At 64.1% G+C, this 115,343-nt stretch carries 81 protein-coding genes and 5 pseudogenes (1 of these 86 cut by a window edge); 59 read left to right on the forward strand and 27 right to left on the reverse strand.

The genetic code is table 11. The features are described from left to right. Positions 1 to 5: 5 nt before the first annotated feature. From X727_RS142105 to X727_RS142075, 8 genes are all read left to right on the forward strand, one after another. Positions 6 to 1,334, forward strand: a complete 1,329-nt coding sequence (locus X727_RS142105) for an FMN-binding glutamate synthase family protein (protein ID WP_023687061.1) — start codon at positions 6 to 8, stop codon at positions 1,332 to 1,334. Positions 1,335 to 1,364: 30 nt separating this feature from the next. Beyond that, on the forward strand, positions 1,365 to 2,672 hold the full coding sequence (gene glnT / locus X727_RS142100; RefSeq protein ID WP_023684436.1) for a type III glutamate--ammonia ligase: 1,308 nt from the start codon (positions 1,365 to 1,367) through the stop codon (positions 2,670 to 2,672). A 36-nt stretch (positions 2,673 to 2,708) separates the two neighbouring features. After that, positions 2,709 to 3,962 (forward strand): sarcosine oxidase subunit beta family protein, encoded by a 1,254-nt coding sequence (locus X727_RS142095; RefSeq protein WP_023668554.1) that lies wholly within the window; start codon positions 2,709 to 2,711, stop codon positions 3,960 to 3,962. Between the two features lie 15 nt (positions 3,963 to 3,977). Beyond that, positions 3,978 to 4,253, forward strand: a complete 276-nt coding sequence (locus X727_RS142090; RefSeq protein ID WP_023684437.1) for a sarcosine oxidase subunit delta — start codon at positions 3,978 to 3,980, stop codon at positions 4,251 to 4,253. Between the two features lie 199 nt (positions 4,254 to 4,452). Then, complete coding sequence (locus tag X727_RS142085) at positions 4,453 to 7,434, forward strand: sarcosine oxidase subunit alpha (protein ID WP_023804357.1); 2,982 nt, start codon at positions 4,453 to 4,455, stop codon at positions 7,432 to 7,434. Then, the gene (locus X727_RS0134425) at positions 7,427 to 8,140 is read left to right on the forward strand and encodes a sarcosine oxidase subunit gamma (RefSeq protein WP_081726199.1); all 714 of its coding nucleotides are present in this window, start codon (positions 7,427 to 7,429) and stop codon (positions 8,138 to 8,140) included. The genes X727_RS142085 and X727_RS0134425 overlap by 8 nt, the downstream gene beginning before the upstream one ends. 43 nt (positions 8,141 to 8,183) lie before the next feature. Further along, on the forward strand, positions 8,184 to 10,553 hold the full coding sequence (locus X727_RS142080; RefSeq protein ID WP_023834838.1) for an aminomethyltransferase family protein: 2,370 nt from the start codon (positions 8,184 to 8,186) through the stop codon (positions 10,551 to 10,553). 306 nt (positions 10,554 to 10,859) lie between these two features. Further along, positions 10,860 to 12,569: an APC family permease gene (locus tag X727_RS142075; RefSeq protein WP_023834839.1), complete on the forward strand. Its 1,710-nt coding sequence runs from the start codon at positions 10,860 to 10,862 to the stop codon at positions 12,567 to 12,569. A 61-nt stretch (positions 12,570 to 12,630) separates the two neighbouring features. On the opposite strand, the gene X727_RS142070 is transcribed toward X727_RS142075, so the two are convergent. The 5 genes from X727_RS142070 to X727_RS142050 form a co-directional block, all read right to left on the reverse strand. After that, positions 12,631 to 13,986: an LLM class flavin-dependent oxidoreductase gene (locus tag X727_RS142070; protein WP_023738429.1), complete on the reverse strand. Its 1,356-nt coding sequence runs from the start codon at positions 13,984 to 13,986 to the stop codon at positions 12,631 to 12,633. Between the two features lie 275 nt (positions 13,987 to 14,261). Beyond that, the gene (locus tag X727_RS142065) at positions 14,262 to 17,399 is read right to left on the reverse strand and encodes an efflux RND transporter permease subunit (RefSeq protein WP_023834840.1); all 3,138 of its coding nucleotides are present in this window, start codon (positions 17,397 to 17,399) and stop codon (positions 14,262 to 14,264) included. A 249-nt stretch (positions 17,400 to 17,648) separates the two neighbouring features. Beyond that, positions 17,649 to 18,788: an efflux RND transporter periplasmic adaptor subunit gene (locus X727_RS142060; protein WP_023692166.1), complete on the reverse strand. Its 1,140-nt coding sequence runs from the start codon at positions 18,786 to 18,788 to the stop codon at positions 17,649 to 17,651. 58 nt (positions 18,789 to 18,846) lie between these two features. Then, positions 18,847 to 19,452 (reverse strand): TetR family transcriptional regulator, encoded by a 606-nt coding sequence (locus X727_RS142055; RefSeq protein WP_023668564.1) that lies wholly within the window; start codon positions 19,450 to 19,452, stop codon positions 18,847 to 18,849. A 153-nt stretch (positions 19,453 to 19,605) separates the two neighbouring features. Next, on the reverse strand, positions 19,606 to 21,246 hold the full coding sequence (locus tag X727_RS142050; protein WP_023834841.1) for an acyl-CoA synthetase: 1,641 nt from the start codon (positions 21,244 to 21,246) through the stop codon (positions 19,606 to 19,608). Between the two features lie 190 nt (positions 21,247 to 21,436). Between X727_RS142050 and X727_RS142045 the strand changes: the two genes are divergently transcribed. From X727_RS142045 to X727_RS1000000169840, 5 genes and pseudogenes are all read left to right on the forward strand, one after another. Beyond that, on the forward strand, positions 21,437 to 22,408 hold the full coding sequence (locus X727_RS142045) for a sugar-binding transcriptional regulator (protein WP_023834842.1): 972 nt from the start codon (positions 21,437 to 21,439) through the stop codon (positions 22,406 to 22,408). A 94-nt stretch (positions 22,409 to 22,502) separates the two neighbouring features. Beyond that, positions 22,503 to 24,633 (forward strand): annotated as a pseudogene (locus X727_RS01000000164980) (bifunctional aldolase/short-chain dehydrogenase). 208 nt (positions 24,634 to 24,841) lie between these two features. After that, positions 24,842 to 25,182: pseudogene (locus tag X727_RS1000000166930) on the forward strand (D-alanine--D-alanine ligase A); the annotation flags it as partial. A gap of 100 nt (positions 25,183 to 25,282) precedes the next feature. Continuing rightward, positions 25,283 to 25,543 carry a type II toxin-antitoxin system ParD family antitoxin gene (locus X727_RS0134435; protein ID WP_023692171.1) on the forward strand — a complete coding sequence of 87 codons (261 nt, stop codon included), beginning with the start codon at positions 25,283 to 25,285 and terminating at the stop codon, positions 25,541 to 25,543. Next, positions 25,536 to 25,706: pseudogene (locus tag X727_RS1000000169840) on the forward strand (type II toxin-antitoxin system RelE/ParE family toxin); the annotation flags it as partial. The gene X727_RS0134435 and the pseudogene X727_RS1000000169840, both read left to right, overlap by 8 nt. Positions 25,707 to 25,888: 182 nt before the next feature. Here X727_RS1000000169840 and X727_RS142040 read toward each other — a convergent pair. The 3 genes from X727_RS142040 to X727_RS142030 form a co-directional block, all read right to left on the reverse strand. Further along, entirely contained in the window at positions 25,889 to 26,941 is a 1,053-nt protein-coding gene (locus X727_RS142040) for a substrate-binding domain-containing protein (protein ID WP_023692173.1), read from the reverse strand. A gap of 46 nt (positions 26,942 to 26,987) precedes the next feature. Further along, complete coding sequence (locus X727_RS142035) at positions 26,988 to 27,983, reverse strand: ABC transporter permease (protein WP_023668572.1); 996 nt, start codon at positions 27,981 to 27,983, stop codon at positions 26,988 to 26,990. 74 nt (positions 27,984 to 28,057) lie between these two features. Then, a complete protein-coding gene (locus tag X727_RS142030; RefSeq protein ID WP_023745554.1) occupies positions 28,058 to 29,569 on the reverse strand; it encodes a sugar ABC transporter ATP-binding protein in 1,512 nt (503 codons plus the stop codon). Positions 29,570 to 29,706: 137 nt separating this feature from the next. Here X727_RS142030 and mtnK point away from each other — a divergent pair, with 137 nt between their 5' ends. The 3 genes from mtnK (at position 29,707) to fba (ending at position 33,464) form a co-directional block, all read left to right on the forward strand. Further along, positions 29,707 to 30,981, forward strand: coding sequence for an S-methyl-5-thioribose kinase (mtnK, locus tag X727_RS142025; protein ID WP_023834846.1), 1,275 nt, complete (start codon positions 29,707 to 29,709; stop codon positions 30,979 to 30,981). Then, positions 30,978 to 32,072 carry an S-methyl-5-thioribose-1-phosphate isomerase gene (gene mtnA / locus X727_RS142020; protein ID WP_023668575.1) on the forward strand — a complete coding sequence of 365 codons (1,095 nt, stop codon included), beginning with the start codon at positions 30,978 to 30,980 and terminating at the stop codon, positions 32,070 to 32,072. The genes mtnK and mtnA overlap by 4 nt, the downstream gene beginning before the upstream one ends. Before the next feature lie 327 nt (positions 32,073 to 32,399). Continuing rightward, the gene (fba, locus tag X727_RS142015) at positions 32,400 to 33,464 is read left to right on the forward strand and encodes a class II fructose-bisphosphate aldolase (protein ID WP_031204580.1); all 1,065 of its coding nucleotides are present in this window, start codon (positions 32,400 to 32,402) and stop codon (positions 33,462 to 33,464) included. A gap of 205 nt (positions 33,465 to 33,669) precedes the next feature. Here the strand turns inward: fba and X727_RS142010 are convergent, their stop codons facing one another. From X727_RS142010 to X727_RS141990, 5 genes are all read right to left on the reverse strand, one after another. Continuing rightward, positions 33,670 to 34,689, reverse strand: a complete 1,020-nt coding sequence (locus X727_RS142010; RefSeq protein WP_023834848.1) for an isopenicillin N synthase family oxygenase — start codon at positions 34,687 to 34,689, stop codon at positions 33,670 to 33,672. A 138-nt stretch (positions 34,690 to 34,827) separates the two neighbouring features. Continuing rightward, positions 34,828 to 35,484, reverse strand: a complete 657-nt coding sequence (locus X727_RS142005; protein ID WP_023834849.1) for a methionine ABC transporter permease — start codon at positions 35,482 to 35,484, stop codon at positions 34,828 to 34,830. After that, positions 35,465 to 36,553, reverse strand: coding sequence for a methionine ABC transporter ATP-binding protein (locus tag X727_RS142000; RefSeq protein WP_023834850.1), 1,089 nt, complete (start codon positions 36,551 to 36,553; stop codon positions 35,465 to 35,467). The genes X727_RS142005 and X727_RS142000 overlap by 20 nt, the downstream gene beginning before the upstream one ends. Before the next feature lie 83 nt (positions 36,554 to 36,636). Then, positions 36,637 to 37,491, reverse strand: coding sequence for a MetQ/NlpA family lipoprotein (locus X727_RS141995; RefSeq protein WP_023745558.1), 855 nt, complete (start codon positions 37,489 to 37,491; stop codon positions 36,637 to 36,639). Between the two features lie 172 nt (positions 37,492 to 37,663). Next, positions 37,664 to 38,347 (reverse strand): SDR family NAD(P)-dependent oxidoreductase, encoded by a 684-nt coding sequence (locus tag X727_RS141990; RefSeq protein WP_023745559.1) that lies wholly within the window; start codon positions 38,345 to 38,347, stop codon positions 37,664 to 37,666. A gap of 214 nt (positions 38,348 to 38,561) precedes the next feature. Between X727_RS141990 and X727_RS141985 the strand changes: the two genes are divergently transcribed. After that, a complete protein-coding gene (locus tag X727_RS141985; RefSeq protein ID WP_023745560.1) occupies positions 38,562 to 39,677 on the forward strand; it encodes an anhydro-N-acetylmuramic acid kinase in 1,116 nt (371 codons plus the stop codon). Here X727_RS141985 and X727_RS141980 read toward each other — a convergent pair. Together X727_RS141980 and X727_RS141975 are read right to left on the reverse strand one after the other, a co-directional pair. Then, positions 39,674 to 40,093 (reverse strand): GNAT family N-acetyltransferase, encoded by a 420-nt coding sequence (locus X727_RS141980; protein ID WP_023692175.1) that lies wholly within the window; start codon positions 40,091 to 40,093, stop codon positions 39,674 to 39,676. The genes X727_RS141985 and X727_RS141980 overlap by 4 nt on opposite strands. 60 nt (positions 40,094 to 40,153) lie before the next feature. After that, on the reverse strand, positions 40,154 to 41,332 hold the full coding sequence (locus X727_RS141975) for an MFS transporter (RefSeq protein WP_023726345.1): 1,179 nt from the start codon (positions 41,330 to 41,332) through the stop codon (positions 40,154 to 40,156). A gap of 48 nt (positions 41,333 to 41,380) precedes the next feature. On the opposite strand from X727_RS141975, the gene X727_RS141970 reads away from it, so the two are divergent. The 6 genes from X727_RS141970 (at position 41,381) to X727_RS141950 (ending at position 49,450) form a co-directional block, all read left to right on the forward strand. Beyond that, positions 41,381 to 41,920, forward strand: coding sequence for an Lrp/AsnC family transcriptional regulator (locus X727_RS141970; protein ID WP_023687041.1), 540 nt, complete (start codon positions 41,381 to 41,383; stop codon positions 41,918 to 41,920). Between the two features lie 98 nt (positions 41,921 to 42,018). Then, positions 42,019 to 43,422: an SWIM zinc finger family protein gene (locus X727_RS141965; protein WP_023687040.1), complete on the forward strand. Its 1,404-nt coding sequence runs from the start codon at positions 42,019 to 42,021 to the stop codon at positions 43,420 to 43,422. Between the two features lie 309 nt (positions 43,423 to 43,731). Continuing rightward, on the forward strand, positions 43,732 to 44,856 hold the full coding sequence (locus X727_RS01000000164985) for a DUF5691 domain-containing protein (protein ID WP_023834852.1): 1,125 nt from the start codon (positions 43,732 to 43,734) through the stop codon (positions 44,854 to 44,856). Positions 44,857 to 44,875: 19 nt separating this feature from the next. Further along, positions 44,876 to 45,955: an AAA family ATPase gene (locus X727_RS141960; RefSeq protein ID WP_023834853.1), complete on the forward strand. Its 1,080-nt coding sequence runs from the start codon at positions 44,876 to 44,878 to the stop codon at positions 45,953 to 45,955. Positions 45,956 to 45,959: 4 nt separating this feature from the next. After that, complete coding sequence (locus X727_RS141955; protein WP_023834854.1) at positions 45,960 to 48,212, forward strand: DUF5682 family protein; 2,253 nt, start codon at positions 45,960 to 45,962, stop codon at positions 48,210 to 48,212. 2 nt (positions 48,213 to 48,214) lie between these two features. Then, positions 48,215 to 49,450, forward strand: a complete 1,236-nt coding sequence (locus X727_RS141950; protein WP_023834855.1) for a VWA domain-containing protein — start codon at positions 48,215 to 48,217, stop codon at positions 49,448 to 49,450. Here the strand turns inward: X727_RS141950 and tssH are convergent. Further along, positions 49,451 to 52,332 (reverse strand): annotated as a pseudogene (gene tssH / locus X727_RS06820) (type VI secretion system ATPase TssH). A gap of 324 nt (positions 52,333 to 52,656) precedes the next feature. On the opposite strand from tssH, the gene tssA reads away from it, so the two are divergent. From tssA to X727_RS141870, 17 genes and pseudogenes are all read left to right on the forward strand, one after another. Then, positions 52,657 to 53,835 (forward strand): type VI secretion system protein TssA, encoded by a 1,179-nt coding sequence (gene tssA / locus X727_RS141945; RefSeq protein WP_023834858.1) that lies wholly within the window; start codon positions 52,657 to 52,659, stop codon positions 53,833 to 53,835. Between the two features lie 6 nt (positions 53,836 to 53,841). Next, positions 53,842 to 54,378, forward strand: a complete 537-nt coding sequence (gene tssB / locus X727_RS141940) for a type VI secretion system contractile sheath small subunit (RefSeq protein WP_023673718.1) — start codon at positions 53,842 to 53,844, stop codon at positions 54,376 to 54,378. A 3-nt stretch (positions 54,379 to 54,381) separates the two neighbouring features. Next, positions 54,382 to 55,887, forward strand: coding sequence for a type VI secretion system contractile sheath large subunit (gene tssC / locus X727_RS141935; protein WP_023682611.1), 1,506 nt, complete (start codon positions 54,382 to 54,384; stop codon positions 55,885 to 55,887). Positions 55,888 to 55,938: 51 nt separating this feature from the next. Then, positions 55,939 to 56,388, forward strand: coding sequence for an Hcp family type VI secretion system effector (locus tag X727_RS141930; protein WP_023673716.1), 450 nt, complete (start codon positions 55,939 to 55,941; stop codon positions 56,386 to 56,388). Then, entirely contained in the window at positions 56,375 to 57,130 is a 756-nt protein-coding gene (tssE, locus tag X727_RS141925; protein ID WP_023673715.1) for a type VI secretion system baseplate subunit TssE, read from the forward strand. Before X727_RS141930 ends, tssE begins: the two co-directional genes overlap by 14 nt. A gap of 3 nt (positions 57,131 to 57,133) precedes the next feature. Next, positions 57,134 to 59,084: pseudogene (gene tssF, locus X727_RS06790) on the forward strand (type VI secretion system baseplate subunit TssF). Continuing rightward, positions 59,048 to 60,091: a type VI secretion system baseplate subunit TssG gene (gene tssG / locus X727_RS141920; protein ID WP_023673712.1), complete on the forward strand. Its 1,044-nt coding sequence runs from the start codon at positions 59,048 to 59,050 to the stop codon at positions 60,089 to 60,091. The pseudogene tssF and the gene tssG overlap by 37 nt, the downstream one beginning before the upstream one ends. Next, the gene (gene tagH, locus X727_RS141915; protein ID WP_023834860.1) at positions 60,088 to 61,572 is read left to right on the forward strand and encodes a type VI secretion system-associated FHA domain protein TagH; all 1,485 of its coding nucleotides are present in this window, start codon (positions 60,088 to 60,090) and stop codon (positions 61,570 to 61,572) included. The genes tssG and tagH (X727_RS141915) overlap by 4 nt, the downstream gene beginning before the upstream one ends. 3 nt (positions 61,573 to 61,575) lie before the next feature. Next, positions 61,576 to 62,028 (forward strand): type VI secretion system lipoprotein TssJ, encoded by a 453-nt coding sequence (gene tssJ, locus X727_RS141910; protein WP_023673710.1) that lies wholly within the window; start codon positions 61,576 to 61,578, stop codon positions 62,026 to 62,028. Between the two features lie 158 nt (positions 62,029 to 62,186). Further along, complete coding sequence (gene tssK, locus X727_RS141905) at positions 62,187 to 63,521, forward strand: type VI secretion system baseplate subunit TssK (protein WP_023692181.1); 1,335 nt, start codon at positions 62,187 to 62,189, stop codon at positions 63,519 to 63,521. Positions 63,522 to 63,525: 4 nt separating this feature from the next. Continuing rightward, positions 63,526 to 64,851 carry a type IVB secretion system protein IcmH/DotU gene (gene icmH, locus X727_RS141900; RefSeq protein WP_023714857.1) on the forward strand — a complete coding sequence of 442 codons (1,326 nt, stop codon included), beginning with the start codon at positions 63,526 to 63,528 and terminating at the stop codon, positions 64,849 to 64,851. Between the two features lies 1 nt (position 64,852). Then, entirely contained in the window at positions 64,853 to 68,392 is a 3,540-nt protein-coding gene (gene tssM, locus X727_RS141895) for a type VI secretion system membrane subunit TssM (RefSeq protein ID WP_023834862.1), read from the forward strand. Beyond that, complete coding sequence (tagF, locus tag X727_RS141890; protein ID WP_031204583.1) at positions 68,374 to 68,916, forward strand: type VI secretion system-associated protein TagF; 543 nt, start codon at positions 68,374 to 68,376, stop codon at positions 68,914 to 68,916. The genes tssM (X727_RS141895) and tagF overlap by 19 nt, the downstream gene beginning before the upstream one ends. Then, a complete protein-coding gene (locus X727_RS141885; RefSeq protein ID WP_023834864.1) occupies positions 68,916 to 70,013 on the forward strand; it encodes a DUF2169 domain-containing protein in 1,098 nt (365 codons plus the stop codon). The genes tagF and X727_RS141885 overlap by 1 nt, the downstream gene beginning before the upstream one ends. After that, positions 70,010 to 71,035 carry a 3-oxoacyl-ACP synthase gene (locus X727_RS141880; protein ID WP_023804381.1) on the forward strand — a complete coding sequence of 342 codons (1,026 nt, stop codon included), beginning with the start codon at positions 70,010 to 70,012 and terminating at the stop codon, positions 71,033 to 71,035. Before X727_RS141885 ends, X727_RS141880 begins: the two co-directional genes overlap by 4 nt. Then, positions 71,035 to 71,994 (forward strand): DUF4150 domain-containing protein, encoded by a 960-nt coding sequence (locus X727_RS141875; RefSeq protein ID WP_023804382.1) that lies wholly within the window; start codon positions 71,035 to 71,037, stop codon positions 71,992 to 71,994. Before X727_RS141880 ends, X727_RS141875 begins: the two co-directional genes overlap by 1 nt. Positions 71,995 to 72,008: 14 nt before the next feature. After that, positions 72,009 to 72,938, forward strand: a complete 930-nt coding sequence (locus X727_RS141870) for a hypothetical protein (protein WP_023834866.1) — start codon at positions 72,009 to 72,011, stop codon at positions 72,936 to 72,938. A 36-nt stretch (positions 72,939 to 72,974) separates the two neighbouring features. On the opposite strand, the gene X727_RS141865 is transcribed toward X727_RS141870, so the two are convergent. Genes X727_RS141865 through tssI form a run of 3 tightly spaced genes read right to left on the reverse strand, consistent with a single transcriptional unit; the run spans position 72,975 to position 76,099 of the window. Continuing rightward, complete coding sequence (locus tag X727_RS141865) at positions 72,975 to 73,310, reverse strand: hypothetical protein (protein WP_023804384.1); 336 nt, start codon at positions 73,308 to 73,310, stop codon at positions 72,975 to 72,977. After that, on the reverse strand, positions 73,310 to 73,753 hold the full coding sequence (locus tag X727_RS141860; protein ID WP_023834867.1) for a DUF6484 domain-containing protein: 444 nt from the start codon (positions 73,751 to 73,753) through the stop codon (positions 73,310 to 73,312). Before X727_RS141860 ends, X727_RS141865 begins: the two co-directional genes overlap by 1 nt. A 12-nt stretch (positions 73,754 to 73,765) precedes the next feature. After that, a complete protein-coding gene (gene tssI / locus X727_RS141855; RefSeq protein ID WP_023834868.1) occupies positions 73,766 to 76,099 on the reverse strand; it encodes a type VI secretion system tip protein TssI/VgrG in 2,334 nt (777 codons plus the stop codon). A gap of 271 nt (positions 76,100 to 76,370) precedes the next feature. Here tssI and tagH (X727_RS141850) point away from each other — a divergent pair, with 271 nt between their 5' ends. From tagH (X727_RS141850) to X727_RS141815, 8 genes are all read left to right on the forward strand, one after another. Continuing rightward, positions 76,371 to 77,393, forward strand: coding sequence for a type VI secretion system-associated FHA domain protein TagH (tagH, locus tag X727_RS141850; RefSeq protein ID WP_023695279.1), 1,023 nt, complete (start codon positions 76,371 to 76,373; stop codon positions 77,391 to 77,393). 250 nt (positions 77,394 to 77,643) lie between these two features. Then, a complete protein-coding gene (gene tssL / locus X727_RS141845; RefSeq protein ID WP_023834869.1) occupies positions 77,644 to 79,170 on the forward strand; it encodes a type VI secretion system protein TssL, long form in 1,527 nt (508 codons plus the stop codon). Further along, a complete protein-coding gene (tssM, locus tag X727_RS141840) occupies positions 79,167 to 82,688 on the forward strand; it encodes a type VI secretion system membrane subunit TssM (RefSeq protein WP_023834870.1) in 3,522 nt (1,173 codons plus the stop codon). The genes tssL and tssM (X727_RS141840) overlap by 4 nt, the downstream gene beginning before the upstream one ends. A 157-nt stretch (positions 82,689 to 82,845) precedes the next feature. Further along, positions 82,846 to 83,604, forward strand: coding sequence for a protein phosphatase 2C domain-containing protein (locus tag X727_RS141835; protein ID WP_023834871.1), 759 nt, complete (start codon positions 82,846 to 82,848; stop codon positions 83,602 to 83,604). Continuing rightward, positions 83,601 to 85,970, forward strand: coding sequence for a serine/threonine-protein kinase (locus X727_RS141830; protein WP_023834872.1), 2,370 nt, complete (start codon positions 83,601 to 83,603; stop codon positions 85,968 to 85,970). The genes X727_RS141835 and X727_RS141830 overlap by 4 nt, the downstream gene beginning before the upstream one ends. Positions 85,971 to 85,981: 11 nt before the next feature. Continuing rightward, positions 85,982 to 86,443: a DUF1036 domain-containing protein gene (locus X727_RS141825; RefSeq protein WP_023667922.1), complete on the forward strand. Its 462-nt coding sequence runs from the start codon at positions 85,982 to 85,984 to the stop codon at positions 86,441 to 86,443. Then, the gene (locus tag X727_RS141820) at positions 86,440 to 88,836 is read left to right on the forward strand and encodes a M23 family metallopeptidase (protein WP_023834873.1); all 2,397 of its coding nucleotides are present in this window, start codon (positions 86,440 to 86,442) and stop codon (positions 88,834 to 88,836) included. The genes X727_RS141825 and X727_RS141820 overlap by 4 nt, the downstream gene beginning before the upstream one ends. A 265-nt stretch (positions 88,837 to 89,101) precedes the next feature. Then, on the forward strand, positions 89,102 to 90,715 hold the full coding sequence (locus tag X727_RS141815; protein WP_245274196.1) for a caspase family protein: 1,614 nt from the start codon (positions 89,102 to 89,104) through the stop codon (positions 90,713 to 90,715). Between the two features lie 88 nt (positions 90,716 to 90,803). Here the strand turns inward: X727_RS141815 and X727_RS141810 are convergent, their stop codons facing one another. Further along, on the reverse strand, positions 90,804 to 91,340 hold the full coding sequence (locus tag X727_RS141810) for an OmpA family protein (protein ID WP_023745593.1): 537 nt from the start codon (positions 91,338 to 91,340) through the stop codon (positions 90,804 to 90,806). Positions 91,341 to 91,569: 229 nt separating this feature from the next. Between X727_RS141810 and X727_RS141805 the strand changes: the two genes are divergently transcribed. Next, entirely contained in the window at positions 91,570 to 92,130 is a 561-nt protein-coding gene (locus tag X727_RS141805; protein ID WP_023745594.1) for a hypothetical protein, read from the forward strand. A gap of 58 nt (positions 92,131 to 92,188) precedes the next feature. On the opposite strand, the gene X727_RS141800 is transcribed toward X727_RS141805, so the two are convergent. Together X727_RS141800 and X727_RS141795 are read right to left on the reverse strand one after the other, a co-directional pair. After that, on the reverse strand, positions 92,189 to 93,433 hold the full coding sequence (locus tag X727_RS141800; RefSeq protein WP_023745595.1) for a caspase domain-containing protein: 1,245 nt from the start codon (positions 93,431 to 93,433) through the stop codon (positions 92,189 to 92,191). 56 nt (positions 93,434 to 93,489) lie between these two features. After that, entirely contained in the window at positions 93,490 to 94,575 is a 1,086-nt protein-coding gene (locus tag X727_RS141795; protein WP_245265813.1) for an OmpA family protein, read from the reverse strand. 503 nt (positions 94,576 to 95,078) lie between these two features. Between X727_RS141795 and X727_RS141790 the strand changes: the two genes are divergently transcribed. The 3 genes from X727_RS141790 to X727_RS141770 all read left to right on the forward strand — a co-directional run bounded on the left by X727_RS141790 (position 95,079) and on the right by X727_RS141770 (position 103,109). Next, positions 95,079 to 95,603, forward strand: coding sequence for a response regulator transcription factor (locus X727_RS141790; RefSeq protein ID WP_245265818.1), 525 nt, complete (start codon positions 95,079 to 95,081; stop codon positions 95,601 to 95,603). Between the two features lie 4,342 nt (positions 95,604 to 99,945). Next, positions 99,946 to 101,763, forward strand: a complete 1,818-nt coding sequence (locus X727_RS141775) for a type I secretion system permease/ATPase (RefSeq protein ID WP_023745602.1) — start codon at positions 99,946 to 99,948, stop codon at positions 101,761 to 101,763. Between the two features lie 14 nt (positions 101,764 to 101,777). After that, the gene (locus X727_RS141770) at positions 101,778 to 103,109 is read left to right on the forward strand and encodes an HlyD family type I secretion periplasmic adaptor subunit (RefSeq protein WP_245265815.1); all 1,332 of its coding nucleotides are present in this window, start codon (positions 101,778 to 101,780) and stop codon (positions 103,107 to 103,109) included. On the opposite strand, the gene X727_RS141765 is transcribed toward X727_RS141770, so the two are convergent. Beyond that, positions 103,110 to 103,757, reverse strand: coding sequence for a ThuA domain-containing protein (locus X727_RS141765; RefSeq protein ID WP_023834881.1), 648 nt, complete (start codon positions 103,755 to 103,757; stop codon positions 103,110 to 103,112). A 257-nt stretch (positions 103,758 to 104,014) separates the two neighbouring features. Here X727_RS141765 and X727_RS141760 point away from each other — a divergent pair, with 257 nt between their 5' ends. Next, complete coding sequence (locus tag X727_RS141760; RefSeq protein WP_023667912.1) at positions 104,015 to 104,659, forward strand: YjbE family putative metal transport protein; 645 nt, start codon at positions 104,015 to 104,017, stop codon at positions 104,657 to 104,659. A 13-nt stretch (positions 104,660 to 104,672) separates the two neighbouring features. Here X727_RS141760 and X727_RS141755 read toward each other — a convergent pair whose 3' ends face one another. Next, on the reverse strand, positions 104,673 to 106,058 hold the full coding sequence (locus X727_RS141755) for an FAD-binding oxidoreductase (RefSeq protein ID WP_023834882.1): 1,386 nt from the start codon (positions 106,056 to 106,058) through the stop codon (positions 104,673 to 104,675). Between the two features lie 225 nt (positions 106,059 to 106,283). Between X727_RS141755 and X727_RS141750 the strand changes: the two genes are divergently transcribed. After that, positions 106,284 to 107,348, forward strand: coding sequence for a LacI family DNA-binding transcriptional regulator (locus X727_RS141750; RefSeq protein WP_023834883.1), 1,065 nt, complete (start codon positions 106,284 to 106,286; stop codon positions 107,346 to 107,348). Here X727_RS141750 and X727_RS141745 read toward each other — a convergent pair. The 3 genes from X727_RS141745 to X727_RS141735 all read right to left on the reverse strand — a co-directional run bounded on the left by X727_RS141745 (position 107,336) and on the right by X727_RS141735 (position 110,498). Continuing rightward, positions 107,336 to 108,268, reverse strand: coding sequence for an alpha/beta hydrolase (locus X727_RS141745; RefSeq protein ID WP_023834884.1), 933 nt, complete (start codon positions 108,266 to 108,268; stop codon positions 107,336 to 107,338). The two genes, X727_RS141750 and X727_RS141745, sit on opposite strands and share 13 nt — an antisense overlap. A gap of 64 nt (positions 108,269 to 108,332) precedes the next feature. Continuing rightward, positions 108,333 to 109,481: a Gfo/Idh/MocA family oxidoreductase gene (locus X727_RS141740; protein WP_023834885.1), complete on the reverse strand. Its 1,149-nt coding sequence runs from the start codon at positions 109,479 to 109,481 to the stop codon at positions 108,333 to 108,335. A gap of 255 nt (positions 109,482 to 109,736) precedes the next feature. Continuing rightward, complete coding sequence (locus tag X727_RS141735; RefSeq protein ID WP_023834886.1) at positions 109,737 to 110,498, reverse strand: DeoR/GlpR family DNA-binding transcription regulator; 762 nt, start codon at positions 110,496 to 110,498, stop codon at positions 109,737 to 109,739. A gap of 163 nt (positions 110,499 to 110,661) precedes the next feature. Between X727_RS141735 and X727_RS141730 the strand changes: the two genes are divergently transcribed. The 5 genes from X727_RS141730 to X727_RS141710 form a co-directional block, all read left to right on the forward strand. Further along, positions 110,662 to 111,462 carry a class I fructose-bisphosphate aldolase gene (locus tag X727_RS141730; protein WP_023825959.1) on the forward strand — a complete coding sequence of 267 codons (801 nt, stop codon included), beginning with the start codon at positions 110,662 to 110,664 and terminating at the stop codon, positions 111,460 to 111,462. Positions 111,463 to 111,465: 3 nt separating this feature from the next. Beyond that, positions 111,466 to 112,416 (forward strand): PfkB family carbohydrate kinase, encoded by a 951-nt coding sequence (locus X727_RS141725; protein ID WP_023834887.1) that lies wholly within the window; start codon positions 111,466 to 111,468, stop codon positions 112,414 to 112,416. Between the two features lie 88 nt (positions 112,417 to 112,504). Beyond that, positions 112,505 to 113,650 carry an ABC transporter ATP-binding protein gene (locus X727_RS141720; RefSeq protein ID WP_023745612.1) on the forward strand — a complete coding sequence of 382 codons (1,146 nt, stop codon included), beginning with the start codon at positions 112,505 to 112,507 and terminating at the stop codon, positions 113,648 to 113,650. A gap of 251 nt (positions 113,651 to 113,901) precedes the next feature. Beyond that, positions 113,902 to 115,107 (forward strand): sugar ABC transporter substrate-binding protein, encoded by a 1,206-nt coding sequence (locus tag X727_RS141715; RefSeq protein WP_031204595.1) that lies wholly within the window; start codon positions 113,902 to 113,904, stop codon positions 115,105 to 115,107. Positions 115,108 to 115,246: 139 nt separating this feature from the next. Next, a protein-coding gene (locus tag X727_RS141710; protein ID WP_023729220.1) for a sugar ABC transporter permease crosses the window boundary here: on the forward strand, positions 115,247 to 115,343 show its 5' end (the start). 800 nt of this gene lie beyond the right edge of the window; 97 of the gene's 897 nt are visible here — the first part of the coding sequence; the start codon lies at positions 115,247 to 115,249; its stop codon lies off the right edge, out of view.

Consider the following 115,343-nt stretch of genomic DNA (forward strand, 5'->3'; position numbering starts at 1 on the left):
GCAGCATGACCTACAAGAACCCGCCGACGACGCCGCGCAAATCCGCGACCTTCGACGACTACACGCTTTCCGAAATCCGCCGCGCCGCGGCGACCGGCATCTATGACATCAGGGGCGCCGGGGCCAAGCGCAAGCTGCCGCATTTCGACGACCTTTTGTTCCTCGGCGCCTCGATCTCGCGCTATCCGCTGGAAGGCTATCGCGAGCGGTGCGACACGTCGGTCGTGCTGGGCTCGCGCTATGCCAAGAAGCCGATCGAGCTGAAAATCCCGATCACCGTTGCCGGCATGAGCTTCGGGTCGCTGTCCGGCCCGGCCAAGGAAGCGCTCGGCCGTGGCGCTACGCTCTCAGGCACGTCGACCACCACGGGCGACGGCGGCATGACCGAGGAAGAGCGCGGCCATTCCAAGCAACTGGTCTACCAGTACCTGCCGTCACGCTACGGCATGAACCCCAGGGATTTGCGCCGTGCCGACGCCATCGAAGTCGTTGTCGGCCAGGGCGCCAAGCCCGGCGGCGGCGGCATGCTGTTGGGACAAAAGATTTCCGACCGCGTCGCCGAAATGCGCACGCTGCCGAAGGGCATCGACCAGCGCTCGGCCTCACGCCATCCCGACTGGACCGGGCCGGACGATCTCGAGATCAAGATCCTCGAGCTGCGCGAGATCACCGACTGGGAAAAGCCGATCTACGTCAAGGTCGGCGGCGCCCGCCCCTATTACGACACAGCACTTGCGGTGAAGGCCGGCGCCGATGTCGTCGTCGTCGACGGCATGCAGGGCGGCACGGCGGCCACCCAGGAAGTATTCATCGAAAATGTCGGCCAGCCGACGCTTGCCTGCATCAGGCCGGCGGTGCAGGCGCTGCAGGATCTCGGCATGCACCGCAAGGTGCAGCTGATCGTGTCGGGCGGCATCCGCAATGGCGCCGACGTCGCCAAGGCGCTGGCGCTCGGCGTCGACGCGGTGTCGATCGGCACGGCAGCGCTCGTCGCGCTCGGCGACAACGACCCGCGCTGGGAGGCCGAATACAATGCGCTCGGCACCACCGCCGGCGCCTATGACGACTGGCACGAGGGTCGCGACCCCGCGGGCATCACCACGCAGGACCCCGAACTGATGAAGCGGGTCGATCCGATCGCCGCCGGACGGCGGCTGGCGAACTACCTCAAGGTGATAACGCTGGAGGCGCAGACCATTGCGCGTGCCTGCGGCAAGAACAGCCTGCACAATCTCGAGCCCGAGGATCTCGTAGCCCTCACCATCGAAGCCGCCGCCATGGCTGGCGTGCCGCTGGCCGGCACCAACTGGATACCGGGGAAAAACGGCTTCTAAAAAACACATCAAAATAAGCGAGGAACTATAATGGGGAACGATCTCGCCGCATTCGCCAAAGAGAACGGCGTCAAATATTTCATGATTTCCTACACCGACCTGTTCGGCGGCCAGCGCGCCAAGCTGGTGCCGGCGCAGGCGATCGCCGACATGCAGAAGGACGGCGCCGGCTTCGCCGGTTTCGCCACCTGGCTCGACCTCACGCCGGCGCATCCTGATATGCTGGCGGTGCCGGATCCGGATTCGGTGATCCAGCTGCCGTGGAAGCCCGATGTCGCCTGGGTCGCCGCCAACTGCATCATGGACGACAAGGAAGTCGAGCAGGCGCCGCGCAACACGCTGCGCCGGCTGATCGCGGAAGCCGCCACTGACGGCATGCATGTCAAGACTGGCGTCGAGGCAGAGTTCTTCCTGATCTCGCCGGACGGCAGCGTCATCTCCGACAAATACGACACGGCTTCAAAACCCTGCTACGACCAGCAAGCGGTGATGCGCCGCTACGATGTCATCGCCGAGATTTGCGACCACATGTTGGCGCTGGGCTGGAGCCCCTACCAGAACGACCATGAGGACGCCAACGGCCAGTTCGAGATGAACTGGGCTTTCGACGATGTGCTCGCCACCGCCGACAAGCACTCCTTCTTCAAGTTCATGGTCAAGTCGGTGGCCGAGAAACACGGCCTGCGCGCGACCTTCATGCCAAAGCCTTTCCAGGGCCTGACCGGCAATGGCTGCCACGCCCATATTTCGGTCTGGGACAAGGCCGGCAAGGTCAACGTCTTTGCCGATAACGCGATGGAACTCGGCCTGTCGGCCAAGGGCAAGAATTTCCTCGGCGGCATCATGAAACATGCCTCGGCGCTGGCCGCCATCACCAACCCGACGGTGAACTCCTACAAACGCATCAACGCGCCGCGCACCATTTCGGGCGCCACCTGGGCGCCGAACACGGTGACCTGGACCGGAAACAACCGCACTCACATGGTGCGCGTGCCCGGCCCCGGCCGCTTCGAGCTGCGGTTGCCGGACGGCGCCGCAAACCCTTATCTGCTGCAGGCCGTCATCATTGCCGCCGGTCTCGACGGCATCCGCTCCAAGGCCGATCCCGGCAAGCGCTACGACATCGACATGTACCAGAACGGTCACACTGTGAAGGGCGCGCCGAAGCTGCCGCTCAACCTGCTCGACGCGCTTCGCGAATACGACAAGGACAAATCGCTCAAGGCGGCGCTGGGTGAGGAATTCTCGTCGGCTTATCTAAAGCTGAAGCAACAGGAATGGAATTCCTATGCTTCGCACTTCACGCAATGGGAGCGCGACCACACGCTGGACATATAATCGTCCTAGCGGTGCGAGCGACCTCGGAATGACCTGATGAAATATTCGATCTTCTCGCTCGCCCGTGCTGCCCTTTCCGGCCACAAGAACTGGCAGCGCACCTGGCGCGATGCGGCGCCCAAGGACCACTACGATGTTGTGATCATCGGCGGCGGCGGCCATGGGCTCGCCACCGCCTGGTTCCTCGCCAGCGAGTTCGGCATCAGAAACGTCGCCGTGCTGGAAAAGGGCTGGATCGGCTCCGGCAATGCCGGCCGCAACACCACCATCATCCGTTCCAATTACGGCCTGCCCGGCAATACCGGCTTCTACGAGCTTTCGATGAAGCTTTGGGAGCGGATGGAGCAGGACCTCAACTATAACGCCATGGTCAGCCAGCGCGGCGTCCTCAACCTCTATCATTCCGATGCGCAGCGCGACGCTTATGCGCGGCGCGGCAACACCATGCGCATCAATGGCATCGATGCCGAACTGCTCGACCAGGCGGCGCTGAAGAAGATGCTGCCGTTCCTGAATTTCGACCATGCGCGCTTTCCCGTGCAGGGCGGCCTCCTGCAGCGCCGCGGCGGCACCGCGCGGCATGACGCGGTGGTCTGGGGCTATGCCCATGCGGCGAGCGAACTCGGCGTCGACATCATCCAGAACTGCGAGGTCACCGGCTTTGTCCGGGACGGCAACGGCAAGGTGACTGGCGTCGAGACGTCGCGCGGCAAGATCGGCGCCGGCAAGGTCGGCATGGCAGTCGCCGGGTCATCGTCGCGTGTCGCAGCGATGGCGGGCATGCGCCTGCCGATCGAAAGCCATGTGCTGCAAGCTTTCGTCTCGGAGGCGATCAAGCCGCTCATCCCCGGCGTCATGACCTTCGGCGCCGGGCATTTCTATGTCAGCCAGTCGGACAAGGGCGGGCTGGTCTTCGGCGGCGACATCGATGGCTACAATTCCTACGCCCAGCGCGGCAATTTGCCTGTCATGGAAGATGTCTGCGAAGGCGGCATGGCGCTGATCCCGATGATCGGCCGCGTGCGGCTTCTGCGCCAGTGGGGCGGCATCATGGACATGTCGATGGATGGCTCGCCGATCATCGACAAGACACCGGTCGACGGGCTCTACCTCAACGCCGGCTGGTGTTATGGCGGCTTCAAGGCGACGCCCGGTTCCGGCTTCGTCTTTGCCCATCTTCTGGCGCGTGACGAAACGCACAAGGAGGCGGCGCTGTTTCGGCTCGACCGCTTCCAGCGCGGCGCCATGATCGACGAAAAGGGCCAAGGCGCCCAACCGAACCTGCATTGAGGCGGCCGGAACAAGATGCGTATCACCTGTCCTTTCTGCGGCGAACGCGAACTCGGCGAGTTCAGCTATCTCGGCGATGCCAAGCCTGTACGGCCGGCGGCGGATGCCGGCGAAGATGCCGTCTACGACTATGTCTATCTGCGCGACAACATCGCCGGCGTGATGGCAGAGAACTGGTATCACGGCGGTGGCTGCCGGGCCTGGCTGAAGGTCACCCGCAACACGCTGACGCACGAGATCTCGGCGGTGGAACCGGCGGCGGGGGCTGGTGCGAGCCAGGTGGAGACATGAGCTATTCTGTCGAGACCACAGCCGTCGCGAAAAGCGCCAGCCCCCTACCTCCCCCTTGTGGGGAGGTCGGACCGCAGGTCCGGGTGGGGGTCGGTGCCGCACCCCCACCCCGCTGCTGCGCAGCGACCCCCCCCACAAGGGGGAGGGTGAAGAGCGCGACGGTCCCGCCTGGCATTGGATCGATGAGAGGCCGGCCATCGTGAGTTCCAGCCAATCCCATCGTCTCACATCCGGCGGTCTCATCGACCGCTCGGCGCCGCTCAACTTCCGCTTCGATGGCAAGAGCCTCTCCGGCTTCCAGGGCGACACGCTGGCGTCGGCGCTGGTCGCCAATGGCGTCAAGCTGGTCGGCCGCTCGTTCAAATACCATCGTCCGCGCGGCATTCTGACTGCGGGCTCGGAAGAACCCAACGCGCTGGTCGAACTGCGCACCGGCGCACGGCGCGAGGCCAACACCAAGGCCACGACGGCCGAACTCTATGAAGGCCTCGAAGCGGCCAGCCAGAACCGCTGGCCGTCGCTGCGCCACGATGTGATGTCGGTGAACCAGCTGTTCGCACCGATCTTCGTCGCCGGCTTCTACTACAAAACCTTCATGTGGCCGGCAAAATTCTGGGAAATGGTCTACGAGCCGGCGATCCGACGCGCCGCGGGTCTGGGTCGCGCGGCGGTCACCCCCGATCCGGATCACTACGACAAGGCCTGGGCGCATTGCGATGTGGTGATCGCCGGCTCTGGTCCGGCCGGTCTCGCCGCCGCACTCGCTGCAGGCCGCAGCGGTGCGCGCGTCATCCTGTGCGAAGAAGATTTTGCGCCCGGCGGCCGTCTGTTGTCGGATGGCGGCACGATCGACGGTCTGCCGGCCGCGGAGTGGCTGTCGCGCACACTGGCCGAGCTCAGCTCGATGCCGGATGTCCGCATCATGACCCGCACGACCCTGTTCGGCGTCTATGACGGCGGTACCTATGGCGCGATCGAGCGGGTCAACGATCATCTGCCGGTGCCGCCCGAGCATCAGGTGCGCCAGCGCCTGTGGCGCGTCGTGGCCAAGCGCTGCGTCGTCGCCGCCGGCGCGATTGAGCGTCCCATCGTCTTTGCCGGCAATGACACGCCCGGCGTGATGATGGCGTCCGCCATCCGCACCTACGTCACACGTTATGCGGCGACGCCGGCAAAGCGGATCGCGCTGTTCACCAACAATGAGGATGGCTGGCGCACGGTCGAGACGGCACTCGGCGCCGGGCTGCAGATCGCGGCGGTGATCGACGCGCGGCCTGACGTCTCGCCTGCCCATCGTTCTCTCGCTTCCATGAACGGCTTCACCGTGCTGCATGGTTCGGTCAGCGGCGTCGACGGCGGCAAGGACGGCGTAAGAAAAATAGCGGTGTCGCTGACCGGCGGCGCGCGCGCCGAGGTCGAGGCCGACGGGCTTGCCGTTTCCGGCGGCTGGAATCCGGCGGTCGGGCTCACCTCTTACCATCGCGGCCGGCCGAAATGGCGAGACGACATCGCCGCCTTCGTGCCGGACGGCGCGCCGCCCGGTATGGTCGCCGCAGGTGCGGCTAACGGCGACTTCGGGCTAGGCGCCTGCCTGCGCGCAGGTTTCGAGGCCGGCGCCGCAGCGGCGCGGGACGCGGGACGCAATGGCAATCCGGGCTCTGCAGCTGTTGCCGGCGACGAGTCCTTCTCACTGACCCCGCTCTGGCACGTCGCCGGCAAAGGCAAGGCCTTTGTAGACCAGCAGCATGACGTCACCGCGTCCGACATCGAGCTGGCGCAGCGCGAGGGTTTTGAATCGGTCGAGCATCTGAAGCGCTACACCACGCTCGGCATGGCGACCGACCAGGGCAAGACGTCCAATGTCGCCGGCCTCGCCATCATGGCGGCGGTGTCGGGCAAATCCATTCCCGAGACCGGCACGACCATCTATCGCCCGCCGTACGTGCCGGTCGCCATCGGCGCCTTTGCCGGCCACCATCGCGACGAAAATTTCCATGCGACGCGGCTGACGCCGTCGCATCACTGGGCGGCCGAACAAGGCGCGATCTTTGTCGACACCGGCCTGTGGAAGCGCGCGCAATGGTATCCGCGCGCGGGCGAGAAGGACTGGCTGGAATCGGTCACCCGCGAGGTCAAGGCGGTGCGCTCGGGCGTCGGCTTCTGCGATGTCTCGACGCTGGGCAAGATCGATGTGCACGGCCCCGATGCCGGCGCCTTCCTCGACCGCGTCTACATCAACACCTTCTCAAACCTTGCCGTGGGAAAAGCCCGCTACGGGCTGATGCTGCGCGAGGACGGCCTCGTCTATGATGACGGCACGACCTCGCGGCTGGCCGAGGACCATTATTTCCTCACCACGACCACGGCGAAGGCCGGGCTGGTGATGCAGCATCTCGAATTCTGCCGGCAGGTGCTATTCCCCGAACTCGACGTGCAACTGACCTCGGTCTCCGACCAGTGGGCGCAGTTCTCGATTGCCGGGCCAAGGACGCGAGACCTGTTGAAGGAAATCGTCGACCCTGCCGAGGACCTTTCGAACGAAGGTTTTCCCTTCATGGGCGTGCGCGAAGTCGCTTTGCGCGGCGGCATCAAGGCGCGGCTGTTCCGCATCTCCTTCTCCGGCGAGATGGCGTTCGAGATTTCGGTGCCGGCGCGTTACGGTGAAGCGATGGCACGCAATTTGATGCTGGCGGGAAAACCGTTCGGCGTGACGCCGTATGGCACAGAAGCCCTCGGCGTCATGCGCGTTGAAAAGGGCCATGTCGCCGGACCGGAACTGAGCGGCATGACGACCGCCGCCGATCTCGGCCTCGGCAAGATGATGTCGACCAAGAAGGATTTCATCGGTCGCGTCATGGCCGGCCGCGAGGCGCTGGTGGCGCCGGACCGGCAGGTCGTGGTCGGCATCAAGCCGATCGACAAGGCGCGCCGCCTGCGCTCCGGCGCGCACATCATCCCGAAGGGCCAGACGCCCGGGCCTGATAACGACCAAGGCTACGTCACCTCGGTCTGCTTCTCGCCGACGCTCGACCAGTGGATCGGTCTCGGCCTTGTCGAGCGCGGCCGCGAACGCATCGGCGAGATCGTCCACGCGCATGATCCGCTGCGCGGTGAAGACTATGATGTCGAGCTCTGCAATCCCGTCTTCTACGATCCCGATGGAGGGCGCCAGCGTGGCTGATTTTTCCTGGGATGTTCGTAGCCCGCTCGAGCGGGCACTTGTTGTCGGGCCTTACGGCGCGAACGGCAATGTCGGCGTGTTGCTGACCGAAATCCGCAATTTCGACCTGATCCAGGTGATGGCGCGGCGCGGCAAGGCGGGAGATTTGGCCAACGCTGCGAAGGCAAGCTTCGGTGTTGCGGCTCCTGAGACACCCAAGGCGGTGCAGACTTCGGATGCGACGCTGATCTGGTCGGGACCGGACCAGTTCTTCGTGCTGTTGAAGGGCGGCAAGCATGGGACTGAAGCACTCGCCCAGACGTTCGCGTCTTCCGCTTCGCTATCGGACCAGTCGCATGCGCGAGTGCTGATCAGTATCTCCGGTACCAAGGCGCGGGCGATGCTGGGCAAGCTGTCGTCGATCGATCTGCATCCCGATGCATTTCTGGTTGGGGCGGCTGCCGCGACCTCGATGGATCACACCAGCGTCACGCTCTGGCGCGGGAATGACCGGCCGGATGGGCAGGCGGTGTTCAACGTGCTGATGTTTGCGACATTTGCTGAAAGTCTGTGGCACACGATGCTGGATTCGGCGGCGGAGTATGGTGTCGAGATCGGGCATTCCTGGATTTGGCGTAGCGCTTGTGCGCTTCTTCCTTCTCCCNGGGAGAAGGGGGAGCCAGCCTTGCCAAACGCAACTGCGCTGCTATTCTTGCAGCTAAAGTAATTTTACACACAGGCAAACTTGTTTCTCGAACCGCAAGGCTGAGATGAGCCAGTCGCCCTACCCTTCAGTGACAGCCGGGCCGCCCCGGCCAAGCCTCATCCTGCGGCCCGGCCAGATCGCGCTGCCGCCGGGCATGGAGCGGTATGCGGCCCCCGGTAACGGCGCGGTGCTGATCGATATCGAGGCCGGCGATACATTTGCCATCCGCAATGTCGAGGGCGGCCAGGCCTGCGAGCTTTTGGCCTGGGACAAGTCAGGCGCCACCGACCCCGCCATCTTCGGCGAAAAGTCCAATAGCAATGCCGCCGGGATCAAGGCGCTATTGGCCGAGGGCGACGATAGCCTCGCTTCCGTGCGCCGCGGACTCGAGCGCCGCCAGGTGCAGCTTGACCAGGCCAAGGCGGTGCGCGTCTTCGGCGGCGCCACGCCGGCAGGCACCGAGCAGGCCTTCACCGTCGCGCGCGATGGCGGCTTGCTGATTGCAGCGCCTAGCGGGCCGATGCTGGTCGACGGCCACGACACGGCAACGCCGCTCACCGTCATGGTGCGCCGCGCCACCGTGCGCCTGAAGACAAAGTCGCAGCTGGCCGATCCGCTTGCCGATCCGGTGCTCGATCTGCGCGTCCATTCGGCGACAGCCGAACCCTATTTCGTCAAGGCGGGCGACTACCTGCAGATCATCGATGTCGACGGCCGCCAGTGCACCGATTTCCAGTGCTTCTCGGCGCGCAAGCTGGACAAGGGGCTGGACCATCCGCTCGACGTAACGACCACGCGCACGCTGATGGGGTCGAGCTACCCGATGCCCGGCCTTCACTCGAAATATTACGACCAGGACATGGAGCCGCTGGTCGAGGTTATCCAGGACACATGCGGCCGGCATGACGCGTTCGCGCTGGCGTGTGCCGCCAAATATTACGACGACATCGGCTATCCCGGCCACACCAACTGCTCGGAGAATTTCAACCGCGCGCTGGCCGACAAGGGTGTCACCCCACGTGCCGGCTGGATGGCGATCAACTTCTTCTTCAACACGGCGATCGACGCCCATGGCGTCATGGTGTCGGATGAGCCGTGGTCGCGCGCCGGCGACTATGTCCTGCTCAGGGCGCTCACCGACATCGTCTGCGTCTCCTCCGCCTGTCCCGACGACACGACACCGGCCAATGGCTGGAACCCGACCGACATCCATGTGCGAACCTATTCCGGCCAACACAAATTCTCGCGAGCGATCGCCAGACGCATGACGCCCGATTCGGAACCGAAAATGACCCGCGAGACCGCCTTCCATTCAAGCTTCGCCAAGCACACCCGCAACTTCGTGGAATACCGGGGTTATTGGCTGGCCAATTCTTTCGCCAAAGAGGGGCCGATCGCCGAGTACTGGGCCTGCCGGCAGGACGCGGTGATCATGGACCTGTCGCCGCTGCGCAAGTTCGAGGTCACCGGTCCCGATTCCGAAGCGCTGCTGCAATACACGCTGACCCGCGACGTCAAGAAGCTCGGCGTCGGCCAGGTCGTCTATTCCGCCATGTGCTACGAGCATGGCGGAATGATCGACGACGGGACGCTGCTGCGGCTCGGCAAGGACAATTTCCGCTGGGTCGGCGGCGACGACCTGTCCGGCGAATGGCTGCGCGACACCGCCAGAAAACTCGGCCTCAACGTGCTGGTGCGCTCGTCCACCGATCAGATGCACAATGTCGCTGTCCAAGGGCCGAAGAGCCGTGACATTTTGCGAGAGGTGGTCTGGACCTCGCCGCTGCAACCGTCGATCGACGAACTCGAATGGTTCCGCTTCGCTGTCGCGCGCATCGGCGGCGGCAATGGCATTCCGGTCGTGGTGTCGCGCACCGGTTATACCGGCGAGCTCGGCTACGAAATCTGGTGCCACCCACGCGACGCCGAAAAAGTGTTCGATGCCATCTGGGAGGCCGGCCAGCCGCAAGGGCTGAAGCCGATGGGCCTGCAGGCACTCGACATGGTGCGCATCGAAGCCGGGCTGATCTTCGCCGGTTACGAATTCTCCGACCAGACCGACCCGTTCGAGGCGGGCATTGGCTTCACCGTACCGTTGAAGGCCAAGACCGACGATTTCATCGGCCGCGAGGCTCTGATAAGGCGCAAGGAACATCCGCAGCACAAGCTCGTTGGCCTCGACATCGACAGCAATGTCGCCGTCGGCCATGGGGATTGCGTCCATATCGGCCGCGCCCAGATCGGTGTCGTCACCTCGGGCATGCGCTCGCCGGTGCTGAACAAAAACATCGCTCTGGCGAGGCTTGACGTCACCCACGCGGCAATCGGCACAGAGGTGGAGATCGGCAAGCTCGACGGTCATGCCAAGCGGCTGCCGGCGCGCGTCGTGGCCTTCGCCCACTACGATCCGCAAAAGACCAGGCCGCGATCCTGAGGGTTGCACCCCCGGCCCTTCGCAGGCTCAGGGCGTTCGAAGCTCGAAAGCAATTGGCTTTCCGTCCGCTACCGCGGACCGCTTCTCACCCCACAAGGGGAGAAGGACAAAGCGAGCGTTTCGCAACCGTGATGTGCACGACGCCACAAATCACTTGACGTGAAAGCGCGCCGGATCAATCTTCACTGTTAAGAAAAAAATACGACTGAGTGGAAACACTGGAGTCGTGCGGTCATGTACCGGGGAACAAGCTTCGCGAAGCCGAGGCATCACCGGCCGGGAACACAAAATGGGGAATTCAGACAGATGAGCACGATTACCACTGCCCTGGAGCAGCCCGCTGAAGGCAAGCTGCTCCGCAACATCGACTGGCGCGGCGCCTTCTGGGTGGCGAGCGGCGTTCCTGCCCTTGTCCTGTTTTCGATCGGCGGCATTGCCGGAACGACGGGAACGCTGGCCTTCGGGATCTGGATCGCTTCCATGATCATGGGCTTCCTGCAATCCTTCACCTATGCCGAGATCGCCGGCCTGTTCCCGAACAAGTCGGGCGGCGCCTCGATCTACGGCGCCACCGCCTGGCTTCGTTATTCCAAGTTCATCGCGCCGCTGTCGGTGTGGTGCAACTGGTTCGCCTGGTCGCCGGTGCTGTCGCTGGGCTGCTCGATCGCCGCCGCCTATATTCTCAACGCGCTGGCGCCGGTGCCGCTGTTCACCGAGGCGTCGCCGGACGTCGTCGCCTATATCGCGGCGCATGCCGGAATGGTGCCTGCCGACGCCATCGCCGCGGTGACCGCGGCGGCCACGCCGGCGATCCGCAACTGGACGCTGTTCAGCCACACGCTAGGTCCTGTCTCCTTCACCCTCAATGCCACTTTCTTCATCGGCGCGGTGCTGATGCTGATCATCTTCTCGATCCAGCATCGCGGCATTCTCGGCACCGCCAATGTGCAGAAGTATATCGGCCTCCTGGTCATCATCCCGATGCTGATCGTCGGTGTCGTGCCGATCGTCACCGGCCAGATCAACTGGGCGAACTTTTCGCCGCTGGTGCCGCTGGCGGCGGCTTACGCGCCGGAGCCCGGCTCGTGGAACATTGCCGGCTGGACGCTGGTTCTAGGCGGCATGTTCATCGCGGCGTGGTCGACCTACGGCTTCGAGACCGCCGTCTGCTACACATCGGAGTTCAAGAACCCCGGCACCGACACGTTCAAGGCGATCTTCTATTCCGGCCTGCTCTGCATGCTTCTGTTCATCCTGGTGCCCTTCACCTTCCAGGGCGTGTTGGGCCTCAACGGCATGCTGGCGACGCCGATCGTCGACGGCTCCGGTGTTGCCGATGCACTGGCCGGCATGGTCGGGGGTGGCGCATTGATCCACAGCCTCTTGGTGATGCTGATGATCCTGGCGCTGGTGCTGTGCATCATGACGGCAATGGCCGGCTCGTCGCGCACGCTCTACCAGGGCTCGGTCGATGGCTGGCTGCCGCGCTATCTCAGCCACGTCAACGAGCATGGCGCGCCGACGCGCGCCATGTGGACCGATCTCGTCTTCAACCTGATCGTGCTGGCCATCGCCTCGGCCGACGCGACGAGCTTCTTCTTCATCCTCGCCGTGTCGAACTGCGGCTACATCATCTTCAACTTCCTCAACCTCAATGCCGGCTGGATCCACCGCATCGACAACGGCCACATCAACCGGCCTTGGAAGGCGCCGAGCTGGCTGCTCGGCCTCGGCGCCATCTTCGCCTATGTAAACGCCATCTTCATGGGCGCCGGCGCCAAGGTGTGGAACCCGATGGCGCTCTGGGCCGGCCTGATCACAGCCGCCTTGATCATCCCGGTGTTCTGCTACCGGCACTACGTCCAGGACAAGGGCAAGTTCCCCGACCACATGCTGGCCGACCTCGGCATGGCGGGCGCAGACCTCTCGGTCAAAAAGGCAGGCATGCTGCCCTACCTGACGCTGGTCGCCGGCCTGGTCGTGATGCTGCTCGCCAACTGGTACTTCGTCATCTGATAGTGATGGCTTGAAAAGAATGGGCGCGCTTCGGCGCGCCCGTTTCTTTTTGTGGCAGACGTCAGCCGGCCTTGCGGATGACCGCTTCGGAGCCTTTGAAGAACCGGTTCGGCGGACGCTTCAGGCCGAGATTCTCGCGCAAGGTGGTGCCCTCATACTCGCGCCGGAAGAGCTTTCGCCGCTGCAGCTCGGGCACCACCTTCTCGGCGAAGTCGTCGAGCCCGGCTGGCAGATAGGGGAACATGACGTTGAAGCCGTCTGACCCTTCGGCAAACAGCCATTCCTCCATCGAATCGGCGATGGTTTTCGGCGTGCCGACGAAAGCAAGGCCGGAATAGCCGCCGAGCCGCTGCGCCAGCTGGCGGACGGTCAAAGTCTCCCGGCGCGCCAGCTCGATGACGCGCTCACGGCCGCTCTTCGAGGCATTGGTCTCGGGGATTTCGGGCAGGGGCGCGTCGGGATCGAAGCCGGATGCGTCGTGCCCCAGCGCGATCGACAGCGAGGCAATGCCGCTCTCGTAATAGACCAGGCTGTCGAGCTTGGCGCGTTTGGCCTGTGCTTCCTCGACACTGTCGCCGACGATGACGAAGGCGCCGGGCAGGATCTTGATGTCGTCGCGCGAACGGCCGAGCTTCTCGGCCCGGCTTTTGACATCGGCAAAGAAGCGCTGCCCAGCCGCCAGATCGGAATGGGCGGCGAAGATCACCTCCGCCGTTTCGGCTGCCAGCTGCCGCCCGGCCTCAGATGCGCCGGCCTGGACGATGACCGGCCAGCCCTGCACCGGCCGCGCAATGTTGAGCGGGCCGCGCACCGAGAGATGCTCACCCTTATGGTCGAGCACATGCAGCTTCGCGGGATCGAAATAGAGCCCGCTCTCGGCGTCGCGGATGAAGGCGTCGTCGGCAAAGCTGTCCCAGAGGCCGGTCACCACATCGTAGAATTCCCGCGCATTGTGATAGCGCTCGTCGTGCTCGACATGCTCGTCGAGGCCGAAGTTCAGCGCGGCGTCGGGATTGGATGTGGTGACGATGTTCCAGCCGGCGCGGCCGCCGCTGATATGGTCGAGCGAGGCGAAGCGACGGGCAATGTGATAGGGCGCGTCGAAGGTCGTCGATGCGGTGGCGATAAGGCCGATATGATCAGTGACGGCGGCGAGCGCCGACAGCAGCGTGAACGGCTCGAACGAGGTCACCGTGTGGCTGCGCCGTAGCGCCTCGATCGGCATGTTGAGAACGGCCAGATGGTCGGCCATGAAGAAGGCGTCGAACTTCGCCGCCTCAAGCGTCTGCGCGAAGCGCTTCAGATGGGCGAAGTTGAAGTTGGCATCGGGATATGAGCCGGGATAGCGCCAGGCCCCGGTGTGAAGACTGACCGGACGCATGAAGGCGCCGAGCCGCAATTGCTTATTGTCTACCATGGGATGATCACCTGATGCGAATGAGCGTTGCCGCTCCGATATGTAAGCAGGATCGGACGGCTTTGCCGTCCTGGAAAGGAATTCTGTTTTGCAAAACCGGCGCCGCGAAGCATTTTCATACAGGTGGCCGTTCAACCTATTTTGATGAACCCGCCTGGTGTTGAGATACTTGCCGAGGTGCTCGGTGCCACCGGCAACGAGAAAGCCAGAACGCCGCACGTCAAGCGTACGGCGTTCCAGCCTTTTCCAAGGTGCATCCTGTGCGCCGGCAGCGCTTACTCGGCGGCCAGGGCAAGTGGCGGCCTGTCATTGTCCTGCACCGCCTCATCAGCTGGCTTCTTGCCTTGCTTCGGCTCGCGGCCGAAGAACAGCGCGTAGCCTGCCGGCAGCACCAGGATGGTGAGTACGGTGGCGACGAGGATGCCGCCCATCATGGCGTAGGCGAGCGGTCCCCAGAACACCGCACGCGAGATCGGGATCAGCGCCAGCACCGCCGTCATCGCCGTCAGCACGATCGGCCGGAAACGGCGCACCGCCGAGCCGATGATGGCCTCCGATCGGTCCATTCCCCTGGCGATGTCCTGATCGATCTGGTCGACCAGGATGATTGAGTTGCGCATGATGATTCCGAGCAGCGCGATGACACCGAGGATGGCGACGAAGCCGAACGGCGCGCCGCTGATCAACAGAGCCGCCGCCGCACCGATGATGCCGAGCGGACCGGTGGCCAGCACGAGCATCGCCTTGCCGAAATGCTGCAGCTGGATCATCAGGAGCACGACGATGACGGCCAGCATGATCGGCGCCTTGGCGGCAATCGAGGCCTGGCTTTCGGCGGAATCTTCCGCACCGCCCTGGATCTCGATCTTGTAGCCGGGCGCCAGGCCGGCGCGCATGCCCTGCATGTCATTGTAGAGCTTGGTGACGACGTCGTTCGACTGCACGCCATCCGGCAGCGTGGCGCGCACCGAGATGGTCGGCAGGCGGTCGCGCCGCCATTCGACGCCTTGCTCGAGCACCGGCACCACCTTGGCCACCTGCGACAGCGGCACGAAGCCGCCGAAATCGGTCGGGATATAGACCGAGTCGACCGAGGACAGCAGGCTGCGGCTGGCGTCCGGTTCGCGGGCGACGATGGAAACCGTCTCCTCGCCATCACGGAAGTCATCGAGCGGCGCGCCGGACATCGCTGCCTGCAGCATCTGGCGGATGCGCTGCGAGGTGACGCCAAGCGCACGGGCGCGGTCCTGGTCGATGACCAGCTTCATCGCCGGTACCGGCTCCAGCCAGTCGTCATGGACGGCGCCGAGCAGCGGATTTTCGGCGAATTTCGCCTTCACCTGGTCAGCGATGCGGCGCACCTCCTGGCGGTCCGGACCCATGATGCGCATCTGCACCGGCCAGCCGGTCGGCGGGCCGAGGAACAGACGGTCGACCTTGGAGCGGATCGAAGGGAAATCCTGCGCCAGGACTGAGCGCAGCTTGAGGATCAGCCGCTCACGCGCCGGCTCGTCATTGGCCATCACCAGAAGCTGCGCATAGTTCGGATTGCGCAATTGCTGGTCGAGCGGCAGGAAGAAGCGCGGCGCGCCTTCGCCGATATAGGTGGCGATGAAGCGCTTGTCCTTGTCGTCCATCATCCGGGCTTCCAGCGCCTTGGCCTGCGTCTCGACTTCCTTGATCGAGGTTCCCTCAGGCAACCAGAGATCGACGAGGATTTCCGGCCGCGAGGATTGCGGGAAGAAGTTTTGTGGGATGAACTGGAACGCCCACAGGCTGGTGGCGAAGGTGACCAGCGTCATCACCAGAACGATGATGCGGTGGCGCACCGCCCAGCCGACCGTGGCGCGCAGCCGCCGGTAGAAGCCGGTGTCGAAGGCGTCATGATGGTTGCCGGCATGCTTGCGCTGCTTGAGGATCATGTAGCCCAGCCACGGCGTGAAATAGACGGCGACGAACCACGACACGACGAGCGCGATGCCGACGACATAGAACAGCGTGCGCACATATTCGCCTGCGGTCGAGGCGGCGAAGCCGACCGGGATGAAGCCGGCTATGGTGATCAGCGTGCCGCTCAGCATCGGGAAGGCGGTCGAGGAATAGGCGAAGCTCGCCGACTCGATCTTGACCAGCCCCTCCTCCAGCTTGCGCTCCATCATCTCGACGACGATCATGGCGTCGTCGACCAACAGCCCGAGCGCGATGATCAGGGCGCCGAGCGAAATGCGCTGCAGATCGATGCCGAGCTCGTACATGATGGCGAAGGTGGCGGCCAGCACCAGCGGAATGGCAATGGCGATGACCAGGCCGGAACGCCAGCCGATCGACAGCAGCGAGACAGCAAGCACGATCAGCAGCGCCTCGCCGAGCGCCTCCATGAACTCGTTGACGGCGTCCTTGACAACCTCGGGCTGGTTGGAGATCTGGTCAACCGCAACGCCGTAGGGCAGCGCTTCCTCGAAGCGCTTGTAGGTCGCCTCGACATCCGTGCCGACGTCCCTGACGTTGAAACCCTTGGCCATGACGACGCCGACCTGGACGCTTTCGTGGCCGTTGAAGCGGTACTTGCGCTGATAGGGATCTTCGAGACCGGAACTCACGGTGGCGATGTCGCCAAGACGTGTCACCTGACCACCGGCGCGCAGGCGCAATTCCCTGATGTCGGCAGCCCTGGTGACATCGCCCTCGACCGAGATGCGCACCGAGCGCAGGCCGGTGTCGACGGAGCCCGCCGGATCGACATTGTTCTGGCCCTTGATGGCGTTCTGCAGGTCGGTCAGCGTCAGGCCGCGTTCGGCCAGGGCCTTGGACGAGACGTCGATATAAAGCTTCTCCGGCTGGTCGCCGATGATGACGGCCTTCTCGACGCCCGGCATCGTCAGCAGCATGTCGCGAGCCTGGGTGGCGAATTTCTTCAGCTCCGGATAGCTGTAGCCGTCGCCGCCGATCGAGTGCAGGGTGATGAAGGTGTCGCCGAACTCATCGTTGAAATAGGGCCCGAGCAGGCCTTGCGGCAGGTCGCCGGAGATGTCGCCGACCTTCTTGCGCACCTGGTAGAAGGCGTCCTTCACCTCCTCTGCATTGGTGTCGCCCTTGATCTGGACGGTGATGATGGCGCTGCCGGCGCGGGTGTAGGAACGGACGAAGTCGAGGTGCGGCGTTTCTTGCAGCTTGCGCTCGATCTTGTTGACGACCTGGTCTTCCATCTCCTGGATCGAGGAGCCCGGCCAGATCGCCTGGACGACCATGACGCGGAAGGTGAAATCGGGGTCTTCCTTCTGGCCCATGCGCATCAGGCCGAGCGCGCCGGCAATGATGATCAGACCGAACAGGAAGCGCGCGATCGAGGGATGGCCGATGGCCCAGCGCGAAAGATTGAAAGGCTGCTTTTCAGTGCTGTCGGTGGTGGTCATCGGCGTCAGTCCAATTCGTTGATCGTGAGCGCACACCCTCGGCATGCGGCTTCAGGTATTCCGATGCTGGCTTCCGGGCGGCGAGGCTTTCCGAGCGGAGAGACACTCATCGCGGTGGGACGCGCGGATCGATGCGGGGGAACTCGATCTTGGCGTCTCGACCATCGGGCGCTCGCCGCCCGGAAACCCTGAATTCGCTTGCCCAGCCCTTTCGCCGAAGCGACGATCAAGCCGGCTTCATGCCTGCGGTCAGCGCAGGGCCTTTGCGGCATCGCCTTCCGCAGAGGCGGCCTGGACCGCATCGCCGGTCAGCTTGACCTTGAGATTCTCGGTCATGAACTGGGTGCCGGCGGCAACGACGACATCCCCCGGCTTGAGCCCGTCGGCGACGCTGACGCCGTCGGCGGTGAACTCCGCAACCTTGACCAGGCGCTCGTGCACCGTCTCGCCGGCGCGGTCGACGGTCCAGACAATCTTGCGACCATCCTTTTCCGCAAGCGCGCTGAGCGGGATCGACACCATCTCCTGCTTCTTGGCCACCGAGGCCTCGATGTTGGCGGTCATGCCGAGCAGCACGCGCGGGTCGTCGGGCAGCGAGACGCGGACGGCAAAGGTGCGAGACTGCTGGTCGGCGCTGCCGGCGACTTCACGCACTTTGCCGGAGAGCGCCAGCGCGTCATCGGACCAGAAGCTGGCCTTGACGTCCTTTCCCGGCTTGAAGGCGGCGATGTCCATTTCGGGAACCGCGATCAGCACTTCCTTTTCGCCGTCGACGGCAACGGTCATCACAGGCGTTCCGGCGCCGACCACCTGGCCGACATCGGCCGAGACCGCCGTGACGATGCCGTTCTCGCTCGCCTTGAGATCGGTGTAGACGACCTGGTTCTGCGCCTGGGCAAGGGTAGAGCGGGCAGCATCGCGCGTCGCTACCGCCTGGTTGTAGCTCAGCGTCGCCTGTTCGAGCTGCGACTTGGAGGTGAAGTTCTTGGCAAAAAGCTGTTCAGCGCGCTTGCGGGACAGATCGACCGTCTCGACCTGCCGCTCGGCGGCGTCGAGGCTGGCCTTGGCGCTCTTGACCGACAACTCATAGTCCGTGGGATCGATACGGGCTAGCACATCGCCTGTCGTCACATGCTGGCCGATGTCGACCAGGCGCTCAGTGACCTTGCCCGAGATGCGAAAGCCGAGGTTCATTTCGGTACGGGCTCGCACCGAGCCGGAATAGGTGAGTTCGCGACTCTTTTCGGCCTGGCCGATCTCGACCACCTTGACCGGACGGATGATGTCCTGGACCTCGGTCTTCTCCTGGCTGCAGGCGGCGAGCCCGAGCGTGGCGACGATCAGGCCGGCGACCGGCAGCTTGCGGATGATGGAACTGGACAAAGACACTTTCGTACTCCCGACTGGAGATGAACGGTCGACACCGGCGCCCGGCGGGCGGCGGCTATTACTTCAGAGCCTTGATCGCGTAATCGATGAGATCGTCGGGCATCGCCCGATTGGTCTTGGCAAGGCACTGCGCCACCATTTGCGGGTGGCACAGAATGACGGTGGCGGCGCCGAAGCAGCGCGATGCGATGACCGGATCCTGGTCGGCAAACTCGCCGGCCTCGATGCCCTCGCGGATGACCTCGGCAAACAGGTCGTGAATGCTGTCGATATGCTTGTCGATGACGCCCCAGTCGCGCTCGAGCGCGACGATGACCATTTCGTGGACCTTCTGGTCGTCGAGCATGACTTCCAGCGTCATCTTGTACTGCGCATGCACGTAGCGGCGCAGCCGCTCCTCGGCGCTGATCGGCAACCGGGAAATCTCGTAGGCCATGTTGTAGCTGGCGAGGAGCATGCGGCCGCAGACGGCCTGGTGGATTTCGACCTTGGAGGCGAAGAAACGGTAGATATTGGCCGGCGACATGCCGAGTTCGCGGGCGATGTCGGCGACATTGGTCTTGCCGTAACCATAGTGCCGGAACAGGCGTTCGGCACAGTCGAGAATGCGGGTGACATTCTCCTGGCGGGTGGAGTCGGCCATTATGCTGGCGGCTTCGGACATGGCTCTCTGTCGATTTATGAGTGACGAATTTCAACTTTCGTCAGTCGTAAATCGAAAAGAGGGAATTGTCAATGCGAATTCGACGTACGCGTATAATTTGGTGACAGAGGGTGTGCGCGAACTCGACCTTGCGCGTGCCGTTGCGCTCTGGAACTAAGATCCCTTCGCCATTTCCCGCAGCTGAAACTTCTGGATCTTCCCCGTCGATGTCTTCGGGATCTCGGCAAAAATCACCGCCTTCGGCACCTTGAAGCGGGCGAGCAGCGCGCGGCAGTGTTCGATGATCTCGGCCTCGCTTGCCACCTTGCCGGGCTTCAGCTCGACATAGGCGACCGGCACCTCGCCCCATTTGTCGTCTGCCTTGGCGACGACGCCGCAGGACGCCACGGACGGGTGTTTGTAGAGGGCTTCCTCGACCTCGATCGATGAAATGTTCTCGCCGCCGGAGATGATGATGTCCTTGGAGCGGTCCTTGAGCTGGATGTAGCCGTCGGGATGCATGACGCCGAGGTCGCCGGAGTGGAACCAGCCGCCGGCGAAAGCCTCGTCGGTCGCCTTCCTGTTCTTCAGATAGCCCTTCATGACAATGTTGCCGCGGAACATGACCTCGCCGATGGTCTCGCCGTCGGCCGGCGTCTTCTGCATCGTCTCCGCGTCCATCACCGTCAGGCCTTCGAGTGCGGCATAGCGCACGCCCTGCCTGGCCTTTCTGGCGCTGCGTTCGCCCTTGTCGAGACCGTCCCAGGCGGTGTGCCATTCGTTGACGACCGCCGGGCCATAGGTCTCGGTCAGGCCGTAGAGATGGGTGACGGCAAAGCCGGCATCGGCCATGCCTGACAGCACGGCTTCCGGCGGCGGCGCGGCAGCGGTGTTGAAGGTAACGGTCTGCGGGAAGTGGCGCTTGTCCTCATCGCTGGCGTTGATGAGCACCGACATGACGACCGGCGCACCGCAAAGATGTGTGACGCCGTGGTCGGCGATGGCNTCGTAGATCGGCTTCGGCCGCACCCAGCGCAGGCAGACATGGGTGCCGGCCTGGACGGCCATTGTCCATGGGAAGCACCAACCATTGCAGTGGAACATCGGCAGCGTCCACAGATAGACGGCGTGCTTGGCCATGCCGGCATGGATGGTGTTGGTGTAAGCCATCAGTGCAGCGCCGCGATGGTGGTAGACGACGCCCTTCGGATTGCCTGTCGTGCCGGAGGTGTAGTTGAGCGAGATGGCGTCCCATTCGTCGTCGGGCATCGACCAGGCGTAGCCCTGGTCACCGCCGGCGACGAACGCCTCATAGTCGATCGCGCCGATGCGCTCGCCCTTGGGATAGGGTGCATCGGCGGCATAGTCGGGATCGTCATAGTCGATGACCAGCGGCTTCACCTTGGCCAGTGCCAGTGCCTGTTTGACGACAGCAGCGAATTCGCGGTCGACGATGAGCACCTTGGTCTCGGCATGGTCGAGCTGGAACGCGATGACGGCGGCATCGAGCCTTGTGTTGAGCGAATGCAGCACCGCTTTGGCCATCGGCACGCCGAAATGCGCCTCCAGCATGGGGGGCGTGTTGGACAGCATGACGGTCACCGTATCACCCTTGCCGATGCCGCGCTTCGACAGCGCCGAGGCCAGCTTCAGCGAGCGCCGCCAAAAGGTGCGATAGGTGATGCGCTGGCTGCCATGGATGATGGCGACATGATCGGGATAGGTGCTTGCCGCCCGCTCCAGATAAGTGAGCGGCGTCAGCGGCTGATGGTTGGCGGCGTTCTTGCCGAGATCCTGCTCGTAGGGACTGCCCATCCCGTGCTCCCCGAATTTTCATTGTTGAGAACTTCTAACCACAGGTTCCCGCCACGTCACCATCGGCGATTCCCGACCGGGCACATTTGGCGCAATGATCGTCCAGATTCGATGGGCAAAGAGGTATCGTGTACCCACGCCAGTTTGACTTTTGTCGAGAGCCGTGAATAATGTCAGCCGAGGAGACGGCATGGCGATCCGACCGGCAGAACAGCTTATCCACAAGGCCGCATGGCTCTATTATGCCCATGGCCTGCGCCAGGACCAGGTCGCCAGCCAGCTTAACATCTCCCGCGCCTCGGTCGCCATGTATTTGCGCAAGGCGCGCGAGACCGGCATCGTCAACATCTCGACCTCGACGCAGCTGTTCACCGACGACGTGCTTGCGCGCCAGCTCGAGGACGCGCTCAAGCTTGATGCGGTGTGGATCGCGCCGGAGAATGCCTATGTCGTCGACCCTTCGACGGACGTTGCGGTGCTGGCGGCGGGCGTCTTTCTCGAACTGGTCAAGAAGGGCGACCGGATCGGCGTCGCCTGGGGCCGCACCGTCTACACCATCGCCGACGTCATGTCCTATGCCGACCTGCAGGACGTCACCGTTGTGCAGCTCTGCGGCAATCTCGGCGCGCCCTACTCCTACCGTCCCGACCAGTGCACGATGGAGATCGCCCGGCGGCTCAACGCCAAGGGCCTCAATTTCTACGCGCCGCTGGTGCTGACGACGGAATTGCTGGCGCATGGGCTGCGCGCCGAACCGGTGATCCGCGAACAACTGGCCGATATTGCCAACTGCGATCTGGCGCTCTATTCGGTCGGCATCGTCGATGGCGACAGCCATGTCGTCAAATGCGGCGCGCTCAGCCCCGGCGAGATGGGGCTGTTGCGCGAAGCGGGCGCCGCCGGCGTCGTTGCCGGCCAGATCATCGATGCCACCGGCAAGGCGCTCGACTGCAGCTACAACCGCCGCGTCATCTCGGCCTCGCTGTCGTCACTGCGCCAGATCGAAAAGCGGCTGATGGTGGTGCAGGAAGACAGCAAGTTCGAACCGCTGCTCGCAGCACTCGCCGGCGGACTCTGCACGCATCTCGTCGTCGGCGCCAGCATGGCGCGGCGGCTGCTCGACCATGCCGGAGCCAGTGCGGGGGCAAAAAAGGCTTCCTGACCAACGAAATCCCAGCAGCAGGCGCATTGTCATCAAGGCGTCGCGGCACTCCTGTTCACAGCAACATCAAAGACAGCAAAGCGGACATAGCGACATGAAGAACCTTTGGAATGACGGCGACGCGGAAAGACTGGTTGCCGACTATGCGAAAAAGGGCGTTGCCCGCGACCTCGCGCTGCGCGTCTACACGACCCGGCTGCTCGGCGGCGAGCCGCGGCTGGTGCTGCATGGCGGCGGCAACACCTCCTGCAAGACCAAGGCCACCGATCTCGTCGGCGACGAATGGGATGTGCTGTGCGTCAAGGGCAGCGGCTGGGACATGGGTGTGATCGAGCCGCAAGGCCTGCCGGCGGTCAAGCTCGGCGCGCTGCTGAAGGCGCGTGCGCTGGCCAGCCTCGCCGACGAGGACATGGTGGCGCTGCAGCGGGCGAACCTCATCGACCCCGCCTCCCCCAATCCATCGGTCGAGACGCTGCTGCACGCCTTCCTGCCGCATAAATTCGTCGACCACACGCATTCGACCGCGATCCTCGCCATCGTCGACCAGGCGGACAGCAAGCCGCTGATCAAGACCGTGTTCGGCGACAAGATGGGGTACGTGCCCTACATCAAGCCGGGCTTCGACCTCGCCAAGGTGGCCGCCGATGTCTACGACGCCGACCCCAGCGTCGAAGGCCTGATCCTCGACAAGCATGGCATCTTCACCTTCGGCGACGCTGCGAAGCAGGCCTATGACCGCATGATCCATTATGTGAACGTGGCCGAAGACTATGTGGCGAAGAACGGCAAGCCGAAGGCAGCGAAAGCCGCACTGCCGGCCAAGCTCGCAACGCCGGCAGCGATCGCGCCGATGCTGCGTGGCGCGGTGGCGGTGGCGCGTGGCGAAGGCCGCTTCGACCGCATGATCAGCGATTTCCGCACTTCGGACGCCATCGTCGATTTCATCAACTCAGCCGGCATTGCAGACTATGCCGGACGCGGCGTGTCGACGCCCGACCTGTCGATCCGCATCAAGACCGGACCGATGGCGGTTCCGGCGCCAGACGCCGACAAGATTGGCGACTACAAGGCCGTCATCAAGAGCCATGTCGACGCCTTCGCCAACGACTATCGCGCCTATTTCGAAACCAACGATGCGCTGGACGACGTCCAGCGCACCATGCTCGACCCGATGCCGCGGCTGACGCTGGTGCCGGGTCTCGGCATGTTCGGCCATGGCCGCACGCTGAAGGATGCGAAGATCGCATCTGATGTCGGCGAGATGTGGATCGAGGCGGTGCGCGGCGCCGAGGCCGTCGGCAGCTTCCATCCTCTATCGAAGGCCGACCTCTTCCCGCTGGAGTACTGGTCGCTTGAGCAGGCCAAGCTCGCCTCCAACAAGCCGAAGCCGCTGACCGGCCAGGTGGTGCTGATCACTGGCGGCGCCGGCGCGATCGGTGCTGCGACGGCAAAACTGTTCGCCGCCAATGGCGCGCATGCCGTCGTCGTCGATCTCGATGCGGCCAGGGCGGCCGAGGCGGCAAAGGCAGNTGTTCGCCGCCAATGGCGCGCATGCCGTCGTCGTCGATCTCGATGCGGCCAGGGCGGCCGAGGCGGCAAAGGCAGCCGGCAACAATTCGATCGGCGTCGGCGCCGACATCACCAACCCGGCCGAGCTGCGCGCCGCCTTCGACAAAGCTGTCGCTGTCTATGGCGGCGTCGACATTCTGGTCTCCAACGCCGGTGCCGCCTGGGAAGGCCGCATCGGCGAGCTCGACGATGCCCTGCTGCGCAAGAGTTTCGAGCTCAACTTCTTCGCCCACCAGTCGGCGGCGCAGAACGCGGTGCGCATCATGCTGGAACAGGGCACCGGCGGTGTGTTGTTGTTCAACACCTCCAAGCAGGCGGTCAACCCGGGTCCGAAATTCGGCGCCTATGGTGTGCCGAAGGCGGCGACGCTATTCCTGTCCCGGCAATATGCGCTCGACTACGGCGCGCACGGCATCCGCTCCAATGCGGTCAACGCCGACCGCATCCGCTCCGGCCTGTTGACCGACGCCATGATCGCCAGCCGTTCCGGCGCGCGCGGCGTGTCGGAGAAGGAATACATGTCGGGCAATCTGCTCGGACAGGAGGTGACGGCAGAAGACGTGGCGCAGGCCTTCCTGCACCAAGCATTGGCCGAACGCACCACCGCCGATGTGACGACGGTCGACGGTGGCAACATCGCCGCAGCGCTGCGCTAGACATAGACCTGGAGCGGTTCATCGTTCACCAAAACGACGAACCGCTCTCCCACCTGAAGGACTCCAGGCGGAGAACTGCTTTTGCAGGTCGTGCTGAAAAACTGCTCGAACCGGTCAAAATCCACTCCAATCCTTGGCCTATTGCTCGACCACTTTAGGGCGCGCCTTGTGTTTCGCATGCGAGCTCCGACCCTGATCCTTGGTGGAGTTGTCGATGGCTGCGAAGAGACTTCGTGTCGGCTTGCTGTTCGGCGGGCGCTCCGCCGAGCATGAGGTGTCGCTGCTTTCGGCAACCAATGTCATAGCCCTGCTGGACCCGGCGAAATCCGACGCCGTTCCCATCTTCGTCACCCGCGAAGGCCAATGGCTGCTGAGCAATTTCAAGGACGGCGCGCTGGCGACACCGTCTGATGGGACGCAGCTTTGCCTGGCGCCGGGCGGGCATGGGCGGATGCTGGCGATCCCCGCCAAGGGTGCGCCGCACGACCTGCCTGCCATCGAATATGGTGTTCCGGTACTGCACGCCTGCATGGCGAGGACGGCGCGGTGGGCTGGTGCGAGTCGGGCGGTCATGATGCAGGGGCAGATTCCTAACAGATATGTTAGACCTTGTTGGATGCATTATAATGTGGGTATGAAAAATGAACCTATGCGCACCCTCACCATATCCCTCACCGCGCAGCAGATAGCTCGCCTGCAAAGCGCTATCGAAGGTGGCGGTTATGCTTCCAACAGCGAGATTGTCCGCGACGCCCTGCGCTTATGGGAGCAGCGCGAGGAATTGCGCACGCTCGAACTCCAGCACTTGAAGCGGGCCTATGCCGACGGGATGGGCAGCGGCAAGCCAGTGGCTGTCGACCCCACCGAGTTCATCGGCAGCCTGAAGGCAGAACGCCGCGCCCGTGGCTAGCTATAGGCTCACACCGCGCGCTTCGCAGGATTTGCGAGACATCTGGCACACCATCGCCGCCGACAATGAAAAGGCAGCAGACAGACTGTTGATGCGCATTTTCGAAAGACTGGAGCTGGCGGCGCAGCACCCCAAGATGGGCAGCGCACGGCCCGAGTTAAGCGCAACGGCCCGCGTGCTCGTCGAAGGCCGTTATATCATCATCTACGAGCCGCAGCCCGATGGTGTCTGTGGCGATTGTCCACGGGATGCGCGATCCAGACCATTGGTTGTAGGCCGGCAGGCTTACGATCAATATGAAAAGAGCGGCCCATGCCGCCCTTCGCATCTATCAGACGACCGATCCTACTTCGCGTTCGGGTTCGGCATCCAGGCCGGCATGGCGACATCGGCATGGGCGAATTGCGGCAGCTTGGCCGACAGGTCCTCCATGTTCTTGATGTCCTTGTCGATCAGGTCCTTCTGGGTGATCAGCGTCGGCGGCACGATGACGTTGTGGCCGGGATCTTCACCGGCGAGCAGCTGCGCCAGCGCGCGCACCGAGACCTGGCCGACGACGGCAGGGTTGGTGGCGGCGGTGGCGGCCCAGGCGCTGTCGGTCTCGCGCATGGCCGCGATGTCCGAGGTAGAGATGTCGGCGGAGTAGATCTTGATCTTCTTGTTCAGCCCCGCCTCGTCGACGGCGATCTTCACACCCTTGGCGAACTCGTCATAGGGCGCGAACATCACATTGATGTCGGGATGCGCCTGCAGCACCGAGCGCGCCTGGTTGGCGACCGAGTTGGCGATCGGGTTGTCGAGCGTGCCGAACATCGCGACTTCCTTGATGCCGGCATGTTTCTTCTTCACGTCGACCCAGGTCTCGTTGCGGCGGTCGAGCGGCGCGATGCCAGCGACATAGACATAGCCGGCATTCCAGCTCTCGCCATTGTCCTTGACCGCCTGCTCGAGCGCCAGGCGCGCAAGGTCCTTGTCGGACTGTTCGATCTGCGGGATCTTGGGGTTTTCGACATTGACGTCGAAGGCGACGACCTTGATGCCGGCATCGACCGCGCGCTGGGCGGCGTCCTTCATCGATTCCGTCAGGCCGTGCTGGATGATGATGCCCTGCACGCCGAGTGCGATGGCCTGGTCGACCATGTCGGATTGAAGGGCGGCGTCCTGGCGGCTGTCGAGCACGCGCAGATCGATGCCGAGCGCCTTGGACTGGGACTCGACGCCCGAGAGATAGGCCTGGAAGAAATCGCCGGTCGAGAGATAGCGCACCAGCGCGATCTTGACGCCGGGCTTGTCGAACGGCGCCGGCTTGTCGGCGGCAAAGGCCGGGACCTGCATCAGCATTGTTGCGCCGGCCAATCCGAGCGCGACCTTCCCCAAAAGTCGTCTTGTGATGTTCACGTTCTTTCCTCCGTTTGTTGAACCCAAAACTGTCCCGGCAGCCATTCTATCTCCTGCCCCGGCCGGAAAGGGCGAAGGTAAAGACAAGGGCGACGACGAGAACCACGCCCTTGACGAAATCCTGCGTGTAGTAAGGCGCGTTCATCATCGTCAGGCCTTGCAGCAGGATGCCGACGAACAGCGCGCCGATGGCGGTGCCGAAGGCGTTCGGCTTGGCGGCGCCGAGCACCGCGTAGCCGATCAGCGCCGCGGCAACCGCATCGAGCAGCAGATTATTACCCGACGCGATGTCACCGCGTCCAAGCCGTGCGGCCAGCAAAATCCCGCCGATCGAGGCAAAAACTCCTGAAATGACGTAGGCCCAGATTTTGTATGCCTTGACAGGCGCGCCGGCGAGTTCGGCGGCCCGTTCATTGCTGCCCACGGCATACATCATGCGGCCGAAGCGTGTGTATTCGAGGAAGAACCAGATCAGCACGGCGAGCACGATCAGCACGACCACCGAGACCGGAATGAGGTTCGGGATGAAGAAGTCGAAGCGGTGGCGGCCGAGCGCCAGGAAGGCGTCGGAGAATTTGCCGTTGGCGACCGAGCCGTCCGGCATTGTCATACCGGTGGCGATGGAGCGTCCTTCAGTCGGGATGCGCTGGAGGCCGACGAGCAGGAACATCATGCCGAGCGTCGCCAGCAGATCGGGCACGCGCATATAGACGATCAGCCAGCCATTGATGAGGCCGACAAGGGCGCCGATGAGCAGGCAGATGAGGACAGCGACGACAACGTTCTGCTCCAGCACCACCATGACATAGGCAGCCGCCATCATGGCCGATGTGGCAACCGAGCCGATCGAGAGATCGAAGCCGCCGACAACCAGTGTGGCGGTGACGCCCAGCGCCAGCACGCCGGTGATGGCGACCGACTGGAAAATGAAGACGGCACTTTGCGGCGAGACGAACCCGTCGGCGGCGATGGCGAAATACGCGATCAGCCCGAACAGAAGCACGATGAACCCATAGCGGATGGCGTAATCGCGCAGCGTCATTCAGCGCCCGCCGTCAATACCCAACTCAAACCCGTGCACTCCATTCCAACCCTCAGTTCTTCAATCATCGTGGCTCAGGCCGCACTGTGCAACGGCCCGCCCGCGACTTCGGCCAGCAGACGGTCGAGATCGACATCGGCGTTGCGGTGTTCGCCGACGATGGTCTGCTCGGACATCACCAATATGCGATCGGCCGTCTCCAGTGCCTCGTCGAGTTCGGTGACGAACAGCAGCGTGGCGCGGCCATTGGCGCTGGCCCTCAGCTTGGCGGCGATGTCGCGCCTGGCGGAGATATCGACGCCCTGGAACGGTTCGTCGAGAATGAACAATCGGGCGTCCTGCGCCATCCAGCGGGCCACCATCACCTTCTGCTGGTTGCCGCCCGAGAGAGTGGTCATCTCGTCCTTCTCCGAGCGGCAGACGATGCCGAGATCCTCGATCTGCCGGCGGGCAATAGTGCGTTCAAGGCCGCGTTTGAGAACTGAAAAACGCGACATGCGCTTGTGGAAGGGCAGGCTGATGTTTTCCTGGATGTTGAAGTCGCCGACGATGCCGTTTTCGCCACGGTCCTTGGCGACCAGAAACACGCCGGCGGCGATGGCTTCGCCGGTCGACGCGGGCGCATAGGGCTTGCCATATAAAGTCATCGTGCCGGACAGCGGCTTGCGCAGGCCGAACAGCGTCTCGGCGAGCGCCGTCTTGCCGACGCCGACGAGGCCGGTGATGGCAACGACCTCGCCGTCGCCGAGCGTCAGCGAGAATGGCCGGGCACCAGGGGCGATGCGCAAGGCATCGACGGTCAGGATCGGCTTGGCAGAACTCCTGGCTTCGATGCGGTCAAGATGGATCTTGCGGCCGAGCATGGCGTTAACGGCACCCTCATAGTCGAGAGGCTCGCTGTCGAAGACGCCTGAGATGACGCCATCGCGCATCGAGACGATGCGGTCGGCAAGCCGCCTGATATCCGACATGCGGTGCGAGATGTAGAGGATGGCGACGCCTTGCTCGCGCAGCCGGTCGAGCAGGGCGAACAGCCGGTCCGCCTCGGCGCTGGACAGTGAGGAGGTCGGCTCGTCGAGGATCAGCACTTTCGGCTGGTGCGCCATGGCGCGCGCGATGGCCACCATCTGGCGATCGGCCAGCGACAGATCGCTGATGCGGGCCTTGAGGTCGATGGCGAGCCCCATGCGGTCGGCCACCGCTTTGGCTTCGCGGCGCACCCGGCCGGGGTTGAACAGCAGCGGCGCGCCCTTGCCGCTCAACCTATCCAGCGTCAGATTGGTGGCGACATCGAGATCGGCGACGACGCCGTCATTGATGTTTTGATGCACGGTGACGACGCCTGCGCGGATCGCCTCGGCCGGCGTGTTCGGCGCGAAATCATGACCGGCCAGGTGCATGGTGCCGCCGGCATGGTCGTAGACGCCGCTGATAATTTTCACGAGGGTGGACTTACCGGCGCCATTGGCGCCCATCAGCACGGTGATCTCACCGGCATGCAGTTCGAGCGAGACGCCGCCAAGCACCTCGATATGGCCGAAGGACTTCCTCAGCCCGTCCACGCGGAACACGGCATCATTGCCCATTCGTTTCCTCCCTGACCATGACGCTATGGGCTACGTCATCAATTGTCAACTCGATTGACAATTGCCAGTCAGCTTCCTAGCTTGGCCTCACCGCCATCGCTCCACTATGATTGAGCGAGCAAGCGGGAGGGTGAGGAATGACTGCGAAATTGCCGTTCGAAGCACTGTCGGTGGAGACGCTTGCAACGCGCCTCGGCACGAACGAAGCGCTGTGCGCAAAAATCGGCCCCGATACCGGTGCCTGGAAGGTGCGCGAGGTCGGCGACGGCAATCTCAACCTCGTCTTCATCGTCGAGGGCGTGTCGGGTGCGGCCGTGGTCAAGCAGGCCCTGCCCTATGTTCGCCTCGTCGGCGACAGCTGGCCGCTGCCGCTCAAACGCTCCTTCTTCGAGTATCACGCGCTGACGCGGCAAGAGGCGCGCGCGCCGGGTTCGGTGCCGGCGATCCTCCATTTCGACGAAGCCCAGGCGCTGATCATCATGGAATATCTGGCGCCGCCGCACATCATCCTGCGCCGTGCCCTGATCGGCGGCCGCGAGTTGCCAAATATCGCCCGCGACATCGGCCTGTTCATGGCCCGCACTTTGTTCCGCGGCTCCGATCTCTCCATGCCGACCAAGGACCGCAAGGCCGACCTGGCGCTGTTCGCCGACAATGTCGAGCTCTGCGGCATCACGGAAGACCTGGTGTTTTCCGATCCCTATTTCGACGCCAAGCTGAACCGGCACACCTCGCCGCAGCTCGACGGCCTGGTCGCCGAGCTGCGCGCCGACCGCGACCTCAAGGTCGAGGCGCAGCGGCTGAAGCATATCTTCGCCGCCAACGCCGAGACGCTGCTGCATGGCGACCTGCATTCGGGCTCGATCATGGTCACCGACACCGAGACGCGGATGATCGATCCGGAATTCGCCTTCTACGGTCCGATGGCCTTCGACGTCGGCATGCTGCTCGCCAATTTCTGGATGTCCTACTTCTCGCAGCGCGGCCATGAACACAAGGGCAAGCGTGACGCCATGCGTGCCTATCTGCTCGGGGTGACCAATGACACCTGGACGGTGTTCCGCGCCGAGTTCTCGCATCTATGGCGCACCGAGCGCACCGGCATGCTTTACCAGAAGAGCCTGTTCGAGGATCAGGGCGACATTCTCGCCTCGGAGCAGGCGCTCGACCATGTGCTGCACCAGATCTGGACCGACCTCTTGGGCTTTGCCGGCATCGAGGTGCACCGGCGCATCCTCGGCCTCGCCCACAATGCCGATTTCGAGACCATTGAAGACGAGGATCTGCGAGCCTCCTGCGAGGCCAAGGCGCTGAAATTCGGCCGCCACATCGCCGTCAACCGGCACCAGATTCACGGCATGGACGAGGTCAATAATCTGGCCGCTTTGATCGAACGGGAGAGCAGGATTTGAACGTCGGCGAGCGCCACTACCGCACCATCTGGCTGAGCGACGACCAGCGTTCGGTCGAGATCATCGACCAGCGCTGGCTGCCGCACGAGTTCCGGGTCGAGACGATCGGGAGCGTTGCCGGCATCGCCACCGCGATCCGTGACATGTGGGTTCGTGGCGCGCCGCTGATCGGCGTCACCGCAGCCTATGGCGTCGCCATCCAGATGGCGGACGATCCGTCTGACGAAGCGCTCGACGCGGTCTGGGAGACGCTGCACAAGACGCGGCCGACGGCGATCAATCTGCGCTGGGCACTGGACGAGATGCGGCGGTTCCTCAGGCCGATCGTATTGGGACAGCGCGCGGAGGCGGCCTATAAGCGCGCTGCCGAAATCGCAGACGAGGATGTCGATCTCAATCGCGCCATCGGCGAGAACGGGCTTGCCATCATCAAGGAGATCGCGGCACGCAAGAAGCCGGGCGAGCCGGTCAACATCCTCACCCACTGCAACGCCGGTTGGCTGGCGACGGTCGATTACGGCACCGCCACGTCGCCGATCTATCTCGCCGTCGAGGCCGGCATTCCGGTCCATGTCTATGTCGACGAGACGCGCCCGCGCAACCAGGGCGCCCAGCTGACCGCCTGGGAGATGGCCGGCCACGGCGTGCCGCACACGCTGATCGTCGACAATGCCGGCGGCCATCTGATGCAGCGTGGCGCGGTCGACATGGTGATCGTGGGCACCGACCGCACCACGGCCAATGGCGACGTCTGCAACAAGATCGGCACCTATCTCAAGGCGCTCGCCGCCTCCGATAATGAGGTGCCCTTCTACGTCGCTCTGCCCTCGCCGACCATCGACTGGACGGTGGGTGATGGGCTGACCGAAATCCCGATCGAGGAACGCTCCGGTGACGAGGTGTCGCTGGTCTGGGGCAAGACGGCGGACGGCAAGATTGCGCAGGTGCGGGTTTCGCCCGAAGCGACGCCGGCGGCCAATCCGGCGTTCGATGTGACGCCGGCACGGCTCGTGACAGGGCTGATCACCGAGCGCGGTGTGGCCAAGGCTTCGCGCGAAGGGTTGAAGGCGATGTTCCCCGAACGCGGATAATCTCCCCCCTTTGAGGGTCCCTTGAGGGGGAGATGTCGCCAAAGGCGACAGAGGGGGTCGGCGCGTCCTGACGCGACCTCCCAGCACCGACAGATGGACGCTAGCGCTCCAGTCGAACCGACCCCCTCTGGCCTGCCGTCCATCTCCCCCTCAATGGGTAGATTAGCGCCTCACCGGCTGGCTACCGGATTTCAGCCCTGCAACAAGAATTGCGGCCACGATGGCCGCTGACGGTTGCGGTTCTGGCGAAATCCGGCCAGAAGCATCTGGCCGGCAACCGGCCGGCCCGCGACGTTGCGCTTGAAACCAGATACGGGAGACTATTGGGTGGCTCGCATAACACTGAGACAATTGCTCGATCACGCCGCCGAGTACGGCTACGGCGTACCCGCTTTCAACATGAACAATATGGAACAGGGCCTCGCCATCATGGAGGCGGCCGAGGAGACCAAGTCGCCGGTCATCCTGCAGGCAAGCCGCGGCGCCCGCGCCTACGCCAATGACGTGGTGCTGGCCAAGCTGATCGACGCGCTGGTCGAAATCCACCCCGACATCCCGGTGTGCATGCATCTCGACCATGGCAACAACGAAGCCACCTGCGTCACCGCCATCCAGTACGGCTTCACCTCGGTGATGATGGACGGCTCGCTGAAAGAGGACGGCAAGACGCCGGCCGACTATGCCTACAATTCCGGCATCACCCGGCGCGTCGTCGACATGGCGCATTGGGGCGGCGTGTCGGTGGAAGGCGAGATCGGTGTGCTCGGTTCGCTTGAGAGCGGCGGCGGCGAGCAGGAGGACGGCCACGGCGTCGAAGGCGCCATCAGCCACGACCAGCTCTTGACCGATCCGGAACAGGCGGTCGAGTTCGTCAAGGACACCCATGTCGATGCGCTGGCTGTCGCCATGGGCACCAGCCACGGCGCCTACAAATTCTCGCGCAAGCCGGACGGCGCGGTGCTGGCGATGAACGTCATCGAGGAAATCCACCGCCGCCTGCCCAACATGCATCTGGTGATGCACGGCTCGTCCTCGGTGCCCGATGACCTGCAGGAAATCATCAATAGATATGGCGGCCAGATGAAGCCGACCTGGGGCGTGCCGGTGGAAGAGATCCAGCGCGGCATCAAGCACGGCGTGCGTAAGATCAACATCGACACCGACAACCGCATGGCGCTGACCGGCGCCATCCGCAAGGTGCTTACCGAAAACCCGTCGGAGTTCGATCCGCGCAAATATTTGACGCCGGCCATGGCTGCGATGCGCAAGCTGTGCAAGGAGCGCTTCGAGCAGTTCGGCACCGCCGGCAACGCGCAGAAGATCAAGCCGCTGCCGGTGGCCGAGATGGCCAAGCGCTACAAGTCGGGGAGCCTTGATCCGAAGTTTGGCTAGGGCTCTTAATGGATAAAAAAGGCCGGGCGCGAAAGCGGCCCGGCCAAAAGAAGGTCAAGAACCTTCAGAGGGGAACACCGTCCAGCGGAATGGGAGGAAACCGCCGGACGATAATTCCTATATGCGCGCATTCGCTGCGGTTGGCGACGAACGGCTTTCTAAAACAACGTAGGATTCAGAAATTTCGTGCTCGTCTTCGAAGATTTCAGCCGGCTGAGGCGCCGGTTTCCAGGAGATCGGCGTAGTGCCGGCGCGCCACGTCGGGATGCGAGCGCAGGCGGCTCTTCAGCACATTGGTACCGACATTGCGAAACAGCGGATTGTCGGGATCGCTGGCCGGACCCCGCGCCTCGGCCGCCAGTTCCTCGGGCAGGTTGAGCAGCGGGATCGTGGCGTCGAGCCGGGCGCTGAAGAAGAAGGGCACCGAAATCCGCTCGACACCGGCCGGTGGCGTTACCACGCGGTGGACCGTTGCTCTCAGATACCCGTTGGAGGCCAGCTCGAGCAGTTCGCCGATGTTGACCACCAGCGTGTCGGGCAGCGGATCGACGTCGACCCAGGCACCGTCATATTCGACCTGCAGCCCCTTGCTCTCGTCCTGAAACAGAAGCGTCAGGAAACCGCCATCCTTGTGCGCGCCGACGCCCTGGTTGTCGCCGGTGGCGTCGCGGCCGGGGTAGCGCACGATCTTCATGCGATGGTTGGGCTCGGCCCGGTAGACGGGATCGAAGGCGTCCTCGGCCTGATCGAGCGACAAAGCGAAGGCCCGGAGCAGCCGGATCGCCACCGCCGTCGCCTTGGCCTGCCATGCGAGTAGCGCCGGCTTCAGCTCGGGCAGCGTGGCCGGCCACTGGTTGGGCCCTTGCAGCCGCGTCCAAGCGGGCACGCCGGGGCCTTGTTCGATCGCCGGGCGTTCGACGCCGATGTCCAGCTGTTCGCGCCAGTCGGCCTTGCCTTTGGTCAGCTCGCCGCCGGCGCGCGTATAGCCGCGGAACTGCGAGGACTTCACCATTTCGATCGCCAGTTTGTCGGCTTCCGGCAAGGCAAAGAACCGGCGCGAGGCGTCGAGCACTTCTGCGGTATCCGCAGCCGATATGCCGTGGCCGGTCAAATAGAAGAAGCCGACATCGCGCGCGGCCGTGCGCAGGTCGAAGAGAAACGTTCGCCGCTCGGAAGCGCCCTGTTCGAGGCGGCCGAGATCAAGCACGGGTACGATCCTGGGCATGGTCAAGCTCCTTGTTTCGCTGTCACGGTGGCACGCAGGCCGGTCCGATCAAAGCAACGCGCAATCCAATCTCGGCGCCGATAGGAGAAAGCCGGCGCTGCGTTTGGCAGCCTGCCGGCAAATAACGTTCGTGGCCGCTTATCCGCGCCGGTCCAGCCTGGCGACCAGCCGGTCGCCGACCCACTGGATGCCGCAAACGAGGATGATCAGCACAATGACCACGGCGACCATGACGCTGGTCTCAAAACGCTGGTAGCCGTAGCGGATGGCGAGGTCGCCAAGCCCGCCGGCACCGATGGCGCCGGCCATGGCCGAGGCGCCGATCAGCGTTACCAGCGTCACCGTGAAACCAGCAACGATGCCGGGCAAAGCTTCGGGCACCAGCACCTCGCGGATGATCGTCCAGCGATTGCCGCCCATGGCGCGTGCCGCCTCGATCAGGCCGCGATCGACCTCGCGCAGCGACACTTCGGCGATGCGGGCATAGTAGGGCGTCGCCGCAATCGACAACGGCACGATCGCCGCCCAGGTGCCGATCGCGGTGCCGACGATCAGCCGCGTCACCGGGATCAGCGCCACCAGAAGGATGATGAAAGGCACCGAGCGGAAGCCGTTGATGACGGCGCCGAGCGCGCGGTTCACCCACAGGCTTTCGGCAATGCCGCCGCGCTCGGTGGCAATCAATGCCAGGCCGAGCGGCAGCCCGAAGACGAGCGAGATGAGGCCCGATGCCGCCGTCATCAGGACCGTCTCCCAGATCGAGCGCAGCAGAAGTTCAAACAGAACCGGCGACATGGCCAAGCACCTCCACCCGTGCGTCGCGGGCCTTCAGGAATGCGATTACTTTGGACAGATGTTTCGGATCGTTGCCCGCGACCGCAAGGAACAGCGTGCCGACCGGCTGCTGCTGGACATGGTCGATGCCACCATGGACGAGGCGGAACCGTCCCGGCACGGCCACCGCAAGATCGGACAGCAGCGGACCGCGCGCGGCCTCACCTGCGACGTCGACCCTGAGGATGAGCTCGGCGCCGCCTCCGGGAGCAAGCCGGCCGGCAATCTCGGCCGGCAGTTGCGGGCGGATGCCGCCGAGCAGGCTCCTGGTGATTTCGGAACGCGGCTCGGCAAAGACCGACCACACCGGGCCTTGTTCGACGATGCGCCCGGCATCGATCACCGCGACGCGGTCGGCGATCGAGCGGATCACCTCCATCTCGTGGGTGATGAGCAGGATGGTGAGGCCGAGCTGCCGGTTGATGTCTTTCAGCAAGGCCAGGATGGAGCGCGTCGTCTCCGGATCGAGCGCTGAGGTCGCCTCGTCGGACAGCAGCAGCGCCGGCCGCGCGGCCAGCGCCCTGGCGATGCCGACGCGCTGCTTCTGGCCGCCCGACAGCGAGGACGGATAGGCCTTCGCCTTCTCCGACAGGCCGACGAGATGGAGCAATTCGGCGGCGCGCGCCAGCCGTTCGGCCTTTGGGCGGCCCTCGATCTTCAGCGGCAGCGCGACATTGTCCTCCACGGTCTTGGCCGACAGCAGATTGAAGTGCTGGAAGATCATGCCGATGCGACGCCGCAGCGGCTGCAATTCACGCTCGCCGAGCCGGCCGATCTCGCGGCCCTCGATGAAGACGTCGCCGGAGTCCGGCCGCTCCAGCCCGTTGAGGCAGCGGATCAGCGTCGACTTGCCGGCGCCGCTGCGGCCGATGATGCCGAGGATCTCGCCCTTGCGCACCGTCAGCGAGACGCCGTCGAGCGCAGGCGTCGCGCCGAAGCGGCGCTTGAGGTCGACCAGGCGTACGACATCTTCCTGCCCGGCCGATATATTGACCGGACCGGATGCTTCGGCCGTGACGTGCTGGTTCATCTCACTGTCCGTTTCAAGGCTCGACAAATGCGACAGCGGCCCGCTCAACAGCGGGCCGCCTGCTCCTGACAACCAGGCGCCAATCAATAGGCGCTGATCCCGGTGCCCTTGTAGACCTTGTCGAACTCGGCCTTGACCGCCTCGTTCTGGTAGGACGCGACCAGCGTCTTCACCCACGCCTCGTTCTCGTTGCCGGATTTCACGGCGATGAAGTTGCGGTAGGGGTTGTCGGCCACCGGCTCCTGGGCGATGCGGTTGTCCGGGCCGAGACCGCTCTTCAGCGCCCAGTCGGTGTTGACGACAGCCGCGTCGAGATCCTCGACCGAGCGGCCGACAATGCCGGCGTCCAGTTCCTTGATGACGACCTTCTTCGGGTTCTCGGCAATGTCGGCGGTAGTCGCCAGGATGCCGGTGCCGTCCTTCAGCTTGATCACGCCTTCGTTCTGCAGAACGCGCAACGCGCGGCCCTCATTCGAGGGGTCGTTGGGCAAGCCGATGACGGCGCCTTCGGGCAGGTCGGCAACCTTGGTGTATTTCTTGGAGTAGAGGCCGATCGGCCAGACGCCGGTGTAGCCGACGCGCACGATGTGGTACCCTTGGGTCTTGATCTGGTTGTCGAGATAGGGCTGGTGCTGGAAGGCGTTGGCGTCGATCTCGCCGCGCTCGAGCGCCTCGTTGGGCTGGGTGTAGTCGTTGAACACCACGGTCTCGACGGTCAGGCCTTTTTCGGCGGCCTGGGCGACGACGACGCGCCAGACATCCTCATCCTCGCCGCTGATGATGCCGACCTTGATAGACTTCTTGTCCTCGGCGAAGGACGGCGTCGGCTGAGCCAGACCAACAAGCGTGATGGCCGAGGCAAAAAGTGCCGCAAGGGCAGCTCGCCGGCTGATGGCTGAAAAAAGAAGAGAGCTGGAAGCGTTTCCGCGTTCGGACATTGTCGATCCCTCGTAATCCTGAAGTCATTGCGGCGAGGTGGAATACCAAGCCTTGACGACATCATCGGCAATGCTGCTTGCCGGATCAAAGAACCGCATTTCTTCTCAAACACGAAGCCGGGAATATTCTCTCAAAGATTTCGCGATTGCGAGAACGCTCACGCCGGACCGGTCAGAATGTCTCGACAAAGGGCCGCAGCTCGACCTCGAAGCTCCAGGCGCTGCGATGCTGGCGATGGGTCGCGAGATAGGTCTGCGCGATCGCATCGGGCGACAGCTGGCTGTCCGGTCGCTCGGGCTTCGTCCCGACCGGCTCGATCTGGCCGTCGATAATGAAATGGGCGACATGGATGTTCTTCGGGAAGAGTTCGCGCGCCATCGACTGAGCCAGACCGCGCAGGCCGAATTTCGGCATGGCAAAGCCGGCGGAGTTGGGAAAGCCCTTGGTGCTGGCCGAAGCGCCGGTGAACAGGATCGAGCCGGAGCCGCGCGAAAGCAGCCGCCGCGCCGCCTGCTGGCCGACCAGGAAGCCGCCATAGGCGCCAACCAGCAGCGCCTGTTTGACCGCATCGGGATCGACCTCGGCGATCGGGCCGCGCGTGCGGCCGCTGGCGTTGAAGACCGCAAGCGCCAGCGGACCTTGCTTGTCGGCGGTGTCGAACAGGCCGGCGACGGAGGCCGGGTCGGCGACGTCGGTTTCGACGGCCAGTGCGCCGGTTTCCCCGACCAGCGCCGCGAGCTTGGCCGTGTTGCGGGCGGCCAGCACCACGCGGAAGCCTTCCTTGGTGAGAAGACGGGCCAGCGAGCCGCTCAGGCCCGCGCCCGCGCCCGCGATCACTGCGACTTCGGATGCCATGCCGTTTCTCCCTGGCGATTGATGTGCTTGTTCCATAGCTGGCGTCTTGAACGGCAAGAGGCAAGAACGGCGTTGCTCGATTTTCGCTGTTCGGTGAAAAACTCTGCCGGCAGGTTCGGAGCAATCGACCGCGGCCAGGGTCTTGCCTGGCGAGACAATCCGTCCGACAGGTGATTGCGTTGGAATCGCAAACGGTGTCGCAAGGGAGTCGACCGTGGAACCAATCTGGGCCGTCGGCCTGATGACCGGCACCGTGCTTGACGGCAATATCGACGTGGCGCTGATCAAGACCGATGGCGAGCGGATCGCCGATTTCGGCACCTATACGCTGGCCCCCTACCCCGCAGCGATCCGTGCCTTGCTGGAGGAGACGCTGCGTCAGGCCCGGGTGTGGAATTTCGACGGGCCGGAGCCGGCGATCTTTGCCGAAGCCGAGGAGGCGCTGACGCGGGCGCAGTCGGCGGCGGTGAAGGACCTTGTCGAAAGCAACGGCCTGACCATGGGCGATATCGGCGTGGTCGGCTTTCACGGCCAAACCGTGCTGCATCGTGCCCCGCAACCCGGGCGGCGCGGCGATACGCGCCAGTTGGGCGACGGCGAGCTGATGCATTCGATCCTGGGCGCCAAGGTCGCCTATGATTTCCGCTCGGACGATGTGCGCGGCGGCGGCCAGGGCGCACCACTGGCGGCTGCCTACCACGCGGCGCTTTTGAGGGAAGCCGACGCCAGCGGGGACACCGCTGTGCTCAATCTCGGCGGTGTCGGCAACGTCACTTGGTGGGACGGCAAGGACAACATCGTCGCCTTCGACACTGGCCCGGCCAACGCGCCGCTCAACGATTTCATCAAGGCAAACGGCCTCGGCGAGATGGACCGCGACGGCGCACTAGGCGCGGCCGGCACCGTCGATGAAGTGCGGCTGGCCAAATTGCTCCAGCATCCGTATCTGACCAAGCCCTATCCGAAATCGCTCGACCGTTTCGACTTCGGCGCCGCCATGGCCGACGGCCTCAGCGCAGAGGATGGGGCGGCGACGCTGACGGCCTTCACCGTCTCGGCCGTCGGCAAGGCGCTCGATTTGTTGCCGCGCCGGCCGAAGCGCCTAGCGGTCAGTGGCGGCGGCCGCCGCAACCCGACGATGATGGCGATGCTGGCGAGGCGCGCCAACGTCGAGGTGGTGCAGGCCGAGACACTGGGCTGGAAAGGCGATGCGGTGGAGGCCGAATGCTTTGCCTTCCTTGCCGTGCGCGTGCTGCGCGGCCTGCCGATCAGCTTTCCCAGCACCACCGGCGTGCCGCGGCCGATGCAAGGCGGGCGGCTGGCAGGTTAGAGCTTCTTCTGCAGGAAGATGCGGCTGCGGCCGATGGGAAAGTCAGGCAGCTCGCCGAAACGCCGGTAGCCTTGCCGCTCATAGACTTTGGCCGCTGTCGGATTGAACGTGTCGATCCAGGCGGTCTGGCAGCCCCGGGCGACTGCTTCGCGCTCGGCAGCGTCCAGCATGTCGCCGGCCATATGCTGGCCGCGCAGGCGTTCGTCGACCCACAGCCATTGCACATAGAGCCAGCCCCAGGCGGTGTATCCCGAAATGCCGGCGACGACAGCGCCGTGCTCGTCACGAACGAAGACCGCGATCGGCTTGCGGCCGGAGGGGCCGACATCGCCGTCATTGAACGCCGTCAGCCGCTCGGCCAGGAAGGCGAGGTCGTCTGACGAGGGGTCGGCAGTGGTTTCAAGCGTCGTCTTCATCCGGGCGGGGCTCGCATGGCAAGCCAAGCTCTAGCGAAGGACGGGATGAGGACGCAAGCTTTACGGCTTGATGGGCGGAGGCGACCGCCATGACCCCGCTGCTGCCGCAACCAGCATCAGCACGGCGGCGACGATCGCGCAGATGGCAAAGCCGAACGATGAATAAAGCGGCCCGAAGCTGGTGGTGCCGATGAAGACGGCGAGGTAGGTGACCGAACTGTTCAGGCCCATGATGGTGCCACGGCGCGACGGATCGAGCGCGGTAAGGCGCATCACCAGCACGTTCAGGCCGAAATGATTGGCAAGGCCCCAGATGGCGATCATAGCCAGGATCAGCACGAAATTGCTGCTTGCGAGCGCGATCGCGACATAGACGACGGCGACCAGCAGATAGGCGAAAGGCATGACGCGCCGTGCGCCGATGCGGTCGATGACGCCGTCGAGGAAGGCCGCGGCGCCGAAGCCGGCGCCGTAGGCGAGTGCGGCCAGCGCATTGGCGCTGACGGGCTCGCCCAGATCCTGGTGCAGATGATCGCCGAGATAGCCGTAGACGCCGTAAAAAGCGGTCATGAAGGCGGTGCAGGCGATGAGCAGCGGCACGATGCCCGGAATGGCCAGCGCAACGAACGGCGACGGCGCCGGGCCGCTCTTCCTGACGTCGCTGAGCGAGGTCATCGACAAGGCAGCAAGCGCAATGGCGGAAAGCACCGCGACGGCGGCGAAGACGGCGCGCCAGTGCACGAGATCGGCAAGCACGGCCGACAGCGACACGCCGGCCACCATGGAGACCGTCCAGCCGGTCAGCACGACGCCGATCGTGCCGCTTTCGCGGCCGGGCGGCGCAATTGCCGCTGCACTGGCATAGATGGCCGGCATGGCGACGCCGGCGGCGATGCCGGCGACGGCCTGGGCCGCGACCAGCATGATCACCGTCGGCGCCAGCGCGCTGGCGAGAAGCCCGACCGCCAGCAACAGCAGAGCGCCCTGCAGCATGCGGCGGGCGCCGACGCCGTCGATATAGCGGGCGAGGAACAAAGCGCTGGCGGAAGTGCCGAGACCGAAGGCAGCCGACGCGGCCATCACCGCCGGCACGCTGGTGCCGAAGGATGCGGCGACTGCCGGAGCAATTGGACCCAGGACCAGCGAGTTCGAGCCGATGACGGCGATGCAGCCGGTCAGGAGGTAGGCCAGCGCCGGGATCGGCTGATGGAGCGTTGCAGCTTGATGCGCGTTCGTCATCGGGTCATAATGGCCGAACTGGATTCCGCGACAACAAGGAATTTCGATATGGACGAAGAAACAGATGGGGTTCTGCAGAACAAGGTAGCTCCCCGCGAGCTCGACGCAATCGACCGAAAAATATTAGGCGTGCTGGTCGAGGATGCGACGATCAGCTACGCCGAACTTGGCGAACGCGTCTGCCTTTCGCCGCCGGCGGCGCATGAGCGGGTCAAGCGCCTGCGGCGCAGCGGCGCCATCCGCGGCACGGCTGTGATCATCGACCCGAAGGCGGTGAAGAAGCCGCTGCTCACCTTCGTGCATATCGATACCAAGGGCTGGGGCAAGACACCGGAGCTGATGGCCGTCTCCCAATATCCTGAGGTCGAGGAAATCCATTCGGTGGCCGGCGACACCTGCATGCTTCTCAAGGTCCGCACCGAGGACACCAGGGCGCTCGAAGGCCTGCTGGCGCGTCTCTACGAAACGCCCGGCGTCACCTCGACGCGAAGCTATGTCGTGCTGTCGACCTATCTCGAGCGCCCGGTGCAGCCCGAGATCACGGCGCAATGGCCGACGCCCCGGCATATGGCCACGCCGTTGTACTGATCTGCGCTATCTTCGTCTTGCCGGGGCCACAACAATCCTTCACAAACGGCACCCTATATTGATGCCAGGCATTGATTTGGGGTGACGAGAGGCGCGGCTTGGAATTCGAACTGAAAACCATCGAGGCGCTGGCCCCCGATCAGGCGTCGCTAAGCGCCGCCTCGAAGCTCACCAAGCGCTCGAACTGGCCGCGGCTGGAGAAGAACGAGCAGCAGGCGCTGATCTGGGGCGAATGCCAGGGCTCGGGATCCAACCCCTATCGCACCGTCGTCGACACCGGCGACCACGGCTACAAATGCACCTGCCCGTCGCGAAAATTTCCCTGCAAGCACACGCTGGCGCTGATGTGGATCGCCGCCACGGCGCCGGCCAGCTTCACATCAGCCGAAACAACGCCGGAATGGGTCAATGACTGGCTTGGCCGGCGCAGGAAGAGTGCGCCCCCGCCGGTCGACGCAAAGTCTGGCAGGGGCGCGTCTGGCAAGAGCATTGGCGAGGCCTCGCAGGCAGAGGAAAGCACCGTCGATGACGCCGCCGCGACGGAGCGCCGCGAGACGGCGCAGCGCAAGCGGGCGGAAGATACGCGCACCGCGGTGGCAGGCGCGCTGGACGAACTCGACCAGTGGATTGCCGACCAGCTGCGGCTCGGCCTTTCCGCCTTTGCCGACGCCAGCAGCGAGCGCTGCCGCCGCATTGCGGCGCGGCTTGTCGACATGAAGGCGACGGCGCTTGCCGGACGCATCGACGAAATCCCGGCCCGGCTAATGGCGCTGCGCAGCGAGGAACGGCCGGACGCGGCGATCCGCGAACTCGGCAAGCTGGTGCTGCTGGCCAAAGCCTGGCGCTCGGCGCCCGACGATCCCGAGCTGAAGCGACTGGTGTCGGCGTCCGAAACCCGCGACCAGGTTCTGTCCAGTCCCGACGCGAAGCAGGTCGACAGCCATTGGGAGGTCGTAGGCGAGAAGATCGAGACCCGCCGCGACGGTCTCGTCAGCCATTCGACCTGGCTGCTCGATCTGAAAAGCCCGACGCCGCAGTTTGCGCTGCTGCTCGATTTCTTTCCGGCTTCGGCCGGCCGCCGCTCGGCGGCGTTCACGCCCGGTGACCGGTTCCACGCCCGCCTGGTATTCTACCCGTCGCGCCAGCCACTGCGGGCCTTGGTGGCGGAGCGCAAGGGCGACGTCGTGTCGGGCGCCTGGCCGGATTTCGGCCTCGACGCTGTCAAGGACCCGCTCGCGGCGCATGCGGCGCACCAGGACGCAGCGCCCTGGTCGACCGATAGCCCGCTGATGCTGCCTGCCGGCGCGATCCTGCTCGATGAGCGCGGCACCGCCTGGTGGCAAGCGGCGCACGACCCGCAAGGGATCGCCCTGCCTGTTAGCGGGACCGTCGATCAGACCGTGCTTGGCCTCGACCTCGCGGCCACGGCAGCGCTTTGGAACGGCGCGCGGCTCGATCTGCTGGCCGCGCAAAGCGGCTTCGGGAGGCTCGATCTGTCATGAACGAGCTCGAACTAACCGGCCTGGCGACGATGCGCGACTGCTGGATCACCGGCGGAACCGCATTCGATCTGGCGCCAACCGCATGGAAGGAGATCGCGGGTGGCGCAAGCCCAGACGAACGGGAGCGACGTCTGCTGGCGATCGCGGCGCAGGCGCTCGATGTCGGCCTGCGGCCGTCGGCGCCGAAGACGCTGAAGCGGCGCCCNCCCGCCGCTGCCGAGGCTTGGCCTGCCGCTGCTGCCGGAGCGGTTGCGGCCGCTGTTGCGGGCGGCCCTGAAGAACGCCGCCGATGCGCGGCGCAAGGCGCGCGTGGCGACGCTCGTCGCCGGCCGTGGCTACGTGCTGCATCCGATGGACTGGATGCCGTCGGCATCAGACCAGAACAGCCCTGACATCTATGCGCCGTGGATCGACTGGCAGGCCAGCGTCGAGGGGCTGAAGATTGCGCCGCAGGAGCAACTGACGGTGCAGAACTGGGATGACTTTTACCCCGCCGCGCGCCGTATCGCGTTGACCGAGATGCGCCGTCGCGATCCGGCCACGGCCCGCAGCCTGATGGAAGCGAAGGCGCCCGGCGAGCCGGCGGAAGTCCGGCTGGCACTGATCGAACTCATGCATTTCGGCCTGACGCCTGAGGACGCGCCGTTCCTGAAAAGCCTGGCCACTGACCGCTCCGGCAAGGTGCAGGAACTGGCGAGCCGGCTGCTGGCGAGGTTGGGCGAGCACGGTCGTGTTGGTGGCGGTGCCGACGATCCCGTTGCCGAACTTGCCGCCTTCATCGCAGAAGGCAAATCCGGCTTTATCCGCCGCCGCACCACCTACACCCCGGCAAAACTCAAATCCCCGGCGCAGGAAAAGCGCCGCGCCGAACTGTTCGAGACCTGCAATCTGGTCGACCTTGCTTCCCGATTTGGGGTCAGCGAACCCGATTTCATTGCAGCCTGGCAGTTCGGTGCCGACAACAATGCCGACATCCAGATCTCACGAATGGTCGCCGCGTCGGGCAGCGACGCTGCAGTAACGCAGATGGCCGACACGCTGATCGCCGAGGGTGGCAAGCCGGCACTGTTCGTGCTGCACCTGACACCGCGCCTGGATAGCCGCAGGAAGCGTGTCCTGGTCAGATTGATCCTGAAAGATACGCCGCAGTATGTTAGCACGCTCACCCTTGCCGAGGGCTTCGAAGCCAACTGGCTGGATTGGCCCGACCTGACGAACGGCCAGAGCTTGGCGGTGTTGCGTTCGGCTGTCGCCGGCAATGATGACGCGATGAAGCGAACCGTCGACGACCTGTTGGAAACTTTGGGCTTTCTGGCCACTGCGGCGACAGCGGAAAAATTGATCGAGCATGTCGTTGCGGCCGGCATGCCGCCGGCGGCAGCCTCGCTCGCTTTCCTGCGCCTCAACGCGGCCCTGACGGGAACCAACCCATGACAATCCGGAGAACAGCACCATGAACGCAGCCATCCGCCTCCCCGTCGAGCAGGCCTATGCCGCTGAACTGCAGGCGCTGGCGCGCAATGACGACAAGCAAAAACCTGCGGGATGGAGCCTCTCGCCAAAGGCCGTTCTGACCTACCTGCTCGGCGGCAAGGCAAGCGACGGCACCGTGATATCGCCAAAATATGTCGGCCGCCGCCGGCTGATGGAAACCGCGGTGGCGACACTCGCTACCGACCGCGCGCTGCTGTTGCTCGGCGTTCCCGGCACCGCCAAGTCCTGGGTGTCGGAACATCTCGCCGCCGCCATCATGGGCAACTCGACGCTGATCGTGCAGTGCACGGCCGGCACCGACGAGAACCAGATCCGCTACGGCTGGAACTATGCGCAGCTTTTGGCCAAAGGGCCGAGCCAGGAGGCGCTGGTGCCGACGCCGCTCTACCGCGCCATGGAGAGCGGCAAGCTATGCCGGCTAGAGGAACTGACGCGCATGGGCTCGGACGTGCAGGACACGCTGATCACCGTGCTGTCGGAAAAGATGATGCCGATCCCGGAGCTCAACACCTCGCTCTATGCCCAGCGCGGCTTCAACATCATCGCCACCGCCAACAATCGCGACAAGGGCGTCAACGAACTGTCCTCGGCGCTCAAGCGCCGCTTCAATGTGGTGGTTCTGCCGCTGCCCGAAGACATGGCCGAAGAGGTGGCGATCGTCTCCAAGCGGGTCGACGAGATGGCCGGCGGCCTCGACCTGCCGGTGCCGAAGAATGTCGGCGAGGAGATTGCGCGCGTGCTGACCATTTTCCGCGAGCTGCGCTCGGGCGCAACCGCTGACGGCAAGGTGACGCTGAAGACGCCTTCGGGTTCATTGTCGACCGCCGAGGCGATCGCCACCATGGTCGGCGGCCTCAGCCAGGCGGCGTGGTTCGACAGCGGCAAACTCGGCGCCGAAGGCCTCGCCGCCAGCCTTGTCGGAGCGATCGTCAAGGACCCGGTGCAGGACAAGGTGGTGCTGGAGGAATATCTCGAAACGGTGCTCAAGAAGCGGCCGGACTATGCCGGCTATTACGCGGCACTGAACGCAGCGATCTGAGGTCATGAGCGACGTCGCCTATTTCGGCATCCGCCATCACGGGCCGGGCTCCGCCGACAGCCTGGTGCAGGCGCTGCGGGACTTGCAGCCGGTCGCGGTGCTGATCGAAGGGCCGAGCGACGCGTCCGCCCTGCTGCCATTGCTGGCGCGCCCGCAGATGCAGCCGCCGGTGGCGCTGCTCTGCTACCCCGAGGACGATCCGGCCGCGACAAGTTTCTGGCCGTTCGCCGAGTTCTCGCCGGAATACCAGGCGGCGGTGTGGGCGGTGGAGAACAAGGCGGCATTGCGGTTCATCGACCTGCCGTCATCGGCACGGTTCGCGGCACCGGCAACCGACGACACCGACAAAACGGCTGACGCCGACAAGCCCGAACCCAAGGACGAAACCGGTGAGGATGGCGAGCCCGCATCGCATCGCGACCCGATCGGCACGCTGGCTGCGGCCGCCGGCTATGAAGATGGCGAAAGCTGGTGGGCCGACATTATCGAGCAGAATCCGCAGCCGGGTCCAATCTTCGCTGCCATCACCGATGCGATGACGACGCTGCGCGACGGCGAAGGTGCGATCGCGCCGTTCGAGGCCAAGCGTGAAGCGCATATGCGATTGGAAATCGCCGCCGCGCGCAAGGAATTCGCCGGACCGATCGCCGTCGTCTGCGGCGCATGGCATGTGCCGGCCCTGCAGGCCGCGCACACGCAGAAGAACGACCAGGCGCTGATCAAGGGAATTGCCCGGCGCAAAAGCATCATGACATGGGCGCCATGGACCGGGCCGCGTCTTGCGCTGGGCTATGGTTATGGCGCTGGCGTCGTCGCGCCCGGCTGGTGCAAACATCTGTGGCGCACACGAGGGCGGCGCGACGCCGCGACGCTGTGGCTGGCGACGATCGCGGCGGTGCTGCGGGCGAAGGGCCATCTGGTGTCGACCGCGTCGCTGATCGAGGCCGAGCGGCTTGCGCGCACACTGGCTGCCATTCGCGAGCGGCCGAAGCCCGGCTTCGAGGAATTGCGCGATGCCGCGATCGCGGCGCTGTTCAACGGCGAAGCGGTGCTGTGGGCGCTGGTCGAGGCCGAGCTGCTTTTGGGCGCGGATGTCGGCGAGATTCCGCCCGACACGCCGCTGGCGCCGCTGATCGAGGACCTGCAGCGCAACCAGAAGGCGGCGCGGCTGAAGCCGGAGGCGCTGGAACGCGAGCTGTCGGTCGATCTGCGCAGCGAAAGCGGACTGTTTCGTTCGACATTGCTGCACCGGCTGAACGTGCTTGGCGTGCAATGGGGCAGGCTGGCCGACGCCGGCCGCAGCCGCGGCACCTTTCGCGAAAAATGGACGCTGGCCTGGGAGCCGGAATATGCCGTGCGCCTGGTCGAGAACCTGATCTACGGCCCGACTATCGAAAAGGCCGCCAATGGCCGCCTGATCCAGATGCTCGGTGCGGCCGCGAGCCTCGACACGCTTGCCGCCCTTGTCCAGAGCGCCATTACGGCGGATCTGTCGGAGGCCGCGAGCGCCGGCCTTGTAGCGTTGGAGGCGCGCGCAGCGCACAGCAGCGAATGCCTGGAGATGCTGGCCTCGGTGCCGCCGCTTGCCGACATCATCCGTTACGGCGAGGCGCGCAAGACCGAAACCAACCGGCTGTCCGGTTTGTTGGAACGGTTGATCGTCGAGGGCGCGATCGCGCTGCCCTATGCGGTGCGCGACCTGGACGAGCAGGCCGCCACCACGCTGGTCGGTGCTGTGCGCAAGGCCGACACGGCGATCCGGCTGGTCGAGCCCGGCGAAGGCGTGCTCGATGCCTGGCGCAACGGCCTGACCGGCGTGCTGGAAGGTCCGCGCTCGACGGCGCTGCTCGCCGGCTGCGCCGCGCATCTGCTCTATGAAGCCGGCCAACTGTCGGCAGAGGACGCCGCCGGGCTGCTCGGACGCAGGCTGTCGCCGGGGACGCCGGTCGCCCAGGCAGCGGGGTTCTTCGAAGGTTTCTTCAGCACTGCCGGCCAGCGGCTGATCTATGACGAGGGCCTGCGCGGCGCCGTCGATGGGTGGCTGAAATCGCTCGACGAGGACGCTTTCATCGCGCATCTGCCATTGCTGCGCCGCGTCTTCTCCAATCTGGACTCGATGGAGCGGCGGCGGTTGATCGAGGCCGTGCTCGGCCGCACCGCAAGGTTGCCGGCCGGCCTGACGCCGGCGCCGGATGGCGGCGAGGGCTGGCGCCGTCACCTGGAGCGGCTTGGGCCATTGCTGGCGGGCGGAGTGTGACAATGGATGACGAAGCCGAAGTGCCCGAACCCGGCCCGGCATCCTCCGATAGCGGGCGCGAGCGCCGCTGGCGGCTGGCGATCGGCGCCGATGACGAGGCTTCCTCCGCCCTTTCCAGTGATGACAAAAAACTGTCTTCGGCGCTCGATGCGCTTTACGGCGACGGCGCCAATGCCGATGCCGACCCGCGCAAGCGGCGCGGCGGGCTCGGCCGCTCGGCGCCACGCGTGGCGCAATGGATGGGCGATATCCGCTCCTTCTTTCCCGCCCAGGTGGTCCAGATCGTCCAGAAGGATGCCTTTGAGCGGCTGAACCTGAAGCAGATGCTGATGGAGCCGGAATTCCTCAAGGCGATCGAGGCCGACGTCAACCTCGTCGCCGACCTGATCTCGCTGCGTTCGGTGATGCCGGCCAAGACCAAGGACATCGCCCGCACCATCATCGCCGACATCGTTGCCAAGCTGATGCAGCGGCTGGAGCAGAAGACCGCCGAGGCGATCCGTGGCGCGCTCGACAAGTCGCGACGCACCAACCGGCCGCGCCAACGCGACATCGACTGGCCGCGCACCATCTCGGCCAATCTTCGCCACTACCAGCCTGGGCACAAAACCGTCGTGCCGGAAAAACTGGTCGGCTTCATGCGCAAGCAACGCCGGCTGGTCGATCTCGACGAAGTGGTGCTGTGCGTCGACCAGTCCGGCTCGATGGCGAGCTCGGTGATCTACGCCTCGATTTTCGCCGCGGTGACGGCGTCGCTGCCGGTCGTGCGCACCAAGCTGGTCTGTTTCGACACGGCCATCGTCGACCTGACCGAAGAGCTCAGCGACCCGGTCGAGGTGCTGTTTGGCGTGCAGCTCGGCGGCGGCACCGACATCAACCAGGCGGTCGCCTATTGCGCCGACCGCATCGAGCGGCCGACCAAATCCCACTTCGTGCTGATCACCGACCTCTATGAGGGCGGCAACGGCCAGGACTTGCTGCGGCGGCTTGCGGCGCTGGTCCGGTCCGGCGTCAATGTCATCGTGCTGTTGGCGCTGACCGATCAGGGCCGGCCGGGCTATGATCCGGCGATGTCGGCTTCGGTTGCGGCACTTGGCATACCGGTCTTCGCCTGCACGCCGGACCTGTTTCCCGACATGATGGCGGCGGCGTTGCGGCGCGAGGATATCGGCGCCTGGGCAGCCGGCGCCGACATCAAGCTGATCCGCGCCGAGACGGAGCCGAGCAGTCAGGCCTGACTATTCGAACGAATAGGCAAACCCGTCAGTGGAAGCGCTGACGGTCACCTTGGTCATCTTCTCGCCGTCGAGCGACCGGTTCAGCACGCCGCGGCTGAGTTCCGGCAACAGCGTGTTGGTGAGGATGGCGTCGATCATGCGGCCACCGGACTCGATTTCGGTGCAGCGCGCCTTGACCAGCGCCATGACGCCGTCGCCGATCACNCGTCGATCATGCGGCCACCGGACTCGATTTCGGTGCAGCGCGCCTTGACCAGCGCCATGACGCCGTCGCCGATCACCAGTTCGGCGTCGTGGCTGGCGCGCAGCCGCCGCGCGATCTTGCCGAACTGATGGCGCGTGATGGCCTCGATCATCGAATCCGAGAGCGGATAGTAAGGGATGGTCACGACGCGGCCGAGGAACGCTGCCGGAAAGACTTTCAGCAGTGGAGCGCGCAAGGCTGCATCGAGGCCGTCGAGCCCCGCCCTCACCGTGCCGTTTTGCGTCCGCTCCATGATGACTTCGGACCCGACATTCGATGTCAGCAGGATCAGCGTGTTCTTGAAGTCGATGCGCCTACCCTCGCTGTCATCCATCATGCCCTTGTCGAAGACCTGGAAAAAGATCTCGTGGACGTCGGGATGGGCCTTCTCGACCTCGTCGAGCAGGATCACCGAATAGGGTTTTCGGCGCACGGCCTCGGTGAGAATGCCACCCTTGCCGTAGCCGACATAGCCGGGCGGTGCGCCCTTGAGCGTCGAGACGGTGTGCGCCTCCTGGAATTCGGACATGTTGATCGAGATCAGGTTCTGCTCGCCGCCATAGAGCGTCTCGGCCAGCGCCAGGGCCGTCTCGGTCTTGCCGACTCCCGAGGGGCCGCAGAGCAGGAACACGCCGACCGGCTTTTCCGGCGCTCCGAGCCCGGCGCGGCTGGTCTGCACGCGCTTGGCAATCATCTCCATGGCGTGATCCTGGCCGACGACACGTTCGGACAGCGTGGTGGCCAGCTTGAGCGCCTTTTCGGTCTGGCTGGACAGCATCCGTCCCGTCGGGATGCCGGTCCAGTCCTGGACCACGGCAGCGACCGCATTGCGGTCGACCGACGGCAGGATCAGCGGCGTCTCGCCTTGCGCGGTGGCAAGCTCGGCCATGAGTTCACGCAGCCGCGCCAGATCGGCGACAGGATCTGACGGCGCAGCTTCGGCAGCCGGCGCTTCGGTCTCGAACGCTTTGGCCTTCGGCGTTTCAGGCTCGGACGTTTCGGCCTTGGGCGGTTCAGCCTTGGGCACCTTGGTCTTTTCTTCGTCCGGCGCTGCTGGTTCGGCATCGGTCTCGGCTGTCGCCACCGCATCGAGCGGCACGCCGTCGCCGCGCAGCCGCGCGCGCAGTTCGAGGATCTCGGCAACCAGCGCCTTTTCGCGCTCCCAGCGCTCCTCGGCGGCGGCGAGCATGGTCCCGGCCTCAGTGAGCCCGGCCTCGACCCGCGCCTGCCGGTCAGTTACTTCGATGCCGATCGCGGCCTCGCGGCCGATGATGCCGCTTTCGACTTCCAACGCCTGGCGGCGCCGCAAAATGTCCTCGACCTCGGCCGGCGTCGCATGCTGCGAGATCGCGACCCTGGCGCAAGCGGTGTCGAGCAGGCTGACCGCCTTGTCGGGCAATTGCCGCGCCGGGATGTAGCGATGCGACAGGCCGACCGCCGCCTCGATCGCCTCGTCCAGAATCTGCACCTCGTGATGCTGTTCGAGCACGCCGGCGACACCGCGCAGCATGAGCACGGCGACCGCTTCCGACGGCTCGTCGATCTTGACCACCTGGAAACGGCGGGTCAGCGCCGGGTCCTTTTCGATGTGCTGCTTGTACTCGGCCCAGGTCGTTGCCGCGATGGTGCGCAGTTCGCCGCGCGCCAGCGCCGGCTTCAAGAGATTGGCGGCATCGCCGGTTCCCGCCGCACCGCCGGCGCCGATCAGCGTGTGTGCCTCGTCGATGAACAGGATGACCGGCGTTTCGGACGACTGAACTTCGTCGATGACCGCCTTCAGGCGCTTTTCGAACTCGCCTTTGACGCTGGCGCCGGCCTGCATCAGGCCGATGTCGAGCATGCGTACGCTGATACCCTGGAGTGGCGGCGGCACGTCGCCCTGGGCGATGCGCAGGGCAAAGCCCTCGACCACCGCAGTCTTGCCGACGCCGGCCTCGCCGGTCAGGATCGGGTTGTTCTGCCGGCGCCGCATCAGGATATCGATGATCTGCCGGATTTCCGGATCGCGGCCGACGACCGGATCGATCTTGCCGTCATGGGCGCGCTGGGTCAGGTCGGTGGCGTATTTGGCGAGGGCCGAATCCCCGCCCGGAACCCGCCGCGGCGCCTCGGCAGTGGGAGCCGCGGCGGCAGTGGCGCCGGCTTCGAGCGAGCCCTCCACCACCTCGGCAAAGCGGGCGATGACCGCGTCGGCGTCGATCTTGTCGAATTCGCCGCTGATCTTCGACACCAGGCCTTCCAGCACCGGCGTCTTCAGGCAGGCGAGCACGATATAGGCGCTGCGGACCTCCTCCATGCGGAATTCCAGCGTCGCCAGGTTCCAGGCTTCCTGGATGGCGTGGAAGATGTGGTCGGAAAACTCCTCGATCGAGGTGGCGCCGTAGGGCAGCTTGTCGACGGCGCGGGTCATGTCGCTGGTAAGCCGGCTGGCATCCAGCCCGGCATCGGCAAGGATCATCTGCACATCCGAGCGCTCGGACAGCACCAGCTGCTCGATGAAATGGACGAGTTCGACGTAAGGATTGCCGCGCAGCTTGGCGCTGTCGGCGGCGGCCTTGAAGGCGCGCAGGCAGACCGGATTGAGCTTGCCAACCAGTTCCTTGCGTTTGAAACCCTGCAACGACCGGCGCTGTTCCATCGAACGTGCTCCTGCAATCTGCCCGTCGACAGCCTGCCACATAAGCAGCCGCTTGACAAAGCGCTTGATGCAGCCGGCCTTTTCCCTTTGTGGAGAGTCCCGCGCCGCCAAATGCAGACAACCACGATTTTTTCTAATCCTATGCGATGCGCTTCACATACGAGGTTGGCCAAGCACGCCATGAATTGCGCCATCCGAGACGCAGTTGCACCGACATTCATTAGCGCTCGTTAACTTTTGAGCGGATGGCGAATTGTGGGAATATGCAACCGTGTGCTAACGTTGGGTCACGTACGGTTTTAGAGCCGGTCGCCGGGGGTATCTGTGATCGATCTCGCACTCTGGCTTGCTCCGCTGGACGGTGAAAATCCGTCAGGCGAAGACTTGCGCAACGATCCGGCTTTTCATGAGCTGGAGCGGCTCACGGAGCCGCAGGTCAAGGTCGTCCATGACGGGCGCAACAAGCCAGCCGCGCAATCGACCATTCCGGTCGACTGGCCTGCCGTGCTCGGCAAGGCCGAGGAGTTGCGTTCGCATGGCCGCGACCTGCGCCTGCTTGTCATTGTCGCCCGGGCGCTGGCCAATGAAGAGGGATTGGCCGGACTGGCACAGGGCCTGACCCTGATTGCAAGGACCTTCGAGACGCATTGGGAGACGATGCACCCGGCGCTGCGGGCCAGCCCCCAACCACGCGAGGCCGCCCTGCGCCGCCTCAACGCGCTGGCCGACCTGCAGAACGGCCAGGAAGGCCTGCTGGCGAACCTCAGGCAAATGGTCTTCTTCGCGCCGCGTCCCATCGGGCCGATCAGCGGACGCGATCTCGAACAGGGTGCGCTCGACGATCGCGTCATGCTTCAGGAAGCGGCGTCGGGATTGAATGCCACGGAGAAGGCAGCGCTGGTCAGCGCGCACGGACAGCTCCTGAACCGGGTGGGCAGCGGTTGTGCCGCCCATCAGGACCAGGCCGGTGAACAGATGACAGCGCTCATCGCCGGGGCGCACGCAGCGATCGAGGCGCTCGACGCGGTCGATACGGCCCTGAATGCCCGTCTTGACAGCAACGGGGCTGCCGTCCCGGACCTGAAACGATTTTTGCAGCGCGTGCTGACGACGCTGGAACGCAACACGGCGGTCGAGACCACGGAAGAGGCAGCGACGAAGGGGGCGGCCAGCCCGGCTGCTCCCCCGGCAAGCCCGGCCGCGCCGGTCAGAAACGGTCATGGAGCCGAGACGATGGCAAGCTACGCGGAGACCGGTGCGGGGCTCCCGGACAGGATTTCCTCGCGCGACGATGTGGTGAGGTGCCTCGACCTTGTGGTCGCGTTCTACGACCGCACCGAGCCGTCGAGTCCGATCCCGCATCTCGCCCGCCGGGTGCGCAGGATGGTGCACATGGATTTCGTTGAACTGATGGAAGACCTCGCCCCGTCGGGGCTCAAGGAATTCCGGCTGCTCGCCGGCGTTCCCGACGCCAAGAAGACTGCCCAGAAGGATGAAAGGTAGCAACACATGCCAGCCGAAAGCAAAGCGAAGGTCATCGAGCGAAATCGCGCCCCGCGCGTGCAGATCGCCTACGATGTCGAAACCTACGGCAGCCCGACGACGATCGAACTGCCGTTCGTCATGGGCGTGATGGCCGACCTGTCGGGCGCATCGCAGACCAGGGAAGCGTCCAAGACGGTGCTCGACCGTTCCTTTGTCGAGACCGATGCCAACCGCTTCCCCAAATTCATGGAAGCGCTGGGACCCAGGGTCAAGGCGCGGGTGAAGAACACGCTGCCGCAGGCCGAGGGACAGGAGCGCGACGAAGAACTGGCGCTCGACCTGACCTTCACCAAGATGGGCGATTTCGCCCCCGACAAGATCGCCGAACAGGTCCCGCAACTGGCCGAAATCCTCAAGATGCGGCGCCAGCTCGAGGAGCTGCTCGGCTTCATGGACGGCCGCGTCGATGCCGAAAAGCGCATAGCCCAATTGCTGAACAACCAGCCGTTGCTTGGCCAGATCGCCGCCCAGGCGCTGTCCGACGACAAGGGTGAGGAATAGATCATGGCCGAACAGCAAAAGACCGCAGCATCCGTCGCCGAGGCCGAGGCCGTCGATCTCGGTGAATTCAGCCAGCTCTTGGAGAAGGACTTCAAGGTCAAGAAGGACGACAGCGAGAAGCTGCAGCAGCTGGTTCGCAACCTGGCTCTGGCGGCGCAGTCGCGCTCCGAGACGACGACGATTTCGTCCAACTCGATCAAGTCGATCAAGTCGTTGATCGCCGGCATCGACAAGATGCTGACGACCCAGGTCAACGAAATCCTGCACGCGCCGGAAGTGCGGCAGATGGAAGGCACCTGGCGCGGCCTCTGGTACCTCATCAACAACACCGAGACGGATCAGAAGCTGAAGATCCGGGTGATGAACATTTCCAAGGAGCAGCTGGCCGATACGCTCGAAGACTATGAAGGCCAGATGTGGGACCAGAGCCCGATCTTCAAGAAAGTCTACACCGACGAGTATTCGATGCTCGGCGGCGAACCGATCGGCTGCGTCATCGGCGCCTACGAGTTCTCCAACCACCCGCGCGACGTCGGCCTGTTGCGCAACATCTCCGGCATCTGCGCCTCGGCGCACACGCCGTTCATCGCCGCCGCCTCGCCACGGCTGTTCCGCATGGACAGCTGGCAGGAACTGCCCAACCCGCAGGACCTGCAGCAGATCGTCTCCAACCCGGCCTACGCCTCGTGGCAATCGCTGCGCGAGAGCGAGGATGCGCGCTATATCGGGCTGACCATGCCGCGCGTGCTGGCGCGGCTGCCCTACGGCTCGGAGACAGTCCCGGTCAAGGGCTTCTCCTTCGAGGAGGAAGTGCAGGGCGATCACAACAAATATGTCTGGATGAACGCTGCCTTCCCGATGGGCGTCAACATCAACCGCAGCCACAAGCTCTATGGCTGGGGCACCCAGATCCGCGGCGTCGAAAATGGCGGCACTGTGCTTAACCTGCCGGTGCACTCCTTCCCGACCGATGACGGCTCGATCGCGATGAAATGCCCGACGGAAGTCGCCATCGACGACCGGCGCGAGGCGGAACTGGCCAAGCTCGGGCTGATGCCGATCCTGCACCGCAAGAACACCGATCTCGCGGCCTTTATCGGCGCCCATTCGCTGCAGGATGACGAGACGCGGGCGGGCCGCCTGGTCGACCCCGACGCCCAGTCCAACGAGCGGCTCTCCGCCAACCTGCCCTATCTGTTCCCGGTCTCGCGCTTCGCCCACTACCTCAAGGCGATTGCGCGCGACAAGGTCGGCTCGTTCAAGGAACGCACCGACATGCAGATCTGGTTGACCGAATGGATCAACCGGTACGTGCTGGCCAACCCGGCCTTCGCCGACGACAAGGCGCGCGCCAAGCGTCCGCTTGCCGCCGCCGAGGTGCAGGTCGACAGCGTGGAGGGCCGGCCGGGCTACTACAACGCCCGCTTCTATCTGCGCCCGCACTACCAGCTGGAGGGCATCAATGCCTCGCTCAGGCTGGTGTCGGAATTGCCGTCCGTGAAGACCTGATTGCAGCAACCAAACCTTTGTTTGAAAGCGTGGAGAACGAAAATGCCCACAATGAAGATCGACGGTTTTCTGAAAGTTCCGGATATCAAGGGGCCCAGCACGCGCGACGGCCATGACGACGAGATCGAAATCCATGGCGTCGATTACAAGATGGTCGCGCCCTACGACCCCAATTCCCTCTCGCGCCGAGGCCGCGTGTCGATGGGCATGATCAAGTTCACCAAGCACTACGACAAGGCCTCACCCTATCTGGCCAAGGCCCTGTTCGAAAACAAGGCGCTGGACGAGGTCAAATTCTCCGCTCGGCGGACCATCGACGGCGAGAGCAAGGACTATCTGGTCGTTACCCTGACCGACGCCTCGATCATGGAATACGACATGTCGCAGGCCGATGATGAAGCCGACCTGATCCAGGAGGAAGTCTCCTTCGCCTACAAGAAGATCAAGTTCGTCTATGACGACAATGACGAAGCCGAAATGGATGTCTATGTCGGCAAGTGAGGGGCGAGCAAAGCGCCCTGCCGCCGACAAGGTACAGGCGGGCGGTTCACGGGCCAAGCGCGAGGCGGTACAGCCTTCGCTGTGGGACCGCCTCGTCAACGACCTGCCGGGCCTGAGCTCGGAGATAGACGGGCTCAGGCAGGCTCTGCAGGAGGAGCTTGGCGCAGAGCGCCTGGACGAGCTGCTGGCAGACGGACCGAGGCGCATCGACGCCGATGACGCATTGAACCCCGATCAGAAGCGCCGGTTGCACCGGCTGGCGTTTCAGAACCGGCACCGTGGCGAGCTTGAAAGCCGAGGCATCGTGGTGTCGCCCGATGTGCTGCGCGAGGCCGTGCGGCGCGACATCGAGGCGCTGTTCAACACCGAGCGTTTCGAATCCGCGCCGCTGCTATCCGATCTCGAGGCCGAGCAGATGACCGACAGTCCGACATCGCTGGCCGACTTTCCGGAGGTGCGCCGCAGCGTTGTCAATTATGGCGTGCCGTCCTTCTCCGGCCGGTCGTCGCGCGACTTCGATCGCGATGTTCTGGCACGCGAGATCCGCGCCGTGCTCGCCGCATTCGAGCCGCGGCTGAAGGAGAGCGCGACGAAAGTCACGGTCAACCTCGGCGACAAGACCGGCCTGAAGATCGAGATCGACGCCGTGCTGATCATGACGCCGACGCCCGAGCGCATGCGCCTGCGCACGACGATCAATCTCGACAACGGACTGGCGCGCACCGAGTTCAGGGAAGCCTGAGAGATGGACCGGGTCTTCGTAGAATATTACGAGGAGGAACTGTCCCACATACGCGGGCTGGCGGCGGAGTTCGCCGACATGCATCCGGCGGTTGCCCGCAATTTGTCGCTGGATACGGTGCCGTGTCCCGACCCCTATGTCGAGCGGCTGCTCGACGGCGTCGCCTTCCTCGCCGCGCGCACGCGCCTGAAGGTGGATGCCGAGCGCTCGCGGTTTTCGCGCAGCATCCTCGACGTGCTTTATCCCGATCTCGTCACGCCGGTGCCGGCAACCGCCATGGTGGTGCTGAAGCCCGGCCAGCAGGTGCAGACAATGCTTGCCGGCCACGTCGTCAAGCGCGGCACGCGGCTGGTCTCCAGCCTGCAGGCCGGCCTGTCGACACGCTGCACCTTCACCACCGCGCAGGACATGACGCTGTTTCCGATCGCGATCAGTTCGGTCGGCTATTTCCAGGACCGCAGCGCGCTTGCCGCCGCCGGCATCGGCCCGATCGCCGGCAAGGCCGGCGAAGCGGCACTTCGCATCACGCTGGCGCGGACCGGCAAAGGCAAGCTCGACGAACTGGCGCTCGACCGGCTCGACTTCTATTTCGCCAACCGCACCAAGGCGCCGCTAATCTTCGACGCCATCTTCGGAGTCTGCTCTGGTGTCGGCGCTCGACCGGAAGGCAAGACCAATCCATTGTCGCCGCTACCGCCGCCGGAGATGGTCGGCATTGCCGATGCCGAGGCGCTGATGCCGCGCACGCGGCCGACCTTCGAAGGCTACCGCCTGCTGCGCGAATATTTCATGATGCCCGAGCGCTTCCATTATGGGCGCGTCACCGGCTTGCTGCCGGTCGTGCGCAAATGCCAGGCCGGGCTCGAAATCATCTTCCTGTTCCGGCGTCCGGTGCCCGAACTCGCCGATCTGACGCCGGCGGATTTCGATCTCTTCGCCACCCCGATCATCAATCTCTTCGAGCGCGAGTGCAACATCGTCGAGCTCGACCAGCGCAAGACACGCCAGGTGCTGCATGCCGACCGCACGCGGGCGCGCGACTTTGAAATCTACCGCGTCATCCGCGTCGAAGACGCCGATGCCGAGGGACCCGACGCGGAGATACCGGAACTCTTCAGCCTTGGGCAAAATCGCGGCAGCGGCTGGGTCTATTCGACGGAGCGGCGGCCGCGCCGGCCGACCGAGGACGAGCGGCGCCAGGGCGTGACGCGGACCTCCTATGCCGGCGACGACGTCTTCCTGGCGGTGTCGCGCCCAGTCAACAGTCAGGCCAACCGGCCGCTCAAGCGCGTCGATATCATGGCGCTTTGCACCAATCGCGACCTGGCCATCCTCGACGACACGCCGACCCTGACGCTGGAAGCCGGCGACCCTGTGGAGACGGTCCGGCTGCTCGGCGCATTGCGTTCGCCGCAGCCGGCGATCCCGGCAGCGCTGCCGACCGGCGCCGACGGCGAGTCGCGCGCCGACGACCTGGCCTGGCGGCTGGTGTCACAGCTGGCGCTCAACTTCCTCAGCCTGGCCAAGGAAGGCCGCGGCGTCGATCCGCTGCACGCGCTGCTCGATCTCTATGCCGAGCGCGGCGACCCNCAGCCTGGCCAAGGAAGGCCGCGGCGTCGATCCGCTGCACGCGCTGCTCGATCTCTATGCCGAGCGCGGCGACCCCGGGCTCGCCCGCAATGTGCGCTCGATCGTGCGCATCGACTCGCGCGCGGTGATCGAAAGGCTGGCGATCGAAGGGCCGATGTGCTTCGGCCGCGGCACGGAAGTGACGCTGCATGTCGACCAGTCGGTGCTGGCGGGACAGAGCACTCTGCTGCTGTCGGGCCTGCTGTCGCGGCTGTTTGCCCGCCATGCCGGCATTAACGGGTTCGTGCGCACGCGCACGCGGTTGCTCCAGAAACAGGAGGATGTGCCATGGCCGATGACGCCCGGCAATCGCTACCTGATCTAGAGCGAGCCGCAACCCTGTCCGAGAGTTTCGACTTTTTCGAACTGCTGCGCCGGCTCGAACGGCAAGGCGGCCTGTTCGGCCATTCCGGCCGGCCGGACCGCGAGCCGGCAAGGCTCGGCCAGAATGTGCGGCTGTCCTTCGCAGTGCAGGACGTGGTGGATTTCCGCGAGCCGACGGACAAGTCGCCGGCACGCGTCACGGTCAACAATCTCGGCCTGCTCGGACCCGAAGGGCCGATGCCACTGCATCTGACGCGCTGGGTGCTCGATCGCCTGTCGCAACGCTGGTATGCCGGCGCCGAGGCGCGGCAGACGAGCGACACGACCTTCGTCGATTTTGTCAATATCCTGCAGCACAGGATGATCGCGCTCTACTATCGGGCCTGGGCGGATGCGCATCCGGCTGTGCAGGTCGAACGCGGTGTCGGCGGCCGCGTCCGTTCCATGCTGGAAGCGATGGCCGGCATCGGGCTGCCGGGCACGCAGGATGCCGAACTCGATACAGTAAAACTTCGCCAGGCCGCCTCGCTCGCTGCCCAAGTCGACGGCCCCGAGCGACTGACGCTGTTCCTGGCCGAAGCCTTCAAAGTGCCGGTGGTGCTGAAGGAGTTCGTCGCGGCCTGGATGACCATCCCCAAGGCGCTGCAGACGCGGCTTGCCGGCAGCTATGCCACGCTCGGCCGCAGCGCCACCATCGGCCCGCGCAGCTTCAGCCGGCAGAGCCGCATCGAGCTGCGCATCGGCGCGCTCAGCTATATCGATTACAAGGCCTTCCTGCCGGGCGGTGAGCGGCTGAAGCTGTTGAAGCAGGCGGTGCGCGACCTGATCGGCGAGACCATCGATGTCGATCTCAGGATCGTGCTTGCGGCAAAGGCAGTGCCGCCGGCGAAGCTCGGCACCGTCCAGCTTGCCCGCACCACCTGGCTGGCGCGACCGGTCGAAAAGGGGGACGCCGACGACATGCGGTTGCGGACCATCGTCGGCTGGCGGGAAGAGGTGGCGGCATGAGCCTGCTTCTGATTCTCGAACAGGGACCACGCGCGCAAGTCACGCGGCAGGCGCGGCTGGACGAGGGCGAGCTGGTAATCGGCCGCAGCGCCGACGCCGACTGGCAGATCAACGATCCCGACATGTTCGTCTCGCGCGCCCACTGCAAGATCACCAGCAAGCAGGGCGGCTATTTCGTCACCGATACCTCCAGCAGCGGGTTGTTCATCGACGATGCCGCCAGCCCGCTCGGCGCGGGAAATACCGCGCGCCTGCAAAGCGGCATGCGACTGCGACTGGGCGACTATGTGGTGTGGGTCGATTTGCAGACGGCGAAGACCGAGGCGCCGGCCTCCAGGCCTTCAGCGCCTGCCAGTAAGCCGGCGGCGTCGCGGGCGCCGGTCAGCCTCGGCGGCGACGATTTCTTTTCGTCCACCACGGAAGAAGAGCCGGGACGGCCACGCCCTGCCAACCTGCCCGATCCATTCGAAAAGCCGGTGCCCGGCGCATTCGCGCGTGCGCGGTCCGATGAACGCAGCTCGCAGGCGTTCGACGATCCGTTCAGCCTCGACCCTGTGGCAACGCCGGTGGCCGAGCCCACTGACAGAAACGGCGCCAAGCCATCGTTCGACGATCCCTTCGGCCTCGACTCCGCGCCGCGGTCGAGAGAGCCGAGCAGATCCAATCCTGAGAAGCTGCCGGCCTACGATGACGGGTTTGGTTTCGGCCCTGCCGGGTCCACCAGCCTCGACGCCGGCGTGACGGATGGCGGTGCAACCGATGCGCCCTCGCCTGCCCCCTCTGCAGCGCCCTGGGATCTGCCAGTCCGCGCGGTCGAGCCATCGCCACCGCAGCCACCGCCTCCCCCGTCTCCACCGCCACCACGCGCTCCTGTCCGCCAATCCGCGGCGCGGCCGTCAGCCGGACCGTCGGACGCGGAATTGCGCGCCGCTTTCCTGCGCGGCATGGGCATGGACGAGGCCGATTTTCCCGGCGGCGATCCGGTGGCCGACATGGAAAAATTCGGCCGCGAGTACCGGCTGATGATGGAAGGGCTGATGCAGCTTTTGCGCAAGCGCGCCGAAGAGAAGGGCAACGCTCGCGTCGCTCAAACGGTGGTTGGCGCATCCGAAGTCAACCCGCTCAAATTCCTGCCCTCGGTCGACGATGCGCTGGTAACCATCCTGGCCGAGCGCAGCCCCGGTTTCCTCGGCGCCGAGGCGGCGATCAAGGACGCGGTGCGCGATCTGGCGCAGCATCACGTTCGCGCCTGGCGCGGCGTGCAAGGCGCGCTCAAGCGCATGATCGACCGCTTCGATCCGGCGGCGATCGAGCAGGAACTGAAGTCGAGTTCGGCGATCGGCAATCTGCTGACCGGCGGGCGCGGAGCCAAGCTCTGGGAGTTGTACCAGAAACGCCACCGTGAAATCGCTCGCAGCGCCGAGACGCGTTTTCTGGGCGAGATCGGCGCTGATTTTCGTGATGCATATGAGGAGGACTGAGACATGATCGACAGACGCGAATTTATCCTTGCCATCGGGGCGACGGGACTGCTGACGGCTTGCCAGAGCGGCCCGCCGAAACCATCCGTCATCACAGTGAATCTTGCCGGCGGCGCCGGCATGAACCCGGGACCGGGCGGCGGCGACAGGCCGGTGACGGTGATGATCTTGCGCCTGAAGAGCACCGGCGCCTTCAACTCGGCCGACTATTTCGCCCTGCAGGGCGGTGCCGGCGCGGCACTTGGCGGCGATCTCATCGGCTCCGACACGGTTTCCGTCGGACCCGGCAAGACCGCATCGAAGACCATCACGGTCGAGCCGGAAGTGGCAGCACTCGGCTTCGTCGCGCTGATCAGGGAACCCGGCGGACGCAACTGGCGCACGACCAAATCGGTTTCGCCGGGATCGAAGTTCACGGTCAATGTGAAGCTCGGCAGCGGCGGGATTTCCGCCTAAAGCGCGTCGCGTTTGAACGGATTCAGGCGACGCGCTTTAGATCTTTATTTTTATGCATGTCGTTCTCTCAAAACCGTGACCACTTTTGAGCGACATGCATGGGCGGCAAAAGTCCGCAAGCCGCGCAACATGATGAGCAGGAAGCAGAGAGTGCCGGCATGAGCGATGCAAACAGGGTGCTGTGGTCGGAGGGGCTTTTCCTTCGCACCCAGCATTTCCAGCAACAGGACCGCTTCTTCGAAGCGACGGTGCGCGGCGCCTTGCAGGCCGGGCATCTGCATACGTTCGGCTTTCGAACGTTGACGCTCGATCAGGCACAGCTCGATGCCGGCCAGATCTCGGTGCTTTCGGCGCGCGGCATCTTTCCCGACGGGACGCCGTTCGCGATCCCCGAGACGATGGATGCGCCGCGGCCGCTGGCGGTGACGCCGGAGATGGGCGCTGGACCGGTGCTGATAGCGCTGCCGCTCGAGCCGCCCGGCGGCGTCGGCTTCGACCCCGCTCACGCCGAGCCGTCCGGCGCGCGCTATCGCGGCCGGATCGTGTCGGTGCGCGACGCCGTGCATGGCGGCTCCGATCCCGAGGAAATCGAGATCGCACGGCCGCAGGCGCTGTTGCTTACGCCGGGCACGGCCGTCGGCGGCTACACCGCGCTGCCGGTGGCCGAACTCAAGGGCGTGCGCGCCGATGGCGGCGTGGCCTTGGACGACACCTTCCTGCCGCCGACCTTGGTCATCGGCGCGGCGTCCTGGTACAGCCGGCTGCTTCAGGAAGTGGTCACCGGCCTCGACCAGATCGCCGAGGCGCATGGCAAGATGGTGCTGGGCGGCCCCGGGCGCAGCGTCGAGGATCTTCTGATCCTCAATTTAGTCAACGCCGCGCGGCCGCGGCTGGCGCACATGCTGGCGCAGGACGTGTTCCATCCGGCCGAGGTCTATATGGAGCTGGCCGGCCTTGCCGGCTCGATGGCGACCTATGGCTCGAGCGCAAGGCGGCTCGGCGAACTGCCTGTTTACGACCATATGGCGCCCGGCCCCGCCTATTCGGCGCTGGCCGATGCGCTGCGTTCGCTGATCCTCAGCCTGCGCTACATCGAGCCAAAATCGCGCGCCCTGCCGGTCATGCGCCATGCCACCAATGTGTGGAAGATCCGCATCGACAACCCGAAACTTCTGGTGGCGAGCCGCATCGTGGTGCGGATCGGCTCTGAACTGTCGGAGGATGCCTTGCGCAAGATTTTCGTCAACCAGGCGACGGTCGGCTCGGCCAGCGAATTCGAAGGGCTGTGGAAGTCACGCCTGCCCGGCATTCCGCTAAAGCCACTGCATTCGCAGCCGCGCGAAATTCCCTATGACGGCGACCGGCTGTGCCTCGAACTCGACCAGAAAAGCGAGCACTGGGCTTCGCTTCTCGAAGCGCCCGGTTTTGTGATCGGCGTTTCGGGCGTGCTGCCCAGCGAACCGCAGGTCGACTGCTACTCGGTCAACAGGTGAGATGATGAGCAGGGACGATCCATTCGGACTGTCCGAGGATCGGGAGCGGACGCGCATTCGGCTGAGCGGAGCGCCGACGCCGCGCGCCATGCCACTGCCGGCGTCGGGCGTCACCGCGAAGCGCTCCGCGCGCGCGCATCCGAACGTGCTCGTCAATGCGTTCTCGCCGCTGCTGGAATTTGCACCCGAACTGGAAAACGCGCAGCCGCCGGAGAACCCGGAAGCCCTTCGCACCAGGCTGCTGGAAGAACTCGTGCGCTGCCGCGACGCCACGATGGCGCAAGGGTCGTCGCTCGAACGAGCCGACCAGGCGGCGTGGCTGGTGGCTGCGTTGCTCGATGATCTGGCGCTGAATACGCCGTGGGGCGGCGCCAGCGCATGGCCGCGCCAGCCGCTGGTGGTGATGCTGCGCGGCGACGTCGATGCCGGCGCGCAGTTCTTCGCCCGTCTCGAAGAGCTTGAGCGCCATCCCAACCGCGACCGCGAAATGCTGGAGTTGCAATATCACTGCATGGCACTCGGCTTCCGCGGCAAATATCGCGTACCTGGCCGCTCCGGCGACCGTTCGCTCAATGCCGTGCGTGTGGCGGCCGCGCGTTTCCTGCGCGACAGCGACGCCGAAGGCGCACCGCTGTCGCCCAACTGGAAGGGCGTGATCGCCTCCGACGAACCGCAGCGCTTCATCGTGCCGATCTGGGTGATGGTTGCGGCAGCGGCGGTGATGGCGACAGCCATCCATATCGGCCTGTCGATGAGCCTGAGCAGCCAGGCGGTCGAGCTTTCGGCGCTGGTTCGCGCCTTGCCGCCGCCGACGCGTACGGATGTCACCCGCGCTTCGCCGAAGGTCGACGCGCCGCCGCCGGTGGCCGTGGATTTCGCGCTGCTGCCGGAATTCCAGGCGGCGGCGCCGGATGAGCTCAAGAGGGCGCTGAGCGGCACGGAGAGCGTGTCGCTGGCGCGGCTGGTCATCCAGGCCTCCAATCCCGAACTCTTCCAGTCGTCGCGCGCGCAGCTGACAGACGGCTTCGATCCGCTCATCGCCTCGGTCGCCAAGGTGATCCTCGAGAACCAGGAGCTGATCGGCGATATCACGGTGGTCGGCCACACCGACGGCGTTCCCTTGCAAAAGACCAACCCACTGTCGACCAACCAGCGGCTGTCGGAAGCCCGCGCCGCGGAAATTGCCGATATTCTGATTCAGAACGGCGTGCCGAAGGAGCGCGTGCGCTCCGAAGGCCGGGCCGCCACCGATCCGGTGGCCGACGACGGCACACGCGAAGGCCGGGCCTTGAACCGCCGCGTCGAAGTGCTGGTCGAAAAGAGGCTGTGACATGTTCATCCTGCGCTTCCTCTGGGCGGTCCTGACTTCGCGTTTCCTGTGGACGCTGATCGGCCTGGCGCTGCTGTCGCTGATCATCTGGGTGTTCGGCCCGATCGTACGGGTCGGCGACTATGTGCCGATGGCGTCGGAGACGGTGCGCATCGTCATCATCGCTCTTTTGGTGATCTTCTGGCTGATCTGGCTGATCGTCGCGCAGCGCCGGGCAATCCGCGCCAACCGCATGTTCGTCGCCGAGATTTCCGCCCCGGTCGAGGAAAAGCGGCTCAGTCCGGGCGAGGAAAACGTCGCCGCGGTCGGCTCCAAGTTCCAGGACGTCATGGTCGAGTTGAAGCGCCGCAAGCTCGGCGGCCGCAAGTTCCTGCGCGAGATGCCGTGGTATGTGATCGTCGGCCCGCCGGCGACCGGCAAGACGACGGCCTTGCGCCAGTCCGGCCTCAACCTTCCGATCGACCTGACCGACGATCTGCAGGGCATCGGCGGTACCCGTAACTGCGACTGGTTCTTCTCCGAAAACGCAGTGATGATCGACACCGCTGGCCGCTATGTCCAGCAGGAAAGCCAGCCCGATGTCGACGCCGTGGAATGGCTGGGCTTCCTCGATCTGTTGAAGAAGCATCGTGGCCGTCGTGCGCTCAACGGCGTCATCGTTGCGCTTGGGATCGACGCGCTGTCCGAGGGCGACGAAGCCGTCAAGGCGCATGGCCGCAAGATCCGCAGGCGCCTGGCCGAGCTCGAAGAGCGGCTGGAAATCCGCCTGCCGGTCTATCTCATGCTGACCAAGGCCGATCTGATCAGAGGCTTCGAGGCCTTCTTCAGCGGCCTGTCGACGGCGGCGCGCGAACAGGTATGGGGGACGACCTTCCCGCTCGATGCACGCGTCGACGCCAAGACGATCGCGGGCGAAATCACGACGCTGTCGAGGGAGCTGGAAAAGCGGTTGGTGCCGCGGCTGGAAGACGAGGACAAGCTGGCCGAACGGGCCGAGATCTTCCGCTTTCCCGCACAGCTGCAAAGCCTGTCCGAGCCGATCCAGGTGCTGGTCGAGGCGATGTTCGGCGAGAGCCGCTACGAGGAGGCGGCCTGGCTGCGCGGCCTCTATCTGACCTCGGCCACCCAGGAAGGCGCGCCGATCGACCGGCTGACCGCGGCGCTCGCCTCCTCCTTCGGCCTGCCGGCACGACGCACGATGCCGGCGCAGCGCTTCGAGAAGCGCAGCTTCTTCCTCAAGAACCTTTTGACCGAGGTGATCTTCAAGGAGGCCGGGCTCGGCACCTTCGATCCGCTGGCGCAGCGCCGCCGCAGCTGGATCTGGCGCGGTGCCGCCGCTGCCAGCGCGGCTGCGGCCATACTCGCCGGCGGCCTGTTCACCTGGTCCTACTACGACAATCGCAACGCCATCGCCGCGCAAGCCGGCCAGTTCGAAGCGCTGCAGGCGCCGCTGACGTCGACCGCGGCGACGCCCGCCTCGGTGCTGCAGCCGGCGATGGACGTTGCCCTGACCGCCATGGACGAAGTCGTCAATGCCAGGACTGCGCCTCCGAACAAGGCACAGGACCTGCTCGGACCATCGGCTTCGGCCGAGATGATGCGGGCGCAGACCGACACCTATGACCACGCTCTGCGCAACGTGCTGGAGCCGCGGATGGTGGCGCTGCTCGAAGCGACCATGTGGCGGCAGATCCGCGATCCGGACTTCATGCTGGGCGCACTCAAGACCTACCGCATGATGACCGGCCTGTCTCAGATGGATTCGGATTTCGTCGAGAATTGGTGGGTGAACGACCTGCCCGAATTCGCGCCGGCCGCGCCCTTCCCGACCGCCGATGCGGAAGAACACCAGTTGGCCGCGATCCGGCGCATGGCGGTCGACGACAGCTACATCGCGCCCGACCAGGCGCTGGTCGCCGAAGCGCTGAAAACGGTCTGCACGATCTCGCTGCCGGCGCGGGCCTACAAGCAATTGCTGGCCGATCCGGCGGTGGCCGGATTGAAGGAATGGATCCCCGCCAATTTCGCCGGGCCGAACGGCGCCAAGGTGTTTTCGCGACGCTCCGACAAGACGCTGCGCGTCGGCATATCAGGCGCCTTCACCTATGACGGCTTCCACGATGCGATCCTCGACCGGGTCGAGGATGTCGCCGCCCAGGCGGCACTCGACCGCGCCGTGTTTGCCGGCGGCTGCTCGGAAAATTCCGAGACGTCGGTGTCGGCGCTGTCGGAAGATATCCTGAAGCTCTACTATGACGACTATATCGCGCAGTGGGACAGTTTTTTGCGCGACATGCGGCTGGCGCCGCTCAGCGACCTCAACATTGCCAGCGAGAATCTGAAAGACCTTTCCAGTGCCGATTCCGCGTTGAAGCGGCTGTTGACGGCGGTGGTCCAGGAGGTCGACCTCACCCGCTCGGACGACGCGCCGGCCGGTGACGACAAGGCGGCGGCGAAGGGCGGCTCGAAACTGCTGGGCAAGCTCGGCAAACTGGGCAAGATCGTCAAGACCGGCGCCAAGCTGTTGCCGCGCGCAGGATCGGCCAGCGAAGTCGACCTGACCGGCACGTTGGTGGCCGAACACTTCAAGCCGCTCAAGAGCACGATTGCCGAGGTCGACGGCCAGCCGCCGGCGCTCGATGCCGCGGTCGTCGCGCTGACGGCGCTGTCCAACGTGCTGCAGACGGTGACCGCCAATCCCGACCCGCAGGACGCGATCAAGAAACAGGGCGGGCTTGCCGAACTGACCGGCGCCGTCGCCCGCCAGGCGCAAATCCTGCCCGACCCGGTCAACACCTGGCTGAGCGGCATTGCCGGCGACACCAGCGGGTTGACGCAGAAGGCCGTGGCCTCCGAGCTCAACGCCATCTGGCGCGCCGACATCCTGCCCTTCTGCCAGGCCGCGCTCAACGACCGCTATCCGTTCAGCCCCGACAGTGCCGTCGACGTCAACGTGCGCGACTTCGCCCGCCTGTTCGGACCGGCAGGGATGATCGACGGCTTCATCAACGACCATCTGATCGGCTATGTCGACACCTCGGCGCAGCCTTGGAAATGGCGTGCCGATTTCGGCCTCGACCCGTCCGCACTTGCCGCCTTCGAGCAGGCGCGGCGCATCCGCGACGATCTCTTTCCCGGCGGTCAGGGCCCGGTGATGGCCTTCACGCTCGAGCCGACCGACCTGTCGCCCAACGTGACCCGCGTCACGCTCAACCTCGATGGCCAGAACCTGGTCTATTTCAACAATGCGACGCGACCGCAACCGATGACCTGGCCCGGCAAGGACGGCACCGGCGTCATCTCGCTCGCCTTCCAGCCGATCGACGGCTCGCCCGAAATCATGCTCAACGAGACGGGAAGCTGGGCGTGGCTGAGGATGCTGCGCGGCGGCCGCTTCACCGGGACGTCGCTGTCCGATGTCTACAGCCTGCGGCTGGGGACGAAAGGCATGTACGCCGATTTCAAGCTCAAGGCGGCAAGTGTCGAGAACCCCTACAACCTCCAGATGTTCAAGAAATTCTCATGTCCGCCGCAGATATGATCCTGCCCGGCTTCTACGGCAAAATGCCCGCCACCGGCGACTTCGTCAGCCGGCGGCTAACGGGCGAGTTCGTGCGTCTGTGGGACCGCTGGCTGGCGCAGCATCTGGTGCCGCTGTTTGGCCAGGATATCTGGCCGCCGGCCACGGCGCTGCGGTTTCTGGCCGGCCCGGACTCCTTCGGCGCGTCGGCGGGCATCATCCTGCAGAGCGCCGACAAGGTTGGCCGGAAATTCCCCTTGAGCATTGTCGCCGTGCTAACCGAAACGCCTGTCTCGCTGACGCATGCCGAGGCATGGTTTGCCGGAATCGAGGAGGCCGCCAGCGCCGCCCAGCAGGGCGAGCTGACGCCCGACGAACTGGATGCAGCTTTGGCGGCACTGCCTTTGCCGCCGGCTGAGCCGGGCGAGGAACTGATCGCCGACATGGTGATGTGGACGGCGCACTCCGACATTTTCGACATCGACCCGCACTCGCCGCAAGCGACGCTGGAGACAATCCTCGCCGGCAGTTGGGAGACGAGTTGATGCAGATCTGGAACCAGATGGGCTATCCGCATCAATTCACCGTGGGCACGGACAAGGCCGCCCATGAGTGGATTGTCGTGGTGGTGAAAGGCACGTTCGACTTTCCCGCAACGCCAGGCGGACCGGTGCAGAAATCGGCGGAGCAGGTACCGCTGGTCATGGCCGACACGCAGACCGGTGAACCCGGCTATTCCGCAACATTATGGGAAACCGATTTCGCTTTCCGCAAGCCACGCTGCGACATCATCGCCAATGGCTGTGCTTACGCCCCAAACGGGAGACCAGCCGAGCGCGTGCCGGTCGGCATCAAAGTTGGAAATTGGTCGAAACTCTTCGAGGTGGTGGGCACGCGTGAGTGGCGTGCCATCGGGCCATTGTTTGCCGCTACAGCGCCGCAGCCGTTCCTACGCCTGCCGATTTCCTACGACGTTGCGTGGGGCGGAACTGACCGGCTCGACCCCGAGGACAAGGCGCCGGCAAGTTACAGATACAACCCGGTCGGAACCGGCTGGTCGCGTGCCAGGAACCAGCGGCTGATCCCGGGCCTGCGCCTTCCCAACACCCAAGCCGTCGGCGAGGACATCCGCTCGCCGTTCAGCGACTACAGGCCCATGAGTTTTGGTCCAATGGGCCGTGGCTGGCCTGGCCGGATCGAGTATGGCGGCACCTATGACGACAACTGGGTAGCCAACATCTTTCCATTCCTGCCTCCGGATTTCGATGAGCGCTATTTCCAGATGGCGCCGTCCGACCAGCAGATCGACCAGCCGAAAGGTGGCGAAGAAGTACATCTGGTCAACCTGACCCCTGAGGGCCGGGTAAGCTTTCGCCTGCCACAGACGGCATTGCCGATGACGCTGTTCAGAGAGCGAGAACTCTCATTTCAAGGAGAAATCCTTCCCGACACCATTTTGTTTGATCCCGAGAACCGCTGCTTCTCGCTGGTCTGGCGCGTGTCTCAGCGCATTCATCGCACGATCCTGGACTTCACCGAATGCTGGATCGGCCCGCCGACGGAGTCGATGTTGCGAGCGCGAGCCACTGGCCGGGACTATATACGCGCCGTTGGGGCCGCGCCCGAGGATGAAGCCGCATGAGCGCAGCGATTAATGTCGTTTCGATCGGCATGGTGACCGCCGTCGGCCTCGACGCGCCCTCGTCATGCGCAGCAATGCGAGCCGGGGTAGACGGATTTCAGGAGACAGGTTTCCTCGCCGCGGGCGGAGAGCGCCTTATAGGCGCGCCCGTTCCCTTGCCCGGTGACTGGGTCGGCGAGAAGCGTATGGCCTACCTTGCCGCGATGGCGATCACCGAAGCTTTTGCCGGCGCGCCGGAGGCGCGAGGTGACGCCGCCCTCATTCTATGCCTTGCCGAAAACGACCGCCCCGGGCGGCCGGCCTCGGACGGACAGCGCATGCTCGCGCGCATAGCCGCGATCACCAAGCTGACCAGTCCCAACAAGGCACGGATCGTGGCGCACGGTCGGCCCTCCGGGCTGGTCGCATTGGAACAGGCCCGCAGAATCTTCTCGGCCGGCGAAGCCCCTTTCGTGATGATCGTCGGCGTCGACAGCTACCTGACGGCGGGCACCGTCACGCACTACTTTACCGAAAACCGGCTGCTGGTTCCAGACAACCCGGACGGATTCATCCCCGGCGAGGCGGCCGCCGCGATCCTTTGCTCCCCCCGGGCGACCGCCGGCAGCCTTCACCTGCATGGCCTCGGCTTCAGCCGAGAGCCCGCCTTCATCTACAATCCGGATGATCTGGCGTCGCGCGGTGACGGCATGACCGCCGCCTACCGGACCGCACTTGAGGAGACCGGTATCGCCATGCATCGTGTCGGCTATCGCATCTCCGACCTGATCGGCGAAAAATACTGGTTCAGGCAGAGCGCTCTGGCCACCCTGCGGCTCACCCGTGGCCGCCGCGAGTTCATGGATATCTGGTCGCCCGGTGAAACCCTAGGTAATGTCGGGGCCGCCGTGGTCCCACTCATGCTGGGTTGGGCATTCACCGCTGCCGTCAAGGGCTACGCCATGGGTGAATCCGTGCTCGTTGAAGCCTCCAACGACGCTGGCGCCTGCGGGGCCGCCGTCTTTGCAGGACGGGCCGTCTGATGGGAAACGTCTTCGCCAACGGGCTGGAAATTTCCGGCCAAGGGAGCGACGGTAAGACAATTGCGGCGTTTCCGGACGTCTGCTTCACCCCTCCGGAAAATCCCGCGACTCCTCCCGGCGTACCTATCCCGTACCCCCTGTTCGGGGTGTCCAGCGATACCGAGCAGGGTACTGGAACGGTCAAGATCTCCGGCAAGACCGTCAACATCAAGAACAAGTCCGACCTTTCAAAGACCTCTGGCGACGAGGCCGGGTGTGCGGCCAAGAAGGGCATCATCACCTCGACCAATACCGGCAAGGAATACTTCAATTCCTGGTCCAACGACGTGAAATTCGACGGAGAGCCGGTGATCCGGTTCACCGATCTGTCGACCAACAACCACGCCTCTACAGCCGCAACCGCAGCCGTTCCTTGGGCCCATATCCTGACAGTCAATATGGGCAATGTGACTTGCGGAACCCTTCTGCAAAAGCACAACATGAGACTTCACGCTCACGAGGATAAGAAATGTCCAGCAGGATATGAATCCGAGCACTTTGTTAGCAACGAATACTTTCAAGGCGACCGCGAGCACAATATCTCATATCCAAAATGGAGAAACTATGATCAAAATACTGCCCCTTGCGTCTGTATTCGATCGTACAAACACAAAAAGGGCGGAGGATATCAGTCAGGAAAGGGGAGCAAGAAGGGATCCCCACACAATCTAAAGACCAACATGATGAGCGACTACAACACTAGGCGGCTCAATCAGGGGCAGCCGCCGAGGTTGAGAGGTGGTGTCGACAAGGCTGTCGAATCCGTTACGGTCAACCACAAAGAGTCTAAGAACGCCAGCCCAAAGACTAGAGAAAACATCCAGAAATGCCTCAAGATGATCTTTATGGCTTATATCCAGAGTGTTGTCGTTCCCGCAAAAACACAAGAAGAACTTGGTAAAATGTACACGATGCGCTAGGAGCGCTTTTTGCAATGGCCTTGAAAACTCCCTTCGCCAATCTCGAACCAGATCAGATCGACGTAGAGGTAATGAGCGCGTTTCATCTTGAGGGGAGATATTTCAGTGTATCGGTTCAGCTAAGTGATGAAAACGACGAAATCGGGCATTCATACCTGCTGAAAGTTCTGTTCGACGGAAAGACACTTCGCTACGAGACACTGCTTGAAGTTCCAAACCTTATCCTCGCGCATGTCAGCCCTACTCCAATCGACCATGTAGCATTGGAAATCGGCGGCACGACCCATTTCCTCCACGGCACTGCGCATGCGACCAGTGGGACCCCCGACCAGTTCTTCAACAAGCTCTACCATCAGGAGGGCGGCGCAGTTTATTTGTATGGCGAACATGGAACCGTGTGCGTGGCCGAAGGCCATGCGTGGCGAACAATCAAGCCGATCGCCAAATCGTTCCTGCGGGCCATGCATGGCCCGCGAAACGGTCCGGTTCATGTGGCGGGAGACGACGGCACATTGCTTCGCCTTGCCGGCAATGGTTGGAAGAGAATTCCTCTGAATTTCAACCGCTCTATTAATGCGCTTCAAGTCGCCGAGGATGGGGTTGTAAACATAGGTTGCGAGGACGGTTATTGTTTCCAGTACTTCGAAGACGACCTCGCGGCCATCGAAGCGCCTGAACGGGACTTCTTCTCGATTTGCGAGTTCAAGGGCAAGCGCTACTGGGGCGACGATGAGTACGGCCTCTATGTCCAGAAGCGGTTGAAGCTCGCTCCGCTCAAAGAGTTGGGCTACGGCTATGCGATGCAGGCATCAAGCGAATTCCTGGTTGTGGTTGGTTGGAAGGAAGTCTTCTTGTTCGACGGGTCGACGTGGGTCGGGTTCGAGTTCGGATACAACAAGGGCCTTCATGCCGGCATAATCGATATGTCTCGCAGGTTATTGTGAAACCTGCCGGGAGAGAAAAGCCTCAAAGGCCTGCAACTACCGCCGTCCAGCCGCCAAGTAGCCGCGCACCTTTTCAAGGTCGAGTGCTGCAATCCGCGGCGGATCGGGAACAGAGAGCATACGCAGGACAAAGAGTTCGCCAGCTTCCGGAAAGGCCTCGTAAGCTTTTGTGGCGATCGCCAGCCCCTCGGGCCCGGCCACCCTCAAGCCGTCCAAATGTGCCTCGATCCTTGCAACGAGGCGCGCGAGACGCACCTCGTCCATGTCAGGGTTCTCATCTGGATGAAGCAGGTGATAGTCATACACCGTCCACAGGAATGCCGCCATCTCGGCGTGCTGACGGACGATTTCCGGGAGGACAGGCACCGGCATCAATTGAGATTCACGGATCCGCCGCGGATACGGTTTACGGCGCTGGCATGACTGGTCAGATAGGTGCCACGTATCGTGATATGGCCGTCCTTTTCCATGATGATCGTCGCCTTGCCACAGCGCAGTTCAATCCGCTCGTCGCCGACGATTTTCACACTCTCGCCATCGCGAATGACCTGTGCCGGCGCAACCTTGCGCGCTGGCTCGACGATCCGGCCGACGATAAGCGGCCGTCCCGGATCGCCCTCCTGAAACAGCAATGCCACCTCAACTCCGATCATCGATGAGTTGAGTTCCGTCAAACTACGGGCCGGAATCGCAGTTTGCTTCGGGTTGCCGGGGAAAACCACCAACGGTGCTTCCTCGCCGAAGCCCAGGAAAACACCGATCACCACCCCTTCGATCTTCTCAATGGTTTTGGTCTTCCCAATGGTCCTAGTCATAGCGAGCGAGTCCTAGTTCTGGTTGATCTTGCTGCCCTTCATGGTAATGTCTTTCGAAGCTTTGACGCCAATCTCACCCGAAGCTACGACGGTTATGTCTTTTCCTTCGATCGTGATCGTCCCGTCCTTCTTCAAAGCAATTCCCGCGGAACCGCACTTGATCATTATGGAGTCGCCCGCCTCGATCAGCAGGCTCTTGCCGATCTTCATTGCGCCGTCTTCACCGATTTCGACAGCGCTGCCCTTAGCGATCTTGAGAGCCCGGTCGCCGCCGACTTCGGTGGAATCGCCTTCAGCAATCTTGGTGCTGCGGTCCTTGCCTACGTCCGTAGCCTGTGCACCGCCGATCTTGAAACTCTGATCGGCACCGATCTGAACGCTCTGGCCGGCCGAAACCTGCCAACTGTCGTCCGCACCGATGGTGTGGCTCTGCGCCGCGCCCACAGTGACCGACCGCGTCGCACCGATCGTGTTCGCCTGCGGACCGCCCACGGTCCGGGTCTCGGATGCTCCAACCGAATCGACCCGCGCCGCGCCGACGGTCACCGTCTGCACGATCGCGACGGTCTGGGTGTGGTTGGCGCCGATCGTCTCGGTCGAGTTCGAGCCGATGTTGATCGTCTCATCGACCCCCACCGTCAGTGAGCGGTTCTTGCCCACCGTCTCGGTGTCGTTCGACCCGATATCGGTGGTCTGGTCGACGCCGACCTTGACCGTCTTGTTGTTGCCGACGTCCTCGTCGAGGTTGTGGCCGACGGAGTGCTTGGCGTCGTGGTCGATGCGGTCGGACTGGTCGTGCTGCACCGTCTTGTTGCGGTCGTGCTTGATCAGAAGGTGGTGGTCCTTCTGCGCCTGGAAGTTGACCAGTTCGGAGCCGGCCTTGTCCTCGAACATCAGCTCGTTGTAGCCGCCACCGCCCTTGGACGAGTTCGACTTCCAGCCGGACTGCGTGGCGTTGCCAGGCAGTCCGTAGGGCGGCATCTGCGAGGCGTTGTAGACGCGGCCGGTGATGATCGGCAGGTCCGGATTGCCTTCGATGAAATCGACGATCACTTCCTGGCCGATGCGCGGGATCTGGATGAAGCCCCAGCCGCTGCCGGCCCAGGTCTGCGACACCCGCACGAAGCAGGAGCTCTTCTGGTCCTTCTTGCCGAGGCGGTCCCAGTGGAACTGCACCTTCACCCTGGCATATTTGTCGGTGAAGATCTCCTCGCCGGACGGACCGACCACGGTCGCCGTCTGCGGCCCGCGCATGATCGGCCTTGGCGTGATGCGCGGCGGCCGATAAGCAACTGAGGTCGGCGCCACACCGAGCACCACCTTGAAATTCTCGCCATCGGTGTCGACGCCGGCGCGATAGCCCGGATCGAACAGCCGGTACTCGGCGCTGATCACCAGATACTCCTTGTTCTGGTCGTCGCGCGGAAAGCCGTCGAGCTTGAAGGTGCAGCCGGAGAACAGGCCGCGCACGGTGCCGACAGCGGCAATGCGCATATGCGGCGCCTGGATTTCTTCGCGCCTGATCGCCGCCAGGCTGTCGCCGCGCCCGACTTCCAGATGCGCGCCGGGGTGGCGATAGTTCTCGCCCGCGGCCTGCTTGTGGCCGAAGGGCTGCGCCGACTTCGCCATCAGGTCGGCGGCGGGTTTTTCGAAGTCATAATCGGTGTGGGCATAGGCGCCGGGGCGCACCGCGCTGCCTGGAATCCAGTCGGTGATGTACTCGACGTCGCGGCGCGAGCCCTGCCCTTCGAACTGATAGAGCACCGTCTCATAGCCCGGCGCTGGCTTCAGCTTGCTCATGGCGTCGGCCAGGATCAGTGTGTGCTCACCCTCGGCATGCTCGAAGAAGTACATTATGCCTTCGTGCTCGAGCAGCCGCTGCACGAAATCGAGGTCGCTCTCGTCATATTGCACGCAATATTCGCGCGGCGGATAGGAGCCTTGCAAGCGCTTTTCGAACTTGGCGATGCCGCCATATTTAGAGAAAATCTCCTCCACGATCTCGACGGCGGTCTTGTCCTGGAAAATGCGGCAGTCGGTGGTATTGCCGAGGAACCACAGCCACGGCCTGACGACCGCCTCGTAGTGAGCCAGCCGATCTTCGATGCGGGTAAGGCGAAACTCGGCGATAAGGCCGCTGAACCAGCGTTTGGGATCGGCCTCGCCCTCGATCGAAACGGCGCCGCCCAGCATCTTCAGCGGGTCGATATCGGCATTGGTCGAGACAAATCCAACGGTGTAGGCAAGGCAGCGGCTGATCTCGTCGCGGCCGACGAGATGCGTAAAGGTCAACAGCTCGGCGCCGACCGGCGTCTGCACAAGCGCGGCGCGTTGTTCACTCGGCATGGGTCGTGCCCCTCCTGAGCGCTAGTGTGGCAGGTTCGAAGCCCTTCTTGTGTTAACGACCTCACGTTCAGGGATATTTCGCAACTTGCCACCCAAGCCATGTTGAGCCTACCACATGTTCAATGGCAGACCAAAGAGGACAAGCGGCAGGCCGTTGCTGTTTGCGCCGCTTTCGCCAGTGTGAAACGCCGCTCTCCCGCTGTGCCCGCAAGCTGCTAGACTGTGGCACATCGGATCAATGGAAACGGCAGCGGTCGACGGTCCATAGCGCATGTTCATCAGTCTGCAGATCAGCAATGTCGATGTCCTGCCTGCCGGGCTGCCGCCCGGCTACGCATCGCGCGACCGCGGCTTCGAGATCGGGCGGGAGAACTGCGCCTGGACCTTGCCCGATCCGGACAAGTTCATCTCCGGCCGACATTGCGAAATCCGCTACGAAGGCGGCGCCTTTTTTCTCCACGACGTCTCGCGCAACGGCACATTCGTCAACGGGTCGAGCCAGCGCCTGACCGGCCCGCATCGGTTGGCGCAAGGTGACCGGCTCCGGATCGGCCGCTATATCGTCTCGGTGTCGATCGATGACGGGAACCCAGCCTTCGGTGGCCATGGTTCGACGCAACGGCAGATGCCCGTTGCCGGATCCTTTCCAGACCATGTCGCATCGCCACGGTCACCGACCGCGCCACCCGCTTCGGTCTCCAGCCGGCCGCAGCAAGCCGACGAGATCCTGCGCGCGATTGCCGCCGGCGCCGGCATTCCGCCAGAGGTGCTTTTGCTGCGCCAACCGCAGGAGGTAGCCGGCGAGATCGGCGCGGTGCTGCGCATCCTCGTCGACGAGCTGGTGCTGCTGTTGAAGGCGCGCGCCGCTGCAAAAGTCCTGGCCAAGACCAGCGACCGGACCATGATCAATTCCGCCGACAACAATCCGCTAAAGTTCGTGCCCGGGACAGACGAAATCCTCGACATCATGTTCGCGCGGCGCAGGGCCGGCTATCTCGATGCCAGGCACAGCATCGAAGACGCTTTCCACGACCTCAAAACACATGAATTCGCCACCTTCGCCGCCATGCAGGCAGCGCTGTCGCGGTTGCTTGACGATCTGTCGCCCGAGGCGATTGCGAAAAAACTGCCGCCATCCTCCTTTGCCTCGAAGAAAACGCGCGCCTGGGACGCGCTGGTCGCGACCTGGCGGGCCAAGGAGGAAGCGCACGAGAACGGCATGCTGGACATATTCCTCACCTATTTCAGTGAAGCCTATGCCAAGGCCGCCAAACAGAAGACCGGCAAGGGCTAAGCCCGCGCACCGCTGAAGACACCGTGAAGGCGACCCGAGCACGGGCCGGCCACCAAAATTGCGCCGGGTTTCCATCGCAACCTTCTGAGACTACGATCACATACGACGATTGAGCACGCGGGTACGGTTGGTCGACCTCGGGGGTCTGCGGCACATGTCATGTCACGGCGAGATAGCGTCCTGCGGTCCGCGTTTGCGCGGACATGGCGCTGTGCGTCGCGGCGCGCGGGCGTAGAGGCAGGGATCGGCGATGAGCTCGAAGGATGATCCTTTCGATCCGACCGGCAAAACCGTCATCCGCCCCAGCCGCCCCAATCCCGGCCGCAAGCAAAAGACGGTTCTCGCCCGCGATGCGCCGGCCCCCGGCAGTACGGTGATCGCCCCTGCCAGCGTCCCGGAACCCACGGTTTTCGATCCCAACGCCGGCCGCCAGCCGCCGTCCGACGTCACGGGGACGGTGATCTGTCAGGGTACCCCCTTCACTGAGGCGCCGGCCGATCGGTCCGTTCACGGTTCAGCCGGGACGGCTGGGAAAACGCCGCTGGATGCGCTGCTCGGTGCCAGCGATGGCGTCGACTATGGCGCGGCCAACCCGATCGTCGCTGCCGCGGCGCCCTTGCTGATGCTGGTTGGGCATCTGCGGCTGGTGGCCGTCGAAAGACCGGCCGAGCCGCTGGCGCAGCATGTCGCCGGCCTGATCGAGGATTTCGACCGCAAGATCGTCAGGACCGATACCTCGGAAGAGGATGCGCGCATCGCCAGCTATGTGCTTTGCGAAACCGCCGACGATATCATCGCCAATCTGCCCGGTTCCAGCCGGGATGCGTGGGCGCAGCACGCCATGCTGCAGCGCTTCTTCCAGCTCAAACCCACCGGCGCAGGTTTCTTCCAGGCGCTGAACACGGTGCTGGCGACGCCGGAACCTCACCGCAATCTCATCGAGCTGATGCATGCCTGCCTGTCGCTTGGCTTCGAAGGCCAGTATCGCGGCCAGCCGCGCGAGAGCCTCGAACGGGTCCGCCGCGACGTCTACGAGACATCAGCCTATTTCCGCGTCCCCGGTGACGACGACATCTCGCCGCGCTGGCAAGGCTTGTCGGTCACATCAGCGCAAGGCTCCAGGCGGGTTCCGCTCTGGGCCATAGCCGCTGCAAGCGCGGCGGCTTTGACCGCAGCCTTTTTCACGCTGCGGGTCCTCATCACCAATGATGGCGAGGCTGTTGCCGGCGAGTTGCTGGCGCTCAATCCGGCGACGCCGGTCACCATCGAGCGCACCGGTTTCGTGCCGCTGACCGAGGAGGTGAAAGTCGTCGCAGCGCCAACGACGATTGCGCAGGTCGATCGCATCCGCACTGCCTTGGCCAAGGAGATCGAAGGCGGCGGCGTCAGCGTCGGCACCAAGGGTGATTTCATCATCGTGGAAATCAGCAACGCCCTGCTGTTCCAGTCGGGACGAGCCGAGGTCAAGCCGGAGTTCGAGCCGGTGGCCGCCAGCATCGCGGCGGCTCTCGACGCGGAGCGCGGGCCGATCCGGATCGTCGGCCACACCGACAACGTCAAACCGAAGAAGACCAGCGCCTTCAAATCGAATTTCGACCTCTCCGTCGCACGTGCCCAGTCAGTGGAAAAGATGATCGCAGCGCATTTCAGCGATCCGTCGCGGACAAAGGTCGAGGGCAAGGGCGAGGACGAGCCCATCGCCGACAATGCAACGCCGGACGGCCGCGCCAAAAACCGCCGTGTCGATGTAATGATCCCGCGGGAGGAGATGCTGTGACCGGCTGGCTGCTGCGCATCTTCAGCGCGCTCGCGCTCGCCGGCTTTGCCGCCGCGGTCTGGTACGCCGGCCCGTTAATCCGCTTTGCCGGCGCCCGGCCGTTGGATCCCATCTGGCTGCGGGCAGCGATCATCGGCATCGTCGTCGGAACGGTGGCGATCATCTATGCAATCCGGTTCTGGCGCAGGCGCAAGGCGCAGAAGGCGCTGGAGGCCGCCATGGCCAGCGCCGAGGATGACGGCAGCGATGCAAAGGTGCTGGAAGCTCGCATGAACGAAGCAGTCGCGACGCTCAGGCAGTCGAGCGGCAAGCGCAACTTCCTCTACGACGTCCCCTGGTACATCGTCATCGGCCCGCCGGGCGCCGGCAAGACCACCGCGCTGGTCAATTCCGGCCTGAACTTTCCGCTTGCCGGGTCGGGCCAGGCGCAGCCGGTGGCGGGTGTCGGCGGTACGCGCAATTGCGACTGGTGGTTCACCGACGAGGCGGTGCTGATCGACACGGCCGGGCGCTACACGACGCAGGATTCCCATGCACGGACCGACAGCAAAAGCTGGCTGGCGTTCCTGTCGCTGCTCAAGCGGCACCGGACGCGTCAGCCGATCAATGGCGTCATCCTGGCGATCAGCCTTGCCGATCTGATGGCGGACGGAGAGCAAGCGGCCCGTGTCGCCGAGATCCGCAGCCGCCTGCAGGAAATCCACGAGGTCCTGAAGGTCCGCTTTCCCGTCTACGTGCTGTTCACCAAGGCCGACCTGGTCTCCGGATTCATGGAATATTTCGGCGGTTTCGACGAAGCACGCCGACGCAAGGTGTGGGGCGCGACCTTCCAGACCGCCGAGCGCGGCCTGAACATGGTCGCAGAAGCGCCAGCCGAATTCGACGCGCTGGTGAAGCGCCTGACCGAAGAGATGAGCGAGCGGCTGCAGGCGGAGACCGATCCGGTCGCGCGCATCGCCATTTTCGGCTTCGCCGCGCAGCTCGGTGCGCTGAAAGGCCGGATCGTGAATTTCCTCGAGGGCGTTTTCGAGCCGACGCGCAAGCAGCTGAACGCCCCCCTGCGCGGCCTGTATTTTTCTTCCGGCACGCAGGAAGGCACGCCGATCGACCAGTTGCTGGGCAGCATAGGCCGCAGTTTCGGCAGGAATGCCCAGGCGCATCTTTCCGGCACCGGCAAAAGCTTCTTCCTGCACGATCTGTTGAGCCGCGTCATTTTCGCCGAGTCCGGCTGGGTGTCCTATGACAGGGCGGCCGACAGGCGCGTTGCGATCGCCCGCTACGCCGGCCTGACAGCGATCGCGGCCATAGCGATCGCCGCGCTTGGCGTTCTCGGCCTGAGCTTTACGACCAACAAATCGCTGGTCGCCGCGACCGGCCAGGCGGCAGGCCAATACCGCGCGACAGCCGCGCCGCTGCTGGCCAGCACGACGGTGTTGGATGCCGACCTCGAAACCGTCATCGGCGCGCTCGATGCGCTGCGCGGCCTGCCGGCCGGCTACGATACGAGAGACCAGCCCACCCCGGCCACGGCGACGTTCGGCCTCAGCCAGCGTGAGCGTATCCTTTCGGCTTCCGAGACTGCCTACCGGCAAGGGCTGGAGCGCATGTTCCGCTCGCGCCTGCTGTTCCAGCTCGAACGCACGATCGAGGCCAGGATGGCCGATCCGATGGCGCTGTACGAGCCGCTGAAGATTTACCTGATGCTAGGCGGCAATGCGCCGAAAGTGGATGACGAACTGGTCGTCACCTGGCTGAAACGGGACTGGGAACAGAACCGCTATCCCGGCGCCCACAATCGCGACGGCCGGGCGCAATTGGAGAAGCATTTGCGCGCCATGCTGGCGCTCGACAACGACCAGGATCCCTCGTTCGAACTCAACCGCGCGCTGGTCGAATCCGCCCAGCGCTCGCTCGGCCGCATGAGCCTTGCCGATCGCGCCACCGCGCTCATCCAGTCGGCCACCTATGCGGCGGCGCTGGACGATTTTTCGGTGTCATCGCAAGCCGGCGCGGAGGCGCCGATGCTGTTCGAGCGCAATGACGGAAACGATCTCGCCGGCCTTCGCGTCCCCGGTCTCTACACCCATGCCGGCTTCGACTTCTATCTGGCGCAACTTGCCAGGAGCGCGCAGGCGCTGGTCGACGATCAATGGGTGATCGGCTCGAGCGGCGAGCAAGGCGGTTTCGACCAGGAATTGCTCAAGCTCGGCCCGGAGCTGCTCGATCGCTATGGCAAGGGCTTTGCGGCGGCGTGGAACGAGGTGCTCGACAGGTTGAAGTTCAAGGCAATGGCCGCCGACAAACCGCAATATCTGGCGCTGTCCGCCGCGGGATCACCGAGTTCGCCGCTGATGCAGCTGTTCGAGGCGATCGCGCGCGAAACAGCGTTGACGCAAGAGCGCAATCCGGCTGCGCCGTCTCAAGACAGCGACCAGGAAATCGCCGCGCGCGCCAAGGGCCTCGCCCGCATCGGCATCGAGCTTGCGGCGCGCAAATCGCAGAGCAGGGCCGGGACCGCCTTTGTCAGCACCCAGAACCAGGATCCCGGCGCCAGCATCGAAGCCCAGTTCCGGTCTTTCCAGGCTTTGGTGGCCGGGGCGCCGGGGCAGCGGCCGCTCGACGCCCTGACCCAGAATTTCCGCGAAATCTATCAGAGCATGCGGCTGGCCGCCGATGTCCCCGCCCAGACGGACCAGGCCAACGCCAATCTGCAGCTGCAGATCTCGACGTTGCGCGCCAATGCTTCGCGGCTGCCGAAGGCGCTGGCCAGGATGGTGAGCGCGGCGGCGGACGATTTCGAGGGCACCGTCGCCGAAACATCGACCACGCATCTCAACGAAATGCTGGAGGAGACCGTCGGCCGTCCGTGCGAAGAGGTGATTGCCGGGCGCTTTCCATTTGCCCCCGCCGGCACCGACGATGTCGCCATGGCGGATTTTGCGAGATTGTTTTCTCCGGGCGGGGTTCTTGACCGGTTCTTCGCGCAGAACCTGGCGTCGCTGGTCGACATGAGCGGCCAGGACTGGGACTGGAAACAGGACACCAGGTTCGGCCGCAATCTGGCGAAATCGACGCTGAAGAACTTTCAGCTCGCGGCACAAATCCGCGCGGCTTTCTTTCCGCTCGGCGGGCCGGTGCCGTCGATCAACATCACCTTCACGCCGCTGTCGCTGCATGGCGATGCCGACATGGCGCTGCTCAATATCGACGGCCAGGTGCTGCAGGCCACCCAGGCCGGCAACACGCCGGGCCTGATTCCGTGGCCGGGCAAGACCGGTTCGGCCAGTCTCAGCCTGACGCCGGAGCTGCCCGGGCGCGAGTCCGCAATCAAGTTCGACGGTCCCTGGGCTTTGAAACGATTGCTGGACAAGGGGCAGGTCACCGCCAATGGCGACAGTCTCGAAGCGCATTTCGTCATCGGCGGACGGGATGTCGCCTACACGATCAAGACCGGGGAGGACGGCAATCCGTTCACGCTGCCGGCGCTCTCCGCGTTCAGCTGTCCGAAGGCTTTCTGATGGGGAATTGCATGGCAGGACCGGCGATTGCAGGACGCAGAGACAGCTGCGGCACCACACCGTCCGTCATCAGCGGCTTAGATTTCGATTCTCTAATGAATGGGGCTGTGGCAGACTGGCCAGGCACGTCAGCCAAGGCGTTGCGGAGCGTAGGCAAGTGAACGATGCCGCCTTTGAGAGCTACGGCGTGAGCCACAAGGGCTGCGTGCGCGACCACAATGAGGACAGCTTTCTGGTCGAGCCGCAGATCGGCCTCTGGGTGGTGGCCGACGGCATGGGCGGGCACGAGGCCGGAGAAGTCGCTTCGGCAAGCATTGTCGAGCATCTGGCGACGATCGGCATCGCCAGTTCGGCGCCGGATCTGCGCGCCCGCTTTGAGGATCGGCTGAACCGGGCGCATGCCGAGATCCGCCGGATTTCGCGCTCACGCGGCGTGACCATCGGCTCCACCGTTGCCGCACTGCTGGCCATGGACGGCAGGTTCGCCTGCCTGTGGTCGGGCGACAGCCGCGTCTATCTCGTGCGCAACGCCGCGATCTCGCAGATTTCGCGCGACCACACCGAGGTCCAGGAACTGCTCGACAGCGGCGCGATCAGCGCGGCCGAAGCGGAGAACTGGCCGCGCCGCAACGTCATCACCCGCGCCATCGGCGTCAACGACGAAATCGCCATCGACTTCCAGCAGGGAGAGACCCTTGCCGGCGACATCTTCATCCTCAGCACGGACGGGCTGACGGCGCATGTCAGCGACGCGGAAATTGCGGCAGCAGTGCTCTCGGCAGCGCCGCAGGCTGCCTGCGAAAAGCTGCTTACCATGGTGCTCGAGCGCGGCGGCACCGACAACGTCACCATCGTGCTGGTCAAGATCAGAGACAAAGGCAATGGCCTGTCCCGTGCAGGAGGCCAAGACCGATGAGCTCCGACGACAAGACCCGGCTATTGCCCAACATGGCGGATACCAGCGTCGGCACGCAGCTCAGCGGCATCTACGAGCTCGACGAACGCATCGCGTCGGGCGGCATGGGCGAGGTCTATCGCGGCCACAACATCCAGACCGGCGATCATGTCGCGATCAAGATCGTGCTGCCGGAATTCGCCCGCGACCAGACGATCCTGTCGCTGTTTCGCAAGGAAGCCTCGATCCTCAACCATCTGTCGCATGACGCGGTCGTACGCTACCACGTCTTCACCATCGATCCCGGCATCGGGCGGCCCTATCTGGCGATGGAATTCGTCGACGGCCAGTCGCTGTACGACGTCATGCGCGGCGGTGCGATGGCAACGCCGGATGTGCGCAAATTGTGCCACCGGCTGGCCTCGGGCCTCAGCGCCGTGCACCAGGCCGGCGCCATCCACCGCGATCTTTCGCCCGACAACATCATCCTGCCGGGAGGTCGGGTCGAGCGGGCAAAAATCATCGATTTCGGCATTGCGCGATCGGCGGCGGTCGGCGGCGAGACGCTGATCGGCGGCAAGTTCGCCGGAAAATACAATTACGTCTCCCCCGAGCAGCTCGGGCTCTATGGCGGCGAGGTCAGCGAACAGTCCGACATCTACAGCCTGGGGCTGGTGTTGGCGGCGGCGCTGCGCGGCAAGCCGATCGACATGGGCGGCTCGCAATACGAGATCGTCGAAAAACGGCGGACCGTGCCTGATCTCTCCGGCATCGATGCCGATTTCAGGGACATTGTCGAAGCGATGCTGCGGCCTGACCCGGATGATCGACCGGCCAGCATGGCCGAAATCGCCCGGTTGACGCGCGACGACAGCGACGCGACCTTGCCGCCGGCATCGCTCGCGCCCCGGCCCGGTCTGCCGCGAACCGGGCAGACCGCAGGGCCTGTCTCGAAGGTCGGGGACTCGCCGGCCCAAGGCTTCGGTTCGGCCCCGCCAAGCGGCACGGCGGAGCCGTCTTTCGTGCCGCACGTGCGCCCGGCGCACCTGTCGCAGCCGAAACCGGCTGCTGAAACTCCCAAGCGAGCAAGCACACCGCCGAAGCGTGCTACTACAGGCAGAAATCTGACGATCGCGGTGCTGTCGGCGGTGGCCGTGGTATCGCTGGGAGGGCTCTATGCATCGGGTATCGTGGGATTCGGAGACCGGCCTCGCGTCACCGACACCGGCAAGCCGCTCCAACCCGGACTGACAAAGCCGACCGTCGCTGACAAGCCCGTTCCGGACACTGCGCCGGTCGAGAAGATGGTGCCAAAGCCGCAACCAGCGGAGACTCCGGCTGAAGATCAGGCCAAAGCGCCGGTCGAGCCGCAGCCGACGCCGCCAGTCGCGTCGAGCGCTACGGCCCCGCAGCCGGCCGAACCAACCGACAAGACCGTTGCGCTGCAACCGCCATCCGGCCCGTCGCAGCCCGGTGCCGCGAAGAACCCGGAGCTTGTCAGTCCGCCGGTAGAGCCCAAGGCGACAGCGCCAGCCACGCAAACACCTGAACCGACGGCCGAGGCCCCCAAACCCACAGCACCGACGCCGGAACCCACCGCTCAAGCGCCCGAGCCCAAGGCGCGGGCGCCTGAACCGACCGCGGAGCCTAAGCCGAGCCAGCCCGATATCGCCAGCGGTGAGCAGGCCGACAAGCCGGCAGAGCCCGACATTGCCATGAACGTGCCCAAGCCGGAGGTGCCGCCACCGGCCGATGCGGCCGCGGAGCGGGTCACCTGGGTACGCGCCTTCAATGGTGGTGATTGTTTTTTTGCGACGGTGACGTCGGCCGCCGACAAGGGTGTCGCGATCGAGGGCTTCGGCACGTCGGTGCCACCCTTCGAACAGTTGCTTGGGGAATTCCAGGCGAAGTTCCATGTCGAGCCGGATATCAGCGTCCGCCTTATCCAGCCCCCGCAATGCGGGATCACCGGCTTCCTGCGTTTCATGGGCGCGAGCACGGCCGACAGGCCGCAGCTTGTCCTCGACCAGACATCGGTGCCGGACGGCTCGCCGATCGACGGCACGCTGGTGACGCATGGCGGGCTGGTGTCGAGCGTGTTCCTGATCGACCACAGGGGCATCGCCTTCAACCTCGACGACCATGTTGTCGTACAAGCCGACAAGGCGACCTTCTCGATCCCGATCGGGCTCGGCGCCGCCGACAAGGCGGCTGGCAAGGCGTTGCCGCAGATCATCATGGTGATCACCGGGCCGCAGGACATTAAGGCGGCGGACTTCACAACGCCGACGCCGGCCTCGGTGCTGTTGCCCAGGATACTCGACGAGATCGGCGCCAGGAGTTCGGCATTTTCGGCGACCGCCAAATATTTCCGCCTCGGCGGGTAGCACCGACGCCGATGCAACGCCGTCGCCGTGATCCCGTCCTGCTTGCCCGGAACGTGCGGGTGAAGCTCGCCGCGAGCGCGGTCGCGACGCTGTTGCTGGCGCTTCTTTCCACCGGGCAGGCGCGCGCCGAATTCACCGTCTGCAACCAGACGCTCGACGTCGTCAATCTTGCCGTCGGCCAGAAGGTCGACGATGCCGACCAGACCGATGGCTGGTGGACCATCGGCGCCAATCAATGCGTCAACGTCATTCGCGAGGAGCTGACCAACCGCTACATCTACATCTACGCGACGGATGTCTTCGGCCACGCCATCCTGGCAGGCTCCACCGACATGTGCATCGAGCGGCGGCGGTTCTCGATCCGTGGCATCGATGAATGCTGGCAGCGCGGCCATATCGCGGCGAAGTTTCTCGAAGTCGACACGCAGGAACAGGTGCGCTGGACCTTCTTCCTGACCGGAAGCGCGCCGTGACGCACAGCATCGACACCAGCTTCAGAGCAAAGAAGCAGGCGCGCGCCGCGCTGCGCAGGCGCAGGATCTGGCTCGGGCTGGCGGCTGGCCTGGCGACAATCGCCCTTGCCGCGATTGCCACCGGCTTTTATTTCACCGCCGACTACTGGTCGTTTGGCGACGAGGACGAGGAACTGCACGCCGTCGAAGGCTCGGACGACGTGCCGGCCGACGCATCGGTCTACGTGCCGGCCATCATCGACCTTGCCGGCGACCCGATGTGGATCACACTGGCGCCGGAGGCGGGCGCTGCCAAGAGCCGCGGGATGCCGCGCCCGGCGGAGCTCGACCAGGCCGGCATCTCCCCTCAGATCATGGTTCTCTCCGACGTGATGCTGAGCGCCAGCGAAAAATTCATGACGACGATCCCCTCGACGCAAGAGGATTTCGCCTTCTTTCAGGCGCAGCGGAAGACCGCGGTCGCGCCACCCGCCGAACCCGGCGATCCGCAGAATGACCTGCAGAACGATCTGAAGCCATCGCCCGGCGCGGACGGGGCTCCGGCGGCCTCCGGCCCAGTTCCTGATCCGCAGGCCGCTCCCGGTGCCTCGGCGGCAGCCGATGACCCCGAGGCCGGCTGGGGCGAGACGATCGATGAGGGCGAAGCAGCACTCCCCGCCTTTCAGAAGACAGCGGTCGAAAACAACACCAGCATTGCCAGCGTCAGCTCGGAATATCAGCGCTTCGAGGCGACCCAGGACATTTTCGTGAAAATCCTCAACGACCGCAGCCTGGACAGCGTGGCCCTCGATGCGCATTTTTCCGCCGACGACGCAAAGCTTGCCGGCGAGGGGCTGAAGGCGCTGTTCGACAAGGACGGCCTGCAGCCTGGCTATGTCGTGGCGATGCGCGGCTTCAGGCCGACGCGCGAGACCACGACGATGTCGCTGATGCAGGTCTCGATCTACGCCAGGAACGTCTTTGTCGGCACGCTGACACGCAACGCGGCCGGTGCCTTCGTGTCGGGCGTCGACCCGTGGGTGCGCGAGGACCTGTTCAATTATTCGGGCGCCGAGACCGAAGGCACGCAGAAACGGCAATACCGCCTGCTCGACGCGATCTATTCGACGGCGGCCCGCAACAATGTGCCGAGCGGCATCATTGGCGAAGCCATCATGTATCTGTCGCGGGGACAGGATCTGGATGCTTTCGCCAGCGAGGACCAGCGTCTTGTGCTGATCTATTCGCAGACGCCGCGCGGCAAGAACGAGACCGACGGACGGGTGCTCTATGTCGGTATCCAAGGCACGCAAAAGAGCTTGGATTGTTTCGTTTTCCAGCAGAGCGACGGCCAGTTTTCCTGCGTCTCGGGCGATGACCAGGTGCGCTCGCTGACGGTGGCCAACGGCATGGTGACGCCGGTCAACGGTGTCATGACGTCGACCTTCGGGCCGCGCAAGCATCCGATCCTGGGCGTTGTTCGCATCCACAAGGGCATCGACTGGGCAGCACCCGTGGGGACGCCGATCGCCGCAGCCTTCGACGGCGAGATCATCTTCCAGGGCGACGGCGGCGGCTACGGCAATGTGGTCAAGATCGCCCATGGCGGCGGCCGCGAGACGCGCTACGCGCATATGTCGAAATTCGCCATTGCCAGCGGTGTCGGCACCAAGGTGAAGGCCGGCGACATCATCGGCTATATCGGCACCACCGGCCTGTCGACCGGGCCACATTTGCATTTCGAACTCTACCAGAGCGGTCAGGCGATCGATCCGCTCGGAACAGTGACCGCTGCAATCGCCGTCACTTCCAGCGATCCCGCCGTCGAAACGCTGACCGACCGTATCGTCCACGTCGAATCGGGCGGTAGCGCGCGGGCCAAGAACCCGCTGTCTTCGGCGACAGGCGCCGGCCAGTTCATATCCAAGACCTGGATCCGGATGATGAACACCTATCGTCCCGAACTCGCGCGATCGCTGTCGACCGCAGACCTGCTCGCTTTGCGCTACGACGCCACCATCTCGCGTGAGATGGTGCGCAATCTGGCGCGCGAGGGCGAAGCCTATCTCAAGGCGCGCGGCCATCAGATTACCGCCGGCCGGCTCTATCTCTGCCATTTCCTCGGCATGGAAGGCGCACATCAGGTGCTGGCGTCGCCGGGATCGGCGCAGTTGAGCGCCGTGCTCGGATCGTCCGTTATCCAAGCCAACCCATTTCTTACCGGCAAGACCGCCAGCTACGTCGTCGACTGGGCGGAACGGAAGATGGGCCGCAAATTGCCGACGCCCGCCACCACCGATGCGGGCCAGCCGACGACGACGGAAGTCCGCCAGACATCGCCGGAGTTCGAAAAATACAAGCAGGCGATAACGGCACTGGTCGGCTCGATCCAAAATACTCTTGAGCCGGGCTAGAGCTGGCAGTTCGCCCCGGCTTTCGCCAAGCCGATTGGTTCTGAGGCCGGCGAATGGTATGTTTGCGGATATTTGGGAAGGTTTTTGGGTCCTTGTGAACCAAAACTGTGGCTGGGATCACATACGCCCAAGAGCCATTTTGGCAGAAGCGATACAGTCGCTGGTGAAATCTAGCATGCGCAGCCATCAATAACGCGCCCCATTGGGGCGGAGGGCCGATCCCATGAAAGCGTTTGCCGTCCTTTTGAGCGGATTTTTTCTGTTAATGCTGACCGCGCTTGGCACCGTCCAGGCGGCGGCGCCGGATGCCGGTGGCGTCAAACGCGTCGCGCTGGTCATCGGCAACAGCAAATACGTCCATGCCGTCGAATTGCCCAATCCGGCCAATGACGCGCATCTCATCGCATCGACGCTGCGCAATGCGGGCTTCGAGGTGATCGAGGGCGTCGACCAGGACAATGCCGGCATGCACAGCCTGATCAGCAAATTCACCGAGCAGTCCTACGATGCCGACCTCGCCGTCATCTTCTATGCCGGCCACGGCATGCAAGTCGACGGCAAGAACTTTTTGATCCCGGTCGACGCCGAACTGACGTCACCTGCCTATCTCAAGACCCGCACCGTCCAGATCGACGACTTCATGGCCGCACTGCCGCCCGACCCGGCGGTCGGCGTCATCATCCTCGATGCCTGCCGCGACAATCCGCTGGCACGGACACTGGCGGCCTCGATGCCGAAGACCCGCTCCACCGCGCTGGGCACCGGCCTGGCGCCGATCGACCCTAAATCAGAGGGCGTCGGCACCGGCGGCATCCTGATTGCCTATGCCACCGACCCGGGCGCCATCGCCTTTGACGGCAACGGCGTCGACAGCCCCTACTCGACCGCGCTCGCCAGGCACCTGACCGAACCCGGCGTCGAGATCCAGAGCGCGCTGACGCGGGTGCGCGGCGAAGTGGCCGAGACCACGCAAGGCCGCCAGCGGCCATGGCACAACGCATCGCTGGGCCGCGAGGTCTTCCTTGGCAAACCGGCCGCCGAAGCCGCACCGATGGTAAAACCGGCCGCCGATGACGCGAACGCCGTGGCAGCGCCCGCTCCTGCTCTCGTCACCAGCGAACCGCCTTCGTGGGAAGTCGAGCAGCGGCTTTGGGACGAGGCCTCGAAGCGCAACACCGCGCCATTCTACGAAGCCTATCTCGAACAGTTCCCGAATGGCCGCTTCGCCACGGTGGCGCGGCTCAACATCGATGCGCTGAACGATCCGAAAGCCCAGGAACGGCAGGTGGCAGCGCTCGATGCCGACGAAGCGAACTCGGGTTCTGCCGTGCGCACCTCGGTCGGCATTTCGGACGACATGAAGAAGGTGCTGGGCACCGAGGCGACGGAGAACGCGATCGGTCTCGATCGCCAGGGCCGCATCGACCTGCAATTGCGCGTCGAGGCGCTGGGCAACGAGCTTGGCCGCGTCGAGGGCAATATTGGCGCCAAGACCCGGCAAGCGATCGGCGACTGGCAAGAGGGGAACGGGCTGCCTCCGACCACCTTCCTGACGCGCGAGCAACTGGCGTTCCTGGTTATCCAGACGGACCCGATGATGGAGGCCGTTCGTGCCAAGCACGAGGCCGACCAGGCCGGAGTGGACAAGCAGAAGAAACAGGTGGTGCAGAAGGCCCGCACGCTGAAGCCGGTGGCGGAAAAGCCACGCAAGAAGCAGTACGCCCAGAAGCCGCGCCGACAACAGCAGTTCGTGCAGAAAAGGCGCAACCGAGAGGTCGTGCGCGAGGATGAGCCGCCGCCGCGGGACAATAATGATTTCCTGACCAAGGCGCTGATCTTCGGCACCGGCGTAGCGGTCGGCGGCGTGCTCAAGAACTGATCGATCATGTCAAACAATAAAAGCGCCGCGTGTCCGTTGGACGCGCGGCGTTGTGTTTGACGACGGCCGGAAGACGCAGCCGGCGAAGCTACTGCGCCTTGATCCGCATCTCGACCCGCCGGTTGACGGGATCGTAGGGATCGGGATTGCGTGGATTGGCCTCGCCGAGACCGACCGCCTTGATGCGGGTGGATTCGATGCCGTTGGATTCGAGGAAGGCGGTGACCGATTGCGCCCTGCGCTGCGACAGCCCCTCATTGTAGGTCGCCGAGCCGGATGCGTCGGTATAGCCTTCGACGACGAAGGACAGCTTGCTCAGCCGATCGTCCTTCAGCGCCTTGGCGAACTCGTCGAGTTCGCTGCGCGCCTTGGCGTCGAGCTCGGACGAATCCAGGCCGAAATTGATCAGCATGTCGAGGCCGGTCTTCTCCGGCGGCTTGTCTTTCTGGCCGGTCTTGCTCTTGCACTCGTCCTCGGTGCCGACGCAGATCCCGCGTGCCGCGCCGTGATCGATCGCGCCGGCAAAGAACTTCACAATGTCTTCCGATTTCTGAAGTGGGTCGGCATAGACGTGAGTCGAGAAAAGCACGGTCGCCAATGCCAAGACTGAAATGTGCCGCTGCATAACGGTTACTCCCGTTTCGAGCATCCGATTTTCACTCAGGCCCGATCCATGGATCCGGGCCAACTCTTCCTGTTCGACAATGATCTGTCGAGATCACGGTCGGCTGTGGAATATACCAAACCGTGAGGCGTTTGTCTGTGAACAACGTCATGGACATGTGGTGGTCGACAGACTTGACCCGCGCCTCGCAGGCGGGTTGAGTGAGGCCTGGGGGAGGACAACAGCAGCGATGGCCAACGGGCTTCGATTCCAGACCGCACGCGATCTCTTCGCCGCGAACACGGCTGTCGCCCGGGACATGACGGCCGTTCCGACCGACCAACCCTCGCTCGAGTTCTGCCGCCGGCTGATGGCCGGGCGCATCCCCGAGGAAGCGATTACCTTTTGCGCCTATCTCCTGCCTGACCGGGCCGCAATCTGGTGGGGCCACGAGTGCCTTGGGCATCTGACCGAACTGCTCGAAGAGCAGGATCTCGCAACGCTGGCACTGATCCAGGACTGGGTCGGCGACCCCAACAATGCAACCCGCCGGGAGGCTGTCGCCGGGGCGGCGATGACGCAGCAGCACACGCCTGCCGGCTGGATCGCGCTCGCGGCGCAACGGCATATCAGCGGCCTGGCTGCGCAGAACGGGTCGGGGCTGCGGCCGCTGCCGGCTGCGCATGCCGTCAATACCGGCATACTGGCCGGACTGGCGCGGGTTGCGGTGGCGGACCGCTTCTCCGTGCTCACCGCCTTTGTCGAAATGGGCATCCATCTGGCCGAAACCGAGGCGCTGCGCCGAGCCTGATTGCTCTGGATCGTGATGAGATTTCATTGAAATCTGATCCAACCCATTGTTGGCGGCCTCATTTGCAGCCGTTTTGCGCCCATTTGCCGAGCGCCACCTTGAAGCGCGTGCCCAGCGGGTGTTGCAGGCGCAACACCGAGACGTCATTGGTGACGTAGGTCTTGGCCTGGTCGCACAGCCGCTCCTCGGTCCATTGATGACAGTTGCTGCACTGGTTGTCCCAGACGGATTTTTCCAGGCCCTCGACGGGACTGAAGTGCGGCTTTCCCTGGATGAGCTGGGCGATGCTCTTGCCGTCGATCGCCGGGTCTCCAAAATTGACCGGAACGTCGAAAAGGACTGGCGCGTCCGAGCCCAGCTTCGGAATTTCCTCACGCAGCTGTTCCAGCGCCTGCTCGCCGGCGTCCGCACCCGGCGGATTGGCGGCCGCGCCGGTGCGCGCCTGCGTATCGCCTTCGGGCGCAGCCGCGCCGGAATCGCCGACGATCAGCGGCGCCTTGAGATCGACCTTGTGAAGCACGACATCGGTGGTCAGCGAAACGTTGATCCAGGGCCGCTGGCGTCCGGCTGTGGCCTTGAACACATCCGACGTAACCCGGTTCATCGCCTCGGTGATCGAGACGTTGACCTCGCCGATATGGGCAAGCAGCGCCGCCGAAAATGGCGAGTGCTCGCCCGGTCCGTCATAGGCGAGCTGGTTGGGACTGGCAGCGAAGGCGACCAGCGTGCCGGCGCCGCCATTCTCGATCGGTATTTCGGCAAGGCCGCTGCTTGCCGTGCTGTCGCCGCCAGTCTCCTTGGCAAGCACATCGGCGAGCGGGTTGTCGCGGCAGGCGTCGAGGAACACCAGCCTGATGCTGGTCTCGCGCGACATCTGCCGCAGGATGAAATCCACCTGCACGGCTTCGAAGTCGAGCGAGGCCTCGTCCTCCAGCGCCGCATCGACAGGCAGCAGGTAATTCCTGCCCGAGACCTGCAGGCCATGACCGGCATAGAAGAACAGCGCGATATCGGCGCCACGCACCTGCCTGGCGAATTGCGCGATCTTTTCCTGCGTCTGCGCCTTGGTGAGATCGAGGCCGGAGACGATTTCGAAGCCCAGCCCCTTCAGGCGATCGGACATTGCCTGCGCATCGTTCACCGGATTGGGCAGCACCGGCGCGTTCCGGTAATGGGAATTGCCGAGCACCAGGGCGATGCGGCGTTCGGCACTGGCCGCGGTCATGGTAATGGTCATGGTCAACGCAAGCGCCAGCACCGCGAGGCCGATGCCGCGCATGAAGTTGCCGCAACTTGCAATCATGTCCAAACGCACCGGATTCCTTTTCGGTTGACGGGCCTTTTCAGTTAAGGACCGGCTCAGTTGGCGAGCGGCGTGGCGGAGAACTCGATCCGCCGGTTCAGCGCCTTGTTCTTCGGCGTATCGTTCGGCGCCACCGGCTTTTCCTCGCCATAGCCGGAAGCCGTGATCTGCGCCGATGGAATGCCCGCAGCGATGATCGCGTCGGCGACCGCCTTGGCGCGCCGTTCCGACAGGTTCTTGTTGGCCGTCGGCGACCCGTCGGAATCGGTATGGCCCGAAACCTCGACCTTCAGTTTCGGACATTTGCCGACGACGCCGACCACCTCGGCCAGCAGTGGGCGGCTCTTTTCATCGAGCCGAGCGCTGGCTGGGCGAAAATAGACGGCGCCGGTGCGCGACAGCACCTCGAACCTGTTCAGGCATTCATCGTCGCTGAAGGACGTCTTGCCTGCATCTGTGGCGACCGGCCCGGCATCGGCTGGGGCTGCGGCCGCGACGGCAGGCGCCGCCGCCGGCTTGGCCCCATCAGCGGTGAAGACGAAGTCGAACGACACCGAAGCCGTCGGGACGATGCTGCTGACATTGGCCGCCTGCTGGAGTTTTTCGATGTTGGGCAACAGGCCGAAATCCTCGACATGCACGGCGACCGGCGCCTCCGAGGCGATCGACACCATGCTGTCGGTGATCATGGTGACCACGACATTGGCCTCAAGGTCCTTGTCGACGCCGTGCAGGCTCAGGCGAAACGGGATATGCGCGCTCATGCGCCGTTTGGTGGCGAGATCGGCAAAAGCGGCGGGATCGACTTTCGCCGTCACTTCCGCCGTCGGGAATTTGAAGGTTTCGAAGAACAGGAAGCGCATGCGGACATTGCGAAGGTCTATGCCGGTGTCGACCGAGTTGAGGTCGAACGTGACCTTGGCGGCGCCATCCGATGTCAGCGTGCCCGAGAGGTTCCTGATCTTGTTGGTTTCGACAATGGTGTTCTTCTTCACCGATTGATAGGTGAGTGTCGAATTCGCCGGATCGAGCGTCCAGTTCAGCTGCGCGTTCGCCACTTCCGGTGCGAGCAGCAACAGCCCGAATACAGCGGCGACGAGAGCAAGGGCGCCGACGATGCGCCGGCCCTTTGAGAACGGCATTCGTTGCCGAAAAAATCCGCCGACCTCGAACATTGATGCCCCGCCTCAGGACAACAGACCTCAGTTCCGATCACGGCTGTCGAACGCAGTGATGCCAGCGAGCATAGAACATATGATTTGACTTTGCGAGTAGCTCCGCCTGTCTGCCCAAGGGGAGAAGACAGCTCAAAAATCCGTCATCACTGGCAGCTTAACAGGCGTCAAATCCAGAGGCGCCTTGCGTGATCACGAGCGCTTCGGCGGGCCTGTCGAACGCAGAAAAATGCCATTCATAGCCTTGAATATACTACAATATTAGCAACTCCTTGACAATCGACCGAAGCTCTGGTTTCTTGACATATTAAACAAAGTTCGTTGCGTTTTTTACGGACGGTGTTCACATGTCTGCCCTGGTTGTAGCGGACCCGCGGGGGGTCTATCTCGCCGGTCTTGAGTGGGTTTTGCGTAAGGCGGGACATAGCGTTGTCGCAGAATGCCACCACACGATTGAGGTTCTCCCCTTGGTGGAGCGCCACCGGCCTGATCTTGTCATCATTGGGTTGGATGCTGCGGACCGGCAGGCAGCCGGTCTTTCCGCAAGGCTGAGAGCCACCAGCAGCCCTCTGGGCATCATCTACATCCTGCAGCCAAACGGCGGATTCGACTTCAACGAAATCCCCGGGCTCGATGCCGACGGCCTGCTGATGGACGGCGTCAGCCACGGTTACCTTGTCGAATGCGTCAATGCGGTGGCAGCCGGCCGAAAGTGGGTCGACAACCACATCCTTCAGCATATGCTGACGCCAAGACCGCTGCCTAACCCCGCGCCGAAGCTTACCGGACGCGAGACGGAAGTCGCCGGCCTTGTTTCACGCGGCCTGCGCAACAAGATCATCGCGCAGCGGCTGCATGTATCCGAAGGCACGGTGAAGATGCACCTGCATCACGTCTACGAGAAGCTGCGCCTCGGCAGCAGGGCCGAACTCGCCTGGGCGACTTTTGGCGACGGCGCCGACCATCTGGGACCAGGCCACAAAAGCGGGCTTTGATCCCTCCCTTCGGTCAGCTGGCACTGCGTCGACAGGATACCGGCAACAGGCCGGAAACCCACGGCATATCGATCCATCCACCAAACCAACACGGTTGCCCGCGAGCGCCTGTCGCGGCCCGGTCTATCGAAGGATGTATATCGTTCGATCAGGTAGGGGCATTCACCATAACACTATCGAACCGCGAATGGACGCGTGCTCGGCGTCAGCGGCACAATGGAGGATAAAAGGCCGCAATTCTGCGCGTCAGCGGATGCCCTGGGGTAGGTGCATCCGGCATCGGGTGGGGGGTGAATACCCTTTTCTCGATGTATTGAAAAAGGGGAGAATCTCCATGTCACTCGACATCACAGCTCAAGACATCATCATCGACGAAAGCATCGGTCATACGGACGACGATATTGAGCCGGTTGGCAACACCAACACCACGCTGCAATATCTCCTGACTCTCGGCACCGCGCTGGAGGTCGCCTCCCAGGGCGACTTCGTGCATGCCACAGCGAGCGCAGGGGAAACCATCACCGGGCTCGTTCTCACACAGAGCGCCTCTGGGACTCCGTTTTCCACCACCGACGGCGTAAACAGCGGTATTCAGACGGTCGACGGCAATTATGTCTGGCTGTTCCAGGACTCAACCGATCCAAACGTCGTGATCGGCGTCATTGGTACCTCCGACCCGACAGACGAGCCCGATGAGGGCGGGGCGCTCGCCTTCTCGTTCGGGCTGGATCCCACGAGCGCCACCAATGCGGATTTGTACCTGGTCCAGTATGTGCCGTTGCTCCATCCGGACGCGACCGACCCGGACGACCGCATCGATCTGACCGACATGGTGTTCGCCTCGGTCACCGGGACCTCCGTGGCTAGTTTCCTGGGCTCGGCGGCCGCGCCCGGCAACAATGATTTCTACCTGATCAATTCGGCCAATGACGCTTCCAAGCAGCTTCTGGTGATCGGTTTGAACGGTGGCACCGCCAACGTCAGTACCCAGGGCTTCGGCGTCGGCAACCAGAGCATCAATCCGAACGAAACACTGCAGGTCGATTTTGTGACCGGCGGTACTCTGGCCGCGGGCAGTGCCGCGCAAATCCAGTACGGCAGCCATATCGAGACCATCACGCAGGCCGGGTTCACGATCAGCCAGGTAACGCCTTCCAATCCGAATGATCGTGTGGACGTCCAAATCAGCGCCTTCAACAATACGGGCAACGATCAAGGCACAAATTTCTATGACGGCACCACGACCAACCCCGTGGACATCACCGGCATCAAGTTGACGGGGACATCGGGGTATGCGTCCCTCATCACCGCCGATGGCACCTATGCCACAGGCAGCGGCAACGTCACCATCACTGGGCTCAGCGGGACCGGGAACGCCGTTACCATCACCGGGCTCGATAACACCACCACCGTCGATGTCACCACCGGCAGCCCGATGGACCGGTTGACGGTCAAGGGTGTCGATTCAAATGAAGGGTGCGACATCTCCGAATTCCATTTCTTGACGACGAGCACCAACGCCCATACCGAAGAGGTCGGCTCCTTCATCAACTTCGACGACGACGGGCCGACACTTGAGATCACGGCGCCGGTGACAGTTGGCGCGGCCGAGGTGGTCGAGGCGAGCGGGGCTGGCGGGCATAGCCAGGTGACGATCACGCCGCCGTCCTTCACGGCAAGCGCGGTCGATGGCTACACGACGGATGTGGGCTACGCACTCGCCCTGGCGGGCGCAGCGGCGACCGGACTGGGGACGACGGACGGCAACCATGCGATCACGCTGGNACGCTCTTCCTATCTACTCTGATCAACGTGGTGGCGACGGTGACGGTGACGGACGGCGATGCCGACGTCGTCTCGCAGCAAAGCACGAGTTCGGGGCTGTCGCTGACCTTCGACGACACCGATCCGACACTTGAGATCACGGCGCCGGTGACGGTTGGCGCGGCCGAGGTGGTCGAGGCGAGCGGGGCTGGCGGGCAAGGCCAGGTGACGATCACGCCGCCGTCCTTCACGGCAAGCGCGGTCGATGGCTACACGACGGATGTGGGCTACGCACTCGCCCTGGCGGGCGCAGCGGCGACCGGACTGGTGACGACGGACGGCAACCATGCGATCACGCTGGTGGTCGACTCGGCCACCCAGATCTCGGGCAAGTACGACAGCGACGGCAATGCCTCGCTCGATGCGACNCACGCTGGTGGTCGACTCGGCCACCCAGATCTCGGGCAAGTACGACAGCGACGGCAATGCCTCGCTCGATGCGACGGCGTTCACGGTGACGCTGTCGGGCACGACGGTGACGCTGACGTCGCTGGTTGCGCTTGAGCACTCGAACGCGCCGCAAGGCGCAAACGAGGACAACACGCNTCCCTACACGACGCTCTTCCGATCTTCGGGCACGACGGTGACGCTGACGTCGCTGGTTGCGCTTGAGCACTCGAACGCGCCGCAAGGCGCAAACGAGGACAACACGCTCGACCTCGGCACTCTGATCAACGTGGTGGCGACGGTGACGGTGACGGACGGCGATGCCGACGTCGTCTCGCAGCAAAGCACGAGCTCGGCGCTGTCGCTGACCTTCGACGACACCGATCCGACGCTCGAGATCACGGCCGCGCCGGTGGTTGNCGCTGACGTCGCTGGTTGCGCTTGAGCACTCGAACGCGCCGCAAGGCGCAAACGAGGACAACACGCTCGACCTCAACGGCCTGATCAACGTGGTGGCGACGGTGACGGTGACGGACGGCGATGCCGACGTCGTCTCGCAGCAAAGCACGAGCTCGGGTGNTCAACGTGGTGGCGACGGTGACGGTGACGGACGGCGATGCCGACGTCGTCTCGCAGCAAAGCACGAGCTCGGGTGGGCTATCGCTGACCTTCAACGACACCGACCCAACGATCACGAAACCGTTCGACGCTGATCCCATTACTGCGGGCATCCAAACCCCCGAGCATCTGGGCAACGCGGCAGGCCAGACGGCCAGCGGGAACTTCGGGTACGATATGACGGACAAGCACACGGCCGCAGAGTATTTGGCGGGCATCAGCGACTTTGTCGATACCGATGGTGGTCTGTTGGGGACCCAGATCGGGCTCACCGGCACGATCACCGGCGGCGGCGGTGGTAGTATCCTGACGCCGAACGTTACGCTCGCGACGGAGAACGACACCTCCGCGACGTTCAACTTCAGCTTCACCTACGACAAGGACCCTGCGGATAACGTCCAGACAGGCACGGCGGGCGGCACCCTCGTCTTCGACAAGGTTTTGGACACTTATACGATCACCCTGACCGACCCGCTCGAAGGCTTCAGCTTCGACCTTGTCCACACCAGTGAGCTCTTGTCCAAGCAGCCCACGGGCAACACAGGCCACCCGCAGATCGTATTGGAAAAGTTGCAGGCGGATGACCCGAACACGGCGGCTGACGAAGACTTCTTCGTGCAGTTCACGGCGAACTCGGTCACCAACAAGACCGGGTTCGGTCTTAACACGACCGGCGACAGTGACGGCCCGAACGCGACACCCGCTGACAAAGCGTGGAACCCCGGCGATCTGGTCACCAACAACCACGAGGATTGGGTGTCTGCGACGCAGACCACCAACGGTGTGGCCGGTGACACGATCCAGAAGGGCGAACTGCTCACGTTGCGGTTCTTCGACAACAACGTCGGTATCGCAGCCGAGGTGCTGCAAACGCCGCAGACCTCGGCCTTCGCCGGCAGCATGGCCATCAAGTTCGACGGCATCGGCAACAGCGAGGACCTGATGCTGATCCTCAACCTGGCCGACAACGGTGCCGACAACATCTTCGGCACCGCGGACGACACCTCGATCACGCGGGCTATGTACGTGTCGAACGGCGATATCTACAAGATGGGTCAGGTCCCGTCCCCCTACAATTCAGAGTTCACGCTCGACAACAATGACGGCCTCGTGATCATCGAGCAGAACGACTACAACGCAGCCGGCGAAGAGTACTTGCTGCAAGGTGTCCAGATCATGCAGTCGGGTAACGGGATCACCGGCAACGGCACGGCGATAGACCTGAACAGGGCGACCGGCGCGACCGGCGGGAGTAATGCGACCAGCAGCCTGGTGAACTTCGACGGCACCGACAACGACGTGCTGAAGATCGTGGACATCGCCTTCAGCACGACCGTGACCGAGACGCCATCAGCCAGTCTCGACTTCGCCTTCCAGGTGGCGGACGCGGACGGGGATATGACAGACATGCAGCACATACTTGTCGACGTCGCCTGACAGCTGACCGACGGGGGCGGCCAGCGCCGCCCCCGTATCAGCATCCGCGATCAGTTGCATGGGGGACGTCGTTTCAATGAAGAAAACCAAACAACCGCGCCCTGCCCTGCAGGTGGTGATGAAAGAGGCCAGACGCGCCATCCGGCCGCTTATCTGGTTCAGCGGCGGCATCAACGTGCTGATGCTGACCGGGGCGTTTTATATGCTTCAGGTCTATCACCGCGTGTTGTCCAGCCACAGCCTGGAGACGTTGGTGATGCTGTCGCTGATGGCGGCGGCGGCACTCGCGACAATGGCGGGGCTGGAAGTGGTCCGCGGCCGTCTTCTGGCTACCGTCGGATCGTGGATGAACGCGCGGTTGGGACCAGTTCTCCTGACGGCATCGGTCGAATATGCCGCCTCGGCGCCCGGTCAGGCCAACGCCCGTCCGTTGCGCGACCTGGATCAGGTGCGCAATTTCTTCACCAGCCCGAGCATCTTCCCGATCCTCGACGCGCCTTGGGCACCGCTGTTTTTCGCCGCCATATTCTTCATGCACCCCTGGCTTGGCTGGTTGGCGCTGGGCGGCGGGATCGTCCTGTTCGCGTTGGCGTTGCTCAACGAATACATCACACGCAGGCCGTTGACCGAGGCCGCAAGCGCACAGTCGCAGGCATACGTGCAGGCTGAGGCGGCAATCCGCAACGCCGAGGTCGTCCAGGCGATGGGCATGTTGAAGCCACTGATGGAGGGCTGGAAGGCGCAGCAGGACGAGGCAAACAAGGGACAGGTTCTTGCCGCCAATCGTGGCGGCGTCATCGCGGCCATCGCGCGTTGTCACCGGCAGGCCCTGCAGATGGCGATACTGGGTCTTGGCGCCTATCTGGTCCTTCGCAACGAGGCTTCACCTGGCATCATGATCGCCGCCTCGATCCTGATGGGGCGCGCATTGTCCCCGGTCGAGCAAGCGATCGGCACATGGAAGGCGACGGTGGGAGCGCGTGCCGCTTACCGGCGTCTCACCGCAGTCGCTGGACAGCATCTGGAGGTCACAGCGGTTCTGCCGCTGCCACGGCCGAAAGGCAGGTTCGAGGCCGAGAACCTTGTGCTTGGCCGCCAGGGTGGCGAGCCTATCCTGAAAGGGATCAGCTTCCAGCTCAAGCCCGGTGAAGCAATGGCGTTGATCGGCCCGAGCGGGGCCGGCAAGACAAGTTTGGCGCGAATACTGGCCGGTGCCTGGCGTCCATCCGGGGGGCGTGCCTTGCTGGACGGCATGGATGTTGCACAATGGGCGGCGGAGGACCGTGGTCACCATGTCGGTTACCTGCCGCAGGACATCGAACTCTTCGCCGGCACCGTCTCCGAAAACATCTGCCGCTTCGCGACACTCAACCCGGCGGTCTTCAACAACGTGGTCAAGGCCGCGCAGTTGGCGGGCGTTCACGAACTGATCAAGGGGCTGCCGAAGGGTTATGCCACCGAGATTGGCGAATCCGGCGCGGTGCTGTCAGGCGGGCAGCGCCAACGCATCGGGCTGGCGCGGGCACTCTACGGCGACCCGCCGCTCATTATCCTGGACGAGCCCAATTCCAACCTCGACCGCGACGGTGAGGACGCATTGATCGCAGCCCTTGGCGCGGTCAAGGCGGCGGGCGCGACCGTTATCCTGATCGCGCACCGACCAAACATCATGGAGAAAGTTGACAAGATATTGGTTCTCAACCGGGGCCAGCAAGATCTCTACGGTTCGCGCGACCGTGTCTTCAACGAACTCGCCGCGCGCATCCGCCAGGTCAATCAAATACCGGCGGCCCCGGCGCCAGAGATCTCCACCACCGTGATCGGCGTCAGCAATGGTGCAAGTCCCTCTCCAAAGCGTACGTTGGGCACGACTGTCGTGGCGAACCAGGCATGAAAACGAGAACCGATATGAACGTCGTGCCGTTACCCCTCCCACCACCCTCCCTGCTGGAACCGGTACCCTTGCGTCTTGCGGGCGTGACGTCTACCGGTTTCGCGATCATGGTCCTGTTCTTCGGCGTCGCCGGGGGTTGGGCGGCGCTGGCGCCATTGGACAGCGCCGCCGTGGCGCCGGGCGTTGTCAAGGTCGCCGGCGATCGCAAGCTCATCCAGCACCTCGAGGGCGGCATCATCGCGGAACTGAACGCCGCCAACGGTGATATCGTCACGGCCGGCAAGGTTCTCGTCCGGCTCGACGATACACAGGCAAAGGCGCAGCTTGACCTGATCCAGAACCGGATAGCCACGCGAGAGGCGCTGGCCGCGCGTCTGAGGGCCGAGCGTGACGACAAGGCCGAGATTGCGTTTGATCCGGCGTTGCTTGCAAACCCCGCCGCCGCCGTAAGGGACGCGGTGGCCGCGCAGCGCGACGTGTTCGCGGCGAAGCACCACAATCTGAAGGACGAACGGGAAATTCTCAGCCAGCGCCGTCAGCAGACCGAGGAAGAGATAACGGGACTGGAGCAGCTTATCGTCACCAAGGACAAGCAGATCGAGGCGATCGAGGGGGAAACCAAAGACCTCGAGAGGCTACTCAAAAAGGGGCTGACCACCCGCGAGCGGAACCTGTTGCTCAGACGACAACAGCAGGAGCTCGAGGGCGAGCGCGCCACCAACATCGCCGCAATCGCTCGTGCCAGAAGCGCCATGGCCGAGATCGACATGCAAATCCTGAACCTCGGCACTGTACGGCTGAATGAGGCCGTCGATGAGTTGACCAAGGTCGAGGCGGAGTTGTTTGACCTCAGACAGGGGGAGCGCGCCGCCAGGGACGTGCTTACCCGCACCGATGTCGTCGCACCGGTTGACGGCATCGTCATGGATCTGAAGGTCCACACCGCGGGCGGTGTCGTGAAACCCGGCGAGACGTTGATGACAGTCGTACCGCTCGGGCAACAACTCGTGGTCGAGGCCATGGTCAAACCAGAGGATGTCGAGACGATCACCGCCGGTCAGCCCGCGCGCGTCAGCTTCCCGGCCTTCGCACGCTACAACCTGCCGCCGCTCGATGGCGTCGTGGAGATCGTGTCGGCCGACCGCATGGTGGACGAGCGCAGCGGGGCACCGTATTTCGCCGCGACCGTGTTGATCGACAAAAGCGAGCTCGCCAAGCTGGAAGGCCGCAAGCTGCTGCCCGGCATGTCGAGCGAGGCGATGATCCGGACGGGTGCTCGCACCGTGCTTGCGTACCTCGCCGAGCCGATCACGCAGAACTTCCGCCGGGCAATGCGGGAAAAATAGTCAGGCCGCTCTGCTGGCCCACAGCACCCCACGCTCGAAGATGGTGCGCATTTGCGGGACGGAAAACTCATCCGCGGTGTGGCCGAGCGCGCTGAAGAAGACGCGGCCCTTGCCGTAGCGGCGCTTCCAGACCACGGGCATGACGACGCCGTCGATGAAGTCGAGATGCTCACCGCTGAACGTCGTCGTCGCCAGCACCTCGTTGCTCGGGTCGACATGCATGTAATACTGCTCGGAATGGTAGGCGAAACCCTCGATACCCCTGACGATCGGATCGTCGCTGATGATGTCGACACGGTAGTCGATGATGTCGCCGGGGTGCGCGACCCATTGGCCGCCGGTCATGAACTGATAGTTCGGCTCGTTGCGAAAACTGTCGCCGATGGTGCCGTGGAAGCCGGCAAGGCCGGTCCCGCCGCTGACGGCGGCGGCGAGGTTTTGCAGCTCCGGTTTATCGATCGTCGACATGGTGATCACCGGCACGATCAGATCGATGGCCGGGAGCTGCGGATCGGCAAGCGCCGATGTGCCCTCTTCTGTCCGCACCTCGAAGCCATGCCCGGTCAATATCTCGCTGACGACAGCGGCGCTGCGAGCCGGCGTGTGGCCTTCCCATCCGCCCCAGAAAATCAGTGCCGTCTTGCTCATGCTCGTCTCTCCTTTGGTCGGCAATATTGATAGGCAAGCGGAACGCTTTTGTCTTCCCTTCCATGATGGGCATTCTGGGACGGGCATTTCTGGTCGGAAATCACGACCCGGCGATGAATTCCGTGGATGAGGACCGATTGGCCGCGCTGGCGTCTTGTTTCAATGCCGGGCTGCACTCAAATCAGCTGTCTTCGCGTTTGCGCAGACATCGGTCCGATCCGCCGCAACCAGCCGGAGCCTTCCGGGGAGACCGCTCTATGAGTTTCGACCAGACGACTGTCGCCGCTTATCTGGAAGTCATCACCATCAACCTTGTGCTGTCTGGCGACAATGTCGTGGTGATCGGCATGGCGGCCGCAGGCCTCGCCAAGGCGTTGCGGCAGAAGGCGATCATCGCCGGCATTGCCGCGGCGGCGGTGATCCGCGTCGTCTTTGCGGTGATCGCGGTGCAACTGCTGGAAATTCCGGGGATCATGCTGGTCGGCGGCATGCTTTTGTTCTGGGTGTGCTGGAACATGTTCCAGGAGTTGCGCTCGGCCGGCGACGGCGAGGACGTCGACACTGAAGCCGTAGCACTTGCGACGGCGCGGCCGGCCAAGGCGCTGCGCACCGCGATCCTGCAGATCGTCGTCGCCGATGTCTCGATGTCGCTGGACAATGTGCTGGCCGTGGCGGGCGCCGCCGCCCACGACATGAATGCGCTGGTGTTCGGTCTCATCCTGTCGGTGGTTCTGATGGCGGTCGCCTCGACGCTGGTGGCGGCGCTGCTTGCCAGGTATCGCTGGATCGGCTGGCTCGGTCTGGCAATCATCGTCTATGTCGCGGGAAATATGACTCTGGACGGCGTCGAGCAGATGAGAACGGTCGACTTACACGCGCTGCTCTCGCCAGTTGCAAGCTAGATTCTCCTGGCGATCAAATGATATCGAAAATCCGCCCTGGGTTGAGAATGTTGTGCGGATCGAACGCCACCTTCAGCCGGCGCATGGCTGATATTTCGGCGTCGCTGCGCACGAGGTTCAGCCATTTCTTCTTGTCGAGGCCGATGCCGTGCTCGGCCGAGACGGCGCCACCGCATGCCGCCACGCCGCGATAGATGATCTCATAGGCGGCCGCCGGTTCCGTGGTGTCGACCTGATAGTGCAGATTGCCGTCGCCGAGATGGCCGAAGACGTAGATCTCGGCGCGGCTGTCGACGGCGTGGATCGCGGCTTCGGCGTTGCGCAGGAAACCCGCCATGGTCGCCAACGGGATGCTGATGTCGACGCCGATCATGCCCTCGATCGCAAACAGGAAGCGGTTGGCCTCTTCGCGCACATCCCATAGCGCACGGAATTCGCGTGGCGACTGCGAGACGACCACGTCGTCGACGATGCCGTCCTCGACCGCCTGCATCAGCACCGAAGCGAAACGCTCGCCGTCCAGCTCGGCCTGGCTGCCCTGGATCTCGGCCAGCACATAGACGGGCGCGCCGACAGGCAGCGGCGCCGGCGCGGCCATGCCGGCAATCATGGCGCCGTAGAGCGGCGAGAAGTTTACCTCATAGGCCGAAAGCAAGGGCCCGAGCCGCTGCTTGAGCAGGTCGAGCAGCGCAATGGCCGCCTCCAGCGAGCCAAGGGCGCAAAAGGCGGCAACCTCGGTGGCGGGCTTGGGATGCAGCCGCAGGCAGGCGCGAGTAACCACGCCCAGCGTGCCTTCGCTGCCAATGAAAAGCTGGTTGAGATCGTATCCCGAATTGTCCTTGGCCAGGCCACACAACGAAGTCAGGATCGAGCCGTCGGCAAGCACGGCCTCCAGCCCCAGAACCTGGGCGCGGTACATGCCGTAGCGCAGCACGCGAATGCCGCCAGCATTGGTGGCGATGTTGCCGCCGACCGTCGCCGTGCCGCGCGCGCCGATATCGACGCCGAACATCAGGCCGGACGCATCGGCCGCTTCCTGCACCATTTGCAGCGGCGCGCCGGCTTCCGCGATGATGGTTGCCGCGGCGCGGTCGGGCGCTTCGACCGCGGTCATGCGCTCCAGCGACAGCACCGCTTCGCCCGGCTGCACGCGCGCGCCGCCGGCCAGCCCGGTGCGGCCGCCATGGACGACCAGCTTCTGGCCGATACCACTGCATAGGCGCAGGATTTCGGCGACGTCGGCGGCGTTGCGCGGACGCAAGACCAGTTCGGGCTGGCCGCCGCCCTTGCCGGAGAGGTCGTCGCCATAGCGCGGATCGATAGCATCGCCGATCACAATCGCGGCGGCATCGAGCCGACGATATAGCTGGGAAAGAAGCCGATCGATCTGTTGTGTCATGGTGCCTGGACTTTTCAGCGCTCTTTGTGACCGAGACTTTGATGCGCGACAATTTTCGCGTCAATTGAACAAATTTACGCACGGTATAACCTGTCATTGCGCGTTGAACCCACTGACGTTTCCTGTAAATTTCGTCTGCCGTTGCGTGGCGGACGCGCCGGCTGCAGGACCGTGGGCAGCGTCAAGGGATGACCGAGGTTCTGGCGCGTGCCAGACGAGGATTGAATGCCGATGACGCACAAGACGATGGAGGATTTCGCCCGCTCCTGCGGCGTCTCCAGGCCGACGCTGTCGAAATATTTCGACGATCCGACCAGCGTCAAGCCGGCAACGCGCAAGCGCATCGAAGAGGCGTTGCGGTCGTCCGACTACCAGCCCAATCTGTTTGCCCGCAACCTCAACCGCAAGCGCACCCGCGCCATCGGCATTGTCGTACCGACGGTCACCGATCCCTTCTATTCCGAAATGGTCAGCCGCATCGAGCTCAGGCTGCGCGACGAGGGCTACTGGCCGATCGTCATCTCCTCGCATGGCTCAACCGAGCTCGAAATGGAGGCGACACGTACCATCCTGTCGCTGAAAGTTTCGGGCGCGCTGATCGCGCCGCTCGGCTTGCGTTCGGACCGGCGCACGCTGGAGAAGCTGACCCAGACAATGCCGGTCGTCTATTTCGACACCTATCTTGAAGGCGGCACGCCCTTTGTCGGCAACAACAATGCCCAGAGCGTCTCGACCATCGTCGACTATCTCTGCCGCTCCGGCGACGCCCCGATCTATTTCGACATCCCGCATGTCAATCACAATTCGCCGGAGCGCCTGAACAGTTACGTCGCCGCGATGCGTCAGCTTGGCCAGGAGCCGGTGGTTATCGGCAACACCCGAGACTACACATGGGATTTCGAGCGCATCGGCTACGAGCAGATGGAACAGATGCTCGGGGCCAGCGGCCTGCCGGGCAAGACCAGAGGTCTGCCCGGCAAGACCGGGGGTCTGCCCGGCAAGACCATACTGTGTGCGAATGACCGCCTGGCCTTCGGCGTGATGGCGGCAGCCTTCGCGAAAGGGCTGAAGATCGGCCGCAAGGCCGATTGCGACCTGCGTATCGCCGCCCATGACGACCATCCGCTGAGCCGCTACACCTGCCCCGCACTGACCACCATCGCGCAGGATTTTGCCGCCATGGCGGGGCGCAGCGTCGAGACACTGCTCGCTTTGCTCAACGAGGATACGGCAAACGTCGCGCCGAAGGTCAGCCTCGACGCCGCCCTGGTGATGCGTCAGTCCGCTTGAGCCTTTCCAAAGGCAGGATCGAAGCTTCGCCACGCGGCAATGGCGGCGGCAACCGCCTGTCTCGCTGCCGGGCCGTGACGGCCCATCGAGACGAAGCCGTGGATCTGACCGGGCCAGTGTTCCAGCACGACCGGCACGCCGGCCTGCTGCAGACGCCTGGCATAGGCCTCGCCTTCGTCGGCGAGGATGTCGTGACCGGCGATGGCGATGAAGGTGGGCGGCGCACCGGCGAGGCTTTCCGCCTTCAGCGGTGAGGTACGCCAGTCGCCGATGTCGGCGGCATTGCGGATATAATGGTCGCGGAACCAGGCCATGCTCGAGGCGGTCAGGCCAAAGCCTGCGGCGAAGCGGCGATAGCTGTCGGCCGTCTGCCCGGCATCGGTGTTGGGATAAAACAGAAGCTGCGCTGCCGGCGGATTTTTGTCCCCCCGCGTGAGCAGGCCGAGCACCGTGGCGAGATTGCCGCCGGCGCTGTCGCCGGCAACCGCGATGCGGGCAGCGTCGATGCCGAGTTCGTCCGCGGCGCTTTGCATGAAGGCAAGTGCCGCTCGGCAATCCTCTATTGCCGCCGGGAATTTGTGTTCCGGCGCCAGCCGGTAGTCGACGGAAACGACGACAGCGCCTGCCTCGTTGGCGAACCAGCGGCAGATCTCGTCATGCGAGTCGAGATTGCCGATTACCCAGCCGCCGCCATGGAGATAAAGCAGCGCCGGAGCGCCTGCCGAAGGCGCGCCCTGCCCGCGATAGATCCTGAGCCTCAGCGGACCGCCGGGTCCTGCAATGATGCGCTCGCTGATCGACGCGACCAGCTCGCGCTCGCCTTGCAGGGTCGGGAAGCCTTCATTGTAGGCGCGGCGCGCCTGCTCAGGCGTTCCCGTTTCGAACGGCGGCGCGCCGGCCTGGCTGCCGAGCTCGAGCACATGCCGGGCCTCCGGATCTAGGGGCGACGGGGACGGTGGCGATGGCGTCACGGGCGAACCTCCGTCAGGCAAGCAGGGTTGCGGCTTCGTCTTCGCCAAGCAGCGGCGGCTGGTCGACCGTGCCGTTGACGGCAACCGAGCCACGGCTTTCGCCCGAAGCCAGGATCGCCTCCATGATCTCAAGCACATGCAGCGCCAGCTCACCGGAGGCGCGCGGCTTTCTGCCCGTGGCCAGCGCGCGCGCCAGATCGGCGACGCCGAGCATGCGGTAATTGGCGCGGTCGGGCGCGGAATAGGGCCAGTTGCGGGCGCCGTAGAGTTCGCTCTCGCTGGCGAAAACGGCCCAGTCGGCGCCACGTTCCGACAGCGAGACCGTGCCGCCGAACGTGTCGGGATCGGGCAGCCTGAGCGAGCCTTCGGTGCCGTGCAGTTCGATCGGATGGTTGGAGTGTTTGAACACATCCCATGAGGCGCCGAAGGTGACGGTGGCGCCCGAGCGGAATTCGAGCAGCGACATTATGTTGGTCGGCGTGCCGACCTTGAATGTCGTGTTCTTGAACGGCCCGTCGGCCGTGATCAGCCTCTCCTCCTGGCCGCGCGTCGCCATCGCCATGACGCGCTCGACCGGCCCGAGCAGGTTGACCAGCACGGTCAGGTAATAGGGACCCATGTCGAACACCGGACCGCCGCCGGGCTGATAATAGAATTGCGGATTGGGATGCCAGTGCTCCATGCCCCGTCCCATCATGAAGGCGGTGCCGGTCACCGGCTTGCCGATCGCGCCGTCATCCATCAGCCGGCGCGCGCGGCGGCCGGCTGTACCCAGGAATGTGTCCGGCGCCGAGCCGATCAGCAGGCCGCGCTTCGCGGCCTCGGCGACAAGGCGGCGGCCGTCGGCGGCGGAAGTTGCCAGCGGCTTTTCGGTGAAGACATGCTTGCCCGCCGAGAGCGCTGATAACGAAATGTCGAAATGCGCCGCGGGGATTGTCAGGTTCAGCACGAGGTCGATATCGGGGTCGGCCAGCAGCGCGTCAACGCCCAGGGCGCGGATGCCGTATTCCCTGGCGCGCAGCTCAGCCATGTCAGCGGAAATGTCGGCGCAGGCGCGTAGCTCGACACCACCGAAGAGCGCTGCATTGCGCAGATAGGTCATCGAGATGTTGCCGCAGCCGATGACACCGATGCCGAGCTTTGTCTCTGATTTTCCGTGCATTTCCAGCTTTCCTCCCAAGCCAAGGGCATGCTGCGCAACCGTTGCAGTTCCCACGACCCCCCGCAATCCGCTATACAGGACTTTAAATGTTGACGCGCGTAAAATTTTTATAGAGCATGTGAGAGTTCTGGCGCAGGATTGGGAGGCCGCCAGCGTGAGGAGGAGAACATGACCGGCATGAAAAACGGCCGACGGCCGCTGCGAAGCCCGTGGGTCATGCGCGCTTTCCGTCGCGCATCAGAGACCGGGATGGGTTCAGGCATAGATCACCTTGGCCCCGATCCTATCAAGCTCGCTGCGTATTGGACCGGGCAGGCCATCGTCGGTGATCACCACATCGACGGCCGACAGCGAAAATGCCTTGGACGTCCCGCTGACGCCCCATTTGCTCGAATCGGCGAGCAAGACAACGCGCCGGGCCATGCGAACGAGGTTTCGCTTCGTTCGCGCCATGTCTTCGTTCACGTCGACCACATCCAGTGACGAGTCTATCGCATGCGCTCCAACAAAGACCTGATGCGCTACCAGGCCGCCGAGAGCCGTATCGGCATCGGTGATCAGCGTGCTCACCGTGTCGGGATAGACCCGGCCGCCGATCATATGAACGTCGAGCCCGGGACGATGCATAAGATGCTGCACGATGTTCATGGCCGTGGCCGCGACCACGACATTGCTGAGCGGCGGTAACTGCATGGCAAGCTGCATCAAGGTCGAGCCACCGTCGAAGATGACCGACTGGTTGTGCTCGAAAAGGTCGAGCGCCGCCCGGGCGATGCGCTTCTTTGCGTCGAGGTTCGTTTGCATCCGCCGCGCGAACGCGGCCGTCGTCGAATCGGTGGTCCGGGTCACCGCCCCTCCACGGGTCTTGGTCAGCAGTCCCTTGCGGTCCAGTATTTCGAGGTCGGAGCGCACCGTGACCTCCGACACGCCAAACCCGTCCGACAGGTCCTTGATGCGAACCTGTCCGCTGCGTTGCACCTCGCTCAGGATCGATTGGCGTCTCTGCTCCGACAACATTGCCCTGCCCTTGCCTGCCTGCGCCGAGCAATCGCGCCGGCCTCGGCTCACCTTACCGAAAAATATGGAGATTCGAAAGCTTTCGAAAGATTGTTTTTCTTTTTTCTTTCGGAAACACTGGATCGAGCATTTTTAAATCAACCGATCAGGGAATTTTGGACTCATGAGCCTAGGAACCAAGGTGCGCCTCGCGCGCCTCTTCTCGCATCCATCGGGGAACCTTTTTGGCGGCGCGGTCGACCACTTCGTCGGCTATGGCGACGTGCGCAAAGGCGGCCTTGCCGACCTGCCGGGTGCGCTCGCACGCGTCATGGCGGGCAAACCCGACTACGTCAGCATCCAGCCTGGCACCGCGCGCCATCTGTGGCCGCAATATGCGGGCAAAGCTTCCCTGGTGATTCAGGCGGGCTGCTTCACCGCGGACGATCGCATCAGCGAGTTGATCGCAACGCCCGAGGACGCGGTGCGCGCGGGGGCCGATGCGTTGGCCGTGGCCATTCCGGTGCGCGGCGCGACGGAGGGCAAATACATACGCTGGCTGACCGATTCGGTGAATGCGGCGGCCCGCTACGGCATGCCTGTGGTGGCGCATATCTACCCTCGCGATTTCACCGACGGAGCAAAGATCGTCTTCACCCCCGACGAGATCGCCTATGCGGCGCGCATCGGCTACGAGTCCGGCGTCGACGTGATCAAGATCGGCTACACCGGGGATTTCGAGTCATTCAAAGAGACCGTCCGGACCTGCCCGGTGCCGGTTGTCATCGCGGGCGGTCCAAAGACCGATACGCTGCTCGGCGCGCTTCAGCAGACGGCGGACGCCATCCGTGCCGGCGCGCACGGCGCCGTGGTCGGCCGCAATCTCTGGGGGCACGGCGATCCGGAGAAGGCAGCGCTTGCCTTTCGCGGCGTCATCCATGACGGCCTTTCGGCGCAAGACGCCCTGGCGAAGGCGGGTGCCTGAACGATGCCCACCATCCCCTCGATCCTCGGCTTCGGCGCTATTGCGATCGACGACATCGTCTACGTCGATCAGCCATTGTCGGCGGGCAAGGGTAAGGTTCTGCAAAGTACCCGCGCCTTCGGGGGAAATGTCGCGACGGCGCTGGCCGCTGTCGCGCGGCTCGGCGGAACCGCCGGGTTCGTCGGATGGCTGGCCAGTGCCGCGGACGACGCGGTGCAGCTCGATCTCGTGGCGAGCGGTATTGAAACCGCATTCGCGCCGCGCCATCCCGACGCGCGCCCGGTGCACTCGCGGATCACCGTCGGCTCGGACGGGGAAAGGTTCATCGCGTATGACGACGATGCGATGCTGGGCACAGCTCCGGACTTTCCGGACGATATCCTCAGCCGCGCAACCGTCCTGATCGTCGATAGCTATGCGAACGGGTCGCTGGATGTCGTGGCTCGGGCTCGCGATCTCGGCCTTGCGATCCTCGGCGATATCGAATGGAGCAGCGGCCCCGCCACGGAGCGGCTGATCGCGCTCTGCGACCATCTCATTCTTCCACTTAGCTTTGCACGGACTGCCACGGGGCGCCGATCGCCTGCCGAGATGCTCGATGCCTTGTGGTTGCCATCGCGATCCGCCGTGGTTCTGACCGATGGAGGCAGGGGTGTGTACTATCGCGGCCGTGAAGAGACAGGTCTCTGGCACCTGCCCCCGCACCGGGTTGCGGTCGTCGACTCCACAGGCGCGGGTGACTGCTTTCATGGCGCCTATGCCTATGCGTTGACGCGCGGAGCCGACACCGCGGGCCGGGTGGCATTCGCGGCCGCGGCGGCGGCCGTTTCGATAACGGGGCGTGGCGGGCGCGAGGCGCTTCCGACCGAGGACCAGGTCACGCAACTCCTGGCATCGGCGAACGCGCCGTCAGCAGTCGACCTGAAAAATGCGCATGTGGATGCTGGAGCATGACCTGAAACGATCCGACGAAACGTTTCGCAGGCGAACACAAGCCCAGGAGAATCATAAAAATCAGGGCTTATATTTGGGAGGGAGGAATATGGCAGAAGTCATTCTTGAGAATATCTGCAAAACCTACGGGAACAGTTTTCGCGCAATCGACCAGTTGAACCTGTCGGTTAAGGACGGCGAGTTCTTGATCCTCGTCGGGCCTTCCGGCTGCGGCAAATCCACGGCGTTGCGAATGATCGCGGGGTTGGAAGACATCACCAGCGGCAGCCTTCGGATCGGCGGGGTCGACGTCGTCGACATGCCGCCCAAGGACCGCGACATCGCGATGGTGTTCCAGAGCTACGCGCTCTACCCGCATATGACGGTATCCGAAAACATCGCCTTTTCGATGCGGCTGGCAGGCAAGCCGAAGGCCGAGCGCAAGAAGCGCGTGGACGAGATCGCCAAAACTCTTCAGCTGACGTCTTTGCTGGACAGCAAACCCGCGAACCTGTCAGGCGGGCAGCGTCAACGGGTTGCCATGGGCCGCGCCATGGTGCGCGAGCCGGCCGCCTTTCTCATGGACGAGCCGCTTTCCAATCTGGATGCGAAACTGCGTGTGCAAATGCGCGCCGAAATCACCAGCCTGCAAAAGCAGCTCGGCGTCACGACCATTTACGTGACCCACGATCAGATCGAAGCGATGACGATGGGCGACAGAGTCGCGGTGTTGAAAGGCGGTGTGCTGCAGCAGGTCGACACACCCAAGAGGCTCTATGAATCGCCGGTTAACGCCTTCGTTGCCGGCTTCATCGGCTCTCCTTCGATGAACCTTTTCGAGGCGACCCTGAAGGGCGGCGAGCTCGCTTTTCGCGACTTCGCCGTCCGGCTGCAGGATGCAGCCTTCGTGCGCAGGCCGGCCTTGAGGTCGTATGCGGGACGCAAGGTCGTGTTCGGGATCAGACCGGAGGATCTTTATGACAGCAGCCTTGAATCCGGTCGCAAGTTTCAGACGATACCGGCCAGGGTGACCTCGATCGAGGAACTCGGCTCCGAACAGATCGTCCACATGAACATCGACGCGGTCCGGGTGGACTCCGGCGATCCGGATGCGGTGGACGATTTCGGCCTGGCGTCGAACGCGGTGGCGAGGTTCGAGCCGATCAGCGCCGTCCGCTCCGGCTCGGAAATCCGGTTGGCCGTGGATGATGCCAAGTTCCATTTCTTCGATCCCGAAACGCATCTGGCGATCTGAAGATCTGCGGAAGACCGCAGGCGGGAGCGAGGTGCCTGCGGAAGATACAAGAAGGCTTCTGAATGAACAGACGATCGTCCGCATTGTGCGGCCGATCTTGAAGAAGGAGGAGAAAATGATGTTTCGGATACGACCCGCGATGCTGAAAATAGCCGCGGCCGCATGGTTGCTTGGTGCAACCGGCGCCATGGCGGACACGACGCTGGAATTCACCCAATGGTGGGAGCCCGAATTGCCGGCCGGCTCGCTGTTTGGCCTGCCGATGGCGNGCAACCGGCGCCATGGCGGACACGACGCTGGAATTCACCCAATGGTGGGAGCCCGAATTGCCGGCCGGCTCGCTCAGGGCAATCATGAACGACTTCGAGGCTGCAAACCCCGGCATCAAGGTGACGCTGGTCAGCGGTCCCTATGCGACCACGCGAGACCAGATCTCGGTCGGCGCCGCAACCGGAACGCTTAGCGACGTCGTCGGTCTCGACGGCGCCTGGGTGAACAATCTGAACGCGCAGGGTGCGCTGGCCGACATGAACCCGATGATGGATGCGAGCGGGTTCGACAAGACCCAGGTCGCGGATATCATCAAGGTGGACGGCAAGGCGGTGATGTTTCCCGTGGCTTCGTTCGTCTATCCGGTCTTCGTCAATCTGGACCTCGCCGCCCAGGCAGGCGTGACCAAGCTGCCGTCGACCCGCGGGGAGTTTCTCGAAGCCGCCAAGAAGATGACCCACGCCGACAAGAACCAGTATGGCTGGGTGCTGCCCTTGTCGCTGCAAACGCCGTCCGGTGTCCAGAACGACCTGATGTCGTGGGTCTGGGCCTCGGGCCAATCGATGATGGTTGAAGGCAAGCCGGCTCTCGAGGGCAAGCCGGTCGTCGATATGCTCACCTTCGTCAAATCGCTGAACGACGCCGGCGTCATCTCGCCCGGCATTGCCACCAAGACCGAGCAGGAAAAGGTCGAGGAATTCGTCAACGATCGGGTCGGGATGATGATCGACTCGCTCGCGCATGTGAACCTTATTCGCGAACGCAATCCCAAGCTGAACTTCGACCTCATCCCGGTCCCGGTCGTGGCGGACTACAGCGGCAAGCGCGGCCTTCCCTACGCCTCCTGGGGCATCGGCATCTCCGCCGCCTCGAAACATCAGGATGAAGCCTGGAAGCTCGTCCAATATCTGATGAGCGAAAAGGTGAATGCCAAGCTCGTGTCGCTTGCAAACGCCTTCCCGGGCAACGTCAACGCCAAGCCCGATTTCGTGACCTCGGACAAGGCTTTCGCCAAGGCTTTCGAAATCTTCAAGACCGGCTATCTCGCCAACGAGTTCACGGGCCTGCCGGTGGCTGAAGACCTGATGACCCAGTTCGACGTGGAGGCTCAGAAGATGCTTGCCGGCGAGCAGTCTCCGGAACAAGCCGCAACCAACGCTCAAAAGGGCTGGATGGCGAAATTCTGAGCGGCCCATTGCCCGTTTGCTATCTTCCACCGGGTGGCCCGGCCTCGCCAGGCCACCCGTCAACAACGGATCGGCAATTTGAGATGGACCTTTTTTTGAAGCGCACCTTCCTCTTGAAGGCACATCCCAGGGATCGCACATGACCGGGCAGAAGCGCTCCCACCATCGACTGAAACGAGCGGTCGCACCCTATCTCTATCTGTCACCCTCGCTCCTCATAATCGGCCTGTTGATGC

The sequence above is a fragment of the Mesorhizobium sp. L103C105A0 genome (genome assembly GCF_000502215.1).
In the GTDB taxonomy this organism is placed as follows: domain Bacteria; phylum Pseudomonadota; class Alphaproteobacteria; order Rhizobiales; family Rhizobiaceae; genus Mesorhizobium.

What these genes read in the sequence shown, in the direction of transcription:
- X727_RS142105 (WP_023687061.1), top strand. Translation starts at nt 6, where the DNA reads ATGACCTACAAGAACCCGCCGACGACGCCGCGCAAATCCGCGACCTTC.
- glnT (WP_023684436.1), top strand. Translation starts at nt 1,365, where the DNA reads ATGGGGAACGATCTCGCCGCATTCGCCAAAGAGAACGGCGTCAAATAT.
- X727_RS142095 (WP_023668554.1), top strand. Translation starts at nt 2,709, where the DNA reads ATGAAATATTCGATCTTCTCGCTCGCCCGTGCTGCCCTTTCCGGCCAC.
- X727_RS142090 (WP_023684437.1), top strand. Translation starts at nt 3,978, where the DNA reads ATGCGTATCACCTGTCCTTTCTGCGGCGAACGCGAACTCGGCGAGTTC.
- X727_RS142080 (WP_023834838.1), top strand. Translation starts at nt 8,184, where the DNA reads ATGAGCCAGTCGCCCTACCCTTCAGTGACAGCCGGGCCGCCCCGGCCA.
- X727_RS142075 (WP_023834839.1), top strand. Translation starts at nt 10,860, where the DNA reads ATGAGCACGATTACCACTGCCCTGGAGCAGCCCGCTGAAGGCAAGCTG.
- X727_RS142070 (WP_023738429.1), bottom strand. Translation starts at nt 13,986, where the DNA reads ATGGTAGACAATAAGCAATTGCGGCTCGGCGCCTTCATGCGTCCGGTC.
- X727_RS142065 (WP_023834840.1), bottom strand. Translation starts at nt 17,399, where the DNA reads ATGACCACCACCGACAGCACTGAAAAGCAGCCTTTCAATCTTTCGCGC.
- X727_RS142055 (WP_023668564.1), bottom strand. Translation starts at nt 19,452, where the DNA reads ATGTCCGAAGCCGCCAGCATAATGGCCGACTCCACCCGCCAGGAGAAT.
- X727_RS142045 (WP_023834842.1), top strand. Translation starts at nt 21,437, where the DNA reads ATGGCGATCCGACCGGCAGAACAGCTTATCCACAAGGCCGCATGGCTC.
- X727_RS0134435 (WP_023692171.1), top strand. Translation starts at nt 25,283, where the DNA reads ATGCGCACCCTCACCATATCCCTCACCGCGCAGCAGATAGCTCGCCTG.
- X727_RS142035 (WP_023668572.1), bottom strand. Translation starts at nt 27,983, where the DNA reads ATGACGCTGCGCGATTACGCCATCCGCTATGGGTTCATCGTGCTTCTG.
- X727_RS142030 (WP_023745554.1), bottom strand. Translation starts at nt 29,569, where the DNA reads ATGGGCAATGATGCCGTGTTCCGCGTGGACGGGCTGAGGAAGTCCTTC.
- mtnK (WP_023834846.1), top strand. Translation starts at nt 29,707, where the DNA reads ATGACTGCGAAATTGCCGTTCGAAGCACTGTCGGTGGAGACGCTTGCA.
- X727_RS142010 (WP_023834848.1), bottom strand. Translation starts at nt 34,689, where the DNA reads ATGCCCAGGATCGTACCCGTGCTTGATCTCGGCCGCCTCGAACAGGGC.
- X727_RS142005 (WP_023834849.1), bottom strand. Translation starts at nt 35,484, where the DNA reads ATGTCGCCGGTTCTGTTTGAACTTCTGCTGCGCTCGATCTGGGAGACG.
- X727_RS142000 (WP_023834850.1), bottom strand. Translation starts at nt 36,553, where the DNA reads ATGAACCAGCACGTCACGGCCGAAGCATCCGGTCCGGTCAATATATCG.
- X727_RS141995 (WP_023745558.1), bottom strand. Translation starts at nt 37,491, where the DNA reads ATGTCCGAACGCGGAAACGCTTCCAGCTCTCTTCTTTTTTCAGCCATC.
- X727_RS141990 (WP_023745559.1), bottom strand. Translation starts at nt 38,347, where the DNA reads ATGGCATCCGAAGTCGCAGTGATCGCGGGCGCGGGCGCGGGCCTGAGC.
- X727_RS141980 (WP_023692175.1), bottom strand. Translation starts at nt 40,093, where the DNA reads ATGAAGACGACGCTTGAAACCACTGCCGACCCCTCGTCAGACGACCTC.
- X727_RS141975 (WP_023726345.1), bottom strand. Translation starts at nt 41,332, where the DNA reads ATGACGAACGCGCATCAAGCTGCAACGCTCCATCAGCCGATCCCGGCG.
- X727_RS141970 (WP_023687041.1), top strand. Translation starts at nt 41,381, where the DNA reads ATGGACGAAGAAACAGATGGGGTTCTGCAGAACAAGGTAGCTCCCCGC.
- X727_RS141960 (WP_023834853.1), top strand. Translation starts at nt 44,876, where the DNA reads ATGAACGCAGCCATCCGCCTCCCCGTCGAGCAGGCCTATGCCGCTGAA.
- X727_RS141955 (WP_023834854.1), top strand. Translation starts at nt 45,960, where the DNA reads ATGAGCGACGTCGCCTATTTCGGCATCCGCCATCACGGGCCGGGCTCC.
- X727_RS141950 (WP_023834855.1), top strand. Translation starts at nt 48,215, where the DNA reads ATGGATGACGAAGCCGAAGTGCCCGAACCCGGCCCGGCATCCTCCGAT.
- tssB (WP_023673718.1), top strand. Translation starts at nt 53,842, where the DNA reads ATGCCAGCCGAAAGCAAAGCGAAGGTCATCGAGCGAAATCGCGCCCCG.
- tssC (WP_023682611.1), top strand. Translation starts at nt 54,382, where the DNA reads ATGGCCGAACAGCAAAAGACCGCAGCATCCGTCGCCGAGGCCGAGGCC.
- X727_RS141930 (WP_023673716.1), top strand. Translation starts at nt 55,939, where the DNA reads ATGAAGATCGACGGTTTTCTGAAAGTTCCGGATATCAAGGGGCCCAGC.
- tssE (WP_023673715.1), top strand. Translation starts at nt 56,375, where the DNA reads ATGTCGGCAAGTGAGGGGCGAGCAAAGCGCCCTGCCGCCGACAAGGTA.
- tssG (WP_023673712.1), top strand. Translation starts at nt 59,048, where the DNA reads ATGGCCGATGACGCCCGGCAATCGCTACCTGATCTAGAGCGAGCCGCA.
- tagH (WP_023834860.1), top strand. Translation starts at nt 60,088, where the DNA reads ATGAGCCTGCTTCTGATTCTCGAACAGGGACCACGCGCGCAAGTCACG.
- tssJ (WP_023673710.1), top strand. Translation starts at nt 61,576, where the DNA reads ATGATCGACAGACGCGAATTTATCCTTGCCATCGGGGCGACGGGACTG.
- tssK (WP_023692181.1), top strand. Translation starts at nt 62,187, where the DNA reads ATGAGCGATGCAAACAGGGTGCTGTGGTCGGAGGGGCTTTTCCTTCGC.
- icmH (WP_023714857.1), top strand. Translation starts at nt 63,526, where the DNA reads ATGAGCAGGGACGATCCATTCGGACTGTCCGAGGATCGGGAGCGGACG.
- tssM (WP_023834862.1), top strand. Translation starts at nt 64,853, where the DNA reads ATGTTCATCCTGCGCTTCCTCTGGGCGGTCCTGACTTCGCGTTTCCTG.
- tagF (WP_031204583.1), top strand. Translation starts at nt 68,374, where the DNA reads ATGTCCGCCGCAGATATGATCCTGCCCGGCTTCTACGGCAAAATGCCC.
- X727_RS141885 (WP_023834864.1), top strand. Translation starts at nt 68,916, where the DNA reads ATGCAGATCTGGAACCAGATGGGCTATCCGCATCAATTCACCGTGGGC.
- X727_RS141880 (WP_023804381.1), top strand. Translation starts at nt 70,010, where the DNA reads ATGAGCGCAGCGATTAATGTCGTTTCGATCGGCATGGTGACCGCCGTC.
- X727_RS141875 (WP_023804382.1), top strand. Translation starts at nt 71,035, where the DNA reads ATGGGAAACGTCTTCGCCAACGGGCTGGAAATTTCCGGCCAAGGGAGC.
- X727_RS141870 (WP_023834866.1), top strand. Translation starts at nt 72,009, where the DNA reads ATGGCCTTGAAAACTCCCTTCGCCAATCTCGAACCAGATCAGATCGAC.
- X727_RS141865 (WP_023804384.1), bottom strand. Translation starts at nt 73,310, where the DNA reads ATGCCGGTGCCTGTCCTCCCGGAAATCGTCCGTCAGCACGCCGAGATG.
- X727_RS141860 (WP_023834867.1), bottom strand. Translation starts at nt 73,753, where the DNA reads ATGACTAGGACCATTGGGAAGACCAAAACCATTGAGAAGATCGAAGGG.
- tssI (WP_023834868.1), bottom strand. Translation starts at nt 76,099, where the DNA reads ATGCCGAGTGAACAACGCGCCGCGCTTGTGCAGACGCCGGTCGGCGCC.
- tagH (WP_023695279.1), top strand. Translation starts at nt 76,371, where the DNA reads ATGTTCATCAGTCTGCAGATCAGCAATGTCGATGTCCTGCCTGCCGGG.
- tssL (WP_023834869.1), top strand. Translation starts at nt 77,644, where the DNA reads ATGAGCTCGAAGGATGATCCTTTCGATCCGACCGGCAAAACCGTCATC.
- X727_RS141830 (WP_023834872.1), top strand. Translation starts at nt 83,601, where the DNA reads ATGAGCTCCGACGACAAGACCCGGCTATTGCCCAACATGGCGGATACC.
- X727_RS141825 (WP_023667922.1), top strand. Translation starts at nt 85,982, where the DNA reads ATGCAACGCCGTCGCCGTGATCCCGTCCTGCTTGCCCGGAACGTGCGG.
- X727_RS141815 (WP_245274196.1), top strand. Translation starts at nt 89,102, where the DNA reads ATGCTGACCGCGCTTGGCACCGTCCAGGCGGCGGCGCCGGATGCCGGT.
- X727_RS141810 (WP_023745593.1), bottom strand. Translation starts at nt 91,340, where the DNA reads ATGCAGCGGCACATTTCAGTCTTGGCATTGGCGACCGTGCTTTTCTCG.
- X727_RS141805 (WP_023745594.1), top strand. Translation starts at nt 91,570, where the DNA reads ATGGCCAACGGGCTTCGATTCCAGACCGCACGCGATCTCTTCGCCGCG.
- X727_RS141800 (WP_023745595.1), bottom strand. Translation starts at nt 93,433, where the DNA reads ATGATTGCAAGTTGCGGCAACTTCATGCGCGGCATCGGCCTCGCGGTG.
- X727_RS141795 (WP_245265813.1), bottom strand. Translation starts at nt 94,575, where the DNA reads ATGCCGTTCTCAAAGGGCCGGCGCATCGTCGGCGCCCTTGCTCTCGTC.
- X727_RS141775 (WP_023745602.1), top strand. Translation starts at nt 99,946, where the DNA reads ATGAAGAAAACCAAACAACCGCGCCCTGCCCTGCAGGTGGTGATGAAA.
- X727_RS141770 (WP_245265815.1), top strand. Translation starts at nt 101,778, where the DNA reads ATGAACGTCGTGCCGTTACCCCTCCCACCACCCTCCCTGCTGGAACCG.
- X727_RS141765 (WP_023834881.1), bottom strand. Translation starts at nt 103,757, where the DNA reads ATGAGCAAGACGGCACTGATTTTCTGGGGCGGATGGGAAGGCCACACG.
- X727_RS141760 (WP_023667912.1), top strand. Translation starts at nt 104,015, where the DNA reads ATGAGTTTCGACCAGACGACTGTCGCCGCTTATCTGGAAGTCATCACC.
- X727_RS141755 (WP_023834882.1), bottom strand. Translation starts at nt 106,058, where the DNA reads ATGACACAACAGATCGATCGGCTTCTTTCCCAGCTATATCGTCGGCTC.
- X727_RS141750 (WP_023834883.1), top strand. Translation starts at nt 106,284, where the DNA reads ATGCCGATGACGCACAAGACGATGGAGGATTTCGCCCGCTCCTGCGGC.
- X727_RS141740 (WP_023834885.1), bottom strand. Translation starts at nt 109,481, where the DNA reads ATGCACGGAAAATCAGAGACAAAGCTCGGCATCGGTGTCATCGGCTGC.
- X727_RS141735 (WP_023834886.1), bottom strand. Translation starts at nt 110,498, where the DNA reads ATGTTGTCGGAGCAGAGACGCCAATCGATCCTGAGCGAGGTGCAACGC.
- X727_RS141730 (WP_023825959.1), top strand. Translation starts at nt 110,662, where the DNA reads ATGAGCCTAGGAACCAAGGTGCGCCTCGCGCGCCTCTTCTCGCATCCA.
- X727_RS141725 (WP_023834887.1), top strand. Translation starts at nt 111,466, where the DNA reads ATGCCCACCATCCCCTCGATCCTCGGCTTCGGCGCTATTGCGATCGAC.
- X727_RS141720 (WP_023745612.1), top strand. Translation starts at nt 112,505, where the DNA reads ATGGCAGAAGTCATTCTTGAGAATATCTGCAAAACCTACGGGAACAGT.